The organism is Nonomuraea monospora (assembly GCF_039531895.1).
In the GTDB taxonomy this organism is placed as follows: Bacteria; Actinomycetota; Actinomycetes; order Streptosporangiales; family Streptosporangiaceae; genus Nonomuraea; species Nonomuraea monospora.
Genome location: NZ_BAAAQX010000010.1, coordinates 115,344 through 229,831 on the forward strand (window position 1 = coordinate 115,344; position 114,488 = coordinate 229,831).

The 114,488-nt window shown below is 72.2% G+C and carries 102 protein-coding genes and 1 pseudogene (2 of these 103 cut by a window edge); 54 read left to right on the plus strand and 49 right to left on the minus strand.

Annotated features, from left to right (window positions below; genetic code table 11):
• Nucleotides 1-593, plus strand: the 3' portion of a protein-coding gene (locus ABD331_RS21420) for a cysteine hydrolase family protein (protein ID WP_344477398.1). It extends 37 nt beyond the left edge of the window; the window shows 593 of its 630 coding nt (coding positions 38-630); its start codon lies off the left edge, out of view; its stop codon occupies nt 591-593.
• A 200-nt stretch (nt 594-793) separates the two neighbouring features.
• On the opposite strand, the gene ABD331_RS21425 is transcribed toward ABD331_RS21420, so the two are convergent.
• Together ABD331_RS21425 and ABD331_RS21430 are read right to left on the minus strand one after the other, a co-directional pair.
• Nucleotides 794-1,909 carry a MerR family transcriptional regulator gene (locus ABD331_RS21425; protein ID WP_344477400.1) on the minus strand — a complete coding sequence of 372 codons (1,116 nt, stop codon included), beginning with the start codon at nt 1,907-1,909 and terminating at the stop codon, nt 794-796.
• Nucleotides 1,910-2,111: 202 nt separating this feature from the next.
• A complete protein-coding gene (locus ABD331_RS21430; RefSeq protein WP_344477402.1) occupies nt 2,112-3,092 on the minus strand; it encodes an AraC-like ligand-binding domain-containing protein in 981 nt (326 codons plus the stop codon).
• A gap of 223 nt (nt 3,093-3,315) precedes the next feature.
• Here ABD331_RS21430 and ABD331_RS21435 point away from each other — a divergent pair, with 223 nt between their 5' ends.
• Complete coding sequence (locus tag ABD331_RS21435) at nt 3,316-3,834, plus strand: DUF418 domain-containing protein (protein ID WP_344477404.1); 519 nt, start codon at nt 3,316-3,318, stop codon at nt 3,832-3,834.
• Nucleotides 3,835-3,975: 141 nt separating this feature from the next.
• Complete coding sequence (locus tag ABD331_RS21440; protein ID WP_344477406.1) at nt 3,976-4,707, plus strand: ZIP family metal transporter; 732 nt, start codon at nt 3,976-3,978, stop codon at nt 4,705-4,707.
• Nucleotides 4,708-4,774: 67 nt separating this feature from the next.
• On the opposite strand, the gene ABD331_RS21445 is transcribed toward ABD331_RS21440, so the two are convergent.
• The 5 genes from ABD331_RS21445 to ABD331_RS21465 form a co-directional block, all read right to left on the minus strand.
• Nucleotides 4,775-5,539 (minus strand): methyltransferase domain-containing protein, encoded by a 765-nt coding sequence (locus tag ABD331_RS21445; protein ID WP_344477408.1) that lies wholly within the window; start codon nt 5,537-5,539, stop codon nt 4,775-4,777.
• A 30-nt stretch (nt 5,540-5,569) separates the two neighbouring features.
• Nucleotides 5,570-7,045 (minus strand): alpha/beta fold hydrolase, encoded by a 1,476-nt coding sequence (locus ABD331_RS21450; RefSeq protein WP_344477410.1) that lies wholly within the window; start codon nt 7,043-7,045, stop codon nt 5,570-5,572.
• Nucleotides 7,046-7,423: 378 nt separating this feature from the next.
• Entirely contained in the window at nt 7,424-8,437 is a 1,014-nt protein-coding gene (gene dmpG, locus ABD331_RS21455; protein WP_344477412.1) for a 4-hydroxy-2-oxovalerate aldolase, read from the minus strand.
• Nucleotides 8,438-9,385, minus strand: coding sequence for an acetaldehyde dehydrogenase (acetylating) (locus ABD331_RS21460; RefSeq protein ID WP_344477414.1), 948 nt, complete (start codon nt 9,383-9,385; stop codon nt 8,438-8,440). It lies immediately after the preceding gene.
• Between the two features lie 43 nt (nt 9,386-9,428).
• Complete coding sequence (locus tag ABD331_RS21465) at nt 9,429-10,247, minus strand: 2-keto-4-pentenoate hydratase (protein WP_344477416.1); 819 nt, start codon at nt 10,245-10,247, stop codon at nt 9,429-9,431.
• 69 nt (nt 10,248-10,316) lie between these two features.
• Here ABD331_RS21465 and ABD331_RS21470 point away from each other — a divergent pair, with 69 nt between their 5' ends.
• Complete coding sequence (locus ABD331_RS21470) at nt 10,317-11,072, plus strand: IclR family transcriptional regulator (RefSeq protein ID WP_344477418.1); 756 nt, start codon at nt 10,317-10,319, stop codon at nt 11,070-11,072.
• A gap of 82 nt (nt 11,073-11,154) precedes the next feature.
• Nucleotides 11,155-11,412 (plus strand): hypothetical protein, encoded by a 258-nt coding sequence (locus ABD331_RS21475; RefSeq protein WP_344477421.1) that lies wholly within the window; start codon nt 11,155-11,157, stop codon nt 11,410-11,412.
• Nucleotides 11,413-11,465: 53 nt separating this feature from the next.
• On the opposite strand, the gene ABD331_RS21480 is transcribed toward ABD331_RS21475, so the two are convergent.
• Nucleotides 11,466-12,119, minus strand: a complete 654-nt coding sequence (locus ABD331_RS21480; protein WP_344477424.1) for a TetR/AcrR family transcriptional regulator — start codon at nt 12,117-12,119, stop codon at nt 11,466-11,468.
• 96 nt (nt 12,120-12,215) lie between these two features.
• On the opposite strand from ABD331_RS21480, the gene ABD331_RS21485 reads away from it, so the two are divergent.
• Entirely contained in the window at nt 12,216-13,466 is a 1,251-nt protein-coding gene (locus ABD331_RS21485; protein ID WP_344477427.1) for an FAD-dependent oxidoreductase, read from the plus strand.
• Nucleotides 13,467-13,571: 105 nt separating this feature from the next.
• Here ABD331_RS21485 and ABD331_RS21490 read toward each other — a convergent pair whose 3' ends face one another.
• Nucleotides 13,572-14,330, minus strand: a complete 759-nt coding sequence (locus ABD331_RS21490) for a DUF4389 domain-containing protein (RefSeq protein WP_344477429.1) — start codon at nt 14,328-14,330, stop codon at nt 13,572-13,574.
• 400 nt (nt 14,331-14,730) lie between these two features.
• A complete protein-coding gene (locus tag ABD331_RS21495; RefSeq protein WP_344477431.1) occupies nt 14,731-14,916 on the minus strand; it encodes a hypothetical protein in 186 nt (61 codons plus the stop codon).
• A 161-nt stretch (nt 14,917-15,077) separates the two neighbouring features.
• On the opposite strand from ABD331_RS21495, the gene ABD331_RS21500 reads away from it, so the two are divergent.
• From ABD331_RS21500 to ABD331_RS21510, 3 genes are read left to right on the plus strand one after another with little or no spacing between them, the layout of a single operon-like run.
• Nucleotides 15,078-16,571: a wax ester/triacylglycerol synthase domain-containing protein gene (locus ABD331_RS21500; RefSeq protein WP_344477433.1), complete on the plus strand. Its 1,494-nt coding sequence runs from the start codon at nt 15,078-15,080 to the stop codon at nt 16,569-16,571.
• Between the two features lie 34 nt (nt 16,572-16,605).
• The gene (locus tag ABD331_RS21505) at nt 16,606-17,502 is read left to right on the plus strand and encodes an NAD(P)-dependent oxidoreductase (protein ID WP_344477435.1); all 897 of its coding nucleotides are present in this window, start codon (nt 16,606-16,608) and stop codon (nt 17,500-17,502) included.
• A 16-nt stretch (nt 17,503-17,518) separates the two neighbouring features.
• Nucleotides 17,519-17,680 (plus strand): hypothetical protein, encoded by a 162-nt coding sequence (locus tag ABD331_RS21510; RefSeq protein ID WP_344477437.1) that lies wholly within the window; start codon nt 17,519-17,521, stop codon nt 17,678-17,680.
• A 32-nt stretch (nt 17,681-17,712) separates the two neighbouring features.
• Here the strand turns inward: ABD331_RS21510 and ABD331_RS21515 are convergent, their stop codons facing one another.
• Together ABD331_RS21515 and ABD331_RS21520 are read right to left on the minus strand one after the other, a co-directional pair.
• Nucleotides 17,713-18,633, minus strand: coding sequence for a DUF6777 domain-containing protein (locus ABD331_RS21515; RefSeq protein ID WP_344477439.1), 921 nt, complete (start codon nt 18,631-18,633; stop codon nt 17,713-17,715).
• Between the two features lie 140 nt (nt 18,634-18,773).
• Complete coding sequence (locus tag ABD331_RS21520) at nt 18,774-20,756, minus strand: SpoIIE family protein phosphatase (RefSeq protein WP_344477441.1); 1,983 nt, start codon at nt 20,754-20,756, stop codon at nt 18,774-18,776.
• 178 nt (nt 20,757-20,934) lie between these two features.
• On the opposite strand from ABD331_RS21520, the gene ABD331_RS21525 reads away from it, so the two are divergent.
• Nucleotides 20,935-21,714, plus strand: coding sequence for an SDR family NAD(P)-dependent oxidoreductase (locus ABD331_RS21525; RefSeq protein ID WP_344477444.1), 780 nt, complete (start codon nt 20,935-20,937; stop codon nt 21,712-21,714).
• A 43-nt stretch (nt 21,715-21,757) separates the two neighbouring features.
• Nucleotides 21,758-25,417: an nSTAND1 domain-containing NTPase gene (locus tag ABD331_RS21530; RefSeq protein WP_344477447.1), complete on the plus strand. Its 3,660-nt coding sequence runs from the start codon at nt 21,758-21,760 to the stop codon at nt 25,415-25,417.
• 75 nt (nt 25,418-25,492) lie between these two features.
• On the opposite strand, the gene ABD331_RS21535 is transcribed toward ABD331_RS21530, so the two are convergent.
• From ABD331_RS21535 to ABD331_RS21555, 5 genes are all read right to left on the minus strand, one after another.
• Nucleotides 25,493-28,222 carry a S8 family serine peptidase gene (locus ABD331_RS21535; protein ID WP_344477449.1) on the minus strand — a complete coding sequence of 910 codons (2,730 nt, stop codon included), beginning with the start codon at nt 28,220-28,222 and terminating at the stop codon, nt 25,493-25,495.
• A 1-nt stretch (nt 28,223) separates the two neighbouring features.
• Nucleotides 28,224-29,411, minus strand: a complete 1,188-nt coding sequence (locus tag ABD331_RS21540) for a hypothetical protein (RefSeq protein ID WP_344477451.1) — start codon at nt 29,409-29,411, stop codon at nt 28,224-28,226.
• Nucleotides 29,412-29,420: 9 nt separating this feature from the next.
• Nucleotides 29,421-30,542, minus strand: a complete 1,122-nt coding sequence (locus ABD331_RS21545) for a S8/S53 family peptidase (RefSeq protein ID WP_344477454.1) — start codon at nt 30,540-30,542, stop codon at nt 29,421-29,423.
• Nucleotides 30,543-30,544: 2 nt separating this feature from the next.
• Nucleotides 30,545-32,791 (minus strand): hypothetical protein, encoded by a 2,247-nt coding sequence (locus ABD331_RS21550; protein WP_344477456.1) that lies wholly within the window; start codon nt 32,789-32,791, stop codon nt 30,545-30,547.
• 153 nt (nt 32,792-32,944) lie between these two features.
• Nucleotides 32,945-35,749: an ATP-binding protein gene (locus ABD331_RS21555; protein WP_344477762.1), complete on the minus strand. Its 2,805-nt coding sequence runs from the start codon at nt 35,747-35,749 to the stop codon at nt 32,945-32,947.
• Between the two features lie 235 nt (nt 35,750-35,984).
• Between ABD331_RS21555 and ABD331_RS21560 the strand changes: the two genes are divergently transcribed.
• Both ABD331_RS21560 and ABD331_RS21565 read left to right on the plus strand, forming a co-directional pair.
• Entirely contained in the window at nt 35,985-37,265 is a 1,281-nt protein-coding gene (locus tag ABD331_RS21560) for a DUF5994 family protein (protein ID WP_344477458.1), read from the plus strand.
• 283 nt (nt 37,266-37,548) lie between these two features.
• Entirely contained in the window at nt 37,549-37,758 is a 210-nt protein-coding gene (locus ABD331_RS21565; protein ID WP_344477460.1) for a hypothetical protein, read from the plus strand.
• Nucleotides 37,759-37,774: 16 nt separating this feature from the next.
• Here ABD331_RS21565 and ABD331_RS21570 read toward each other — a convergent pair whose 3' ends face one another.
• From ABD331_RS21570 to ABD331_RS21580, 3 genes are all read right to left on the minus strand, one after another.
• Complete coding sequence (locus ABD331_RS21570) at nt 37,775-38,803, minus strand: SpoIIE family protein phosphatase (RefSeq protein WP_344477462.1); 1,029 nt, start codon at nt 38,801-38,803, stop codon at nt 37,775-37,777.
• 31 nt (nt 38,804-38,834) lie between these two features.
• Entirely contained in the window at nt 38,835-39,698 is an 864-nt protein-coding gene (locus ABD331_RS21575; protein ID WP_344477465.1) for an STAS domain-containing protein, read from the minus strand.
• A 115-nt stretch (nt 39,699-39,813) separates the two neighbouring features.
• On the minus strand, nt 39,814-40,608 hold the full coding sequence (locus tag ABD331_RS21580; RefSeq protein WP_344477468.1) for a SigB/SigF/SigG family RNA polymerase sigma factor: 795 nt from the start codon (nt 40,606-40,608) through the stop codon (nt 39,814-39,816).
• A gap of 298 nt (nt 40,609-40,906) precedes the next feature.
• Here ABD331_RS21580 and ABD331_RS21585 point away from each other — a divergent pair, with 298 nt between their 5' ends.
• Nucleotides 40,907-41,290, plus strand: a complete 384-nt coding sequence (locus ABD331_RS21585; protein WP_344477471.1) for an STAS domain-containing protein — start codon at nt 40,907-40,909, stop codon at nt 41,288-41,290.
• 13 nt (nt 41,291-41,303) lie between these two features.
• Here ABD331_RS21585 and ABD331_RS21590 read toward each other — a convergent pair whose 3' ends face one another.
• Genes ABD331_RS21590 through ABD331_RS21600 form a run of 3 tightly spaced genes read right to left on the minus strand, consistent with a single transcriptional unit; the run spans nt 41,304 to nt 46,115 of the window.
• Entirely contained in the window at nt 41,304-43,673 is a 2,370-nt protein-coding gene (locus ABD331_RS21590; protein ID WP_344477473.1) for a beta-galactosidase, read from the minus strand.
• Nucleotides 43,577-44,266, minus strand: coding sequence for an ATP-binding protein (locus tag ABD331_RS21595; protein WP_344477475.1), 690 nt, complete (start codon nt 44,264-44,266; stop codon nt 43,577-43,579). The genes ABD331_RS21590 and ABD331_RS21595 overlap by 97 nt, the downstream gene beginning before the upstream one ends.
• A complete protein-coding gene (locus ABD331_RS21600) occupies nt 44,235-46,115 on the minus strand; it encodes a DUF2264 domain-containing protein (protein WP_344477477.1) in 1,881 nt (626 codons plus the stop codon). The genes ABD331_RS21595 and ABD331_RS21600 overlap by 32 nt, the downstream gene beginning before the upstream one ends.
• A gap of 60 nt (nt 46,116-46,175) precedes the next feature.
• Between ABD331_RS21600 and ABD331_RS21605 the strand changes: the two genes are divergently transcribed.
• The 5 genes from ABD331_RS21605 to ABD331_RS21625 all read left to right on the plus strand — a co-directional run bounded on the left by ABD331_RS21605 (nt 46,176) and on the right by ABD331_RS21625 (nt 51,478).
• Complete coding sequence (locus ABD331_RS21605; RefSeq protein ID WP_344477480.1) at nt 46,176-47,222, plus strand: substrate-binding domain-containing protein; 1,047 nt, start codon at nt 46,176-46,178, stop codon at nt 47,220-47,222.
• Nucleotides 47,223-47,327: 105 nt separating this feature from the next.
• On the plus strand, nt 47,328-48,665 hold the full coding sequence (locus tag ABD331_RS21610) for an ABC transporter substrate-binding protein (protein ID WP_344477483.1): 1,338 nt from the start codon (nt 47,328-47,330) through the stop codon (nt 48,663-48,665).
• Nucleotides 48,666-48,735: 70 nt separating this feature from the next.
• Nucleotides 48,736-49,623: a carbohydrate ABC transporter permease gene (locus ABD331_RS21615; RefSeq protein WP_344477485.1), complete on the plus strand. Its 888-nt coding sequence runs from the start codon at nt 48,736-48,738 to the stop codon at nt 49,621-49,623.
• On the plus strand, nt 49,620-50,459 hold the full coding sequence (locus ABD331_RS21620; RefSeq protein ID WP_344477487.1) for a carbohydrate ABC transporter permease: 840 nt from the start codon (nt 49,620-49,622) through the stop codon (nt 50,457-50,459). Before ABD331_RS21615 ends, ABD331_RS21620 begins: the two co-directional genes overlap by 4 nt.
• 20 nt (nt 50,460-50,479) lie before the next feature.
• The gene (locus ABD331_RS21625; protein ID WP_344477489.1) at nt 50,480-51,478 is read left to right on the plus strand and encodes a hydroxyacid dehydrogenase; all 999 of its coding nucleotides are present in this window, start codon (nt 50,480-50,482) and stop codon (nt 51,476-51,478) included.
• Between the two features lie 15 nt (nt 51,479-51,493).
• On the opposite strand, the gene ABD331_RS21630 is transcribed toward ABD331_RS21625, so the two are convergent.
• Nucleotides 51,494-52,387 (minus strand): helix-turn-helix transcriptional regulator, encoded by an 894-nt coding sequence (locus ABD331_RS21630; protein WP_344477492.1) that lies wholly within the window; start codon nt 52,385-52,387, stop codon nt 51,494-51,496.
• A 299-nt stretch (nt 52,388-52,686) separates the two neighbouring features.
• On the opposite strand from ABD331_RS21630, the gene ABD331_RS21635 reads away from it, so the two are divergent.
• The 4 genes from ABD331_RS21635 (at nt 52,687) to ABD331_RS21650 (ending at nt 59,271) form a co-directional block, all read left to right on the plus strand.
• Nucleotides 52,687-54,063 (plus strand): MFS transporter, encoded by a 1,377-nt coding sequence (locus tag ABD331_RS21635; RefSeq protein WP_344477494.1) that lies wholly within the window; start codon nt 52,687-52,689, stop codon nt 54,061-54,063.
• 185 nt (nt 54,064-54,248) lie between these two features.
• Nucleotides 54,249-55,427, plus strand: coding sequence for a ThiF family adenylyltransferase (locus ABD331_RS21640; RefSeq protein WP_344477496.1), 1,179 nt, complete (start codon nt 54,249-54,251; stop codon nt 55,425-55,427).
• 126 nt (nt 55,428-55,553) lie between these two features.
• Entirely contained in the window at nt 55,554-56,807 is a 1,254-nt protein-coding gene (locus ABD331_RS21645) for an SGNH/GDSL hydrolase family protein (RefSeq protein WP_344477498.1), read from the plus strand.
• Nucleotides 56,808-57,000: 193 nt separating this feature from the next.
• Nucleotides 57,001-59,271 carry an ATP-binding protein gene (locus tag ABD331_RS21650; protein WP_344477500.1) on the plus strand — a complete coding sequence of 757 codons (2,271 nt, stop codon included), beginning with the start codon at nt 57,001-57,003 and terminating at the stop codon, nt 59,269-59,271.
• On the opposite strand, the gene ABD331_RS21655 is transcribed toward ABD331_RS21650, so the two are convergent.
• Nucleotides 59,255-60,211, minus strand: a complete 957-nt coding sequence (locus ABD331_RS21655; RefSeq protein WP_344477502.1) for an alpha/beta hydrolase — start codon at nt 60,209-60,211, stop codon at nt 59,255-59,257. The two genes, ABD331_RS21650 and ABD331_RS21655, sit on opposite strands and share 17 nt — an antisense overlap.
• A 188-nt stretch (nt 60,212-60,399) precedes the next feature.
• Between ABD331_RS21655 and ABD331_RS21660 the strand changes: the two genes are divergently transcribed.
• Nucleotides 60,400-61,125: an alpha/beta fold hydrolase gene (locus ABD331_RS21660; protein WP_344477504.1), complete on the plus strand. Its 726-nt coding sequence runs from the start codon at nt 60,400-60,402 to the stop codon at nt 61,123-61,125.
• Here ABD331_RS21660 and ABD331_RS21665 read toward each other — a convergent pair.
• A complete protein-coding gene (locus ABD331_RS21665) occupies nt 61,066-62,376 on the minus strand; it encodes an MFS transporter (protein ID WP_344477506.1) in 1,311 nt (436 codons plus the stop codon). The two genes, ABD331_RS21660 and ABD331_RS21665, sit on opposite strands and share 60 nt — an antisense overlap.
• A gap of 72 nt (nt 62,377-62,448) precedes the next feature.
• Between ABD331_RS21665 and ABD331_RS21670 the strand changes: the two genes are divergently transcribed.
• Complete coding sequence (locus ABD331_RS21670) at nt 62,449-63,291, plus strand: LysR family transcriptional regulator (RefSeq protein WP_344477508.1); 843 nt, start codon at nt 62,449-62,451, stop codon at nt 63,289-63,291.
• Between the two features lie 91 nt (nt 63,292-63,382).
• Nucleotides 63,383-63,787 (plus strand): hypothetical protein, encoded by a 405-nt coding sequence (locus tag ABD331_RS21675; RefSeq protein ID WP_344477510.1) that lies wholly within the window; start codon nt 63,383-63,385, stop codon nt 63,785-63,787.
• Here the strand turns inward: ABD331_RS21675 and ABD331_RS21680 are convergent, their stop codons facing one another.
• Nucleotides 63,788-64,819 (minus strand): NAD(P)H-dependent flavin oxidoreductase, encoded by a 1,032-nt coding sequence (locus tag ABD331_RS21680; protein WP_344477512.1) that lies wholly within the window; start codon nt 64,817-64,819, stop codon nt 63,788-63,790. It abuts the gene before it with no gap.
• A 201-nt stretch (nt 64,820-65,020) separates the two neighbouring features.
• Between ABD331_RS21680 and ABD331_RS21685 the strand changes: the two genes are divergently transcribed.
• Nucleotides 65,021-66,559 carry a long-chain-fatty-acid--CoA ligase gene (locus ABD331_RS21685; RefSeq protein WP_344477515.1) on the plus strand — a complete coding sequence of 513 codons (1,539 nt, stop codon included), beginning with the start codon at nt 65,021-65,023 and terminating at the stop codon, nt 66,557-66,559.
• A 19-nt stretch (nt 66,560-66,578) separates the two neighbouring features.
• On the opposite strand, the gene ABD331_RS21690 is transcribed toward ABD331_RS21685, so the two are convergent.
• A complete protein-coding gene (locus ABD331_RS21690; RefSeq protein WP_344477764.1) occupies nt 66,579-67,439 on the minus strand; it encodes a helix-turn-helix transcriptional regulator in 861 nt (286 codons plus the stop codon).
• A 128-nt stretch (nt 67,440-67,567) separates the two neighbouring features.
• Between ABD331_RS21690 and ABD331_RS21695 the strand changes: the two genes are divergently transcribed.
• The 3 genes from ABD331_RS21695 to ABD331_RS21705 all read left to right on the plus strand — a co-directional run bounded on the left by ABD331_RS21695 (nt 67,568) and on the right by ABD331_RS21705 (nt 71,484).
• A complete protein-coding gene (locus tag ABD331_RS21695; protein ID WP_344477517.1) occupies nt 67,568-68,278 on the plus strand; it encodes a hypothetical protein in 711 nt (236 codons plus the stop codon).
• A 42-nt stretch (nt 68,279-68,320) separates the two neighbouring features.
• Complete coding sequence (locus ABD331_RS21700) at nt 68,321-69,943, plus strand: DUF4132 domain-containing protein (RefSeq protein WP_344477519.1); 1,623 nt, start codon at nt 68,321-68,323, stop codon at nt 69,941-69,943.
• A 98-nt stretch (nt 69,944-70,041) separates the two neighbouring features.
• Nucleotides 70,042-71,484, plus strand: a complete 1,443-nt coding sequence (locus tag ABD331_RS21705) for a beta-propeller fold lactonase family protein (protein WP_344477521.1) — start codon at nt 70,042-70,044, stop codon at nt 71,482-71,484.
• Between the two features lie 10 nt (nt 71,485-71,494).
• On the opposite strand, the gene ABD331_RS21710 is transcribed toward ABD331_RS21705, so the two are convergent.
• From ABD331_RS21710 to ABD331_RS21720, 3 genes are all read right to left on the minus strand, one after another.
• Nucleotides 71,495-72,295, minus strand: coding sequence for an AfsR/SARP family transcriptional regulator (locus ABD331_RS21710; RefSeq protein ID WP_344477523.1), 801 nt, complete (start codon nt 72,293-72,295; stop codon nt 71,495-71,497).
• A gap of 208 nt (nt 72,296-72,503) precedes the next feature.
• Nucleotides 72,504-73,607, minus strand: a complete 1,104-nt coding sequence (locus ABD331_RS21715) for a lactonase family protein (RefSeq protein ID WP_344477524.1) — start codon at nt 73,605-73,607, stop codon at nt 72,504-72,506.
• A 101-nt stretch (nt 73,608-73,708) separates the two neighbouring features.
• Nucleotides 73,709-74,665 (minus strand): GntR family transcriptional regulator, encoded by a 957-nt coding sequence (locus tag ABD331_RS21720; RefSeq protein ID WP_344477526.1) that lies wholly within the window; start codon nt 74,663-74,665, stop codon nt 73,709-73,711.
• 205 nt (nt 74,666-74,870) lie between these two features.
• Here ABD331_RS21720 and ABD331_RS21725 point away from each other — a divergent pair, with 205 nt between their 5' ends.
• Nucleotides 74,871-75,818: a hypothetical protein gene (locus tag ABD331_RS21725; RefSeq protein ID WP_344477528.1), complete on the plus strand. Its 948-nt coding sequence runs from the start codon at nt 74,871-74,873 to the stop codon at nt 75,816-75,818.
• Between the two features lie 170 nt (nt 75,819-75,988).
• Nucleotides 75,989-77,350, plus strand: a complete 1,362-nt coding sequence (locus ABD331_RS21730; protein ID WP_344477530.1) for a M35 family metalloendopeptidase — start codon at nt 75,989-75,991, stop codon at nt 77,348-77,350.
• Nucleotides 77,351-77,517: 167 nt separating this feature from the next.
• On the opposite strand, the gene ABD331_RS21735 is transcribed toward ABD331_RS21730, so the two are convergent.
• The 3 genes from ABD331_RS21735 to ABD331_RS21745 all read right to left on the minus strand — a co-directional run bounded on the left by ABD331_RS21735 (nt 77,518) and on the right by ABD331_RS21745 (nt 80,262).
• Nucleotides 77,518-77,715, minus strand: coding sequence for a hypothetical protein (locus ABD331_RS21735; RefSeq protein WP_344477532.1), 198 nt, complete (start codon nt 77,713-77,715; stop codon nt 77,518-77,520).
• Between the two features lie 281 nt (nt 77,716-77,996).
• A complete protein-coding gene (locus ABD331_RS21740) occupies nt 77,997-78,809 on the minus strand; it encodes a hypothetical protein (RefSeq protein WP_344477534.1) in 813 nt (270 codons plus the stop codon).
• A 184-nt stretch (nt 78,810-78,993) separates the two neighbouring features.
• Nucleotides 78,994-80,262 carry a serine hydrolase domain-containing protein gene (locus ABD331_RS21745; protein ID WP_344477536.1) on the minus strand — a complete coding sequence of 423 codons (1,269 nt, stop codon included), beginning with the start codon at nt 80,260-80,262 and terminating at the stop codon, nt 78,994-78,996.
• Nucleotides 80,263-80,353: 91 nt separating this feature from the next.
• On the opposite strand from ABD331_RS21745, the gene ABD331_RS21750 reads away from it, so the two are divergent.
• Nucleotides 80,354-80,878, plus strand: a complete 525-nt coding sequence (locus ABD331_RS21750; RefSeq protein WP_344477539.1) for a PadR family transcriptional regulator — start codon at nt 80,354-80,356, stop codon at nt 80,876-80,878.
• A 450-nt stretch (nt 80,879-81,328) separates the two neighbouring features.
• On the opposite strand, the gene ABD331_RS21755 is transcribed toward ABD331_RS21750, so the two are convergent.
• Complete coding sequence (locus ABD331_RS21755; RefSeq protein WP_344477541.1) at nt 81,329-81,835, minus strand: hypothetical protein; 507 nt, start codon at nt 81,833-81,835, stop codon at nt 81,329-81,331.
• A gap of 10 nt (nt 81,836-81,845) precedes the next feature.
• Between ABD331_RS21755 and ABD331_RS60985 the strand changes: the two genes are divergently transcribed.
• The 3 genes from ABD331_RS60985 to ABD331_RS21765 all read left to right on the plus strand — a co-directional run bounded on the left by ABD331_RS60985 (nt 81,846) and on the right by ABD331_RS21765 (nt 83,659).
• Nucleotides 81,846-82,397 carry a DUF5946 family protein gene (locus ABD331_RS60985; RefSeq protein ID WP_425566018.1) on the plus strand — a complete coding sequence of 184 codons (552 nt, stop codon included), beginning with the start codon at nt 81,846-81,848 and terminating at the stop codon, nt 82,395-82,397.
• A 265-nt stretch (nt 82,398-82,662) separates the two neighbouring features.
• Nucleotides 82,663-83,058, plus strand: a complete 396-nt coding sequence (locus tag ABD331_RS21760) for an STAS domain-containing protein (RefSeq protein ID WP_344477543.1) — start codon at nt 82,663-82,665, stop codon at nt 83,056-83,058.
• Nucleotides 83,059-83,173: 115 nt separating this feature from the next.
• Nucleotides 83,174-83,659: a DUF2231 domain-containing protein gene (locus ABD331_RS21765; RefSeq protein ID WP_344477545.1), complete on the plus strand. Its 486-nt coding sequence runs from the start codon at nt 83,174-83,176 to the stop codon at nt 83,657-83,659.
• A 40-nt stretch (nt 83,660-83,699) separates the two neighbouring features.
• Here the strand turns inward: ABD331_RS21765 and ABD331_RS21770 are convergent, their stop codons facing one another.
• The 3 genes from ABD331_RS21770 to ABD331_RS21780 all read right to left on the minus strand — a co-directional run bounded on the left by ABD331_RS21770 (nt 83,700) and on the right by ABD331_RS21780 (nt 86,793).
• On the minus strand, nt 83,700-84,581 hold the full coding sequence (locus tag ABD331_RS21770) for an HpcH/HpaI aldolase/citrate lyase family protein (RefSeq protein WP_344477547.1): 882 nt from the start codon (nt 84,579-84,581) through the stop codon (nt 83,700-83,702).
• Nucleotides 84,571-85,764: a CaiB/BaiF CoA transferase family protein gene (locus ABD331_RS21775; protein WP_344477549.1), complete on the minus strand. Its 1,194-nt coding sequence runs from the start codon at nt 85,762-85,764 to the stop codon at nt 84,571-84,573. Before ABD331_RS21775 ends, ABD331_RS21770 begins: the two co-directional genes overlap by 11 nt.
• 99 nt (nt 85,765-85,863) lie before the next feature.
• Nucleotides 85,864-86,793: a LysR family transcriptional regulator gene (locus tag ABD331_RS21780; RefSeq protein ID WP_344477551.1), complete on the minus strand. Its 930-nt coding sequence runs from the start codon at nt 86,791-86,793 to the stop codon at nt 85,864-85,866.
• 111 nt (nt 86,794-86,904) lie between these two features.
• On the opposite strand from ABD331_RS21780, the gene ABD331_RS21785 reads away from it, so the two are divergent.
• Nucleotides 86,905-88,224 (plus strand): CitMHS family transporter, encoded by a 1,320-nt coding sequence (locus ABD331_RS21785; protein ID WP_344477553.1) that lies wholly within the window; start codon nt 86,905-86,907, stop codon nt 88,222-88,224.
• A 32-nt stretch (nt 88,225-88,256) separates the two neighbouring features.
• Here ABD331_RS21785 and ABD331_RS21790 read toward each other — a convergent pair whose 3' ends face one another.
• The gene (locus ABD331_RS21790) at nt 88,257-88,853 is read right to left on the minus strand and encodes a TetR/AcrR family transcriptional regulator (protein WP_344477556.1); all 597 of its coding nucleotides are present in this window, start codon (nt 88,851-88,853) and stop codon (nt 88,257-88,259) included.
• 89 nt (nt 88,854-88,942) lie between these two features.
• Here ABD331_RS21790 and ABD331_RS21795 point away from each other — a divergent pair, with 89 nt between their 5' ends.
• The 12 genes from ABD331_RS21795 to ABD331_RS21850 all read left to right on the plus strand — a co-directional run bounded on the left by ABD331_RS21795 (nt 88,943) and on the right by ABD331_RS21850 (nt 102,636).
• Nucleotides 88,943-89,380, plus strand: coding sequence for a DUF2867 domain-containing protein (locus tag ABD331_RS21795; RefSeq protein WP_344477558.1), 438 nt, complete (start codon nt 88,943-88,945; stop codon nt 89,378-89,380).
• A 6-nt stretch (nt 89,381-89,386) separates the two neighbouring features.
• Nucleotides 89,387-90,319, plus strand: coding sequence for an aminoglycoside phosphotransferase family protein (locus ABD331_RS21800; RefSeq protein WP_344477560.1), 933 nt, complete (start codon nt 89,387-89,389; stop codon nt 90,317-90,319).
• A 140-nt stretch (nt 90,320-90,459) separates the two neighbouring features.
• Entirely contained in the window at nt 90,460-91,056 is a 597-nt protein-coding gene (locus tag ABD331_RS21805; protein ID WP_344477562.1) for a hypothetical protein, read from the plus strand.
• A 74-nt stretch (nt 91,057-91,130) separates the two neighbouring features.
• Entirely contained in the window at nt 91,131-91,913 is a 783-nt protein-coding gene (locus ABD331_RS21810; RefSeq protein WP_344477564.1) for a MerR family transcriptional regulator, read from the plus strand.
• A 39-nt stretch (nt 91,914-91,952) separates the two neighbouring features.
• Nucleotides 91,953-92,387, plus strand: coding sequence for an SRPBCC family protein (locus ABD331_RS21815; protein WP_344477566.1), 435 nt, complete (start codon nt 91,953-91,955; stop codon nt 92,385-92,387).
• 320 nt (nt 92,388-92,707) lie between these two features.
• Nucleotides 92,708-94,003 carry an extracellular catalytic domain type 1 short-chain-length polyhydroxyalkanoate depolymerase gene (locus ABD331_RS21820; RefSeq protein ID WP_344477568.1) on the plus strand — a complete coding sequence of 432 codons (1,296 nt, stop codon included), beginning with the start codon at nt 92,708-92,710 and terminating at the stop codon, nt 94,001-94,003.
• A 21-nt stretch (nt 94,004-94,024) separates the two neighbouring features.
• A complete protein-coding gene (locus tag ABD331_RS21825; RefSeq protein WP_344477570.1) occupies nt 94,025-95,818 on the plus strand; it encodes a family 43 glycosylhydrolase in 1,794 nt (597 codons plus the stop codon).
• 66 nt (nt 95,819-95,884) lie between these two features.
• Nucleotides 95,885-97,456 (plus strand): ricin-type beta-trefoil lectin domain protein, encoded by a 1,572-nt coding sequence (locus ABD331_RS21830; protein WP_344477572.1) that lies wholly within the window; start codon nt 95,885-95,887, stop codon nt 97,454-97,456.
• A 168-nt stretch (nt 97,457-97,624) separates the two neighbouring features.
• Nucleotides 97,625-99,970: a S1 family peptidase gene (locus tag ABD331_RS21835; protein ID WP_344477574.1), complete on the plus strand. Its 2,346-nt coding sequence runs from the start codon at nt 97,625-97,627 to the stop codon at nt 99,968-99,970.
• Nucleotides 99,971-100,049: 79 nt separating this feature from the next.
• Entirely contained in the window at nt 100,050-101,033 is a 984-nt protein-coding gene (locus ABD331_RS21840) for an RNA polymerase subunit sigma-70 (RefSeq protein WP_344477576.1), read from the plus strand.
• A gap of 62 nt (nt 101,034-101,095) precedes the next feature.
• Nucleotides 101,096-101,683, plus strand: coding sequence for a maleylpyruvate isomerase family mycothiol-dependent enzyme (locus ABD331_RS21845; protein ID WP_344477578.1), 588 nt, complete (start codon nt 101,096-101,098; stop codon nt 101,681-101,683).
• Nucleotides 101,684-101,859: 176 nt separating this feature from the next.
• The gene (locus tag ABD331_RS21850; RefSeq protein WP_344477580.1) at nt 101,860-102,636 is read left to right on the plus strand and encodes a maleylpyruvate isomerase family mycothiol-dependent enzyme; all 777 of its coding nucleotides are present in this window, start codon (nt 101,860-101,862) and stop codon (nt 102,634-102,636) included.
• A 43-nt stretch (nt 102,637-102,679) separates the two neighbouring features.
• Here the strand turns inward: ABD331_RS21850 and ABD331_RS21855 are convergent, their stop codons facing one another.
• The 5 genes from ABD331_RS21855 to ABD331_RS21875 form a co-directional block, all read right to left on the minus strand.
• Nucleotides 102,680-103,300 (minus strand): dihydrofolate reductase family protein, encoded by a 621-nt coding sequence (locus tag ABD331_RS21855; RefSeq protein ID WP_344477582.1) that lies wholly within the window; start codon nt 103,298-103,300, stop codon nt 102,680-102,682.
• Entirely contained in the window at nt 103,300-103,791 is a 492-nt protein-coding gene (locus ABD331_RS21860; RefSeq protein WP_344477584.1) for an SRPBCC family protein, read from the minus strand. The genes ABD331_RS21855 and ABD331_RS21860 overlap by 1 nt, the downstream gene beginning before the upstream one ends.
• Nucleotides 103,791-104,138, minus strand: coding sequence for an ArsR/SmtB family transcription factor (locus ABD331_RS21865; RefSeq protein ID WP_344477586.1), 348 nt, complete (start codon nt 104,136-104,138; stop codon nt 103,791-103,793). Before ABD331_RS21865 ends, ABD331_RS21860 begins: the two co-directional genes overlap by 1 nt.
• 45 nt (nt 104,139-104,183) lie before the next feature.
• On the minus strand, nt 104,184-105,134 hold the full coding sequence (locus ABD331_RS21870; protein ID WP_344477588.1) for an alpha/beta hydrolase: 951 nt from the start codon (nt 105,132-105,134) through the stop codon (nt 104,184-104,186).
• 133 nt (nt 105,135-105,267) lie between these two features.
• The gene (locus tag ABD331_RS21875; protein WP_344477590.1) at nt 105,268-106,194 is read right to left on the minus strand and encodes an NADP-dependent oxidoreductase; all 927 of its coding nucleotides are present in this window, start codon (nt 106,192-106,194) and stop codon (nt 105,268-105,270) included.
• A 135-nt stretch (nt 106,195-106,329) separates the two neighbouring features.
• Between ABD331_RS21875 and ABD331_RS21880 the strand changes: the two genes are divergently transcribed.
• Entirely contained in the window at nt 106,330-106,869 is a 540-nt protein-coding gene (locus tag ABD331_RS21880) for a MarR family winged helix-turn-helix transcriptional regulator (protein ID WP_344477592.1), read from the plus strand.
• 80 nt (nt 106,870-106,949) lie between these two features.
• On the opposite strand, the gene ABD331_RS21885 is transcribed toward ABD331_RS21880, so the two are convergent.
• Complete coding sequence (locus ABD331_RS21885) at nt 106,950-107,837, minus strand: SDR family oxidoreductase (RefSeq protein ID WP_344477595.1); 888 nt, start codon at nt 107,835-107,837, stop codon at nt 106,950-106,952.
• Nucleotides 107,838-107,900: 63 nt separating this feature from the next.
• Between ABD331_RS21885 and ABD331_RS60990 the strand changes: the two are divergent.
• Nucleotides 107,901-108,011 (plus strand): annotated as a pseudogene (locus ABD331_RS60990) (helix-turn-helix domain-containing protein); the annotation flags it as partial.
• 33 nt (nt 108,012-108,044) lie between these two features.
• Nucleotides 108,045-108,395: an SbtR family transcriptional regulator gene (locus ABD331_RS21890; RefSeq protein ID WP_425566020.1), complete on the plus strand. Its 351-nt coding sequence runs from the start codon at nt 108,045-108,047 to the stop codon at nt 108,393-108,395.
• A gap of 25 nt (nt 108,396-108,420) precedes the next feature.
• On the opposite strand, the gene ABD331_RS21895 is transcribed toward ABD331_RS21890, so the two are convergent.
• Nucleotides 108,421-109,566 carry an FAD-dependent oxidoreductase gene (locus ABD331_RS21895; RefSeq protein ID WP_344477597.1) on the minus strand — a complete coding sequence of 382 codons (1,146 nt, stop codon included), beginning with the start codon at nt 109,564-109,566 and terminating at the stop codon, nt 108,421-108,423.
• 158 nt (nt 109,567-109,724) lie between these two features.
• On the opposite strand from ABD331_RS21895, the gene ABD331_RS21900 reads away from it, so the two are divergent.
• Entirely contained in the window at nt 109,725-110,342 is a 618-nt protein-coding gene (locus ABD331_RS21900; RefSeq protein ID WP_344477599.1) for a TetR/AcrR family transcriptional regulator, read from the plus strand.
• Here ABD331_RS21900 and ABD331_RS21905 read toward each other — a convergent pair.
• The 3 genes from ABD331_RS21905 to ABD331_RS21915 all read right to left on the minus strand — a co-directional run bounded on the left by ABD331_RS21905 (nt 110,290) and on the right by ABD331_RS21915 (nt 113,264).
• Nucleotides 110,290-110,610, minus strand: coding sequence for a RidA family protein (locus ABD331_RS21905; RefSeq protein ID WP_344477601.1), 321 nt, complete (start codon nt 110,608-110,610; stop codon nt 110,290-110,292). The genes ABD331_RS21900 and ABD331_RS21905 overlap by 53 nt on opposite strands.
• Before the next feature lie 11 nt (nt 110,611-110,621).
• Nucleotides 110,622-112,115: a carboxylesterase/lipase family protein gene (locus ABD331_RS21910; protein WP_344477603.1), complete on the minus strand. Its 1,494-nt coding sequence runs from the start codon at nt 112,113-112,115 to the stop codon at nt 110,622-110,624.
• A gap of 111 nt (nt 112,116-112,226) precedes the next feature.
• Entirely contained in the window at nt 112,227-113,264 is a 1,038-nt protein-coding gene (locus ABD331_RS21915; protein WP_344477605.1) for an MBL fold metallo-hydrolase, read from the minus strand.
• A 195-nt stretch (nt 113,265-113,459) separates the two neighbouring features.
• Between ABD331_RS21915 and ABD331_RS21920 the strand changes: the two genes are divergently transcribed.
• Nucleotides 113,460-114,488: the beginning of a helix-turn-helix transcriptional regulator gene (locus tag ABD331_RS21920; RefSeq protein ID WP_344477607.1), read on the plus strand. 1,725 nt of this gene lie beyond the right edge of the window; only the first 1,029 of its 2,754 coding nucleotides appear in the window; its start codon is at nt 113,460-113,462; the stop codon falls past the right edge of the window.

Sequence of the window (114,488 nt, forward strand, 5' to 3'; positions counted from 1 at the left end):
TGCTGGTGGACCCGTACAACGACTTCCTGTCCGAGGGCGGCAAGGTCTGGCCGCGCGTGGCGGCCGTGGCGGAGCAGGTCGGGCTGCTCGATCACCTGCGCGCCGTGGTCGCCGCCGCCCGTGACGCGGGCATCCGGGTGGTGTTCGTCCCGCACCGGCGCTGGGAGCCCGGCGACTACGAGACGTGGGATCATCCCAACCCCACCCAGCGCGGCATCATGGAGCGGCACAGCTTCGCCCGCGGCACCTGGGGCGGGGAGTTCCACCCCGACTTCCAGCCGCGGCCCGGCGACGTCGTGGCCAGGGAGCACTGGGCGCAGAGCGGCTTCGCCAACACCGACCTCGACTTCCAGCTCAAGCAGCACGGCATCAGCCACGTCGTGCTCATCGGGCTGCTCGCGAACACCTGCGTCGAGTCGACCGGGCGGTTCGCCATGGAGCTCGGCTACCACGTCACGCTGGTGCGGGACGCCACGGCGGCGTTCCTGCCCGAGATGCTGCACGCCGCGCACGTACTGAACGGCCCCACCTACGCCCACGCCATCACCACCACCGGCGACCTCACCGCCGCCTTCGCCGCGCCGCACGCCTGAACCAGCCGGGGTCCAGGCGAAGCACGTCGTGACCGGCCACGGCCCAGACGACGCACGCCTGACCGGCCGGGGGCCCAGGCGATGTACGCCTGCGCTGGCCGGGGGTCACGTGCCGCACGCCTGAACCAGCCGGGGCGTCATGCCACGCGCGCCTGAACCAGTCGCGGCTCAAGCAACGCACGGCTGAGCCGGACAGGGGCTCAGGCGACGAGCAGGCGCAGGCCGAGGTCGGCCGCGTCGAGCTCGGCGAGGTCGCGGTTGCGCTCGGCCCACCGCCCCGAGCCGAGGTCGTCGCCCAGGCTGCGCACCGCCCGCCGCTCGGCCTCCCGCCCCACCCTCGCCCACACCGACACGGCCCGCCGCACCCGATCATCCAGGTACGCCTCCGGCCGCCGCCAGTAAGCCTCGAACAGGCCGTCGGCGCAGTCCCACGGAATGGGCACCGCCTCGGCGCGCCCGCCGATCGCGTCGGCCATGCCGGCCAGCGAGGGGAACCCCGACAGGACGCCGGCGAACTCCGGCAGGTAGTCGCGGGTGAGCCAGAACCGGTCCTGCCATCCCGCCTCGTCGGTGTCGAACGTGAGCACCACCACCCGCCTGGCCACCCGCCGCATCTCGCGCAGCCCCGCGATCGGATCGCCCCAGTGGTGGACGGTGGAGACGGCCATCGCGGCGTCGAACGACCCGTCGTCGAACGGCAGGCTCTCCGCCGCGGCGGCCACGCACGGCGCCGCACCGGCGGGCCGCTGCCCCCGCATCACGGCCGACGGCTCCACCGCCGTCACGACGCGATCGGCCGGCTCGTACGAGCCGGTGCCCGCCCCGACGTTCAGCACCGTCCGCGCGTCGCCGAGCGCGTCCCAGATCCGCGTGGCGAAGCGCGGCTCGGTGCGCCGTGTCGCCGTGTAGGCGTCGCCGATCGCGTCGTACAGCCGTGCGCCGAGCATCCCCAGTTGCTCCTCCGGTGTCACTTTCAGCCCTTTCGCTCGTGCCGCGAGTTCCCTGTCGATGGCCGCCACCATGGCGTCGGCGCGGTCGCGTCGCTCCAGCAGCAGGCCGCGCAGCCGGCGCAGGTGCGCGACCGCGTTGGTGGACGGGTCGCCGACCAGGTCCGCGACCTCGCGCAGCCCGAAGCCCAGCCGCCGGTAGGCCAGCACCTCGCGCAGCCGCTCCACGTCGGCCGGCGCGTAGGCGCGGTAACCGGCCGGGGTGCGCGCTGACGGGCGGACGAGCCCGATGTCGTCGTAATGGTGCAGCGTGCGCACGCTCACGCCCGCCAGCCGGGCCACGTGCCCCACGGTCCAGTGATCCTCCACGGCACCGACTATGCCGCCTGACGCCACGTGAGGGTCAAGTCGCTCCCGGAGGCCGGCGTCCCCGTGGCCGGCCTCCGGGAGCCCCACCTTCCGGCAGGCGCCCCGCCAACAGCCACGATGCTTGCCGCGGACGCCTCTGTCGTTACGGCCGCACGCACAGTTCTTCGGTTTGCGTGCACGGCCCCGCTCCACGCACGATTCTTCAGTCTGCGTGCCCGGCCTCGCTCTGACGGCGGAACTGCCGCGGTGACAGGCCGTAGACGGTGCGGAAGACCTCGCTGAAGTGGGCGGCGCTGGTGAACCCCCACCGGGCCGCGATCGCGTGAATCGGGCGGGCGGCCAGCGCGGGGTCGGCGAGGTCACGCCGGCACCGCTCCAGGCGCCGCTCGCGGATGTGACCGGCGACGGTCCGCCCCTCCTGCTGGAACAGCTTGTACAGGTGACGCAGGGAGATGTGGTGGGCGGCGGCGATCACGTCAGGCGTCAGCCGCGGGTCGCCCAGGTGGTTCTGGACGAAGGCGTCGATCTGCGCCACCAGCGCGCGCCGGCGGGCGTGCGGAGGCACCACGGCCTCGGCGTCGAGCGCGTGGCCGAGCACCAGCGTCAGCACGTCGAGGGTGAGGCCGGACAGCCGGGAGGCCTCCGCCGCGGTCAGCTCGGGCATGTGCCGGGCCAGGCGCAGCAGGAACTGTGAGGACAGCGCGCCGATGGCCCGCGTACCGGGGATGCGCGTGGCACTCAGCTCCCGCAACTCCCGCGCGGGGAACGGCAGCAGCGAACGCGGGAAGCGCAGGATCATCACCCGGCTCACCGGGAACCGGGCGGCGTGCTCGACCTGGTAGGGACGCGAGGTGTCGATCAGGACCAGATCCCCGAGTCGCTGATCCGCCCGCCGGCCGTCCTGCGTGATCGTGCTGCCGCCGCGCACGGTGCAGGCCAGCTCGTACAGCTCGGGGTCGGACTGCCGGATCAGCCTGGCCGTGCGGTGCGCCGTGTGCGGCGCGATGGTCACCAGCGCCGCCTGCACGGACCCGAACGCGCTGAACCCGACCCGCGCCCGGAATCCGCTCTCCAGCCGCGGGTCGCAACGCAGGTCGTAGGGCATGGGCAGCTTGGCGTTCACCTCCCGCCAGAAGGCGAACCGCTCTGCCTCCGGGACCTGGTCGGTGCTGACGACGTCCATGACTCCAGTGTCGCGGACCGGCCGCCGGGGACGCCCCGGCTTTTCCCGGCCCTGTTGGCGCCGCCGCGGCGGGGCGGATCGAGCTGGGTGAGCTGGATCAGCGGCTGGGTGAGATCTGCAGGGGGCGGTGGGTCGCGCCGCCTGTGTTCACGTCCTTGTCGGTGTTCGGCGGCGGGGAGGTGGATCTGCGCGACGCCCGTTCGGCGCGTTCGATCGGGGTGCGGTGCGTAGCAGGCCGGGAGCGCCGCGGGTCGTCGTCAGCGGGCTGGCCTTGTTCGGTGGCGTCGGCACGAAGGCCAAGACGCCCGGCCCTCACCCCTCCCACCCCACCGGCCGGGTCCCGGCCCCCGACCTGGCCCGCGGCTTCATGCTCCTGGCCATCGCCCTCGCCCACGCACCCCTGTTCGTCCGCACCCCCGACCGTGGAAACCCCGCGCTCAACGACGTGATCACCGTGTTCCACACCCTCTTCGTCACCAACCACGCCCGCCCGATGTTCGCGTTCCTGTTCGGCTACTCGCTCGGCCGGCGTTCGATGAGCCTCTACCTTCTCCAGTCGGTGGTGTTCGTCGCGGTCTTCTACCCGTACGGGCTCGCGCTCCAGGACGACCTCGGCCTGACCGGCGCCACAACGGTGGCCGTGGGCACCTGGGCGGTGTCCGTCGTCATCGCCGAGCTGTTGCGCCGGGCCGGTCACCGGGGACCCGCCGAGATCCTGCTGCGCCGCCTCGCCTACCGCTAGCCGTACCCGGCCCGCCGGCGTGATCTCGGATCCACCCGGAGCGGCGAGCATAGGGCCGCAAATGCGTCAAGCTAGGACTTGCAGCACCATCGATGGTGTTGCGCGCCCAGCGCGTGTCGAGCGGGACGGTGGCGAAACGTCATGATCGAGGCATTCCTCTGGGGCCTGCTCGCCGCGTCCTCGCTCCTGGCCGGCGCCGCGATCGTGGCGATCCGCCAGCCGGGCACCACCACCCTCGGCCTGGTGATGGGGTTCGGCGCGGGCGTGCTGCTGAGCGCCGTCTCGTTCGAGCTCATCCAGGAGGCCAGCGAGCTGGACGGCGGCGGCGCGGGCACCGCCGTCGGCTTCTTCTCCGGCGCGATCGTCTTCCTGGCCGGCGACCGGATCATCAGCAAGATGGGCTACCGGGACCGCAAGGACATCGCCGGGTCGGCGCAGACGGCGTCGGCGACGGCGATCGTCCTCGGCATCGTGCTCGACGGCATCCCCGAGTCGACGGTGGTCGGGCTCACCCTGCTCAAGTCGGGCACGGTCGGAGTGGCGATCCTGGTGGCGGTGTTCGTCTCCAACGTGCCCGAGTCGGTGGCCGCCACGACAGGGCTGCGCTCGGGCGGGTGGTCGTGGACGGCGGTGTTCACGCTGTGGTCCGGCATCGCGCTGGTGTCCGGGCTCGCCGCCGGGGCCGGGTACGTGCTGCTCGATCAGGCCTCGCCCAACGTCATCGCGACCGTGCTGGCCTTCGCCGGTGGGGCGATTCTGGCGATGTTGTCGACGACGATGATGCCCGAGGCGTACGAACACGCCAATCGTAAGGTGGGGTTCGCGACGACCATCGGGTTCGCGGCGGGGTACTGGATTCACCTGGCTCAGTAGCTTACCAGTGGTCCCAGGCAGGGCAACCCGGGCGGCTCGGTGCGTCACCTCAGCCGCCCGGGAAGGATCAATTCTTACGCGCCGAGACCAGAGCGAACGACAGAAACTCCCCCTGATCGGCTTCCAGCATGGCGATGGTCCCCTCAAGGGAGGACCGGTCCGGAGGGTCGGCGGCGAGGCAAGCCCTGGTCCACAGCAGCCAGTCGTGCCACCCCTCCGGCTGCAGCCGCGCCGAAGTCACGGTGACCAGTTCCGTGATGTCCCATTGAAAGCGCCACCACTCCGCGGTGTGCCAGGCGATGGCCTCCCACCCCACCAGAGCCTTGATATGGGCAGGAATGGCGCCGAGGTCGCGGACCTCGGCGGTCATCGCGGGGGTCGCGATGCCCAGTTGCCCACCGGGTTTGAGGAACCGCGTGATGTAGGCCAGGTAACTATCCGCCGTGCCGAAATACTCGTAGGCGTCGATGCTGACGACGGCGTCGAAAGAGCCGGGCTCGAACGGCAGGGCGTGAGCCTCGGCGTTGACCGCCGTCACCTGCTGCGAAACTCCGGCACCGGCGAACACCTCCTCAGCGACCTCCGCCTCGATCCACAGATCGGCGGCCACCACCTCCACGCCGAACTCCCTGGCCAGGAACACCGAGGTCGCCCCCTTGCCCGAGCCCAGGTCCAGAACGCGCATCCCCGGCCGCAGATCGAGGTCCCTCGACAGGTCCTCCAGCAGCCACAGCGGATTGGGGCCCATGTCCAGCCCCACCAGCCACGCGGGATCGTAGCCGGAAGAGCGGGGATAGACCGCAGGACGGACGAGCTCATGAACGGCCGACATACTGAATCTCCTCAAAAGGCCTCGGACAGGTCAGTCCTGGGGCTCTTCAGCCGGGCAGCGGAAGCCCCGCGCGGGCACGGTCCGCGAGATCAGGTACTTGTCCATCGCCGCCGTCGTGCAGTCGGTCATGCCGTAGACGCCGTGACCCCACCCCTCGTAGGTGAGCAGCGTGGCCTTGCGGCCGAGCTGGCGGGCCACGTTGGCCGACCACTCGTACGGGGTGTCCGGGTCGTGCAGGGACGTGGCCACCAGCAGCGGAGCCTTACCGGTGTAGCGGAGGCGGTGCTGCGGGTTGGTGACGGGGTGGCCCTGGCAGATCGGCATGTCGCCCATCGGCATCGGGTTGTAGCGCATGTTCGGTGCCGCGGCGTTGGAGCCGCGCATCACGTCGGCGTACTCGGCGTAGTCGCGCAGCCCGAGGTCGAAGTCCTGGCAGAGGATGGCCGTCGGCAACTCGGCGACGTCCCCGTTCACGGGGCCGTTGCCGGGAGGGCCCGGCATGTCGTCCGGCACCGGCCCGCCGTCCAGCGCGAGGAGCACCTTCGCCTCCAGCGCCCAGTCGGGCGCCTCGTTCATCACCACGCCCAGCCAGAGGAGGTTGTGGGCGCTCACCGCGCGGCCGGGGACGCCCGGCCAGTACAGCTCGCCGCGCTCCGCCTTGGCGAGCAGGCCCCTCCACAGCGCCCGGATGTCGCGCCCGTGCAGGACGCAGCCGGTGTCCCGGTCGCACCAGGCGATGAACTCGGAGAAGGAGTCCTCGACGGTGGCCGCCTCGCTGACCTGGAAGTCCTTGACGTTCAGGCTGTGGTCCATGTTGCCGTCCAGCACCATGGCGCGGATCCGGTTCGGGAACAGCTCGGCGTACATCTGCTGGGCCAGCGTGCCGTAGGAGACGCCGTAGGAGGTGAGCTTGTCCTCGCCGAGTGCGGCGCGGATGGCGTCCATGTCACGGGCCACGTTGACCGAGTCGACGTGGTCGTACAGGGGGCCGGTCTTCTCCCGGCAGTCCGCGCGCAGCTTCTGGTCGAAGGCGACCCACTGGTCGAAGTCGGCCTGGCTGGTCATGACCGGGCTCGGCATCTGGTTGTAGACCGAGGCCGAGCAGGCGATCGAGCCGCTGCGGGCGACGCCGCGGGGGTCGTAGCCGACGATGTCGAAGCGCCGCTGGATCTCGGGGCTGAAGCCCGACGGGCGCAGGATGTCGTTGACCCCGGAGTTGCCGGGGCCGCCCGGGTTGGTCAGCAGGGACCCGATCCTGGCCTTGGGGTCGGTGGCCTTGCGCCGGGCGAGGGCCAGGTCGACGGCCGGCCCGTCCGGCTTGGACCAGTCGATGGGCACCGCCAGCGTGGCGCACTCCACGCTGGGCTCCTCCTCGCACGGCTCCCACGCGATGCCGAACTCTCCGACGGCTTCCGCGGCTGCCCCTCCGGTGGCCGCCGTCCGTCCCAGCTCGGTCACCGTGGCGGTGGAGAGGACGGCCAGCGCCACGAAGGTGGTGGCGAACATGGAAGGTCGTGTTCGCACATATCTCCAATCGTCGTTCGTCCAGGCGTGCCTGTCGTTGACACGGCCTTGACTGGTGTCGACCACGCAGCATAGCCAGGCATAACGGGACAAACCTTGAGAAGCGTCGAAAACGGGTCGTTCTTCTACGGGGGGTTATTGCATGATCACTTCTCGGGGGGCCGGTCCCGTTCGGGTGAGCCGATGATGTCCAGCTCGGTAGGTGCGTGCCAGTGAGACCTTTGGCCGCGCTTGAACCTTAGACCGCGCCCGGCATGTCCAAGGAGCTGCTGCAGGGTCATCTGGATCTCTCGCGCGAGCGAGGCCGACATCGCGGTGGCCGTCCGGGTGCCGGCGGGCCGGGCTCCATGGTGGCGGTGCTCAGGCGGCCCCGGCGGCCAGCGTGAGCGCGATGTCGACGATCATGTCCTCCTGGCCGCCCACCAGCCGCCGCCGTCCGCACTCCATGAGGATGTCGCGGACGTCGAGGCCGTACCGCGCGGCGGCGGCCTCGGCGTGGCGCAGGAAGGAGGAGTAGACGCCGGCGTACCCCAGCGTGAGGGTCTCCCGGTCCACCCGCACCGGACGGTCCTGCAGCGGCCGGACGAGGTCGTCCGCCGCGTCCTGGAGCTGGAACAGGTCGCACCGGTGCTCGAAGCCCGACAGGTCCGCGACCGCGATGAACGCCTCCAGCGGGCAGTTCCCGGCCCCCGCGCCGTGCCCGGCCAGCGACGCGTCCACGCGGTACACGCCGTTCTCGACCGCGACGACGGAGTTGGCGACCGACAGCGACAGGTTCTCGTGGGCGTGGATGCCGATCTCGGTCCCCGGGTCGAGGACGTCACGGTACGCGCGGACCCGCGCGGCCACATCGTTCATCGTGAGCCTGCCGCCGGAGTCGGTGACGTACACGCAGTGCGCGCCGTACGACTCCATCAGCTTCGCCTGCCTGGCCAGCTCCTCCGGCGGCGCCATGTGCGACAGCATCAGGAACCCGGCCACGTCCATGCCGATCTCGCGCGCCGCGGCGATGTGCTGCGCGGAGATGTCCGCCTCGGTGCAGTGCGTGGCGACCCGGACGGAGCGCACCCCCAGGTCGTAGGCGCGCTTCAGCTCGTGGACGGTGCCGACACCCGGCAGCAGGAGCGTGGTGAGACGGGCGTTCACCAGCACCGACGCCGCGGCCTCGATCCAGTCCCAGTCCGTGTGCGAGCCGGGGCCGTAGTTGAGCGACCCGCCGGCCAGGCCGTCGCCGTGCGCGACCTCGATCGCGTCCACGCCGGCCCGGTCGAGCGCGGTGACGATCCGCTTGACGTCCTCCACGCCCACGCGATGGCGTACGGCGTGCATGCCGTCCCGTAGCGTGACGTCCTGGACGAAGATCGGGACAGCCATCTAAAGGCCCGCCTTCCGTGCGGCGATGCGCTCCGCGACCCGCAGGCCGGCGGAGGTCATGATGTCGAGGTTGCCGGCGTAGGCCGGGAGGTAGTGGGCGGCGCCCTCGACCTCCAGGAACACCGACACCTGGTGGGTGGGCCTGGCGGCGTCGCCGCCGGCGAGGAGCGTTTCGACCGGCTGGTCCGCGGGGACCTCGGTGATCTGCACCTGCTGCTTGAGCCGGTAGCCGGGGACGTAGGCGGCGACGTCCGCGACCATCTTCTCCACCGATCGGGCGATTTCCTCGCGTACGGCCGGATCCGGGGCCGCGACGAGGCAGAAGACCGTGTCCCGCATGATCAGCGGCGGTTCGGCGGGGTTCAGCACGATGATCGCCTTGCCGCGGCGCGCCCCGCCGACCTGCTCGATGGCGCCCGAGGTGGTCTCGGTGAACTCGTCGATGTTGGCCCGGGTGCCAGGACCGGCCGACTTCGACGCGATGGACGCGACGATCTCGGCGTACTCGACGGTCGTCACCCGGCTGACGGCGGCCACGATCGGGATCGTGGCCTGCCCGCCGCAGGTCACCATGTTGACGTCCGGCGCGTCGAGGTGGTCTTCGAGGTTGACGGCGGGGACGACGTACGGGCCGATCGCCGCCGGGGTCAGGTCGATCAGGCGCTTGCCGAGCGGGAGCAGCTTCGCGGCGTTCGCCTGGTGCGCCTTGGCCGAGGTCGCGTCGAAGACGATCTCGATCTCGGCGAAGCCGGGCAGGCCGATGAGGCCGTCCACGCCCTCGTGCGTCGTCGGGACGCCGAGGCGGGCGGCGCGGGCCAGGCCGTCCGACTGGGGGTCGATGCCGACCATGGCGCCCATCTCCAGGTGCGGCGACCCGCGCAACACCTTGATCATCAGGTCGGTGCCGATGTTGCCCGACCCGATGATCGCGACCTTCGTCCCGCTCATGCCGCTGCTCCTCCGGCGAAACCGGCCATCACCGTCGCCCTGCTCATGCCGTTGCTCCTTCCGCGAAACCGACCGTCACCGTGCCGAGGCCGGACAGGGCCGCGGTGACGGTGTCCCCGGGGGCGACCGGTCGCATCGGGCCGAGCGCGCCGGACAGCACGACCTGCCCCGCCCGCAGCGGCTCGCCGAGGTCACGCGCCATCCGGGCGAGCCACACGACCGCCTCGACCGGGTCGCCCATGCAGGCCGCGCCGGTCCCGGTGGAGACCTCCGCGCCGTTGACGGTCATCGACATCGCCACGTCCACCGGCTCAATCGCGTCGAGCGTGCGGCGCTCCGTCCCGAGCACGTACGCGCCCGACGAGGCGTTGTCGGCGACCGTGTCGCCGAAGCTGATGTCCCACCCGGCGATCCGGCTGCCGCAGACCTCCAGCGCGGCGACGGCGTACGCGATCGCGTCCCGCACCTGCGCGGTGTCGAGCGGTCCTTCGGCCAGGTCGGAACGGAGCACGAAGGCGATCTCCGCCTCGGCCCGCGGCTGGAGCACCCGCCCGGCGGGGATCACGTCCCCGTCGGCGTACGCCATGTCGTCGAACAGGATGCCGAAGTCGGGCTGGTCGACGCCGAGCTGCCGCTGCACCGCCTCCGACGTCAGCCCGATCTTGCGGCCGGCGATCCGCGCCCCGGCGGCGACGCGGGCTTCGGTGAGCGCGGCCTGCACGGCGTACGCGGCGGCCAGGTCGTCCCGGCCGATCAGGTCCCGCACGGGGGCGCAGGGCACGCCCGACGCCGCCGCCTGCGTGAGCCGCTCGAACGCGGCGACCACCTCGGGCCGCCTCGTGGCGGCGATGGTTTCATTCACACGCCCACTGTGCAGGCCCGATACGGACGCCGACCACCACATCGTCTCGCTCACCGATACGCTGTGCGGGTGACAGCGGACCTGGGCACCGTGCTGGGCAAGGCGGTGACGATCCTGCGCGCCTTCCGGCCGGACGACCGCGTCGTCAGCCTCGCCGAGCTGGTGCGGCGCACCGGCCTGCACAAGGCCACCGTGCACCGGCTCTGCGGCGAGCTCGTCACCCACCGCCTGCTCGACCGCGCCGGCGGCGGCTACCGCCTCAGCGGCGGCCTCTTCGAGCTCGGCATGCTCGCCTCACTCGAACGCAGCCTCCTCGAAGTCGCGATGCCGTTCCTCCAGGACCTCTACGAACGCACCCACGAAACCGTTCACCTCGGCGTGCGGGACGGCCACGACGTCGTCTACATCGCCAAGATCGGCGGCCACCGCCAGGCCAGAGTGCCCTCACGCACCGGCGGCCGGATGCCGCTGCACTGCACCGCCATCGGCAAGGCCCTGCTCGCCCACGCCGACCCCGCCCTGCGGCGCGAGGTGCTCACCGGGCCACTCGAACGCCGCACCCCCCACACCGTCGTCGCGCCCGGCATCCTGCGCGGCCAGCTCCTGCGCGTCGCCGAGACCGGCGTCGCCTTCGAGACCGAGGAGTCGGCCGCCGGCCTGCTGTGCGTCGCCGCGCCGGTGCTGGGGCGCGGCGACGAGCCGGTCGCGGCGATCAGCGTGGCGGGGCCGATCGGGCGGTTCCGCCCCGAGGGGCATGTGGTCGCGGTACGGGCGGCGGCGGCCGCACTCGGCAGCACGTTGAGCCGGCGCGACCTCCTCCGGTGACCTCTCCTCAAGGAAAGGCGCGGCATGCGACGGTCGGAACATCTGTGGCACACGGCCACGGGCTCGCCACGAATTCAGCGCGGTGTGGGCCGATCGGCTGGAACTCGACGAGCTGGCGCAACGCGTGGGCGCCGACTTCCGGCAGGCCCGCCGCTGCGACAGGGACGGGCTGTCCGGCCCCGGCGACGGGACGGTGATCCGGGCCGACCGGCTGACCGACGACTGGCTGCAGATCATCGAGTTCGGTGGATACGAGTGCAGCGGCGCCGTCCCCGGCGAGCGGTACGGCAACGCCCCGGACGCCCTCGACCCGCTGGCGTCTGCGTCACCTCGGCGTTGACCCTGGTCGGGCGGCTCACCGGCAGGGAGATCGACGAGGCGTGGCTGAGCGGCTCACACCTGCGGCTCACCATCCCGCACCGGCTGTGACGATCCCAGATCCGCGGTGATGAGATCGGCGTCGACAGGGCTGCCCGGCAGCGGGGCGGTGCCGCCGGGACGCAGCCCGTCCAGAAGTGTGGCCAGCAGACGGGCGCGCACGGCGTCGCCGAGGCCGGGTGACACCGAGGGCAGCGGCCGGGTCAGCACGGCGAGGAACATCACCAGGTCGGCGGCGCTGACGTCACCGCGCAGCGCGCCCTCGGCACGGGCGGCGCCGACGAGGGCGTCCAGGGCGGCCAGCAGGCGGGCCCGGGTCTGATGGAAGGCGAGGTCCGGGGTCACGTGGCTGCCGAGGATCGGCAGCATGGCGACGATGCGCCGCTCGACGACCCCTGTGGTGAACGCGGCCAGCGCCTCCCCGGCTGACGGCTCGGTGGCGAGGACGTCGGTGGCGAGCGCGGCCACCTGCGTCATGTTGTCCACGACGACGGCGCCGATGAGGTCGGCGCGGGTCGGGAAGTGGCGGTAGAGGGTGGCGTTGCCGACCCCGGCGCTCGTGGCGATCTGGTCGAGCGGCGCGTCCGGCCCCTGATCGAGAAAGGCGAGATGCGCCGCGCGCAGGATCTGGTCGCGGTTGCGGCGGGCATCGGCACGCAGTTCTCTCATCCGGACGCTCCAACTCTAAACGTGGACAGGCTCCCCGGTTATGTTACTGTGCCTTGTAACCGGGGAAAATCTCCCCACTTATTCCTGGAGGGACGGATGGGATCGATCGAGAGGGCCTCGGTGGCGTGCGTCGTCGCCGGAGGCGGGCCGGCAGGCATGGTGCTCGGCCTCTTACTGGCCAGATCCGGCGTGGACGTGGCGGTGCTGGAGAAGTACCCCGACTTCCTGCGCGACTTCCGCGGCGACACGGTGCACGCCTCCACCCTCAACCTGCTGGACGAACTCGGCCTCGGCGACCGCTTCGCCGCCCTGCCGCAACAGCGCGAGCGCCGACTCGCCATGCGGTTCGACGACGGCGCCGTCTTCGAGGACTTCAGCCGCCTGCCCGGCCGCCACCAGCACATCGCGCTCGTGCCGCAATGGGACTTCCTCAACCTCCTCGCCGAAGCCGCCGCCGCCTCACCGCACTTCCACCTCGCCCAGAACGCCGAGGTCAACGGCCTGCTCCGGAAGAACGGCCAGGTGCGCGGGGTCACCTACACCGACAAGGACACCGGCCGGACGTCCGAGCTGACCGCGCCGCTGGTCGTGGCGGCCGACGGACGGCACTCCACCGTCCGGGACCTGCTCGGGCTGCGGCCCCGCTCCTCCGCCACGCCGCACGACTGCCTGTACGTCCGCATCCCGCGCCTGCCCGGCGACCCCGACGGCACGTTCCTGCGCTTCTCCGCCACCGGCGGCCTCATCATGATCAACCGTGCCGACTACTGGCAGGCCGCCCTGCTCATCGCCAAGGACACGGCGGGGGCCGCCCGGGCCGACGACGGCGCCTGGACCCGCCGCACCATCGCCCGCCTCGCCCCGTACACCAGCGAGCGGATGGCCGCCATCGGCGCGGCCGACATCGCCGTCCTGCAGATCCGCATCGACCGGCTCGACCGCTGGTGGGCGCCGGGCGTGCTGCTCATCGGCGACGCCGCGCACGCCATGTCGCCGATCGCGGGCGTGGGCGTCAACCTGGCCGTCCAGGACGCCGTCGCCGCCGCCCGGATCCTGCTGCCCGCGTTGCGGCGCGGCCGGGTGAGCGCCAAGGACCTGGCCCGAGTGCAGCGCCGCCGCCAGTGGCCGACCGTGCTCACCCAGGCGGCGCAGCGCGCGGCGCAGGAACGTTTCGTGGCCGCCTCCATCGGCGGTGACGGCCCCGCGCCCGCACCCCTGCGACTGCCACTACCGCTGCGGGTCCTGCGGCACTGGCCGGGGTTCCCGCATCTGCTCGGCAGGGCCGTGGGGCTGGGCGTGCGGCCCGAGCGCCTGACCGGGTCGCTGGAGGCGCTGCGCCATGGGTGAGCGAGCCTCACGGTGCCCAGGAAGAGCGGCGCGCCGGCCCTGGAGGCATGCGAACCCGCCCGGCGACGGTGACCTCCTCGCTGGTGAGAGCGTACGTGGACGTGGTCACGCGTTGCGCGCCGGTGCCGATGAACTGGCCGGCGTCCCGCGTCTGGCGTACCGGACCTTGGCCGCAGGTGGGGGAGCGCCCATGCGGGGCAGTTCGTGGCCGCCCTGTTCCAGCCGGAAGGGCGGGTAGGCGTCGGTCATGAGGGTCGCGTAGGCGGCGACCCTGAGCGCCCAGCGGTTCATCCCGATCACGAGGTCGAAGACGCCGCGCGGGTAACGTCCCGTGAAGAGCAGGCAGGCGGCGGCGATGAGCACCAGCAGGCCGATCAGCCCGCCCCAGTCGAACGTGTAGAGCACGCCGCCGCCGTCGGGCAGGTCGCCGCGCCAGGAGATGACGCTGCCGCTGGTGAACAGGCCGACGATCAGGTAGTGCGGGATGGCGAGCAACCACCACTTGACGAGGACGAGGCCGCGGGAGAGCCGTTCCGGATAGTCGATCTCCAGGGTGGCCGGGTAGCCCGGGGCGGGCCCGAGGGTGAACGGCGGGTAGCGGTCGGTGCCCAGGGCGCCGTAGGTGTAGTACGCCACGCGCCAGGTCCAGCGCAGTACGCCGACGTTGAAGTCGAACAGGGCGCGCGGGTACCGGCCGGTGAACAGGATGGCGAAGAACGCGATGACGGTGAGAACGCCGAAGGCGATCCACAGGAAGCCGAGCACGATGTAATGGGGGATCGCCAGGAACCACTTGACGATCCACAGGCCCCGGCTGAGCGGCTCCTCGAGCCGGGCCTCGACCCGTACGGGATAGGTACTCATGGTTCCAGCGCATCACCGGGTCGGGCCGCCGCCTGCGGGCTAAGGTCCTGTCCCGTCCGCTGATGGGCCCTGCCTATACGTGACTTCTTGCCCGGGATGACCCTCATCCTGGTGTCGAGGGCTGAAGGAGAGGAGTCCGGCGATGCGCTGGGACGAGATGTCGAAGAGACAGCGGGGGTGGCTGACGGCGCTGGCCGCCACGGAGGTCCGTCGGCCCCGTCGCCTACTTCATGTGGGGCCGGTGCCGGTCAGCAGCAGGAGGTGGCGGCCGAGCCGGCGCGGATGCTTCAAGGCTCTGGGCGGTCCGATCCGGGTGCGGTTGCTGTCGCTGATGGGCGCGCAGGAGGGGGTGGCGTGCGGGAGGCAGACGGGATGTGCGTGTGCGACCTGACCGGCGCGCTCACCGCGGACGGTCGGTGAGCCCGGTCGGCGTAGTGCGCTGGAGGTTCTCCACGCTGCGGACGAGCGCGAGGTTCGCCGCCGTCAGCGTGCGTACGTGTTCCTCCAGATCGGCGACCCGCTTGCGCAGCGTCATCAGCTCGGCCTCGATGACGGGCCTTTCCATGATCATGCGTCCACCGGTCATGATCGGTTCACCTCCGTAGCAGGTACGCCCTCATCGTTGTCCTCCCGGCTCCGCCACGGACACCGGCGAACGGCCCCGTTCCAAGGGACGAAAGGCACTGCCCGGCTCAGCGCCCCTCGGTGACGCTCGGGAGGAGACCCCTGCGAAGGAGGCGACACGTCATGATCGAGCGCCTGAGCACCGGGGACCTGATGATGATCTGGGCCGAGAAGCCCGGCTCCCCGATGAACATGAACCTCGGCATGGCCGGGGTGGTGGACCAGGACGGGCCGCTGGACGTCGAGCGGTTGCGCGCGCTGGTGAGCGCCCGGCTGCACCGTGGGCCGATGCTGCGCCGCCGCGTCCACCGCACCCGGTTCTGGCAGGGCCCGCCTCTGTGGGTGGACGATCAGCGGTTCGACCTCGCCCGGCACATCGAGCTCGTCCGCTTGCCGCCTGGCGCGGACTTCCTCGACTGGGCGGCGACCCGGATCGCCGAGCCGCTCGACCTCGGCCACGCCCCATGGCGGCTGCTCTGCGTCACCGGCGTCAACGCGGGCACCGGCCTGGACGCGGGCCCCGGCGTGAACGCGGGCCCTGGCCTGGACGCGGGCACCAGCCTGGACGCGGGCGCCGGCTCGAATGCGGGCGCCAGCCTGGACGGGGGCACCGGCCTGGTGGTGGCTCTGCACCACACGCTGGCCGACGGCAAGACCGCGGTGGCGCTGGCCGACGTGCTGCTGAGCGCCGTCTCCCAAGAATCGGGACAGGAGAACGTCCCATGGAAGGCGGCACGACCTCCATCGGCGAGCAGTCTGGTGCGGGACGCGGCGGCGGCGAAGGCCGCCGCCCTGTGGCGAGCGCTCAAGGGAATCCCGCACCTCCCGGCGAAGCTGCGCGTCCTCGCGACGGCGTTCAGGGCCGTCGGCCCGCGGGTGCCGAGCCTGCCGTTCCCCGTCGTCCGCGACGGCGGCCGCCGCCTCGCGACCGCCGCCTGGCCGCTGGCCGACGTCGAACGGGCCGCGCACACGCTGGACGCGACCGTCAACGACATCGCCCTCACCCTCACCACGTTCGGAGTGCGCCGGCTGCTGACCGCGTCAGGCGAGCCGGTCGCCGGGCACACGCTGCGGGTGTCGGTGCCCGTGGCCGCCGCGCCCGGCATGCGCAACGCGGGCGGCAGCGCGCCCCTGATGATCTCGCTGCCGCTGGACGAACCCGACCCGCTCCGGGCGCTGGCCCAGGTGACCGCCCGGACGCGCGCGGCCAAGGCGAGCCGGGCGGACACCCCCTCCTGGCAGCCGCCGAGGCTCGTGATGCGGCTCATGATGAGCTGGGTGCGCCGCCACGGCGCCGAGCGGGTCAACCTGTACGTCACCAACGTGCCCGGCCCGGCCGCGCCGCTCTGGCTGGACGGCGCCCGCCTGACCGCCGTGTACCCGATCGCGCCCATCACGGCTGGGGTGCCGCTGGCCGTGGCCGTGCTGTCGTACGCGGGCACGCTGGTCATGACCGTGACCGCCGCGCCCGAGCTGACCTGCCTGCCGGCCTTCGCCGCCGGCGCCCGCGAGGCGATGACGACACTCGCCGGAGTCCGCGAGGCGGTGACGGCACTCGCCGGCTGCCCCGCATCCGCACCTCGCCGAGGCGGTGCCTCCGAGGGCCGCCGGCCTTGACCTCAAGTAAGGTTGATATTGCAAGATCGCCGCCATGACGGAACTCAAGGCTTACGGCCACCGGATAGCCGTGATCGGCACGGGAGCCATCGGCGGTGCGGTGGCACGCCGCCTGCTCGCCGCCGGTCACGACGTGGTGGTGTGGAACCGCACCGCGAGCCGCACCGCCGAGCTGGTGGACGCCGGCGCCACGCCCGCGGAATCGGTCAGGGAAGCGGCGTCCTCCGCCGCGCTGACCCTCCTCACCCTCACCGACCACACCGCCGTACAGCAGTGCCTGGCCGAGCTGGACGCGGACCTGTCCGGGCGGACGATCATCGCCATGTGCACCGGAACCCCCGGCGAAGCGATACGCGCCGCCCGGAAGGTGGCCGCGCTGGGAGCGTCCTATCTCGACGCGGGCCTCCAGACCTCACCCGAGCTGATCGGCACCGACGCGGCGACCATCCTCTACAGCGGCTCGCGACCGGCGTTCCAGCGTCACCGCGCGGTCCTCGCGCTGCTGAGCACGCCGCGCTTCGTGGGCGAGGCGCCGCAAGCGGCTGCCGTCTGGGATCTCACCCTGTTCGGCCTCTGGTACGACGCCCAGCTCGGCCTGCTGCGAGCCCTCGACGCCGTGCGGGAAGCAGGCGTGGATGTCGCCGAGTTCGCCGACACCGCGGTCAAGCAGCTCGGGCACGTGGTCGCGGCGGCTCCCGCCACGGCCTCGGAGCTGCTGCAGGCCTCCTACCCGGCAGGTCCCGCCACCCTGGCCGAGCACCTCACGGTCGTCCGCCACCTCATCGAGCTGCGGGACGGTCAAGCGCTCGGCGACGGCGGGCTGCCGGCGGTGGCGGCCAGGATCGAAGCGCTCATCGAGCAGGGGCATGCGGGCGCGGGGCTGACCGCCACGATCGCCCCGACGACCGGCGAGGACGGCCTGGCCGGGTGACCTTTGACGCGGCCGCATGCTGAGCGCGCCCCCTGAGGGCCAGGCCCAGTACCTGGTCGTCGCCGGTACGCTCGGCGGCCTGGCGGGTGCGGCCGGGTTGGTCGCGGCCGGCGAGCCGGGCCTGGCGGTGCTGTTCTACTCCTGGCGGGCTTCGACCGGTGCACGGGGAGGGGTGTGACGAGGTCGAAGCCCTGCGGCGATCTGACGCTGTCAGGTGGTGGGGTCAGGTGACGGCGAATCAGAGATTTCCGGGTCGCCGGTCGGGGCGTCCGTCGGGTCGCTGGTCGGGTCGCCTGTCGGGTCGTCGGTGGGCTCCGAGGGCTCCGGGCACGGGCTGAGCGTCGTGACCTGCGGGTCCGTGGACGTGGGGCACGGGGTGGGCGTCCGGTCCGGGTCCGGCGTGGGCGTCGGCGCGCTGTCCTGCTCGCCCTCCGTGCCGGTCGGCCGGTCGAACGCCTCTCCGGTCTCCTGGCCTGTGGCCGGGTCGAGCTGGGCGAGCTTGATCGCCGGCTGCTCGTCGCCCTCCTCGATCACCGCCACCTTCTTCCGGGAGAAGTGCTTCCACTTCTTGCCCTTGTACTTCGCCCGGTCGATGTCCACGTCGCCGTCCGGCGGGAGCAGCGGGTTGCCGCAGTCGCACTTGACGACCGGCGTTCCCGTGCTGTCCACCAGAACCGCGATGCCCGCCTGGAGCAGCGCGTGGAACGCCGTGCTCCCGCCCTCGCGGTAGCCGTGGTTCTTCACGAGCACGTCGCGCCGCAGCACGACGGAGGTGAGCTTGCCGACACGGCCGGGGATCTCGGCCACGTCCATGTCGAGCACCTCCGCCCATGCGGCGGCCTTGTCCGGATTGTTCTTGAGGAACTTGATCAGCTTCTTCTTCGAGCACTGGGTCGATCTGGTCGTCCCGCCGTAGAGGCCGGCGCGGTCCCCGGCCACGGCGCCGCCGGCCCCCGCGATGACGTTCATGAGGTTGTCCGCGCCGATGTCGAAGAACGCGTCGTCCCCCAGGACGCCCGCGGCGACCAGCGTGACGGTGCGGACGGTGGCCGCCGAGCAGGACGCGACGGCCAGCGTCAGCGCCAGCAGGGCGGCCAGTGTGACCAGGAGGCCTCTCCTGGATGCGTACATGCGATCCCCTCTCCGAAGCGAGGGACCAGCGTCCGGCCACCCTCTTGCAGGCCGGTTGGAACGGTTGAAGGACGCTTTCAGGCGTACCCGGGCAACCCCGTGCGGGCCTCAGGCCGGGGACGTCAAGTGTCGCCGCCGGGTCAGCCGTGGATGCGGGCGACGAGCAGGGCGATGTCGTCCTCGGCGGGCGCGTCCCCCACGATGGAGCGCATCACGGCCGTGCACACGCGCTCGGGCGTCGCCGACCGCAGGGCCGCGCGGGCCAGGGCGTCGCCGAGCCGGGCCATGCCGGCGTCCAGGTCGGCGTGCCGGTTCTCGATCAGGCCGTCGGTGTAGAGGGCCAGCAGGGTCCCGGCCGGCAGGTGCAGGTCGCGTGAGCCGAAGGCGCCCAGCCCGACGCCGATCGGCGTGCCAGCGGGCAGCGACGGGAACGTCACCTCACCGGACGCGGCCACGATCGCGGGCGGCGGGTGCCCGGCCGCGGCCATGGTGCAGGAGCCCGTCCGCGGGTCGTAGACCGCGTACAGGCAGGTGGCGCTCGTGGCGTCGAAGCCGCGGGCGTCCTCGGCCATCAGCTCGTCGAGGTGGGTGAGCAGCTCGTCCGGGGGGAGGTCCAGGTGGGCCAGGGTGCGGACGGCGGTGCGCAGCCGTCCCATGCTGGCCGCGGCGCTGATGCCGTGCCCGGTCACGTCGCCGACGACCAGGGCGATCCGGCCGCCGGGCAGCGGGATGGTGTCGTACCAGTCGCCGCCCACCCCTTCCTGCCCGTCGGAGGGCAGGTAACGCGAGGCCACCTCGACGGCGCCGCCGCCGCGCAGGTCGTGCGGGAGCAGCTCGCGCTGCAGCGCGAGCGCGGTCAGCCGCTCGCGCGTGTAGCGGCGCGCGTTGTCCAGGCTCAGCGCCGCCCGGGTGACCAGCTCCTCGGCCAGGAACAGGTCGTCCCTGGTGAACGGGGCCGGGTTGGACGTGCGCGCGAACGCCGCGACGCCGAGCACGTCGCCGCGCGCCTCCAGCGCGACGACGATGAGTGAGTGCATGCCGGTGGCGTGGACGGTCCGCGCCCGGTCGGGGTCCAGCTCCAGCCAGGTGCCGGGCGAGGTGTCCAGGACGGGCTCGAAGTGCGGCCGGCGCGTCCGCAGGACCCGCATGAACGGGGAGCGCGGCGGCACCGACACGGTCTCGTTGCGCTCCCACAGCCACTCGGGCATCCCCTCGTGCACCGACGCCGCGCCGGCCCGCCGGAAGACGGGGCTGCCGGCCTGCGCCGCGGCCAGCCGCTGCTGCGGCTCGACGCCGGGCACCATCGCCTCCGGCAGATCGACGGTCACGTAGTCGGCGAGGACCGGGACGGCCAGCTCGGCCAGCTCCTGGGCGGTGTCCATCACGTCCAGGGTGCTGCCGAGCCGGGCACTGGCCTCGCGCAGCAGGTCGAGGTGGTCGCGCGCCTTGCTGTTGCTGAAGTCCAGCGCCACCGAGCACACGCCCAGCACCCGGCCGTCCGCGCCCTCCAGCGGCAGCAGCGAGATGGACAGCGTCCGCTCCTGGCTCCGGTACGACCAGCGGGCCTCGCGGTCGATCGTGGGCCGGCCGTCGGCGAGCACCCCGCGCATCGCCTCCTGCACCGCCCGCGTGTCGATCCCCGGGACGGCCTCGGTCAGTGAGCGGCCGATCCGGTAGTACGGGTAGCCCTCGCTGAGCTGCTCGGCCGCCTCGTTGAACCAGACGCAGCGCAGCTCCTCGTCCCAGATCGCCATGGCGACGGGGAAGCTGCTGACGAGCGACTCCAGCAGGGCGCCGGTGTCGGTGGACAGGTCGGTCGCGGCCGGGATCGCCGACAGCAGCCAGGACTCCCGCCGGCTCCCGGCCCCGTCGCCCAGGGCGAGCGGCGCGGCCTCGGCGCGCACGATGACCACCTCGCCGTCGCGCCGCCGCACCTCCGTCAACCCCGTGCGGGGCACGAACGCGCCGGGTGGTTCGCGGTCGCCGGGCGGCAGCAGCGTGCCGACGGGCCGGCCGAGGATGTCGGCGACGGGGTAGCCGGTGAGCTCCTCGGCGGCCCGGGTCCACCCGATCACCGTGCCGGCGCCGTCCACGACGGCGACCGCTGGGGGCGCCCCTCTCATGTCATCACCCATCCTCGGCGGGGGACGAGTTCTCACGATAGCCCGCCCTACCTGCGGTTATTTCCCGCCTTGGCGGAAGCTTTGTCGCGACATGTACGGCGCGGGCGGCGGCACCACACCACACGCGGTCTCGATACCGTCTTACGACCGCATACACGTGCCTGCATCAGGGGGACTCATGGATCTGCAGCTCGCCGGGCGGCGCGCCGTCGTCACAGGGGGCAGCCGCGGCATCGGGCTGGCCGCGGGCCGCGCGCTCGCCGCCGAGGGCGCCGCCGTGGCGCTGGTCGCCAGGAACGCCCGCGACGTCCAGGACCGGGCGGCCCGCCTGGCCAAGGAGACCGGCGCCCAGGTCATCGGCCTCACCGCGGACACCGGCGACGACGCGTCCGTCACCGCCATGGCGCGGGCCGCCGTCCGCGAACTCGGCGCGGTGGACATCCTGGTCAACAACGCCGCCGCCACCAACCGGGGCGCGATCCCGGACGACGACCTGGAAGCCGAGATCAACGTCAAGGTGCGCGGCTACCTCCGCTGCGTCCGCGCGTTCGCCCCGGCCATGGCGGAACGCGGCTGGGGGCGCGTCATCAACGTCGCCGGGCTCGCCGCCCGCCAGAGCGGCTCCATCACCGGCTCGGTCCGCAACGTGGCCGTCGCCGCCATGACCAAGAACCTGGCCGACGAGCTGGGGCCCAGCGGCGTCAACGTCACCGTGGTGCATCCCGGCGCCACTCGTACCGAGACCATGCTGGACATCGTCGGCGAGCGGGCCGCCAGGAGCGGGACGACCGCGGAGGAGTTCGAGAGCCGGATGGCGGCCTCCGTCTCCATCGGGCGGCTGGTGCGGCCCGAGGAGGTGGCGGCGGTCATCGCGTTCCTCGCCAGCCCGCTCAGCGTCGCCATCAACGGCGACGCGGTGATCGCCAGTGGAGGCGCGCGCGGGGCCATCCACTACTGACCGCGTTGTGTAACCAATCGACTGCTCACACCGACATGCAGATGTGCCCGAGCCAGATGCGCCGCAGCCGTCCAGGATCAGGACCCGCCGCGACTTCGCCGAAGAGCTGACCCGGCTGCGCGAGCGCGCCGGCCTGACCGTCCGCCAGGTGGCGGCGAGGGTCGGTGTGCAGGGAGCGCACAGCACGATCGGCGACTGGTTCGCCGGGCGGGGCCTGCCGTCCCCCACCTCCCGCGAGCTGCTGGTCAAGGTGCTGAACGTGTGCGGCGAGGACGACCCGGAACGGATCGAGGCGTGGCTGGCCGGCTGGCGGCGGGCCAGGCAGAGGCGGGGCGCGTCGCGGTCGGGGCCGCCGCCGTACCGGGGGCTGGCCGCCTACCAGCCCGACAGCGCCGGCTGGTTCTTCGGCCGGGCCGAGCAGACCGAGCTGCTGGTCGGCGCGGTGAAGGAGCTGGCCGGGCGCGGCGGCGGCCTGCAACTGCTGGTCGGGCCGTCGGGGTCGGGGAAGTCCTCGCTGATCGGCGCGGGCCTGATCGCCGCCCTGGAGACGGGAACGGTCCACACGCCAGGAGCCAGGCCGATGGAGACGCTCAAGGAGCTGGCGGGGCCGCTGATCGTGCTCGACCAGTTCGAGGAGCTGTTCACCTTGTGCGAGGACGAGGCGGAGCGGCGCGCCTTCGTCGCCGGCGTGCACGCCCTCGCCCGCGGCAGCGTCGTCGTGCTCGGCCTGCGCTCGGACTTCTACACCCAGGCGCTCGACCACCCGGAGCTGGTGGCCGCCACCGCGGACCAGCTCACGCTCGGCCCGATGGACGAGAAGGGGCTGCGGGCGGCCATCGCGGAGCCGGCCGGCAAGGCGGGCCTCGCCCTCGAACCCGGGCTGACCGACCTGATCCTGCGCGACCTCAGACCGCGCGACGCCGCCCCGCCCGCGGGCGCGCTGCCGCTGCTGTCCCACGCCCTGTACGCCACCTGGTGGCACGGCCAGGGCACCACGATCACCATCGCCGACTACGGGGCGGCCGGCGGCATCGCCGGGGCGATCGCGCAGAGCGCGGACACCGCCTACGCCGGGCTGACCGAGCCGCAGCGCGCGCTGGCCAGGCGGCTGCTGCTGCAACTGGTGCACGTCGCCGACGACACCGCCGACGCCCGCCGCCGCGTGGCCAGGCAGCACCTGCCGGAGGGCGCGGAGGAGGTCCTGGACCGCTTCATCGCCCAGCGGCTGCTCACCGCCGACCAGGAGAGCGTCGAGATCAGCCACGAGGCGCTGCTCACCGCCTGGCCGCTGCTCGTCTCGTGGCTGAAGGAGGACAGGGCCGCGCTGCTGGCCGGCCGCCGGGTGGCCGCGGACGCCGCCGCCTGGGACCGCGAGGACCGCGACCCCGCCTCGCTCTACCAGGGCAACCGCCTGGCCGCCGCCCAGGAGTGGAGCACCGTCACGACGCATCCGCCCGGCGCGCTCACCGCCGAGTTCCTCGACGCGTCGAGAGAGCTGGCGCGGCGGCGGGCGCGGGCCGCCCGCGCGGGAGCGCGACGGTTGCGGCGGCTGGTCGCGGGGCTCGGGGTGCTGCTGGCGGTGGCCTGCGCCACCGGGGTCGCCGCGTACAACGAGGCCGCGACCGCGAGCGAGCAGCGCGACATCGCCCTGTCCCGGCAGGTCGCCCAGCAGGCGTCCGCCGTCCGCGCCGCCGATCCGACGCTGGCCGCCCGGCTCGCCCAGGCCGCGTACGCGCTCGCGCCCACCATGGAGGCGCGCGGCGGGCTGCTCAGCGCGTTCGGCACGCCGTTCAACCTGCGGCTCAGCGGCCACACCGACTACGTGCACGACGTCGAGTACGCGCCCGGCGGAAGGGTCCTGGCCAGCGCGAGCAAGGACGGGACCGTGCGGCTGTGGGACGTGGGCACGCCGCACCGGCCGCGCCCGCTCGCCGTCCTGACCGGGCATACCGGCGAGGTCGGCGCGCTCGCCTTCACGCCGGACGGGCGCACGCTCGCCAGCGGCGGCGACGACGGGACGGTCCGCATCTGGGACGTGGCCACCGCCCGCCCCCTGCGGACCCTGCCCGCCGCCGGGGGAGCCGTCTACGCGCTGGCGTTCACTCCGGACGGGCGGCTGCTGGCCTCCGGGGGAGCCAAGGGGGAGGTCGTGCTGAGCGACGCGGCCACGGGGCGGCCGATGACCACGTTGCGCGGGAACCAGGGCGCGGTGCTCAGCCTGGCCGTCAACGCTCACCTGGTGGCAGGGGCGGGAGACGGCGCGGTGAGCCTGTGGGCCCTCCCTCAACCGGCGCGCGGCCCGATCGCGACACTCACCGGCCACACCGGCCGGGTCACCTCGGTCGCGTTCAGCCCTGACACGAAGCGCCTGGTCACGGCGGGCGAGGACAGCACGCCGCGAGTGTGGGACCTCACCCGCCCGAGCCGCCCCGGCCTCCGCTTCACGCTCCCCGGCCACCGCTGGACCGTCAACAGCTCCGTCTTCTCCCCGGACGGAGCCACCATCGCCACCGCGGGCGACGACAACACCGCCCGCCTCTGGGACGCCTCCGACGGCAGGCCGCTCCAGACGCTCACCCCCCGCCCCGGCGCGCCGATCGACACGGGGGCGATGTCCGACGTGGCGTTCAGCCCGGACGGCCACACCCTGGCGACCGCCTCCTACGACCACCTGCTGCGCCTGTGGGACCTGCCGGGCCCCGCCCTGATGGGCGGCGGGCGCGCGCGGCCGGTCTGGGGCGCCCCCGACGGCCGCACGGTGATCACCGGCAACGGCGACCGCGCGCTGCGCTGGGACGTCGGCGACCCGCACCGCCCGGCGAGCCGGTTGCTGGCCCGCACCGAAGGCCTGGTCAAGCTGTCGGCGGACGGATCGCTCCTGGTCACCGCGGGCCCCGGTGGAACGATCCGGCTGTGGAGCCTCAAGGGCCCCGCCCCCGCCCTGCTGGCGACCATGAGCGCCGGGGCGGCACCGCCGGACAGCGCCGAGTTCAGCGCCGACCGGCGGGTGCTCGCCGTCACCGCCACCCGCGACCTGGTGATCCGGGTCTGGGACATCAGCGACCCCGCCCGCCCGCGCGAGACCCGGCCGCTCGCCGGACACACCGGCTTCGTCAACTCCATCGCCTTCGCCCCGAAAGGCCGCCTGCTCGCCTCCTTCGGCTACGACAGGACCGCCCGCCTGTGGGACCTCGCCGACGTGGGCCGCCCCGTCCCCGTGGCGGTGCTGCGGGGGCACGCCAACGCCGTCTACCACGGCGCGTTCAGCCCCGACGGGCGGACGCTGGCCACCGGCAGCCAGGACACCACCGTCCGGCTGTGGGACGTCACCCGGCCCGGCCGCCCGTCGGTGTCGGCGGTCCTGGACGGTCACGGCACCTATGTGGACTCGCTGGCCTTCAGCGGCGACGGCCGCCTGCTCGCGACCGGCGGCGGTGAGCCCACCGTGCACCTGTGGGACGTCTCCGACCCCCGCGCCCCCGCCCGCTGGGCCACCCTGACCGGCGGCGAAGGACCCGTGATCGGGCTGCTGTTCGCCGGGCGGCTGCTGGTCAGCGGGGGAGCCGACCACCCGGCCCGGCTGTGGGGCGTCGATCCGGTGCGCGCGAACCGGGCGGTCTGCGCGCGGGCGTACCCAGCACTGACGGCCGGGCAGTGGGAGAGCTACTTCCCCGGCGTCGCCCAGCGGGAGCCGTGCCGCTGAGAGCCGCCGACGCGCCGCGCCCCCGGCAGGGGGCTGCCGGGGGCGCGGGCGGTCAGGGGTCGGGGGTGCGGGTGGTCAGGATGCGGTGAGTTCTACGTCGAGCTCGCTGATTCGGTCGGCGGTGACGGCGGCGGTGGCGGTCCTGGCGGCGTAGCCGCTCTTGGTGACCGTCACCTCCCGATCACCGGTCTGCGCGGAGAACAGCCAGTAGGCGCCGGAGCCGTCGGTGGTGACCGTCCGCCCGCCGGAGGCGACAGCCGCCCCCCGCACGGGCTCACCGGTGGCGGCGTCGGTGACGACGCCGGTCACCAGCCCGCCCTCGGTCTTCCGGCAGGCGCGGTCGCCGACGTAGACGTCGTCCACGGCCCACCAGCCCGAGCGGTTGCCCCGGTAGTGGAAGCGGACCTGCGCCTTGGCCTGCCCCGCCGCCTGCGGGATCGCCACCACCTGCGGGGCCGGGCCTGGAGCGCCGGGGAAGCCCTTGCGGGTCCACACCGTCGTCCAGGTACGGCCGCCGTCCAGGCTGAGGTCGGCCCAGGCGATGGCGTTGACGCCGGGTTTGAGGTCGGCCGCGAACTCCAGCACCGGGCTGGTGTGCCCGGCCAGGCTCAGCGCCGGGCTGGTCAGGTAGGTGTCCTGGACGTGCCCCTTGCCGGAGTGGTCGGAGTCGACGATGGCGAACGCGCCGCTTCCGCCGGTCCTGTTCTCGCGGGCGCCGGGGTTGTCGAAGACCCAGCCCGGCTGGTGGTCGAACCCGGGGAAACCGGGATCGACGTCGGTGACCTGCCAGCCGGTGGGCTTGCCGGAAGTGAACCGCTCGGGCGTGCCCGACCTGCTCGCCGTGTAGCCGGGGGCCACGCACGCGAGGGCGGCGGGCAGGGCGGCGTCCACGGTCTGGTCCGCCGCCCCCAGGCTGACCTGCCTGGTGACCGGGTCGTAGCCGGGCACGGCCGGGGTGACACGCAGCGTGTAGGCGGTGGAGGGCAGCAGGGACAGGGACCAGCGGCCGGTGACCGCGTCGGCGGTGGCGTCCCAGGTGTGGCCCTTGCCGTCGTCGGCGGTCACCTTGGCGCCCAGCGGCCAGCCGTGGCCTGAGCCGTCGGTGAGCGTGCCCGACAGGGTCCTGCGCTCGGTCGGGGTGAGCGGGACGTCCTGCTCGACCGAGCCGTCCTTGGTCACCTGGACGGTCGCGGTGACCTCCTGGTAGCCGAACGCGCTCACCTTGAGCCGGTAGTCGCCGGCCAGCAGCCGGAAGGTGTACGCGCCGTCCCGGCCGGAGGCCGACTCGCGGTTGAGCTGCCCGCTGAGCGACAGGGTGGCGTCGGCGAGCGGCTCTCCGGTGGCGGCGTCGGTGACGGTGCCCGAGAGCGTGCCCAGCCCCTGGGCGCCCGCCCGCACCAGCGCCAGCGCGTCCAGGCGGCCCTCGCCGTAGACGTTGTTGTCGGCCGCGTCGCCGCCGCACTGCGGGTCGGCGGTGTCGATGGCGGTCAGGTCCAGCAGCGTACGGGTGGCCTCGATGTCGCGGGCCAGCGACGGGTTGGCCGACCACAGCAGGGCCACCGCGCCCGACGCGTGCGGCGCGGCCATCGAGGTGCCCGACATCGTGGCGTAGCCGCCGCCCCTGACCGAGGAGCGGACGTCCACGCCGGGGGCCGAGATGTTCGGCTTGATCTGCCCGTCCTGGCCGTCCCCCCGGCTGGAGAAGGAGGCGATCGTGTTGGCGCTGTCGTAGGCGCCGACGGAGTAGTTGAGCGTACGGCTGCCCGGCGTGCCCGAGGTGCGGCACTCGGGCCCTTCGTTGCCGTTGGACCACACGCCGAAGATGCCCGAGGCCGCCCACGCCTCCTGGACCTCCTCGAACATCGGCTCGTTGGTGGGCAGGGTGCTGCCCCAGGAGTTGTTGACGATGTGCGGGCGCCTGGCGGGATCGGGGTTCTGCCCGGCCGCGTCGGTGGGCGCCAGCATCCACTGGCTGGCCCGCATCAGGTCCAGGTCGGAGCAGCCGCCGGACTGGCAGCCGCTGGCGGCGATCCACTTGACCCCGGGCGCGACGCCGATCTGGTTGCCCTCGCCGTCGTCGCCCGCGATGGTGCCCATGGTGTGCGAGCCGTGGTTGTGGCCGTCGCACGGGCCGGGCTCGTCGCAGTTCCCTGCCGCGTCGTACCAGTTGTAGTCGTGGGTGAAGGTGCCGTCGCCGTTGTTGCCCCGGTAGGAGCCGGCCAGCGCCGGGTGGGTGTAGTCCACGCCGGTGTCGACGTTGGCCACGACGATGTCCTCGCCGCGCACGCCGTACTGCTGCCACACCTGGTCGGCCTTGATGTTGGCCACGCCCCACTCCACGGCGGCGGCCGTCGCGGCGGCGGCCTTGGTCTCCACCGGCAGGGCCACCGGGTAGGTCCTGGGCGTCCTGACCTCGCTCACCCCGTCCAGCTTCGCGAGCTTCTCGGCCAGCTTCATGGGCACGTCGCGGACGTACACGGCGTTGGCCGCCCAGAACGTCTCGCTCTTGCGGCCCTCGGCCTTCAGCAGCTTGCGCAGCGGGGCCTGCGCGCGGTCGGCCGTGTCGCGCAGGGCGCGCACGACCTGCTCGCCGCGCGCGGTGCGGGTCCTGGCCCGTTCCGCGCTCGTGGTGTCGGCTTTCTCGGACAGCAGCACCCACAGGTCGGTGCGGTCCCCGGCGGCGTAGGCCGCCAGCACCTGCCCGCCCAGCGGGCCGGGATCGGCGGGCGCGGTGGCCGCGGCCGGGGCGGGGGTCAGGAGGGAGGCGGTCATGAGCGCGCCCACCGCTAAAGAGATGATCTTCATGTCAGCGTCCTTCGCAGCTCAGGTGCGCGACGAGTGGCTGCGAACTGGACTCCCAGCCACTGCCGTTGAGGATCTGGCCGGTAGCCCAGACGTCCTTGGGACCCGAGCCGGTCACCGCCACGTAGATGTACTTCGAGCCGGGCGGCTGGACGCCCTCGGGCCGCACGTCCGTCCACGACGTGCCGTCCCAGTGCTGCAGCGGGGGCTGCGTCCAGCCGTCGGCCGACCCCATCGAGGTGATCCACACGTCGCCGGGGCCCGCGGCGTGGACGGCCATGGGCATGGTCCAGGCCGCCGACGGCGTGGGCGCGCTGCTCCAGGACTTGCCGTCCCAGTGCAGCGCCACGGGGGCCGAGGCGCCGGTCTTCCGCTCGAAGCCGACCGCCCAGACGTCGTCGGAGGCGCGAGCGCTGACGGACAGGAGCTCGGCGAGCACCCCGGGCACGCCGGGCATTTCCGTCCACGTCTTCCCGTCGTAGTGCAGGATCAGCGACTCGATCCGCCCGGGGTCGGTGAACTGCCTGCCGACCGCCCAGACGTCGTCGCGGGAGCGCGCGGACACGGCCCGCAGGGTCGCGTTCGCCCGGGTCAGCGCCGGGTGGTCGACGTTCTTCCACACCTTGCCGTTCCACTGCTGGATGGCGGCGCCGGCGGATTCCTCGCTCTGCCCGGTGTACTCGCCGACGGCCCAGGCGGCCGAGGGCGAGACCGAGTCGAGAGATTGGAGGTTGGGCCTGGTCGCCGCGGGGTCGGGGGAGGTCGCGGCGGGCACGAAGGTCCACCGCCCGCCGTACAGGCGCGCGAAGACGGGGACGCCGCTGCCGTAGACGTCGCCGTGGCGGAACTGGTAGCGCGCCCACCCGCTGGACTTCGAGTCGAAGGTCGTCTCCCAGACGCCGCCGTGGGCCATGGCCGCGTGCGGGATCTGCTTGGGCAGGAGCTTGATCGACCTGCCGTCCGAGGTCAGGGTGGTGGAGGTGCGGTCACCCTGGGTGGACAACATCACCTGCTTGGACGAGACGGACGACGCCTGCGCCACCGAGTAGCCGCCGTCGGGGATGGCGGGTATGTCGAGCAGCTTCCAGGCCGGGGTGCAGGCGGTGGAGGCCGCCGTCGCCGCGCCGGTCGTGAGCGCGGTGGTCAAGGTCATCGCGGCCAGGGCGACCGCGGTTCTGCGTATGCTGCGCACGAATGCTCCTCAGAAGGCGCCGATGCCGTTGGGTACGCCCATGCCGGTGGGCCCGTCGTATCCGCGCCTGGCGGTGCACAGCGGCGCGCCGCCGCAGGACCCGTTGGCGCCGGAGGTGATGTCGAACAGGTACTGGCCGGAGCCGTAGAGCTGCTGACCGGGCACGATCTCCTGGCCGTTGTCGCCCAGCGCGTACACGCCGCCGATCAGCGCGACGCTGATCGGGGTGCCGCTGACGCCGATCCAGCCGCCCCAGGTGGAGCTCTCGTAGAGCTGCACGGGCGAGCGGGCGTCGCCCACCGCGGCCACGTCGGCGACCGTGCGCTTGGCGCCGCACTGCCCCTTCGGCTGCCAGGCCGGGCGCGCCTCGTACACCGAGCAGCCCGAGCCGGACCCCGAGGAGGCCATCTCGCTCCAGCCGCGCGCGTTGCCCGGGTCACGCCACAGGGCGGTCGCGCCCACCGCGATCACCGAGCCGTAGGCGGCCGGGACCATCTGCCTGCCCACGCCGTTGCCGAACCCGCTGCCACCGCCCGCGACGATCGGCACACCCGGATGGTCGTAGTGCCCCGCGTCGGCCCGCTGGCCGGCGTACTCGTAGAAGCCGGTCATCACCGAGACCGCGTCGGCGCCCTGCGCGACCGCCTGGTCGACCGCGGCGCCCACGCTGGCCGGCGTCTCGTCGTCGGCCTCGACCAGCAGCAGCTTGCAGTTGGGGCAGGCGGCCGAGCCCAGGTCGAGCCCGGCCGCGGCGTGCAGCGCGTAGCCGCTGTGGGTCGGTGGCCTGCCGGTGCCGCCGCGCTGGTCCACGTGACGGAAGCAGGGGAACACTTCATCGCACAGCGGCAGGTCGTTGCCCTTGCGGTACTCGTTCAGGTCGCGCTCGGCGCTGGGATGGCCGTACGGCACCACGACCGCGAGCGTCTGACCGCCGCCCAGCCAGGACGAGGGCAGCTTGTAGGCGTCCTGAAGATCCGCCGCCCTGAGCCCGTCGCTGATGTCGGCGCCGGTCCTGGCGGTGACCTTCAGCAGGCAGTCGGGGGTGGAGCAGTCGTCGGCGGCCTGAGCCGACGCCGGCGCCAGCAGGGTCAGGCCGAGCACGATCGCGGGGAGCAGCCGGGAGATGATCACGGTCACTGGTCCTTCGGTGCGAGCCGGTAGGCGCGGAGGTTGGTCTGCTCGACGGCGTTGCCGTCGCGGTCGGCGGCCTTGATCCGCAGGGCGGCGTACTCACCGCCGCTGGGGCTGGTGAGGGTCGTGGTGAAGCGGCCGTCGCGTCCCCGGTTCGCGGGCTGGGGCTTCGACCACGTCGTGCCGCCGTCGTAGGAGACGGAGACGGTGGCGTTCACCCTGCCGGGGTCGTCCTGGTACTGCTGGTGCCGCACCGTGAAGGCCACCTCGAACGGCTCGCCGGCGGGGGTGGCGTTGTTGACGTCCAGCGGCAGGTCGGGCCGTACGAACAGCAGGGGCAGGAACGAGCAGCGGCGGGTCGGGTCGGGCGCGCACATCACCTGGTCAGGCAGGTCGGCCGCCCGGTCGCGGTCCGTGGTGCGGAAGGTCCAGTCGGTGGTGCTGGTGGCGCCCTCCACCCCGGGGTTGTCGCCGGTCACCTTCAGCCGGTACTCGGCGGGCTCCGGCAGCAGCGGCAGGTCCAGCAACTGCGTGAGGCGCTTGCCGTCGCCCCGGGGCGCCGAGGTGAAGGCGAGCGCGCCGTCGCGGTAGAACTCCACCTGCGCGGGTCCGTCGAGGGCCGAGCGGTAGTGGCCGGGGGTGGAGTCGGCGTACGGGTCGAGGTACAGCAGGCCCAGATCGTCCTGCCGGCAGGCCACGCACACCTGCTCCAGCGCGCCGGTGACGTTCGTGTCAGGCGTGTCCTGGATCCCGATCAGGGCCTCCTGCGTGAACGGCGCGCTGCTGGAGGGCACCTGCGGGCCCTTGTTCCAGGTCTCGGCGACGCGCCGGCCCGGCCGGATGAGCCGGCGCTCCCCGAGCAGGCGCAGCCCCAGGTCCGGTCGCAGGATGGGCTCCCAGACGACCTTGCCGGGGGCGTTGCTGTACCAGTAGTCGGTGCGCCTGCCGCCGTCCAGGGGAGCGGTGACGCCGAACGTGGTCTGCGTCCACGGCAGGTAGACCATGCTCAGGAGCTCCGGGTGCTGGGAGCCGGCTCCCGGGGTGTTGTGGATCGTGGAGTCCACGGTCGTCAGGTCCGAGCGCCTGACCTCGCGGGTGAGCGAGGCCGGCACGCCGCCGGGCTCGTGGAAGACCGCCTTGTACGTGGGGTCGTTCCCGCTGGGACCGCCGACCGAGGTCATGGCGAGGAAGTCCAGGCTGCCCTTGGTCACCCGCTCGGTGGGGGTGGCGTACAGGGTGTGGACCCCGAAGTCCCCGCCCGAGACCAGGCGCATCAGGAACAGCGCCGTGACCGAGTTGCCGAAGGGCGGGTTGCCGACCTGGCCGCCCTGGACAGTGGTGCGGTTGTAGGTGATGAGGTCGTACTGCGTGCGGCCGGTCCCGTCCACGCCCTCGAACGTCGCCTGGTACGGCACGGCCTTACGCGCGTCCAGCGTGAGCGCCATGTCCCCGGTGACGGAGAACTCCGGCTCGATCACCAGCGCACCGGTGGAGCTCCAGTCCAGGACGGGGCCGGTCAGGACGCTGGCCTCGATGCTGTAGTCGCCCGCCGGCACGCTGAAGACGGCCTGGGAGGTGCCCTCCACGCCGCTGCCCACCTGGAACATCGTGAACGTCGGGTCGTCCAGGCTGTGGATGGTGCCGAGCATGACGCCGGGCTTGCCGTCGCGGTCGATGGAGTCGACGGTGACCGTGTGGTACTCGGGGAAGCCGGCCTGCGCCGCCATCGGATCGGCGGGTAAGGCCGGGGCGCCCTCGGGCCGGGCCAGCGTGACGCGGCCTGTTCCCGGCTTCCGCCCGGCCTTCCACGCGCCGGCCAGCTCCCTGCCGAAGCCTTCCGCGTCCTTCTTGGGCAAGGAACTGGACCGCGCGCCGAGCGTGGCCACGCCGCCCAGCTCGACCTGGACCGGCACGGCGTCGGTGTGCGCGTCGTCGAGGCCCGCGCGCACCAGGTAGCTGACGTTGAACAGGCGGACGTCCAGCGTCCCGCCGAGGAACGGGGCGGCCTCGGCGGGGATGACGTACTCGTCGCCGTTCAGGGTGAGCTGGGCGAACACGCCGTCACCCGGGTCGATGACGGTGGCGCCGCCGGTGCGGTCCACCCGCACCTTGTCGCCGGTCACCAGCGTGACCGTGGTGCCGGGCCCGGCCTGCCGCGGGGGTTCTGCCGTGGCTTCGGCGGCGCCGAGCCCGGTGACCAGCGTGAGTGCGAGACAGGCCGCGCCCAGCCGGGAGGTTGACCTGATCATGCCTTGACCCAGCCGTCCTTGTCGTCTTCTTCCTCAGGCGCGAGCTGTGCGTCCTCGTCCTCTTCTTCGATGGGCTCGTTCTCGGGCTCGTGTTCATCGGGCATGCGAAGATCGTGACGAACGGGACAATCGGCTAGCTATGCGGGAGATCCCTCATTCCGCCGTGACGGCATCCCCCATACGGGCCAGCTCGATCCGCGAGCGCAGGCCGAGCTTGCGCAGGACGGCGCTGAGATGCCGCTCCACCGTCTTGGCCGACAGGAACAGCTCCTGCGCGATCTCCTTGTTGGTCAGCCCGGACGCGGCCAGCCGGGCGACGTCCCGCTCGCGGGGCGACAGGGCGTCGCCGTAGCCGCGGGTGCCGCCCCGGTGCCTGGCAGGCAGCGACAGGCCGCGCTCGCGCGCCAGGCGGGCCGCGCGGTCCAGGTCCCGGCGGGCGCCGAGCGTCTCGTAGGCGTCGACGGCCCGCCTGAGCTGCTCGTCCGTCCCGGCCCGCTCCCTGGCCTGGGCCGCCTCGTACGGGCACTGGACGGCCTCGTACAGGTCGGCCGCGGCGGCGAAGTGGCCACCGGACGGGTTGAGGAAGCCGCGGGCGTGCCGCAGCGCGGCGGGGGCCAGCGGCGCGGCCAGGCCCGCGATCGCCTGTTCCGAGCGGGCCACCAGGTCCGCGGCCTCCTCGGCGCGCCCGGCCGCCACCATCGCCTCGGTCAGTGCGGGCAGGATCCGCACCTCCGAGGGCCGCAGGCCGCGCTCGATCCACGACTCGATCAGCGGCAGGGCGTCCGCCACCGCCCCCTCCGGCTCGCCGCGCGCCACGGCCTGCCGCAGCAGCGCGGTGGCCAGCAGCGACGTCTCGTCCACCCTGCCGGGGACCTCGGTCATCAGCCGGCGGATGCCGGGCTCGCCGCCGGCCGCGTCGGCGCGGGCCAGCGCCAGGCAGGCGGCCACGGTCGCCGCCGCGTACCTGTCCTTGGGCCGCTCGCTGAGCCGCTCGGCCAGCAGGGCCGTCTCGGCGTCCAGCCCGTCCCAGGAGCCCGCGCAGTAGTCGGCCACCGCCAGCGCCGAACGGCACCGGTCGATCATGTCGCCGCCGCTCGCCGGAGCCAGCGGGGCCGCGCCGTCCAGCGCCACGCGCAGGATCGTCTGCGCCCGGACGTGGTCCCCGACGAAGGCCAGCGCGGAGCCGATCGAGTAGTAGGCGTTGACCTTCGCCCGGTGCCAGGCCCGGTGCCCGACGCTCCTGCGCACCTGTTCGATGAGGTCGGCCCAGCGCGGGTCGCCCATCAGCACCATGCTGCTGGTGATCTTGCCGAGCACGAAGATCTGCAGGTGCGGGTCCTTGACCGCGGGCAGGACGGCCAGCGTCCTGTCCATCCAGTGCCGGTCGGCGGTCCTGGCGTCCCGCCCCATGCTCAGGACGAGCATCATCCGCACCGCCAGCTCGGGCTCTGCCTCGACGTCGAGGTCCGCCGCCACCGCGGCCAGCGCCTCGAACCAGGGGTCGGAGCCCTGTCCCGCCGCGTCCTTGAGGTAGATCAGCAGCAGGGTCAGCTCGGCGCGCACGATCGGCGAGGGGCCCTGCTCCAGCGCCAGCACCAGCAGGTCGATGACGTCGGGGATGTACAGCAGCCCCTCGGCCGCCCAGGCGAGCTTGACCGTCAGCCGCCCCCGGTGCTCCGCCTCCAGCGGGGCGTGCCGCAGGACCGCCTCCAGGATCCTGACGACCTCGGCGTCGTCCCCCAGCCGCCGCACCTGGTCGGCGGCCCGTTCCGCGGCCTCGACCCAGGCCGCCATGTGCCCGGCGCGCCGGTGGTGGTGGGCCAGTTGCCCGAGCGGCACCAGCGGCATCGCCTCCACCGCGGCGGCGGCCCTGGCGTGCAGGTCGCGCCGCCTGGCCGCCGGGATGTCCTCGTACACCGCCTGCGCCGCCAGCACGTGCCTGAACGCCGCCGTCTCGCCGCGCGCGGCCAGCAGCCCGTGCTCCACCGCCTCGTCCAGCCCGTCCAGCGCGCTCTCGTACGGCAGGCGGGCGGTGGCCGCCAGCACCTCGACCGGCATCGGCTCGTGCAGCACCGAGGCCGCCCTGACCACCGCCTCGGCCTGCGGCGACAGGCGGCCCACCCGCTCCAGCACCGGGTCGCGCACCCCGGCGGGCACGTCCAGCCTGGCGATGGTCCTGCGCGCCCACTCGCCGCCCCGGTGCATGAGCGTGCCGCGCTGGCGCAGCAGCGCCACCAGCTCCTGCACCGCCAGCGGGACGCCGGAGGCCCGCTCGCACAGGTGCTCGGCGAAGTCCAGGGAGATCTCCTCGGCGTCCAGGATCGCCGCCGCCAGCGCCCTGGTCTGCGCCACGTCCATGGGCGCCAGCCGTACGCGGGCGTGGGCGACGGCCCTCGGCAGGCGGGCGGTCACCGCGCGCAGGTCGGCCGAGGCCTCCTCGGCGCGGTAGGTCAGCACCACGGCCAGGTCCGGCGGCGGGGCGGACAGCAGGTAGCCGAGGAACTCCACGGTCTGCTCGTCGGCCCAGTGCAGGTCCTCCACCACCAGCACGGCCTGGCCCAGCGCGCGCAGGATCTCACCCAGGCCGCGGAAGACCCGGTGGCGCTCGCCCGCGCGGTCGTCCAGCGGCTCGGGCGGCTCCGGCAGGCGCTCGGCCAGCTCGGGCAGGAGCGGGCGCAGCGCGCCCGCGACCGGTGACAGGCCGGTCAGGTCGTCGGGCACCTCGCGCAGCGCCTCGACGATCGGGCCCAGCGGGAACGGCTCCCTGATCCTGGCGCAGCCGCCGGTCAGGACGCGCAGACCGGTGCGGGGCAGCTCGCCCACCAGGCGGGTCTTGCCCATGCCCGCCTCGCCCTCGACCACCGCCACCGATGGGGTGTTGGAGACGGTCTCGGTCAGGAGGGCCAGTTCACCGGCGCGGCCGACGAGCGTCGGCGAGATCATCGGCCGCTGATGCATCACGTCTGTTCCCTGCTCGACCCAATGCCTAGATCACACAAATACCACAAAATCCCCTTTCCGGCCCGTCCCTTTCCCCAGGTGGAGCTGGGCGGTGTCCTCCTCCACGCACCGGTGCCGCCCCCTCGCGGGCGGCGTAGGCTGGGTTACCTGGGACATTTCGCATGTCGGCATTCGCGTCGGCGTCGCCCCGGACACAGCCGGCCCTCGACCGCCGGAGACAGGCGGCACACCGATGCCGAACCGCCACCCGCCAGCGACCCCCACCACCCTCCATCCGGCCCGGGTGTTCCTCGAACCCACGCTGACCCGCGACGGAACCCTCGACGGGGCCTGGTGGCCGCACTCCAACGACCTGCCTCGCGAGCTGCGCGCCCTCGTCCGCGTCCTGGAGGATCGGCTCGGTCCCATCCTGCGGGTCAGGCTCGACACCACCGCCTGGGAAGAAGTTCCGGCCCACCTGCTCATCGACGGCCGTTTCGTCCGCATCAGCGGCTTGCCGGCCACGCCCAACACCATCAGGGTGATCCGCGGCAGCCAGGATGGCTTCATGCTCCTGGTGATCCCGCCGCACACCGCCGGCCCGATCGCGGCGGCCGCGATGAGAACCGCCGCGCGCACGGGCAACACGCTGTCCGCCGACGAGATCCTCGACTCCGTCCGCCCGCTCCCTTCGCTCTCCCCGCCGGGGACGCGGACGCGCCGCTACCGGGACGGCGACCGGGAGGCGGTGCTGGCGCTGGTCGACGCCGATCGGCTGCCCGGCCAGCCGCCGTGCACCCCGCGCATGCTCGACGAGGCGGTGGCCGGAACCTCCCACCCCGGTCCCTGGTCCGGTCTCGAACCTCCCACGACCGACGTGCTGACGGCCGCCGACGGCCACGTCACGGGGGTCGTGGCGTACGCGGCGCACCGCGACCACGGCGCGGGACAGCTCCTGTGGCTGCACGGGCACGAGATGCTGGACGTCGTCGAAGCGCTCGTCCTGCACACCCTGCACCGGCTGGGCGGCGGCGGGCTCGTGCACGCCTTCACCGCCGCGCCGTGCCTGGGCGTGGCCGGCCTGCCGACGGCACGCCGGCCCGTGACCAGGAAGGTGCTCGAACACGCGGGCTTCGCCGCGCGCAACTCCTGGCGCTGCCTGCGCCGCACGGCACCGGCCGCCTCCCGCGTTCCCGCGCGTTCCAGGGTCGAGGTCCTCACCAGCACCACCCCGCCGGGCTGGTGGCTGAAGTCCAGGGACGACGACGCCTCCGCCGAACTGGTCGTCCAGCAGCCGGGCGACGGCCTCGGCGTCCTGTGGTGGTTCGGCGCCGCCGCCGGCCACGCCGACGAGGAGCTCGAACGGGAGCTGCTGTCGCGGGCGGACGCCCTGCTGCACGACCACGGCGCAAAGCAGACGATCCTATACGCGGCGGGCGATCCCGAACCGTCCTGGGCGCTGTTCGGCGCCGCCGGCTTCGAGGAGATCGACCATCTGGTCTCCTTCACCCGGCCTGACGCCTCCACCGGCTGACCTGGCCCCCGCCCGTTCCCCCCAGCGACCGAAGGAAGGAAGTGCGATCATCGCCACCCGTCCCGTCTCCTCGTCCGAGCAGCCGGTCCGGCAGGCAGGCCGCCGGGTCAGCGAGGCGAAGCTGGGCTCGCGCGGCCAGCCGGCCACGGACACGGCCCCCTGGATCTGCCCGCACGGCTCGCACGCCGGCAACGGCTGTGTCGCCTGCTACCACGCCTTCTCCGAGGCGGATCCGGGCCTGCCGATGTGGACGATCGCGGTGTGGTTCACCTCGGAGCGGCCCGTGCCGATCAGAGTGCTGAAGGACGTGCGCCGCCACGGCCATCGCTTCGCGCTCGACCAGCCGTCCACCCCGCTGGTCTACCTCCTCAGCGGGCAGTCGCGGGCGGCCACGGGCACGGAGGCGATCGCCGGGCTGGTCGGGTTCCTGCTCGACAACCGCAACATCGTCGACGCGTTCACCGTGACGGAGATCCGCGCCGTCACCTCCTGACGCGCGCCCGCCGTTCTCACGAGGTGACCTTGAGCGCGAGCACGCAGGCGTCGTCCCGGCGGGTGCCCGCGTCCCGCAGCAGCGTGGTCGCCACGACCGCGGGGGAGTGCGAGGTCAGGCCGGGGAAGGCGGCGGTGTCCCATCGGCCGGACAGCCCGTCGGAGTGCATCACGATCATGCTGTGCGGCGGGGCGGCGTACTCGTACTCGCGTAACGTCCTGCTGCGCCCGCCGGCGATGCCCGGCAGCGAGATCAAGCCCTGCCGGCCCCCGGGGCGGACGATCCAGGCCGCGATGTTGCCCATGCCGGCGAAACGCACGTGCCCGCTCGCCCGGTCGAGCCGGGCCACCGCCACCGCGGCGCCCCTGCTCGCCCGCAGCGCCTGGTCCAGCCGCTCCAGCAGCGGGACCGGCGGCAGCTCGCCGTGGCTCTGGAAGACCCGCACGGCCCGGCGCGAGGCCTCCGCCGCCGGCTCGCCGTGGCCGAGCCCGTCGCACACCATCGCCACCGCCGTCTCGGGCGTGTCGAAGCAGGCGAAGGCGTCACCGCAGACGCTCTCCTCCCCGATGGGCCTGCTCAGCCCGCTCACCCGCGACCTCGGCGGCGGCCGGTCGTCGGCGGTGAAGTGCATCGAGATCACGGTGCCACGGCCCGGGACGGAATAGATGTCGTGCGCCGAGGCCATCCGCGTCATGCCGCCCAGCCCGACCCCCAGGGTGCCCACGGTGGAGTAGCCGTCGCGCAGCGCCCTGCCGAGATCGGCGATCCCCGGCCCCCTGTCCAGGGCCAGAACCTCGACGGCCGCCGCCTCGGCCCCCGTCTCTCCCAGATAGGGGTGCGGCCGGATCAGCATCATCCCCTCCACCGCGTGCTTGACCAGGTTGGAGGCCGCCTCGCTCACCGCGATGGCCACCCGCTCGCGGGCGACCACGCCGAAGCCCAGCGCTCCCGCCAGCACGGTCGCGGCGCGGCGCACCGCCCCGATCGCGCCGGCCTGCTCCACCCGCGACCACGTCTCGTGCCCGGAGCGGATCAGCCCCTCCACGTGGCCACCACCATGGCCCGGTGCGACGCCATCAGGCCGGTTCCAATCCGGCGGCGAACCGCTCGCCGGCCGCCGGGGTGATGCCCACGCCGCTGCGCCGCAGCGCGTACGCCAGCGCGTCGGCCAGCGAGGCCTTGGTGACGATGTCGCCGAAGTCGATGCCCAGCATGACGATCGTCTGGGCGATCTGCGGCCGGACCCCGGAGATCACGCACTCGGCGCCCATCAGCCGCGCCGCCACCACCGCCTTGAACAGATGCTGCGCCACCTCGGTGTCCACCGCGGGCACCCCGGTGATGTCGATCACCGCGTGTCCGGCGCCGGTCTCGGTCAGCCCCTGCAGCAGCTTGTCCATGACCACCTGCGTACGGGCGGAGTCCAGCGTGCCCACCAGCGGCACCGCCAGAATGCCGTCCCACAGTTTGACCACGGGGGTGGACAGCTCCAGCAGTTGCTCGGCCTGACCGGAGATGATCCGCTCGCGGGCGGCGACGTAGGTCTCGAACGTGAACAGGCCCACCTCGTCGACGAATTCGGAGAACCAGAGGAAGCCGCGCAGGACCGCGACGTCCTCGCCCGGCTCGACGACCTCGTGGACCGCTCGCTTGAGACTGAACACCATGGCCGCGGTGTCGGACGGGGTGAACCCCTCGCGGGCCCGGCCGCGGGACAGCTCGGCGAGCAGCCCGCGCAGGTCGCTGGTGTCGCCGCCCGGCTCCAGCGAGCGGCACAAAGCCTGGTAGATGTCCGCGAGCCGGTCGGCCAGCAGCAGGCGATCGGCGTGGCCGCCGCAGTTGACGGCGGCCAGCTCGACCCAGCGCCGCAGAACGTCCTCACCCCGGTCCTTCAGGAGCACTTCGATGCGGCGCCGGCCGGCGTCACCGTGAACGGTCATGACGTGCTCCCGTGGGGGCATAGGCAATATCTCGTTGTATGACCGTGCAGGCTACACGGCTTCGTGGGGCGCCCCGCCCGCGCGCGACGTCCCGCGGCGGCGGGCGCCGATCCGTTCAGGCCGCCGCGCGGGGGGCGCCGTCCATGGTGGTGAGCGACGCGCGCAGCTTGGTCAGCACGGCACGCAGGATCCGGGAGACGTGCATCTGCGAGATGCCGAACTCGGCCGCGATCTCCGCCTGGGTGAGGCTGCCGTGGAAGCGCAGGAGCAGGATGTGCTTCTCCCGCTCCGGCAGCGCGTCGATGAGCGGCTTGACGGCGTGCGCGTCGATCAGCGTGTCCAGCGACCGGTCGTGGTCCGGGATGAGGTCGGCCAGGCAGGCGGAGTCGGACTCGTCCGAGCCGACGGGCGCGTCCAGGGACAGGGTGCTGTACGCGGTGGCGGCCTCCAGCGCCAGCAGCACCTCCTCCTGCGGAAGGTCCATCTTGGCCGCCACCTCGGCCACCGTCGGGGAGCGGCCCAGGTCCTGGGTGAGCTCGGCGGTGACCCGGTTGAGCTCCGAGCGGCGCTCCTGGAAGACGCGCGGCACCCGGATCGCCCAGGTGCGGTCGCGGAAGTGCCGCTTGACCTCGCCGGCCATCGTCACGGCCGCGTAGCCGCGGAACTCGTGCCCGAGCCCGGCGTCGAAGCCGTTCATCGCCTTGACCAGGCCCACGTAGGCCGCCTGCCGGAGGTCCTCCGCCGGTTCGCCGCGATTGCGGTAACGACGCGCGATCTCGGTCACCAGGCCCTGATGCATCTCCACCAGCCGCTCGCGCAGCCTCGTCCGGTCGGGCGGGCCGACGCCCGGATCGACCATGGCGGCGAGGAGTTGCTCGGCGGTGAGCTGCTCGATGTTCTGGACGGTCATGGTGTGCCCTGCTTCCAGTTGCGGCAGTCGTCGCGTCCAGGGATGTCCACACCGGCGCACGCCTCGTACCTTCGAGCGAGACGAAGCCCTCTGCTGGACCTCGTCTTACCCCTTGCCGGTGCGAGCCGCCCTAATCCAACCAGCGGGTATGAATGTGATCTCGGGCGCGCAGGATCGGTGCGCCGCCGGGGTAGCCTGGGGGCACCGAGGACATTTCGTGCGTTGGCATCCAGGTCGGCGTCGCCCACGGCGATAGACGATCCAGGGCTTCGCGCGAGCCCGGTCAGGCCAGGCAGCCATGACGCCGTCCCCCCGATCCCCCGCCGAGGCACCTTCCCCGGCGTCCACCGGCGACCTGACGGGTCCGGTCACCCCATCGGCGGCGGTGGCCGGGGGCCAGGAGACGCCCACCACCGTCCTGCTGTCCGGCGACATCGACATCTTCACCAGCGCTGCCCTGCGCGGGCACCTCCTGGACACCCTCAGGACCAGCGCGAGCGTGCTCGTGCTCGACCTGTCCGGCGTGACGTACTGCGACGCCGGCGGCCTGGCCGTGCTGATCGGCGTCCAGCGCCGGGCGCGGGCTCAGGGCGTCACCGTGGCCGTCGTCGCGCCGCCCCCGTTCCTGTCCCGGCTGCTGCGCGTCACGGGCCTGGGCCGCAGCCTGCGGATGGTGGCTTGAGCGCGAGGCCCGTTCAGGTGGCGGGACCCCTGAAGACGGCCCGCCGCTCGTCCCCGGCGATCACCGTGCGGGGCACCGGGACGAGGGTGACCGAGCGCAGCTCCAGGGCGGGACGAGCGGCGGGCCGCACCTGCGGCGAGACGAACACGGGCGCGTCGCCGCCCAGGGGGAGCAGCCTCAGCTCGATCCCGTGCTCCAGAACCTCCTCGCGGAAGCGGCGCAGCCCGATCTCCCACGCGGGGCCGTACCAGAACTGGTCGGCCACCAGCTCGCCACCGACGTAGGCGCGGCCCACGTCGCCGGCCCAGTCCAGACGCAGCAGCACCTCCTCCTCACCCGTGAAAGCCTCCGGAGGGACGGTGACGCGGTACACGGCGGCCTGGCCGAAGTCCGCGTCGGTGGGCGCGGAGGCCCGTCCGGACGCGGGATCGATCACCGGCTCCCGGACCGGACCGGCCTGCCCGACCTGCTCCACCTTCACCTCGGCCGCCTGCCCGGCGGGGGCAGCCGCGGCCACCAGGCCGAACACACCGTCTCTCCGCGTCGCGAAGGCCGGAGCGGGGAAGACCCGCACGTCGGCGGACCCCTGCCCGTAGACCACCAGCCGGCCCTCGTCGATCACCACGGGCCGCTCGCTGAGCACCAGCCGGTCAGCCCCCCAGAGCCGCCCCCGGGCGGCGGTCAGGGCGTCGGCGGCGTCCAGCACCAGGACGGCCGCGCTCCCACCGGCGGCGTCACGCACCCGCACCAGGCATCCAGCGCCCGGCGCGAGATCGGTGACGACCAGGCGGTCACCGTCGTGCTCCACCGTCGCGGGCCCCTCGACCCCGGCGACGGTGGCGGCGTCGAAGACGAGCTCCACCGGGATGCCCGCCGTACGGCAGAAGACGTGCACCGGCTCGCCGGCGTCCAGCACCCCCATGGGCTGCGCGGTGGCGGTCAGCAGCAGGCTGCCGCCGACCGGGCGGGCGAGCGGCCAGACGAAGTACGCCCCGGACGGCACCGTCACCGGCTCACGCGGCACGACCAGCTCACGGCCGTCCAGCTCGACCGCGAACCGCACCTCCTCGTGGGCGGGCAGCGTCTCGACCGGCTGGTGGTTGTTGACGAACAGGAACCCCGAACGGCCGTCGGAGCGCACGCACCAGCGCAGCGTCTCCCGGTCGGCGGTGTCGCCGGGGGCGTCCTGCGGCATCGCCAGCGTCATGGTGGCCAGGTCAGGCCCGTCGGCGGCCAGCCACAGATGTTGCAGCCGCAGGTGGTGGAAGGACGCGCGGAACTGGCCGTACTCGCCGAGTGGCGCCTGGAAGTCGTAGTTGATCACCGGGCAGTCGTTGGGGTAGCCGGTGGCGTGCGACTCCTGCAGCGTGGACAGCGCGCCGATCTTCTGGGACGCCCCGTGGTACATGTAGTAGCCCTGCCACACCGACCCGCTGCCCAGCTTCACCAGCCCGAGCGCGGCGATGTCGGCGGCCTCGACGATCGGCCGGCGGTGGTAGGAGGTGTACATGCCGCCGCCCAGCTCGCAGGTGGCGAAGGGGTAGCGCGCCAGGTGGCTCTCGTCCGAGCCGGTCACCTCGGTGGTGCGCAGGTCGGAGCCGATGGAGTCGTCGTCGCGGCCGGGGCCGAAGAAGTAATGGGCCCGGCTCTGCTGCGGCCACCCGTCGTGGGCGGTGTCCCACGCGGCCTCCGGGTACCCGCCGAACAGCGGGATCACCTCGTCCGGCGGCAACTGCGCGTGCCCCCACCCGGTCGCCGTCCACAACGGGGCGTCGATGCCCGCCGCCCGGGCGAGGCGCTTCAGCGTGACGAGATGCCCGGGCTGGTCGTACAGCTCGTTCTCCACCTGCACCCCCACCACCGGGCCGCCGTGCTCGCGGGTCAGGCCGGCGAGCTGGGCGCCGATCTGCTCGAACAGCGGCCTGACCAGGTCGAGGTAGCGGGGATCGTCGGTGCGCGGCACACAGTCGGCCGCCAGCAACCAGTCGGGGAAGCCGCCGTTGCGCGACTCCCCGTGCCCCCACGGCCCGATCCGCACCACCACGTCCAGCCCCAGCTCGGCACAGACGGTCACGAAACGGCGCAGGTCGCGGTCGCCGCTCCAGTCGAAGACGCCGCGCCGCTCCTCGTGCAGGTTCCAGAAGATGTACGTGGCGACGGCCGTCACCCCGCCCGCTCGCACCTTCAGCAGCTCTTCCCGCCACTCGGCCGCGGGGTAGCGGGCGTAGTGGAACTCTCCCATGATCGGGAACCACGGCCGGCCTCCTCGGCTGAGGTGCCGGGAGTTCACGGTGATCGCATCGGGGCGGTCGGGGAGATCCCCCAGGTGGAGGTGGCCTTCCACGGGTGGGGGGAGCTGGCTCGGGATGTCGATTCGCCGCACGGTTGCACCTTTCCTTCAGGATTATGATTGATAGGAAAAGTACTGCCTGTCCGGTCGAGGCCGCCCAGCCGCAGCTCGGGCAGGCCGGGAGCGTCGAATTCGTCCCTGGCCGCGAACACCATCGCGACACCGTCGGCCGCCACCCGGCGTGCCGTGAACAGCAACGCGTCGGCGGAGGCGGCGTCGAGCCAGTGCGCGTCGTCGATCAGGCAGGCCACCGGCCGCTCTCCTGCCAGCTCCGACAGCAGGCTCAGCACGGCCAAGCCGACGAGGAACCGGCTCGTGCCGGTGGCCTCGGCCAGGCCGAGCGCACCCCGTAACGCCGACGCCTGCACGGCGGGCAGCGTGCCGAGGCGGTCGAGCGCGGGACGCAGCAGCATCTGCAGACCGGCGAACGGCAGCGACGCCTCGGCCTCCACCCCGGTCGCCCGCAGGACGCGGACGTCGCAGGCCCGCCGCACGAGCTGGTCGAGCAGGGCCGACTTGCCGATGCCCGCCTCACCGCGCAGGACCAGGACGCCGCTCCGGCCCGCCCTCGCCTGGTCGAGCAGCCGCGCGACCTCAGCCAGCTCCGCTTCCCGCCCCCGCAACATGCCCAGAATCTATCCGTACGTCGTGATGTTCGCCGTCGGGCCAGATCACGGTCACCTGATCGGCGGCGACCTCGACACGCACCTGACCCCCGGAGGCTCCGCCCCGCCCCAGCACGGCGACCGACACCGCCCAGCCGTCCTCGGTGACCCCCTCCAGCGCGGGCACGAGCGCAGGACGCCCGAAGGCGGTCCCCTCAGGAGCCCGCATCACGGTGGCGGTGTCATAACCGTGCAACCCGTACAGCTCGGAACAGAGCCCGTCCCGTCCCCTGAGAACGACGGTCGAGGCGCCGCACTCGGCCGCGGCGTGGGGGAGCGCCCAGCCCGTCTGCCGGACCTCCGACCCAGGGCCGACCAGGTGGATCCGCACCTCCACCGCACCCCGCAGCACGCTGACGCTCCCGATCCCGCCCGCGACGGACCCCGCCCAGACGATCTCGCCACCCTCGCGCCGCCCGGCACCGGACGGTGTCAGCGGCCCGCGCGGCGCGAGGGTCCCGTCGGCGCGGACGATCCCGAAGTGGTTGTCGGGCACGTCGCCCGCGCTGGTGGGGCCGGTGTGGCTGGAGTAGGCGTAGCGGTCGTAGAGCGGGTCGTCGCGATCGTGCCGGATGCCGTGGTTGAGCACCCTGGCCAGTCCGTCGCCGTTCGCCGCCACGAACCCCGGCCCCTCCAGCGCCGCCGCCCCGGCGGGGCCGGGCTCCTCGGTCGCCGTCCAGAGCGGATGGCCGGGCGGGGCCAGCAGCCCGGCGAACGCCTTGGCCGCCCAGTACGGCGAGGCCGACCCCGAGTACGGCTGCAGCGTCGCCTCGTGCGGCCCGAACCATCCCAGCGTCAGCAGGTTCTCCGGCGACAGCATGTCGTGCTCCAGGAAGTGCCGCACGGCGCCGGAGGCCAGCCGCCGGGTCGCTCCGGGGGACAGGGGAGTCTCGCCCGTCACGGCGCCGAGCATGAGCGCGGCGAGGGTGGCGAAGCGGTAGGTCATCGACCGCCCCAGGTAGAGCGGCTCGCCGCCGGATCCGAAGGTGAGCGCGTAGCTGTCCAGGAACGTGCGCAGACGCCCGTCGTGTTCGGGCATCGGCGTCTGGGACAGCAGCCCGTACAGGACGGGGTAGAAGTGCAGCGCCCAGCCGTTGTAGTGGTCGAAGGCCCGGTTGTCGCCGTCGGTGTACCAGCCGTCGCCGGAGTACCAGCCCTCGATCTTCGTCAGCCCGCGCTCGATCGCCGCGTGCGCGGCCCGCTCGTGCAGCCCGGCGGCGGCGAGGAAGCCGCCGACGGTGACGGGGAACAGCCACCAGTTGTTGTTCGCGGGCTCGTGGTCGAACACGGTGGCCAGGTAGCCGCCGAGCCGCTCGCGCTGGCCGCCGGTGAGGGTGTCCCACAGGTGCTCGCGGGTCAGCCAGAGCCCCAGCGCCAGGGACGCCGACTCCACCATGGGCTGAAACCGGTCGGCCACGGCGGGCCAGACGTCCGGCCCGCTGACCAGCCCCGCCCGGTACGGCTCCAGCAGCTCGGCGGGCCCGCCCCCGGCCACGCGGAAGGCCGCGATCAGGAACGGCCTGGCGAATCCCTCCATCCCCTCGCAATCGGACCAGCTCGCCCGCCCCGGCAGCCGGATCGTCGCGCCGTCCGCCGACCGGTACGGCTCCACCGCCGCCAGCAGCCCGTCGGCCAGCGCCTCCCAGTGGGCCCTGGTCCACCCGGTGTACGGGCTGAGCGTGCGGTCTTCCGGCGGCAGGGAGAGCATGACGGGACTCCAGATCAGAGGCAGGGGCAGCGCGGGCCGACTGTAGTGGGCGGCCTCGCCGTCCCACAAGAGCGTCTGATCGAACGAAAGAAGAACGCTCATAACGAAACCTGTCTCCGCTAGGATCTCTCTCATCGATCCGGCCCCCCGAAGGAGCCTCACTTGTCCGTCGAGCAGCGTCACCGACTCATCCTCCGTCAGCTTCGCGACCGGGGCTCGGTCCGCCTGACCGAGCTGGCCGAGGTGCTCGGCGTCTCGCTGGTCACCCTGCGCAGGGACGTCGAGCACCTGGCCGGGCAGGGCCTGCTGATCCGGGTGCACGGCGGCGTCACGCTGCCGCCGGCCGCCGAGCAGGCCCCGGCGGGCCAGGCCGCAGCCGGGCTGACCATCGGCATGCTGGTGCCGTCGGCCCACTACTACTACCCGGGGGTGATCAAGGGGGCGCAGGAGCGGGCGGCCCAGGCCGGGGCGCGGCTCGTGCTGGGCATCTCCCGCTACGAGGACGACGAGGACCGCGCGCAGGTGCGCCAGCTCGTCGAGGGCGGCATCGACGGGCTGCTGCTGACCCCGAGCAGGCAGCCGGACGACTCGCACGTCGGCTGGCTGGCCGGGCTGCACGTGCCGGCCGTGCTGGTGGAGCGGCGCACCGAGCTGGCCGGCCCCGCCTCGATGCTCGACTCGGTGGCCTCCGACCACGCCCACGGCGCCCATCTCGGCGTGCGGCACCTGGCCGAGCTGGGGCACCGGCGGCTGGCGCTGGTCGCCTACGAGAGCCCGACCACGCCGAGGATCAAGGCGGGCGTGCTGGCCGGCGCGGCGGCGCTGCGCCTGGAGCCGCCGAGGGAGCTCGTCATCGACCGCGAGCGTCCCGTGGAGCAGCTCATCGAGCGGGTGCTGCGGCTGGTGCGCGAGGACGGCGTGAGCGGGCTGATCGTGCACAACGACGAGGACGCGCTCACGCTGGTGCGCCAGCTCGGGGCGGCCGGCGTGGAGATCCCCGGCGAGGTGTCGCTGGTGGCCTACGACGATGAGGTGGCGAGCTTCTGCTCGCCCTCGCTCACGGCGGTCGCGCCGCCGAAGCTGCACGTCGGCCGGTGTGCCGTGGACATGTTGATCATGCGGATCACCGAGGGCCCCGCCACCCCGGGGCGGCACCTGGCGTTGCTGCCCGAGCTGCGCGCCCGCGAGTCCTCGGCCGCGCCGCGCTGATCGGGTTTCGAAGCTATTTCGTTACGATCGATTCGATCGTAACGACTGGACAACTGCCATGAGTTGAGCGAATGATGCCCTAACGATCGACTCGGAGGTTGTGTGATGAAACGGAAGCACGTCGCCAGTGTGGCCGCGCTCGTGCTGGCGGCCACGGTGCTGGCGGGCTGCGGCAGCGGAGCGAACGGCGGCGGGGAGACCGGCGGCGGGGAGACCGGCGGCGGGGAGGGCAAGCCCGCGGCCGGTCCCGAGCGGATCGTGTTCTGGGGCTGGGCCAAGGGCACCAAGGAAGTGGTCGACGCCTTCAACAAGGCGCACACCGACATCCAGGTCACCTTCGAGGAGATCCCCTCGGGCAACGCCGGCGGCTACGCCAAGTTCTCCAACGCCATCAAGGCGGGCAACGCCCCCGACCTGATGTCGGTGGAGTATCCGCAGGTGCCCGACTTCGTCACGCAGGGCGCGCTGGAGGACATCACCTCCCAGGCCGCGGACGTCAAGCCCAAGTACCCGGCCAGCGTCTTCCAGCTCGTCGAGCTGGGCGGCAAGACCTGGTCGCTGCCGCTGGACGCCGCGCCGCAGGTCTTCATCTACCGCAAGGACCTGTTCGCCAAGCACCAGATCGAGGTGCCGAAGACCTGGGACGACTTCAAGGCCGCCGCGGAGAAGGTGAAGAAGGCCGACGACAAGGCCCGTATCGGCAGTTTCTTCCCCGACGACCCCAACCTGCTGGCCACCTTCGCCTGGCAGGCCGGCGGCAAGTGGTTCGGCTCCGACGGCGACGCCTGGAAGATCACCATCGACGACGAGCCCACGAGGAAGGTCGCCGCCTACTGGCAGGATCTGATCAAGAACGACCTGGTCAAGGTGCAGCCCACCTTCAGCCAGGAGTGGATCTCCTCCATCGCCAAGGACGAGGTGTGGGGCTACCTCGGCGCCAACTGGTCGGCCGGCATGATCAAGAGCAACAACGCCCCGCAGAGCGGCAAGTGGACGGTCGCGCCCGCCCCCAACTGGGGCACGCCCGCCAGCGGCATGTTCGGCGGCACCACGTACGCGGTCAGCAAGGGCAGCGAGCACGCCGAGGCGGCCGTCAAGGTCGCCAAGTGGTTCACCGGCGCGCCCGAGGCGTGGCAGGCCCGGCTCGGCTCCGGCACCTCCAGCGCGTTCCCCGCCCAGGCCGGCCTCGTGCCGGTCGCGGCGAAGAGCTTCGACACCGCCTTCTACGGCGGCCAGGACATCTACCAGGTCTTCCGCGAGTCCTACGACACCATCCAGGGCGGATGGGCGTGGGGGCCCAGCATGGTGCAGGTGCTGACCTCGTTCAAGGACCGGCTCGGGCAGGTCTCCGGCGGCACCACCACCGTGCCCGACGTGCTGACCCAGGTGCAGGCCGACACGGTCGCCGAGGTCAAGGGACGCGGGCTGGCCGTCGCCCCCTGAAGCCCGCCCCGCCCCGCCGCCCGCCGGGACTGCCCGGCGGCGCGGCGGGACCCCGCCTGGAAGGAAACCGATGTCCCCCACCACGCGATCGAGCGGCGCACGCTGGGCGGTCCTGCTGCTCACCGCGCCGTTCTTCGTGCTGTTCACCGCCGTCGTCCTGGCCCCGCTCGGCTACGCGCTCTGGCTGAGCCTGTTCAAGGAACAGTCGTCGGGGCTGGGGTTCGGCGGCACCGAGAGCGTCTTCAACGGCCTGGGCAACTACCTCGTCACCCTGGCCGACCCCGCCTTCCTCGACGGCTTCACCGTCGTCGCGCTGTACGCCGTCCTGTACATCCCGCTCATGCTCGGCGGCGCGCTCGCGCTGGCGCTGCTGCTCGACTCCGGCGCCGCGCTGCTGCGCAGGTTCTTCCAGCTCGCGCTGTTCATGCCGCACGTCGTGCCCGGCGTGATCGCCGGCCTGATCTGGCTGTACCTGTACCTGCCCGGCATCAGCCCCATCGTGGCCGCCCTCCGCGACGGCGGCATCGCCTGGGACTTCCTCGGCGACCACGCGCTCAGCTCCGTCGTCAACGTCGCCGTGTGGGAGTGGATCGGCTACAACATGATCATCTTCTTCGCCGCGCTGCAGGCCGTCCCGCGCGAGGTGCTGGAGGCGGCCACGATCGACGGCGCCGGCCCGGTACGGGTGGCGCTGCGGGTCAAGCTGCCCCTCATCAGGGGCGCGTTCATCACGGCGCTGCTGTTCACCATCATCGGCTCCCTCCAGCTCTTCAACGAGCCGATGGTCATGGACGGCGTCAGCGACGGCATCGTCAGCACCTGGACCCCGAACATGTACGCCTACGCCGAGGCCTTCGGCAAGAACGACGTCGGCCAGGCCGCCGCCGCCTCGCTCCTGCTCGCCGCGCTGGCCGCAGTCCTGTCCTACTTCGTCACCAAGTGGGGGAACAAGAAGTGACCTCCCGCCTCCTGTCCAGGACAGCGGTCAACGTCTTCCTGCTGGTCGCCGCCGTCTACACGCTGCTGCCGCTGACCTGGCTGCTGTTCGCCTCGACCAAGTCCCTGTCCGACCTGTACTCCACCCCCGGCTTCGCCTTCGCCGGGTTCGACCTCGGCGCCAACCTCACCGCCGTGGCCTCCGAGGGCGACGGCATCTTCTTCCGCTGGTACCTCAACAGCCTCCTGTACGCAGGCGGCGGCGCCGCGCTCGGCGCGCTCATCAGCGTCGCCTGCGGCTACGCCTTCGACAAATACTCCTGGCCCGGCAAGGAACGCCTGTTCGGGCTGGTCCTGCTCGGCGTGCTGGTGCCCACCACCGCCACCGCGATCCCGCTGTACCTGCTGGCCGCCGAGGCCGGCGTGGTCAACTCGTTCTGGTCGGTGTTCGTCCCGGCGCTCGTCCACCCGTTCGGCGTCTACCTGGCGCGCGTCCTGTCCACCGGGTACGTGCCCGGCGAGGTGCTGGAGGCGGCCCGATCCGACGGCGCGAGCGAGCTGCGCACCTTCGTCTCGGTCGCGCTGCCCATGCTCAAGGCCGCGTACGTGACGATCTTCCTGTTCCAGTTCACCGGGATCTGGAACAACTTCTTCCTGCCCCTGGTGATGCTGTCGGACCAGCACCTGTTCCCGCTCAGCCTCGGCCTGTACTCCTGGAACACCCAGGTCACCTCCTTCCCCGAGTACAGCACGCTGGTCATCACCGGATCGCTGCTGTCGGTGGTGCCGCTGCTGCTGGTCTTCGTGTTCCTGCAGCGGTTCTGGCGGGCCGGGATGACGGCGGGCAGCGTCAAGTGAGCACTTCTCCGGGGGACAACATGATCGAAAAGCCCAGGACCCTGCTGGCCATGGGCCGGCGGGTGGGCGAACGGCTGCTCACCGCGCCGGTGCGCGAGCGGCTGGTCCAAGTCGCCGACGTGGATCCGTACCTGGTGGCCGACGACTTCACCGACCCCCGCGTGCGGGCGGCGCTCGCCGGGACGGAGGTCCTCTACACGAGCTGGGGCTGCCCGCCGATCACCGCCGCAGTGCTCGCCGCCGCACCCCGCCTGCGGGCCGTCGTGCACGCGGCCGGGTCGGTCAAGGGCCACGTCACCCCGGCGTGCTGGCAACGCGGGCTGCTCGTCTCCTCGGCCGCCTCGGCCAACGCGGAACCGGTCGCCGAGTACACACTCGCCGCCATCCTCTTCGCCGGCAAACGAGTGCTGGAGATCTCCCGCCTCTACCGCGAGCACCGCGACGAGCTCGACTGGGACACCCGCTTCCCCGGCTTCGGCAACTACCGCAGAACGATCGGCATCGTCGGCGCCTCCAGGATCGGCCGCCGGGTCATCGAACTGCTGCGCCCGTTCGAGCTGGACGCGCTCGTCGCCGACCCGTACCTGACCGACGACCTCGGCGTGCCGCACGTGGAGCTCGACGAGCTCCTCACCCGCAGCGACGTCGTCAGCCTGCACGCGCCCGCCCTGCCCGAGACCCGCCACCTGATCGACGCCGCCCGGCTGGCCCGCATGCGCGACGGCGCCACCCTGATCAACACGGCCAGAGGCGCGCTGGTCGACCAGGACGCGCTCATCGCAGAACTGACCGCCGGCCGCCTGTACGCGGTCATCGACCACACCGAGCCGGAGATCCTGCCGTCCGGCTCGCCGCTGTACGACCTGCCGCACGTGCTCCTCACCCCGCACATCGCCGGGTCGCTCGGGGGCGAGCTGGCGCGGATGGCGGAGCTGGCTCTGGATGAGTTGTCCCGGTACGCGCGCGGGCTGCCGTTCGCACACGGGGTGTCCGCCGAGACGCTCGCCCGCATCGCCTGACCCTGGACGCGCCGATCAGCGTGACTGTCTCTCCTGGTCATGGCGTTGATCTTCGGGCGTGCCGGCTTGAGCGGTGTCGAGCGTGGCGGCCCAGCTCGCGAGCAGACGCAACGCGTCGTGCGACGGGGTGTCAGGGGCGGCGGTGTAGACGGTCAGGCTCAGGCCGGGGTCGGCGTGCAGGTCCATCGACTCGTAGTCCAGCGTGAGGTCGCCGATCGCGGGGTGGTGGAAGGTCTTCGTGCCGGTGTGGTGCAGGCGGACGTTGTGCTGCGCCCACCGGGCGCGGAAGTCGGCGCTGCGGGTGGACAGCTCGCCGATGAGCTGGGTGAGGTCGGTGTTGTACGGGTCGCGGCCGGCCTCGGTGCGGAGCAGGGCGGCGGTGATGTCGGCGGCGGTGTCCCAGTCGGGGAAGAAGCCGGGGCCTGCCGGGTCGAGGAACTGGAAGCGCGCGATGTTGGCGGTGCCCGGCATCCGGTAGATCGGCCAGTACATGGCGCGGCCGAGCCGGTTGGCGGCGACGATGTCCATGCGGCCGTTGCGGATGATGGCCGGGGCGTCCGTCATCGCGTCCAGCATGCGTCGCAGCCCGGTGCGGACCTTGTGGGCCGGGCGGCGGGCGCGGGGCCGGGTGCCGGCGGCGCGGGCCAGGTCGAACAGGTGGGCGCGTTCGGCGTCGTCGAGCTGCAGGGCCCGGGCGACGGCGTTGAGCACGTCCTCGGAGACGCCGCTGATGTGGCCCTTCTCGAGACGCGTGTACCAGTCGGTGCTCACCCCGGCCAGCACGGCGACCTCCTCGCGGCGCAGGCCGGGCACCCGGCGCCGGCCGCCCGGGGCCAGGCCCGCCTGCTGCGGGGTGATGCGGGCGCGACGGCTGATGAGGAAGTCGCGGATCTCGTCTCGGTTGTCCACCTTCTCCACTGTAGGGAGGGGGCGCGGGCGTAAGGGGGTAGAGGTTGTCCCCCCGATGAACGCGCATGGCCCGCCCAGCACCAGTGGACCGTCCAGTGACGGGTGTGACGCTCCCATCCGCTGGACCAGACCCCATCACGTCATCATGCCCGCAATGGCGATCTGACCTGCGCGAACACCCGCCGCGCGCGACCTCGGCGGGACGATCCGATCCGCATCGACGTCACAGGAGACTCATCCGCAGCCACCGGACCCGCGAATCTCTCATGCTCAACCGCAAACAGATCGCGAGGTCGTTCATGCCAAGCCCCACGCCGCGCAGCATGATCCGGCCCGGAAGGCGTCTCAGCCTGCCGCCGCTGGCCCTGCTGATCACCGGCCAGGCGCTGTCGGGGCTGGGCGACCGCTTCTTCGTCGTCGCCTTACCGGCGATCCTCCTGCAACGGTACGGCACGGGCACTCTGGCGCTGGTCCTCACGGTCTACGGCGCGGCGCGGCTCGCGGGCCTGTTTCTCGGCGGGCCCTTCGCGGACCGCTTTCCCCCGCGTCAGATCATGCTGACGGCCGACGTGGCCCGCGCCGTCGTCATCGGGGTCCTGTGCCTGCTGGCCTGGACGGGCCGGGCCGGGGTGTGGGAGCTGTGCGCGGCCACCGCGCTACTCGGCCTGGCCTCTGGAACGTTCCTGCCTGCCAACTTCTCCATCATCCCGGCGATCGTCGAGGAGTCGCGCATCCAGCGGGCGACCAGCCTCAACTACGCGACCACGCAGGCCGTCGCCCTCGGCGGCCCGGTGATCGCGGGCGTCGCCGTCGCCCGGTTCGGCGCCGGGCCCGCGCTGGCGGCGGACGCGATCTCCTACCTCGTGTCCGTGGTGACGCTCTGGCTGATGAGACGGCCGGCGCCCGACGCGACGGCGATGCGTGAGGCCACCGCGATGCGTGACGCCACCGCGATCCGTGACGCCACCGCGATGCGTGACGCCACCGCGATCCGTGACGCCACCGCGATCCGTGACGCCACCGCGATGCGTGACGCGACGGCGGCCCCCGCGGCGCGGGCGGCCGGGCTGTGGGGCGTGCTGCGCGAACGTCCGCTGCTGAAGGTGATCATGACGCTGGCCGCTGTCGGCAACCTCGGGTTCGCCGGGGTCCTGGAGGTCGGCCTGCCGGCCCTGCTGCACCAGACCGTCTCACCGTTCGCCGCCGCGTACGGGATCGTGCTGGGCGCCTTCGGGCTCGGGGCGCTGCTGGGCAGCCTCGTCGTGGGCGCGCGGCCGACGCCGCGGAACCCGGTGCGGCTGGCGGTCGCGCTGCTGCTCCCGCAGGCCGTCATGCTGGCCGCGGCCGGGCTCACCGGCGGACCCGCGCCGACCACGCTGCTGTTCCTCGGCGTCGGCTTCACCAACGCGGCCGCCAACGTGCTGCTGATGGCCGTGGTGCAGACCGCGGTGCCCGCCGAGGTCCGCGGGCGGGTGTTCGCGGCGCTGCTCGTCGCCTCAGTCGGTTTCTTCCCCGTGGGGGCCTCCCTCGCGGGTCTTCTGGCTTCCGCCACCGGGCCGCGCGCGGTGTTCCTCCTCGCGGCCGCCCTGGTGGCGGTGACAAGCCTGGCCGGCCTCATGTCCCGGCCGGTCAGGTTCTACCCGAGAGGAGGTGAACCACATGCGCTACGAGATTGACCTCTCCGGCGACACGCCCGAGCTCGAAGGTGACAACAACTGGGTGTTCTTCTAAACCCAGGCGCGGAACACAGGTGTGACGGTTCCGGGAGCCGGCGGCTCGTGCCGGCTCCCGGAACCCCGCCCGCCCTGAGGGACGGCCGACAACAAGTGTGAAGGAATACGCGATGGCATACCCCCTTTCCTTGGACCGACACATCCGCGTGAAGCCCATCTATCCGAAATACCGGCTGGACGACGGGTGCTTCCGCATCGGCGCGCAAGCCGGCGTGACGGTGGAGATCTCCGACCCGTACGGCGAGTTGTGGACGCTGGTCGACGCGCTGGACGGCTCCCGGCCGCTCGGCGAGGTGGTGGCGGTCGTCCGCGAGGCGTTTCCGCACCTCGGCCTCGACGACGTGCTCGACGCCGTACGCGACCTGGACGCGCGCGGCTTCGTCGAGGACGCCGGGCCGACCGCGTACGACGGTGATGACCTGAGCCGTTATGTGGGCAACATCAACTACTTCAGCCACTACGACCGGCTGTCCTCACAACGGGGGGCCATCCAGGACCAGTTGCGTGCCGCGCACTGTGTGCTGTTCGGGCTCGGCGGCGGCGGGTCGTACATCCTGCCGCTGCTGCTGGGCGCGGGCTTCGGCCAGATCACGGCCGTCGACTACGACCGGGTCGAGCGGACCAACCTCAACAGGCAGTTCCTCTATCGGGAGAGCGACCTGGGCTCCTGCAAGAGCGAGGCGGCGGCCCGGATCGCCGGTCAGCTCAACCCCGACGTCACCTTCGTCCCCGTACAGCGGAAGATCGAGTCGGCGACCCAGGTCGCCGAGTTGGTGCGCGGAGCCGACGTGGCGATCTGCGCGATCGACGAGCCGCCCTTCATCGCGCAGCGGCGGGTCAACGCCGGTTGCGTGCGGGAGTCCGTCCCGTACGTCGGCGGCGGCTCGTTCGTCACCCGCGGCCGGATGTTCACCGTCCGGCCCTTCGAGACCGGCTGCCTGGACTGCCTGCACCTGTACTACCGTCGCAACGACCCGAAGTACCTCACCAAGCTCGGGGCGGCCCTGCGCTCCGACCTCGGGAGCGTCACGATCGCGTTCCCGCCGCACATCGCCCTGGTCGCGGCGATGATCGCAGGCGAGGCGATCCGGCTGGTCACGGGGCACGCCGAGCCCATCGCACTGGCCCGGCAGATCGACGTGCACTATGAGACCGGCGCGTTGCAGGTGATGTCCGCGTGGCCGCGCGACGAGACCGGCTGCCCGGTCTGCGGCGCGGGCGCCGACGCGGGGGAGTTCGAGGTGTGGCGCGCCGGCCTCTCCTCGCCGGGGGCCTTCGCTGAGCTCGCCCTCGAACACGAAGACTGAACCACCCCGAAGCCCGCCGCGGTGAGGACGCTCGCGCCGGAGGCGGGCCTGTTGACGCCGTGTGTGCGGCATGTTGTGATCCACCCATGCGTATTTCGTACTTATTAAGTAGGAAATAGGGTGGTTATGAGGTTACGTCAGCATGCCGCCGCGGTAGTCGTGTTCCTGGTGAGCGCGGCAGGCATCCAGGCCGTGCAGAGCGGACCCGCGCAGGCGGCCCTGCCCACCGCCGCCGTCGCGCTCGGCGACAGCTTCGTCAGCGGGGAAGGCGCGGGCGACTACCAGCCCGTCCTCGACGCCTCCGGCACGGCGCAGGCCTTCCCCGGCTGGTCGGCGCCCAACAGCAACGCCTACTTCTGCCACCGGTCGGCGAACGCCTCCGTGTTCGCGGCGTCGCTGCCGGGCATCCAGCAACGTTTCAACCTCGCGTGCTCCGGCGCCCAGCCCGCCGACATCGCCGCCCCCTCGAGCGCCAGGGCCGAGGGCCGCGCCGTCGCCTCGCAACTCGACCAGTTGCGCGCCCTCGCGCGGACGCACGACATCGACGTCGTCCTCGTCGGCCTCGGCTCCAACAACACCCAGTTCACCTTCGGCGACGTGGCCACGCTGTGCGCCAACCGCTTCATCGCCGACGCCTGGACCGGCTGGTGGGAGTTCTGGGCCTACCTGAAGGGCGAGGTGCCGCAGCAGCCCTGCGCCGCCGCGGACCTGGCCACCGACGCCGAGGTCGCCGCCGCCACCGCCGAGACCACCGCCGCCCTGCGCCAGATCCTCGACACCCTCGCCCAGATCGACGCCGACGGCGTCCACCAGGTGATCCTGCAGACCTACACCAACCCGCTGCCGCCCGACCTCGCCCAGCAGTACCACGACGAGGACGGCCGCACCGACACCCGCGACAAGTTCCGCGCCCTTGGCGCCGAGCGCTACGCCGCCGGATGCCCGATCCACCGCGCGAGCCTCGCCCCCGGGCACGTGTTCTCCCAGAACCTCGGCTCCCTCGTCAAGAACGCGCACGCCACGCTGGCAGCCGAACGCCCGGCGGCCGACCTGCGCGTACTCGACGTCCAGCGGGCCTTCGACGGGGCCAGGCTCTGCGAGAACCCCGGCAGCCCGGCGGGCGCGCTCGCGACGCCGGTCCGGGTGCAGGACGGGCCGTCCGGCACGTTCGTCACCAGCCTGTCCGGCTGGGACAAGATCGGCATCCAGCGGGCGGCGAACACCTGCGTCACCTACTTCCAGACCTGCCAGGAGTCGTGGCACCCCAACGCGGCGGGCCACACGGTCCTCGGCCAGTGCCTGACCGGCGCCCTCGCCGCGGCGCCCCGTGCGGTCGTCACGTGCGCCCGTAACCCGAACGGCACTCTCAGCGTCTCCTGACGTCTGCGCGGCTGCACGTCCGGCTGCGGGGAGCCGGGCGTACCGGGCGGCCTGGGCTGGCGGTGAGGCGCGTGACCGGACTCGGCGGCCTCCGCCGCGCCGCCCGCTGGTGGCGCATCTCTCCCGGTCAGCGGCACAGCGGCCGTCAACGAGCGGATAGTGTTCTGCGAGGTCCGGGAGAAGAGGGAGACGGGTGGCGGAGTCGTTCGGGGAGTTGCTGCGGAGCATGCGGCACGCCGCCAGGCTGACGATCGAGGAGCTCTCCCACACCTCAGGCGTCAGCGTGCGCGCCATCGGCGACATGGAGCGCGGCACCAGCAGGGGCCCGCAGCGGCGTACCGTGCAGGCGCTGGCCGAGGCGTTGCGGCTCGACGAGGAGCGGCGGGCGAGCCTGTCGGAGGCGGCCAAGGCGGGCCGCCCGCGGCAGGAGGCTCGCGCGCCGGGCGCGTGCGAGCTGCCCCGCGGCGTCGGCGACTTCACCGGACGGACGCGCGAGCTCGGCCTGCTGCGCGACCTGGCCGCACAGGAGCGGGACGACGCCGTCGTGGCGGCGGTGTCGGGGGCGGCCGGCATCGGCAAGACCGCGCTGGCCGTACGGGCGGCAGGACACCTCGCCGGCCTGTTCCCCGACGGCTGCTTCTACCTGGACCTGCGCGGCATGGACGAGGCCCCGCTGGACCCGGGCACGGCGCTGTCGCGGCTGCTCAAGGCGCTGGGCGTGGCCGAGCGGCGCGTCCCCGCCGACGAGGAGGACCGCGCGGGCAACTACCGGGCGCTGCTGCGCGAGCGGCGCTGCCTGGTCATCCTGGACAACGCCGCGAACGAGAGCCAGGTACGCCCGCTGCTCCCGTCGGGTGGCCCCGTCATGACGCTGATCACCAGCCGCCGCCCGCTCGCCGGGCTGGAAGGCGTGCACCAGCTCCCGCTGGCGCACCTGGCCGCCGAGGAGGCGACCGGGCTGCTGCGCGGCATCGTGGGAGCCGAACGCGCGCAGGCCGACCCTGACGGGGTGGCGCGGGTGGCGAGCCTGTGCGAGAACCTGCCGCTGGCGCTGCGCATCGCCGGCAACCGGCTGCAGAGCAGGCCCGCCTGGACACCCGGGCAACTGGCCGCCCTGCTCAGCGACGAGGGGCGGCGGGTGGAGTCGCTCGCCGCCGGTGACCTGTCGGTGGCGGCGGCCTTCGCGCTGTCGTACCGGCAGCTTTCCGTTCCCGCCCGGCGCGGCTTCCGCCGCCTGGCGCTGGCCGCGGCGCCGGACTTCGGGGTGCCGCTGACGGCGGTCCTGGCCGAGCTGGGCCCGGCCGAGGCCGAGGACGCGCTGGAGGAGCTGGCCGACCTCGGCCTGCTGCAGTCGCCGTACCCGGGCCGCTACCGGTTCCACGACCTGGTGCGGCTGTTCGCGCGTTCCCGGCTGTCGGAGGAGGAGCCCGTCGCCGGGCAGGAGCTGGCGCGGCGGCGGATGGACGGGTGGCTGCTGGAGATCGCCACCGTGGCCGGACGCTGGTTCGAACCCGACTACGGGGCGCCGCCGCCCGGCTGGAGCTCGCTGGTCGAGCTGGACGACCAGGAGCAGGCCAGGCAGTGGCTCATGGCCGAGGGCGAGGCGTGGCTGGCGGCGCTGCGGGAGACGGCCCGGCTCGGCGAGCACGCCCGCGTGGTCGAGGTGGCCGAGGCCATGCACTGGTTCTCCGACCTGTGGATGCACTGGGGGCACTGGCCCGAGGTGTTCGGCCTGTCGTCGCGGGCCGCCCGCGCGATGGGCGACCCGGTGCAGGAGGCCGCGCACCTCAACTACCTGTCGTGGGCGCAGACGTACTGCCTGGCGCGTTACGGTGAAGCGGAGGCGACCGCGCTGCGCGCCCTGGAGCTGGCCCGCCGCAGCGGCGACGTACGCCAGCAGGGCTGGTCGTACACGTACGCGACCTGGGCGCTGTGGGGACGCGACGACCAGCGGAGCAAGGAGACGGCGCTGGAGCACACCCGCCGGTCGGCGGAGTGCTTCGAGCAGGCCGGGGACGCCGACGGCTACGCCCAGGCCCTGGTCGGCGTCGGCAACTGCCTGCGCAGGCTCGGCCGGCTGGAGGAGTCGCTGCGGCACTGCCTGGCGACGGTGGAACGGCTGCGCGACCCCGCGTTCGGCGGCTCGCCCGCCATCACCAACCACGCTATCGGCGCGGCGCTGGACGTGGTGGGCGAGACCTACCTCCAACTGGGCCGCTGGCAGGAGGCCGCCGACCACTACCGGCAGGCGCTGTCAGAGCTGCGCACCCGCCCGATCGGCCGGGCCCTGGCGCTGTCGCTGACGAACCTGGGCCAGGCGCTGGTGCGGCTCGGACGGCCGGGCGAGGCCCGCGAGGCGTTCGCCGAGGCCGTCGAGCTGCACGAGGCGGCGGCCGACACGACGCGGGCGGCCGCGGTGCTCAAGGAACTCGACCGCCTGGCGGAGTTCAGCTCGCGGGGGTGAGTGCCCGGCGGAGCGTGCCGATGGCCAGCTCGATCGCCGAGGCGGCCGCCTGCGTCCCGCGCAGCGCGTCCAGCATCACGAAGTCGTGGATGATCCCCTGGTACCGCACGGCCGTCACCGCCACCCCCGCCTCGCGCAGCTTGTTCGCGTACGCCTCGCCCTCGTCGCGCAGCACGTCGGCCTCGCCGGTGATGACCAGCGCGGGCGGCAGGCCGGTCAGGTCGTCGACGGTGGCGCGCAGCGGGGAGGCGGTGATCTCGGCGCGCTGGGCCTCGTCGGTGGTGTACTGGTCCCAGAACCATCGCATGCCGTCGCGGCGCAGGAAGTAGCCTTCGGCGAACTGCTGGTAGGAGCCGGTGTCGAAGGACGCGTCCGTGACCGGGTAGAACAGCACCTGCTGGCGCAGCGTCAGCCCGCCGCGCCGCTTGGCCATCAGGGTCAGGGCGGCGGTCATGTTGCCGCCGACCGAGTCGCCGGCCACCGCGATCCGGCTCGCGTCCAGGTTCTTGGACGCGCCCTGCTCGGCGACCCAGCGGGCGACCGTCCAGTTCTGCTCGATGGCCACCGGGTAGCGGTGCTCGGGCGAGAGGTCGTACTCGGGGAAGACGACGGCGGCGCCGGCGCCCACGGCCAGCTCGCGGACCAGCCGGTCGTGGGTGCGGGCGTTGCCGAACACCCAGCCGGCGCCGTGGATGTAGACGATCACCGGGAGGGCGCCAGTGCTGCCCGCCGGCCTGACGATGCGGGCCTTGACCTGGCCCGTCGGGCCGCCGGGCACCGTCACCCACTCCTCGTCCACGTCGGGCTTGGCGACCGGCCCCGACTGCACCTCGTCCACGGCCTTGCGGCCCTGCTCCGGAGGGAGCTGGAAGAGGTACGGCGGCTCGGCGGTCGCGTCGGCGAAGGCTTGCGCGGCGGGTTCCAGGACAGGCTTGCTCATGTTCGCTCCAGAAAAGGGCGGGGCTCCGGTATGGGAGGGGAGCTCCCGTTTCGCTCCACATCCAAGCGCGCGCCCCCAGCGCAGCACGAGGCAGAACCACAGGCAGAAGTACGTTTCCGCCTCGTACCCGCCCCTCGTGGCCTGTTTGGATCGCCACCTGGAACACCTTCCTCCTGAGGAGCAATCGCATGCCGAACAGCAGCACCCCGACCGTCGTCCTCGTCCACGGAGCGTTCGCCGACGCGGCGAGCTGGTCGGGCGTCATCACCGAGTTGCAGCAGCACGGCGTCCCTGTGGTGGCGCCGCCCAACCCGCTGCGCGGCCTGCCCGCCGACGCGGCCTACGTCGCCTCCGTGGCGTCCCGGATCGACGGGCCCGTCGTGCTGGCCGGGCACTCCTACGGCGGCGCCGTCATCACCGTGGCCGGCGCTGCGCAGAACGTCGCCGGTCTGGTCTACGTGGCCGCCTACGTTCCCGACGAGGGCGAGAGCCTGGGCGAGCTGCAGGGACGCTTCCCCGAGCCGCCGCTCGCGGCCTCCCTGCGCCAGTCCGCCTACCCGGGCGAGGACGGCCAGGACGCCGTCGAGTTCACCATCGACCCGCAGGCGTTCCCGCAGGTGTTCGCCGCGGACGTGCCCGAGGAGGTCACCCGCGTGCTGGCGGTGACGCAGCGCCCGCTGGCCGCCGCCGCCTTCACCGACCGGGCGAGCACGGCGGCCTGGCGGACCAAGCCGGCCTGGGCCGTCATCGCCGGCGCCGACCAGGCGATCAACCCCGAGGTTCAGCGGTTCGGGGCGGCGCGGGCGGGGGCGAGCGGCGTGGAGGTCGCGGGGGCTTCACACGCGGTGGCGGTGTCACGTCCCAAGGAGGTCGCCGCCGTGATCCTCGAAGCGGTCGGCGCCCTCTCGGCCTGACCCGGCCTCCGCTGACACCGCTGCTCCGACGCGCCCTGACCTGACCTCCGCGGACGCCGCTGCTCCGGCGCGCTCCTGGCCGCCGAGCGGAGGCCGCGTCCGCGCGGACGAGCGGCGGGTCAGCAGGAATCCGGCCAGCGCGGCCGCGAGCCCGGCCAGCCCGGCCGCCGCGAAACCGCCCGCCGGTACGGAGACGTCGATCGCCACCCCGACGACCGGGGCGCCGACCGCGAACCCCGCGCCGGCCGCCGAGGCCTGCAGCCCCGTCGCCTCACCCCGCACCCCGGCCGGCGCCAACCGGCTCACCGCGTCGGCCACCGTGGCGAGGGTCGGCGCGGTGAGCAGCCCGGCGCCGGCCACGGCCACGCACAGCCAGAGCCAGTCGTGCGCGAGCCCGGCGGGAACCGTCAGCAGCCCGAGCAGGCCGAGCAGCAGCCACGTGGGCAGCGGCCGGGGCAGCACGCCGTAGACCAGCCCGCCCACGACGGACGTCACGCCCAGCACGGCCACCACCACCGCGGCCCAGGACACCTGACCTGCCTCTTCGAGCGTCGCGACGACGGCCAGGTCGATGCCGCCGAGCAGCATCGTGGTGCCGAACGCCATCGTCAAGGCAGCGATCATGCCCGGCCCCAGCCACTCCCGGCGCGGCGGCCGTCCGGCCCGCACTTCTTCCCGGGCCCGCAGCGGCGGATTCAGCCAGGCGATCCCGGCTCCACCGGCCACGATCACGGCGCCGACCCCCCACACCACCGCACCGGGCGACGTGCTCGCCGCGCCCACGATCACCACCGCCGGCCCCACGACGTACGACAGCTCGCCCTGCACCGCCTCCAGCGCGAACGCGGCCCGCCGCTGCGCCGACGTGGTCATCGCGGCGATCGCCTGCCTGGTCACCGGCTGCGCCGGCACCATCAGCAGACCGGCCAGGAAGGCGGCGGCCAGCAGGACCACGTACGGCAGGACCGGCACGCTCAGCCAGAACACGACCTGCACGCCGACCGTCACCACCAGCACGCGACGCAGGCCGCGCGCGTCGATGAGGCGGCCGAGCAGCGGCCCGCCCAGCGCCACCCCGGCGGTCAGCGCCGCCACGACGCCGCCCGCCGCGGCGTAGCTCAGGCCCAGCCCCAGCACGACGTACAAGGTCAGCGCCATCGCGTCGGCCGTGATCGCGACGCGCGCGAACAGCGAGACGGCCAGGAGCGACGCCATCCCCGGCACGGCGAGCACCTGTCGGTATCCGGTCACCTGGGTGACGCTAAATCAGTTGCCGGGCCATAGGAAGTGGTCGATTCGTTGGGGGTGCCATAATCAGTTCTTATGCCCAAGGAGCTTGAGATCGCGTTGCTGCGGTCGTTCGTCACCGCGGTGCGGGCGGGCAGCATCAGCCGCGCCGCGACCGCGCTCGGCCAGACCCAGCCCGCCCTCAGCCAGCAGTTACGCAAGCTGGAGGGCGTCGTCGGCCGTCCGCTGCTGCACCGGTCGCCGTCCGGCGTCTCGCCGACGGGGGCGGGGGAGGAGCTGCTGCCGTACGCCGAGCGCATTCTCGCGCTCTCCGCGCAGGCGCTCACCGAAGCCGGGCGCGCGCTCACCGGCCACTGCGGCGTCGGCCTGCACGAGGACCTCGCCGCCGCCCAGCTCCCGCAGGCCCTCGCCGACCTCGCCCACGTGCACCCCGGCACGACGCTGGAGGTGCTCACCCTGCCCAAGACCGCGATCAGGGAGGCCTACGACACGGGCCGCGTCCAGCTCGTCCTCGACGAGGTGCCCGACCTTCCCGGGCCGCCCCGCTGGACGGTGCGCCGCCCGCTGGTCTGGGCGGCCGGCCAGGGCGTGGACGTGACCGCCGACCCGCTGCCGGTGGTGCTGTTCTCGAACCCCTGCTTCTGGCGTACGGCGGTGCTGGAGGCGCTGGAGCGCGCCGATCGGCCGTGGCGGATGGTGTTCGAGAGCAACAGCCTCGTCGGCGTGCTCGCCGCGCTCCGGGCCGGGCTCGGCGTCGCGGCGCTCATGCCCTCGAACCTCGAACCGGCCATGGCCTGCCACGACGCGGAGGCCCTGCCCGCGCTGCCGGACGTCGAGCTCGGCCTCGCGCGGCACCCGCGGACCGAGGGGGATCCGCTGATCGACGCCGTGGAGGTCGCGCTGCGCCGCATGATCTGACCGGCCGGTGTCCCTGACGGAAGCTGAGCTGTTCAGTTGTGGCGGCGGATGTGACGATGGCTGGATGGACGTGGCGTTACAAGCTCTGGGCTTGATCTCGCTCTTGATGAGCGTCTACGTGTTTCCGGTTCTGGTACGCCGTCGCGCCGCGACCACCAGAGCGAAGGTGGAGGCCGCACTGGCCGTCGGCGACGAGGTCGGCCCACTCAGGCTCGTCGTCGCCGTGGCCCTGAGTGAGGGCGCCTCGTGGCAGACGGGCACCCTCCGGTACGCCGATCGCCGCATGACCTGGCGCAGGCGTCACCAGGAGATCGACCTGACCGGCGCGTCTGTACGATCCTGGCGGGAGCTGGAGCAGTCGGAGCGGAAGAAGGTGCGCCCGTACGCGATGCACGTGGCGCTCCTCTGCTCCCACCCCGAGCTGGACGACTTCGAGCTGACGGCCGCCCCGGACGACCTGGGCGTGGTGGCCGGGCTGCTCGGCGCCGAGCGGTGATCAGACCCCCGCCGCTCCCGATCCGAACCGGGTCAGCACCGCTTCGGCCTGCGCCATCATGTCCCTCACGATCTCCGCGGCCGGTTTGACGTCGTGGATCAGGCCCACACCCTGCCCCATCAGCCAGGGCATCTCCTCCCAGTCGGCTTCGGTCTCCGCGACCGCCAGCATCAGCGGGAACTTGCGCACCGGCGTCCGCTGCCCCTGCACGACCGTGGTGCCCACCTCTTCCAGGGAGCCGAGGTCGGCCGGGATCTCCGCCAGGCGCTGGTCCCACTCGGCGACCACCCGGTTGCGCTGCAGCCGCATCGGGTTGAAGCGCGGGAACTCCGGCCCGAAGATCGACGTCAGCACCGCGCTGTCCCCGGCGGCGGCCACCAGCCGCCGGTGGTGCTCGGGATGGACACGGGCCTCGCGCGAGGCGACCATCCGGGTGCCGACCCACACCCCGTCCGCGCCCAGGCAGAGGGCGGCGGCGACCTGGCGTCCGTCGGTGATCCCGCCCGCGGCCAGGACCAGCGCCCGCCCGCCCACGGCGTCCACCACGGCCGGCACGCCGACCATGGTCGGCAGGCCGCCGTAGTTGTGGCCGCCGGCCTCCCAGCCCTGGGCGATGACGACCTCCGCCCCGTCGTTCACGGCGAGCCTGGCGGCGTCGGCGGAGCCGACCTGCTCCCACACCGACACCCCGGCCTCGCGCAGCAGCTTCACCTGGTCGGCCGGGGGATGGCCCCAGTGGAAGGAGACGATCGGCACCCGCTCCGCCACGCACACCTCGACCAGCTCGCCGGTGGGGAAGAAACTGATGAGGTTGACGTGGAACGGCCGGTCGCCGGTGCGGTCCCTGACCTCGCGGATCATCTCCCGCAGCCGGTCAGGGGGCAGGAGCGCGGCGCCGATCGCGCCGATCCCGCCGGCGTTGGTGACCGCCGCCGCGAGCTCGGGCGTCTCGGCCACGAAGGCCATTCCCGCGCAGACGAACGGGTACGGGATGGCGTATTTCGCGGTAAGCCTGGTGGACAGCACGGACATGACGGCGTCCTTCCTCGCGACCCTGCGCCCATCGTCCCGCCTCGCGGGCGGCTTGCCCAGCGGGCGGACTGTCCGATGGCGGCCTCGGGAGCTTCGGCGCGTACTGAAAGGTCGGTGGGAGTCGGCACGTTCGTACAAGGCCCGCCGGGACCCGCCGGAGCATCCTGGGGACGGACGACGCGTTCCGACGAGAGGGTCACCATGCTCAACCTGTCGATCATCCTGGAGGACAGCGCCCGCAACGCTCCCGACCGCACCGCCCTGGTCCTCGGCGACCTGCGCCTGCCGTACTCCATGGTGGACTCCGTCGCGAACCAGGTGGCCGGCCTGCTGGTGTCGCGGGGGATCGGCAAGGGCGACAAGGTGGCGCTGCTCTGCCCGAACCTGCCCTACTTCCCGTTCGTCTACTTCGGCATCCTCAAGGCCGGGGCGACCGTCGTCCCGCTCAGCGTGCTGCTCCAGCCACGCGAGATCACCTACCACCTGACCGACAGCGACGCCAAGGCGCTGTTCTGCTTCGAGGGCACCGCCGACCTGCCGACGGGGGCGCGCGGGCGGGAGGGGTTCGACGGCGCGCGGGGGTGTGAGCACTTCTTCGTCCTGCCCGCCACACCGCTGGCGACGGAGTCGGAGCACGGCGAGTCGTTCTGGGCGGCGCTGGACGGGATGCCCGGCCAGTTCGAGACGGTACGAACCGGGCCGGAGGACGTCGCGGCCATCCTCTACACCTCCGGCACCACCGGCCGGCCCAAGGGCGCCGAGCTCACCCACGCGAACCTGCTGCTCAACGCCGTCGTCAGCGACCAGATGTTCCCCACAGATCCCGAGGGTGACGTCTCGCTGGCCGTGCTGCCGCTGTTCCACTCGTTCGGCCAGACCTCCGTCATGAACGTGAGCCTGCGCCGCCGCGCCACCCTCGTGCTGCTGCCGCGCTTCGAGCCCGGCCAGGCGCTGGAGCTGATGCGCACGGAGAAGGTGACGATGTTCGCCGGGGTGCCCACGATGTACTGGGCGATGCTGTCGAAGATCCACGCGGACGGGGCCGAGGTGCCCAGGTCGCTGCAGGTGGCGGTGTCGGGGGCGGCCGCCTGCCCGGCCGAGGTGCTCAAGGACTTCGAGGCCACGTTCGGCATCCCGATCCTGGAGGGGTACGGCCTGTCGGAGACGTCCCCCGCGGCCTGCTTCAACCGGCTCAGCCGGCCCACCAAGCCCGGCACCATCGGCTTCCCCCTCTGGGGGGTGGAGATGCGGCTGGTGGACGGCGACTGGAACACCGTCGAGGGCGAGGGGCCCGGCGAGATCGCCGTCCGCGGCCACAACGTCATGAAGGGGTACTACGGGCGGCCCGAGGAAACCGCCGAGGTGCTGCGGGACGGCTGGTTCCGCACCGGCGACGTCGCCACCCGCGACGAGGACGGCTACTACGCCATCGTCGACCGCACCAAGGACATGATCATCCGGGGTGGTCTCAACGTCTACCCGCGCGAGGTGGAGGAGGTGCTGATGACGCACCCGGCGGTCTCGCTGGCGGCGGTGGTCGGCGTGCCGCACGCCTCACACGGTGAGGAGGTCAAGGCGTACGTCATCCCGTCGGCCGGCGCGAACGTGACCGAGGCCGAGCTGGGGGCCTGGTGCAGGGAGAACATGGCGGCCTACAAGTACCCGCGGATCATCGAGTTCCGTGACAGCCTGCCGATGGGGGCGACCGGCAAGATCCTCAAGCGCGAGCTGCGCTCATAGCTCGGGCGCCGTTGCTTCGTCAGGGCAGCCAGTCGATCGCGGCGGCCAGCTCGGACGGGGCGTTTCCGAACGTACGGCGGAAGGCGCGGGTGAAGTGGGGGCCGTCGGTGAACCCGGCGGTGTGTGCCGCCGCCGTCAGCGTCTCACCGGCGGCCACCCGGTCGATGGCGTGCCTCAGGCGCAGCCATCGCACGTACGGTCGTAGCGGGATGCCCACGTGGGCGCTGAACAGGTGGGCCAGGCGGCTGGGTGACAGGTGGACGGCTTCCGCGACCGTGCGCAGCCGTACCGGTCCTGAGGGCAGGAGGGCGGGGATGACGGCGATCGCCGCCTCCACCGCAGGGTGAAGCAGGAGCGGGACGTCGCCGGCGCCGCTCCACGCCTCGACGACCCGCAGAGCGCTCGCCGCCTCGGCGGAGCGCGGGTGGCCGGACGGCGGCTCGGCGAACATGACCAGCCGCCTGCCTCCGCGGCCCTCGCCGCCTTCCGCTCGCCTGCCCCCGTGACCTTCCGGCCGCGCGCCCACAGGCCCTGGTTCGATCGGCGGGACGGGCATTTCGCCGACGGGCGGCGACCAGGTCGAAGCCCTCGCCCCCGAGCCGGAACGCGCGAGCAGGCACCGCCCCGGCGAACTACGCGGATCCAGATGGACGAGCAGCGCGTCGCGAGCCCCGGTCAGCACCGTGTGGGCGGTGTCGGGCGGGATGACGGCGATCCGCGTCGTCACCCGCTCGCCGTGACCGTCGCCCATGGTGAACGGCTCGGCGGCGACGATGAGCTGAACCGCGTGGTGCGCATGCAACGCGTTCCCGCCGACCGTGCCGCCGTACAGCATCAGCCCGGGACGCAGGAGGCACCAGCCGCGCCAGGGATGCGACATCACGACCGCCCTCCACGCCCGGGACCCGGTCAACGAGCATACGTTCCGCCCGCCCGCCGCGCCGCCGTCATGCGTGCCGTCGCCAGATGATCGAAAACCGTCGGCCGCTCTCCCTACACTGACCCGCCATGACCACTGAGACGCCGGGCTCCGCCACCTCTTCCGCAACGGAGCCGCCGATGCCGCCGACCGAGGCAAGCCACAGCGAGGACCAGGGCGCCAGCTTCTGGTTCGACAGCGGCGCCGGCGCACGGCTCAGGGAGGCGGCCACGCGGGCATCGGCCGCCTCCCGGGTGGAGCAGGCCATGCGCCTGCTGTCCCGTCCCGACGGCGAACGCGAAGCGGGCACGGCCGCGATCATCACCGACGACGTCACCGACGCCTGGACCCCCGAGGCGGCCGGGCTGTTCCTCGACGAAGCCGCCCGCCAATGGACGTACTGCCACAGCAAGCTCTCGTTCATCCTGCGGTGCCGGCTCGACGCCGGTCACACCCTCACGCCCGAGCAGGTCGCGGGCGTCCGGCGGGTGGCCCTGGTGGGGTGGAGGCGCGAGGTGGTGCTGGCGCCGCTCGTCGAGCAGATTCGATCACCCCTGCTCAACCCGGGCGAGCCCTGGGCCGACCGGATCCTGTCCGAGGAGCTGGACGAGACCTGGACCGCCCTGCTCGAACACGCGCTGACCGCGTCGGGCTCCAAGTCGTCCGCCAGGTGGGCGCGCACCGCCGGCGCCCTGCTGGAGCGGGCCGGCGCCGAGACGGCCAGGGCCCGGCTCACGGGCTGGCTGTCACTCGTCGGCCGCCCCCGGTCCCTGCCCCTGGACGGTGGTTACGAGCACTAGAACGACCCGTACAACGCGGTCGCGCTGCGCGGGCTCATCTGGATGCTCGGCTGCCTGCCCGCACAGCCCGGCACCAGCAGGATGCTGGCCGCGCTGGCCGAGTCCGCGCTGCGCAAGGTTCCGCACCTCGGGCCGCGCCACGCCCCGACCGCCACCTCCGCCATCCACGCGCTGGCCAGGCTCGACGGCGACGACGCCCTGGCGCAACTGGCCCGGCTGGCGGTCACCGTGACGCACCGGGGCACGCTCAAGGTGCTCGACGGCGTCCTCGGCGCCAAGGCCAGGGCGCTCGGCGTCTCCCGCGAGGAGGTGGCGGAACTCGGCGTGCCCGACTACGGCCTGACCGAGGTCGGCCGGCTCGTCCAAGCGGTCGGGGACAGCACCGCCGAGCTGACCGTGACCGCCGGAAAGGCGGCCCTGAGCTGGCGCAACGACAAGGGCAGAACGGTCAAGTCGCCGCCCGCGAGCGTCCGCGCCGGGCATGCGGAGGAGATCGCCGCCCTGAAGGGCGTCGTCAAGGACGTCGGCAAGATGCTCACCGCCCAGTCCGAACGCCTCGATCGCCTGTTCCTCGCCCAGCGATCCTGGACGTACGGGAGCTGGCGGGCCCGCTACCTCGACCATCCGCTGCTCGGCACCCTGGCCAGGCGGCTGATCTGGCTGGCCGGTGACGTCCCGTGCCTGTGGGCCGAGGGCGTGTTACGCGACCTCGACGGCGCGCCGGTCCGCCCCGGCCCTGACGCCGACGTCCGGCTCTGGCACCCGATCGGCCGCGACCCCGCCGAGGTGCTGGGCTGGCGGCGCCACCTGGAACGGCACGAGATCACCCAGCCCTTCAAGCAGGCGCATCGCGAGGTCTACCTCCTCACCGAAGCCGAGCGGGCGGCCGGTGGCCACTCCGCCCGTTTCGCCGGTCATGTGCTGCGCCAGCACCAGCTCCACGCCCTGGCCCGCGCCCGCGGCTGGCGGCACGACCTGCACATGGCGGTCGATGGCGACTTCCCGCCCGCCACCCGCGACCTGCCCGGCTGGGGCGTGCGCGCGGAGTTCTGGTGCGGCCCCGACCACCGCGGCGAGGGCTGGACGCCCTCCGGCGCCTACCTCCACGTCGTCACCGGCGAGCTGCGCTTCTACCCGCCCGACGCGGAGACGCATCACGGCGGCTTCATCGACCCCCGCCACACCCCGCCGCTGCCGTTGACGCGGATCCCGCCGCTGGTGTTCAGCGAGGTCATGCGTGACGCCGACCTGTTCGTGGGCGTGGCCAGCGTCGGCGCCGACCCTGCCTGGCGGGACGGCGGGCCGTACGGCGACTACTGGACCTCCTACGGGTTCGGGCCGCTCCCGGCCACCGCCCGCACCCGCCACGACCTGCTGTCGCGCCTCCTGCCCCGCCTGGCCATCGCCGACCGGTGCTTCCTGGACGACCGGTTCCTGCACGTCCGGGGTGAGCTGCGCTCTTACAAGATCCACCTGGGGTCGGGGAACATCCTCATGTCGCCGAACGACACGTACCTGTGCATCGTGCCGAAGGGCGGGAGCGGGGCGCGGGTGTTCCTTCCGTTCGAGGGCGACGAGGTGCTGGCCGTCATCCTGTCGAAGGCGATGATGCTGGCCGCGGACACCGCCATCCGCGACCCCTCCATCACCGCGCAACTGCGCTGATCCCGCGTGGTGGTGTGTGGGGTTTGTGTACGGGATGCATGGGCTCGCCCCGGAGGATGCCTGGAACGACGGAATCCAGCGATCGAGGTTGATTCGCCATGTCGAAGCTCCGACGTACCACGCTGCTCTGCACCGCCCTGGCCCTGACCGTGACGCCCTTCACCGCCACCTCCGCCGCCACCCGCATGACCGCCCCGCCTGAGCGGTCGGTCTACGTGAACGGGCTGGTCTCCAGGGATGTGATGACGTTCCGCGTCCGGCCCGACGGAGGGCTGGTCACCCCGCCGCGCACCGTGAACGCGGACGGCGGGACGCGCGGCATCGTCCTGTCGGCCGACGGCCGCACGGCGTACGTGGCCGTCGGCTTCGACCCCAACAAGGGGGACGACGCGAGCGTGATCAGGACGTACCGGATCGGCGCCGACGGTGGGCTGACCCCGTACGGCCCGGTCGTGGCCACCGGAGCCGAACCCGTCAGCCTCGCCCTCACACCAGGCGGCGGCACGCTGTACGTGTCGAACCGGATCGACAACACGATCTCGGCGTTCACCGTCGCCCCGGACGGCGCCCTGAGCCCGCTCGGCGAGCCGGTCGCGAGCGGCGAGGTCCAGCCGAACGGCCTGGCCGTCACCCCGGACGGCCGCTTCCTGTACGTCAGCCACCGCGGCAAGGACGCCGGCGACTTCGACGCGGTGACGACCTTCGCCATCGACGCCGGCGGCGCACTGTCCCCGAAGCACGGCTCCACCCCGATCGGCAGGTCCGGCGGAGCCATGGCCGTCACCCCGGACGGGAAGTACCTCTACGTGCCCTGCTCCGACTCCGGAGACCTCTTCGCCTTCGCCATCGGCGCCGACGGCAAGCTGAGCGAGGTCGCCGGCTCGCCGTTCGACCCGCCCGACCTGCCCATCTCGGCCGTGGCGACACCCGACGGACGGCACCTGTACGTCGCCGACGGCGGCCTCCTCCTCAGCGGGAGCAAGTCGGTCACCACGTACGACATCGGCGCCGGCGGCGTGCTGCGGCACCGCGGCGAGGTGGACGCGCACAAGTCGCCCGTCGCGCTGGCCCTGTCGCCGAGCGGGCGCCGCCTGTACGTCTCCAACATCGACTCCGACGACGTGTCCGGCTTCGCGGCCGACCCCGGCGGGGCCCTGACGGCGTTGCCCGGGTCGCCGTACGACATGGGCAAGGGCGACGAGCAGGCCGCGCTGCAGGCCGTCGCCGTCAGCCCGGACCAGGGGCCGGTGGCGTCCCTCAGCTCGCGCGTCGAGGGGCTGCGGGTGTCCTTCGATGCCGCCGCCTCGTCCGACCCCGACGGGCGGGTCGTCCGGTACGACTGGGACTTCGGTGACGGCGCGAAGCTGGCCGATGGGGGTGCGGCGCCGGTGCACACCTATGCGCTGCCCGGGAGGTACGTGGTCACGGTGACCGTGGTGGATGACGAGGGGTGTTCGGTGGTGGCGGTGTACACGGGGCAGTCCGTGTCGTGCAACGGGTCCCCCAAGGCCAGGGCCACGCTTCCGGTCACCGTCCGGTAGCGGCCAGCGGCTAACGGCCTGCGGGGGGTCGGGCACGGCCGGTTCGCCGCCGCTGATGGCGAGCCGGCCGGGCCGGCCCCGCGCCTCCTTCACCGGCAGCAGCACCAGGAGCGCCGGGCGTCAGGAGCGTCGGGTCGTTCTCCAGGATCGCCTGATGCAGCGCCACCAGCTCCGGCCCCGGATCCAGGCCGTGCCCTTCGGCCAGCCGCACCCGATGTTCCCGGTACAGCCGCAGCGCCTCCACCTGCCGCCCCGACCGGTACAACGCGAGCATGACCTGACCCCGCAGCCGCTCCCGCCCCGGATGCTCGTCCACGGCGGCCAGGAACTCGGCCGCCACCTCGCCATGCCTCCCCAGCCGCAGCTCCAGCTCGACGAACTCCTCCCGCGCCGTCAGATACCGGTCGAGCAGGCGGGCGCGGGCGGGCTCGACGTACGAGCCCGACGCCCCGCCGAGCACCGGCCCCCGCCACAGCTCCAGCCCCGCCCGCAACGCGGCCGCCGCCCCGGCGGGCGACCAGCCGGCCGACGCGCGGGCCTCACGGCGGCGCAGCTCGAACAGCGCGTGATCGACCTGCTCGGCCGCGACGGTGAGCAGGTATCCGGCGGGTCCGCTGGACAACATCCCCTCGCCGCCGTGCGCCCGCAGTTGCGCCCGTACGGCCGACATCCCGTTCTGGACCTGGCTGCGGGCCGTACGCGGTTCCGCGCCGCCCCACAGGGCCTCGATCAACGCCTCGGCCGGTACGACCCGGTTGGCCCTCAGCAGCATGAACGCCAGCAGTCCTCGCGTCTGCGCCCGTCGCAGCACATGCGTTCTGCCTGCCACCGTAAGGCCTACCGGGCCGAGCACGGTGAAGAACATGAACCTACGCCTCCGGTGCTCAGCTCCTCATCAGGGGGCACACGCATCCGGCCAGCGCACCCCCGCCAGCACGCCCCAGTCAGCACACGCCCCTGTCGCGCGCCGCTCGTCCGCGCGCCCCCTTGCCCGTGCGCCCCTTCTCCGTGCGCCCCTGTCAGCGCGGCCCGACGGCCACCGACTGGAAGAGCGGACGCTTCCCGCCCGTCGGCACAGCCTCCGCGATCGGCGCCAGCCTCCCATCCGCCCCGACGGCGAACGACAGCAGCTCAGCACGGAGCGTACTGACGTAAGCCCGCCGCCCGTCGGACGTCAGCGCGATACCGACCGGACCGTGCCCGGCGTCGAAGGGAGCATCGGGGACGGCGATCAGCGCCCCGTCGGCGGCGATCGTGAACCCCCACACCTTGGTGGCGACGTCAGGATCAAGGTCCAGGCCCCCGCTGACGACGTACAGCCGCAGCCCGTCCGGAGTCACAGCGGCGCTGACGGGCACGTCCGGCGCGCTGTACGGCGAGCCGGGGACCGCCTTGAGCGAGCCGTCGGCGCCCACCGCGAAGCCGAAGAGCTGGCGCTCCGACACGCTGGTCAGCACCTCGCACGCGACGTAGAGAAACCGCCCGTCCGGGGTGATCGACATGCCGAGCCCGCCGCGCTCGACCGGCACCGGCGCGCCGATCCTGCGCAGCGTGCCGTCGGAGCGCACGGCGAAGACGACGACGAAGCCGGGCGGCTTGGTGTCATCCCCGGTGATCGCGGGCCGGCCGTGGCTGACGTACAGGTAGCGGCCGTCGGGCGTCATGGCGAGCCCGCGCGGGCTGTCCTGCCCGGTGACGGCGGGGGCGCCGAGGACGCGCAGCCGCCCGCCGTCGCCGATCGCGAACGGCGACACGGTCCCGTCATCGGTGTTGGCCGTGTAGAGAGCCCTGCCCGACGGCGACACGACGCTCCCGAACGGGAACGCCCCCGTCCGCACGGGCGGCGCCAGCACGGCGAGCCGCCCGTCGTGGCCCACCTGGTACTGGTGCACGTGGTCGTCCAGGGCCGTCGCGACGTACGCGGTGCGGCCGTCACGGGCGAACACGAGCTGCCGCGGCTGCCGGCCCGTCGCGACGAGCGGCGGGTCGGGCACCGGCCTGCCCTGCCCGTCGAGGCGGAACAGCGAGATGTCGCCGGAGTCGCCGTTCGTGACGTAGAGCATGCCACTCGTGGCGCCTCCGGCCGATTCGGGAAACGGCGTGCGTGCACGCGTGAAGCGCATGATTTCTCCCCCGTTGAATGCTCCAGTGGAGCACGCGGCGCCATCATGGCTGCTTCACATCGGCTTCACACCGAGGGCCGGCGACCGGCGGGGGAGACCGGTCACCGAGGACGCCCCGCACCCCTGCTCACCATGACGGCGAAGCCGTCGAGATGGCGTGCCAGGAGGTACTCGAACATCCCGTCCAGGTCCGACACCGTCTCCTCGGGCAGCATGGCCAGGAGCGGGAATCGTCCAGTGCTGAGAAGTTCGCCGGCCCGCCTGCGCTGGAGCAGCCACCACCCGTCGTGCGTCACGCCGGTCTCCTGCTCGGCCTCGACCTCCTCCGCCATGGACAGCGCCACGGTGTGCACCAGCGCGGGCAGCGTGAGCGCCTCGCGGGCCCGGATCTCCATGGGCAGCTCGAGCTCGTCGAGTGCGCGCAGGGTCCACTCGGTGTGGGCCATCATGTGGGGCACCAGCAAGGGGCGGGTGAACGAGACGGCCCTGGGCAGCCAGAGGTGCCGCCGCGACAGCTCCCACTGCCGGCGGGCGACCAGCTCCAGCTTGGCCCGCCACCCCTCCGGCCCAGGGACGGGCAGCTCCACCTCGCCGAACACCTCGTCGGCCATCTGCGTCACCAGCTCGTCCTTGCCCGTGACGTGCCGATACAGCGACATCGGGCCCGCGCCGAGCTCGGCCGCGAGCCGCCGCATGGACACCGCGCCGAGCCCTTCGGCGTCGGCGATCGCGATCGCGGCGCGCAGGACGTGCTCACGGCTCAGCGAGCCCTTGGGGACGTCGGCCTGCCGAGCCGCTGGACCGGCCGGCCGCTCCTTCCTGCTCGCGCGCGGGCTGACCACCGTACCGGCGCCGACCTTCGCCTCGACCAGCCCCTCGTCACGCAGGGCCGCCACCACCTTGGTCGCGGTCGCGACCGCGACACCCCATCGCTGGGCGATCTGCCGGATGGACGGCACGCGCTCGCCCGGCCGCAGGTCGCCCGCCAGGATCCGGGTACGGAGCTCCGCGACGATACGCCGATAGGGCGGATCCGGACGTTGCGCGGCCGATGCCATGGCCTGCCTCCTCCTTCAATGTACTAGTTCACTATCCAGCACACTAGTGCACTTTATGCGGTCAAAACACCTGTAATGCAAGGCATTTCCATACGATGTACGCATGACATCTGATACACCGTACGCAGCTCTGCGGCGGGCGAAAGCGGCAGTTCGGCGAGACGTGCGGTCGTGGCACCGGCCGCTCACGATCATGGTGGCGGCCATGTCCGCGTTAGTCGTCGTCGCGAGCGCCGGGCTCTTCGCCGACGGTCGCGAGCTCCTGCAACAGTCGATCTGGGCCAAGCCGCTGAAGTTCGGGGTGTCGTTCGTCATGTACGGCGCGACGCTCGCCTGGCTGATCCCGAGACTTCGCCGGGCACGGCGCACCATGTGGCTCGCCGGGACGGTCTTCGCCGTCGCCGGGCTGATCGACGTCGGCTTCATCGTGGTGCAGGCCGCCCGCGGCACCTTCAGCCACTTCAACGCCGGCACCGACCCGTTCAACCAGGTCGGGCAGCAGATCTTCTCCACCGGGGTGTTCGGGCTGTTCGGGGCGAGCCTGATCGTCGCCGTCATGCTGCTGTTCCAGCGAGTCGGTGACGCGGCACTCACCTGGGCCCTGCGCGCCGGGCTCGGGCTGGCGGTTCTCGGCATGGCGCTGGCGTCCTTCATCACCGGGTGGACCTCGTCGGCCGGACCCCGCACCGTCCAGGACGCCTACGGCAGGCCGGTCCCGCTGGTGGGCGGGCACGGGGTCGGGGCTCCGGACGGCGGCGGCATGCCGATCACGAACTGGAGCACCACCGGCGGCGACCTGCGCGTCCCGCACTTCATCGGCCTGCACTCCATCCAGGTGTTCGTGCTCGCGGTGCTGCTTCTCACCGCCCTCGCGACCCGGATCGGCCCGCTGCGCCACGAACGCGTACGCGCGCAGCTCACCGGGGTCGTCATCCTGGGCTACGGCGCGCTGTTCGCCATCACCGCCTGGCAGGCACTGCGCGGCCAGTCGCTGATCCACCCCGACGCGGCCACCTGGACCGCGCTCGCGGCGACAGCAGTCACAACCGCGCTGCTGGCGACCCTTGCCGTCACGGCGGCCCACCGCAACCAGCCCCTTGGGAACGGACCCGTGCACCAGCGCGACGACCACCCCGGGCTGAACCTGCTCTGATCATCCGCGTGTGGTCTCGCTCCGCACGCGAGCACAGCGCCGTACCCGCGTCAGCCTCCCAACCGCCAGGCCCCGGACCCGTCTCGCCGACCTCACGGGAGCTGTAACCCGCGACACTGACGGGGGATCGGCGCGGGTCCACGCTGAGCCGACGACAAGGAGGGCGCGCGATGATCCCCATTCCCACTCCGGCGATACTCGATGCGATCAGGTCCAGGACGAGCTACGTCGCCGAGTCGTACGTGAAGCTAGTCAACGGCGCGTGGCGCGATCTCCCCGACGACGAGGTGCTCAAGGATCTGCGCAACCGCTGGACCAGGGAGCTGTCCCCCGGATGGGTCGAACTCGCGGGCGACCTGACCAAGAGCTCCAAGGAGCGGAAGGCCAGCGGCGAGGCCATGGCCAAGGGGCTGCCCCTGATCGTCGACACGCTCAACCGTCTGCACGGCTGGGTCCCCGACATCAGGAGCAACCTCTGGTTCGAGGGTCTGATCCAGAGGATCGAGAAGGACGTCGTCAACCCGGTCGTCAGAAAGAGCCCGGCGGCGCAGGAGAGCCTGCAGAGGTGCTTCGGGAAGAACGCGGACAAGGCCGCCACGCGCTTCCCCGCCATCCTCAGCAAGTTCAAGGCCCTGCACGCGCGGACCGGCAAGGGCCCCGGCATGGGCTTCGTCTACAGTCCCGACCTGCCTGGCACGATGAGGGCCCTCGCTCATGGTCAAGGGGAGACGGCCTGGGTCGAGGTGGGCAGGAGACTGCTCAACAACGTCGACGGCGACGCGGAGTCGGCGGCGGCGCTGCTGCACGAGGTGTCGCACACGCTCGCCCCGGGCTACTACACGATCGACTTCGCCTACCGTGCGGTCAACGCGCACTACCTGCTCATCCCGGAGCTGGCCGAGGTCAACGCCGCCAACTACGAACAGGTGGCCCTCGACCTGCTCGGCGGCAAGCTCGGCCTCTCGGCTGCCGAGCTGGATCTGCTGCGCAGCGGCAAGGGCACGTTGCTGGAGCAGGTCCACGCGCTGATGTCGTCCCGGGTGATACGCGCCTGGATCCAGGCCCACAACCTCTACAGCGACTCCAAGGAGAAGCCGCTGCCCAGCACCTCCTTGTCCGGCCTGCCCGCCATCCCGGACGGGACCGAGTACAAGGAGGTGGTCACCGGTCTGCTCGATGAGTTCAAGAAACAGATGGACCTCCTGATCAACCGGGTCAACAAGCACCTGACCCTGGGCCGGGACAGCACGCTGCCGGGGCTCAAGGTGGTCTCCACGGCCACCGACACGGCGATCACGCTGCCCCCGGGGTGGGAGGGCGGGAGGACCCCCGACCAGCTCGCCATGGCGTTGCTCGAAGTGGTGGCCAACGAGCTGTGGCCGCCGATCGCCGCGCCGGCGGCGATTCCTCCCGCGTACACCAGCGTGCAGATCGTCGGATACGTCTCAAGCGTGCAGATCCATGAGACGCCGGGTGTGCGGGAGCTGCTGCAACAGTACTTCGACAGCATCGCCAAGCCCGCGAAGGCCTGAGGCCCGGCGCGTGACAGTGCCCACCGCCTCGGGCAGAGGGGGCGGTCACCACCCGCCATCAACGACCCGCGCTCTCGTCGCCACCCCTCGTAGGCCGGGCCAGGCCATCAGCCCGCTCGTCCAGCCATGCCCAGGAGGCGGCACGTCGTAGTAGCCCCGGCCGGCGATCAGAACACTCTCGATGATGTCCTGCTCCGCGGCACCACCAAGCCGCCGTCATTCCGCTCGACCTCGACCTCGTAACGAGTCCGCAGCTCCGCGATCACCTGCTCTGGAGGCGTCGCGAACAGATCCACCCCGAACAGGAACACCTGCGCCTGCGGCTCCGCATTGACGTTTCGGTGAATCTCGACCGTCTGCACCACGCCTGCGGACGGCGCGTACGGCTGCGGCGCACCCCATGCCGCCAGCCCCCGCCCCCGCCTCCTCGAACGAGGCCCCCAGCAGCACCGGACCGGCAGCCCTCAACGGATCCAGCTCGATGATCAACGGCGACACGCGGTCTCCAAGACGTCCGACAGCCTCCAGGAACCACTCGACATCTTCGCCAGCAGCCGAGAACTCGGCCACCTCTTCAGACGGAAGCCGCCGACGTACTCAGCAAACTGGACGACCGAGCCTGTGAGCCAACCCCAGCCGCGGGCTCTCACTGCGGTTGAACGGCCATCGGCTCAGCGGAGAGCGTCACCTCGACGGTGATGTACGGATTGTCCAACTGCGGCAGCTGAAGCCCACGCACGAACTCCTCCGCATCGTCCGGCATCACCTTCGGCTGAACGGTGGCCTTGACCTGACCGGTCTCGTCATCCGAATGCGCCGACATCGTCGCCACCTCAGGACGGGTCCTGAGCCAGGCGACGACCGTGTCCTGGGCTTCCTGGAGCTCGACGGCCGAGAATCCCTTGCCGCCGATCAGGGTGACCTCCAGGGGAAGAGTCCTGGCCAGCTCGACCGCGCGGGCCGGGATGCGACCCTTGAAGCCGATGCGCAGCCCCCGGTGGCCGTCGACGTACGCGACGCCGGAGATCTCGTCCGGGAACTCCGCGTGAAGCGTGTCGATCACCCGGCTGCTGGCCGACTGCGATCCGAAGCGGTCGATGGCCTCCTCGTAGGAGATACCCTCCGATCTGGCGACGGCCCTGAGGTCGATCAGTTCGGCGTAGGGAATGCCGTCGATCGACACATCCGGGTCGGTCACCGCAGGGTCGTACCCCTCGAAGTCCGTCGGCCTGGGCGACGAGGTGGCGGCCACCCGCGCCGCGTACCCCTTGACGACCTCCTCCAGAGACCGGCCCGACGCCGCAGCCTCCCGCTTGAGCCGCTCCAGGGTGGGCCGGTGCGCCTTGGGCTGATCGGCCCGCGCCAACACGATCGTCTCGGTCCCGGCCGCGGCGGGCACCGGACCACCGCCTGGCGAGCCGCAGGCGCATAACGACATGAGCACCGCGATGACGGTCAAACGCGATCTCTTCATACCTGATGGACGCGCCGCCGTCCTGGAGGGTTCATCCAGCGAAGCCCGCGCTCATCGAGGAGACCGGTGTACTGCCCGGCGGAAGCCCCGCCCGTTACAACGCCACCACCGCCCACGTGCCATTGGTCGTCGACGCACCCGGCATCCCCGTGAAAGAGCACTCCTGAGGTCAGGTGGCGGGACGGGCGGTGACGTCGTGGCCCGCCCAGTTCAGCGCCACCTCACCACTCGCCCGGAAATCCAACTCCACCTCACCTTTCATCCTGGCGAAGAAGCGGGTCTCGGACATGGGCCGCAGTTCGGTCCTGGCCAGCCCGTGCACCTCCACCATCAGCCGTTCGCCGTCGCGGGTGACCTCCATCGTGGAGGTGCGGCCCAGGTGCCGCATCGTGTAACGGCCGGTGTACCGGTCGAGCACGTCCGGGGCGACGGTGACGAAGATCCGGCGGCTGGGCAGCTCGTACGGCTCACCGCGGGCGATCGCCACCAGAGCGGTCTCGATCTCGGTGAAGGCGGCGTTCTCGATGTTGGACAGCACGGTCACGAAGAGGTCGTCGCGCCGGTGGTGCGCGGAGACGCTGACGAAGCCGACGGTGCCGCCCGAGCTCTCGACCCGGTCCCCGCGCACCGCACACCCGTACCCGTAGCCGATCCCGTCGGCCGCGACATGTGGCTTGACCAGCTCCGCGAGCGATTCCGGACGCAGCAGCCGGGGGAGGCCGCGGTTCCAGCGGTGCAGGTCCCCGACGGTTGAGTGCAGGGCTCCTGCGGCGTCCTGATGGGAATTGTGCAGGTACGGCGTACGGGCGAAGCGGCCGTCACTCGCCATGTAACCGACAGCATGTCCCTGAGGAACAGGACCGTCGCTCAGCCCACTGCGCTCCATGGCCAGCGGGGCGAAAACGTTCCTGCGCACGTACTCACCGTAGGTCAGACCGGACGACCGCTCGATCACTTCCCCGAGCAGAACCCATCCCGAGTTGCTGTAACTCATCCGCGCGCCGGGCTCGAACAACAACGGCCGGTCCCTGAAGCCGGCGATGATCGCCGCTCGCGTGCGCGGCGTCCCCATGATGCGGGTGAAGCCGTCGGTCGTGACGTAATCGGGGATGCCCGAGGTGTTGGTCAGCAGGTGGTGCAGGGTGATCGCGTCGCCGCGCGGGTAGCCGGGCAGGTGACGGCCGATCGGGTCGGTGACGCGGAGCCTGCCCTGCTCCTGGAGCTGCAGGATCGCGATCGCGGTGAAGGTCTTGGTCTGGGAACCGATCCTGAACGCCGTCCGCGGCGTATTGGGCACAGCGCGCTCATGGTCGGCGCGGCCGTACCCCTCGGCGAACAGCCGCCGGCCCCGGCGGCCGACCAGCACCGCGCCGCTGAATCTACCCAGCAGTGTGTACGCGCGGACGAGCGCGTCCATCCTCCGTGAGAGCAGGAACACCTCTGACCTCCACTTTGATTATTCAACTTTGACTATCAGAGCATGAGGCGCCTGATATAGTCAACCTTGACTATCGCGTGGAGGTGTTCGAGTGTCGTCGACCCGACTGCTCGTCCTGGGCGTGCTCAACGAGGGGCCGCGGCACGGCTACGAGATCAACCAACTCGTCACGGCCGGAGCGCTGGAGCAGTGGACCGACGTGAAGCCGGGATCGGTCTACCACGCCCTCGCCAAGCTGGAGGCCGAAGGCCTGGCCGAGACGCATGCGCAGGAACGCACCGGCGATCGCCTGCGCCGCGTGTACGCGATCACGCCTGAAGGCCGGCGCACGCTACGCGACCTGCTACGCAAAGCGCTGTCCGCACCCCCGCACTCCACCAGGTCCGACTTCGCGCTGGCGCTGCGCTGGCACGCGTTGCTGGACTCCGGCGAGGCGAGGGAACTGGTGGCGGCCTCCTCCCGGGCACTGGAGAGCCGTCGCGCGGAGATCACCAGGGGGCGAGAGGCGAAGACGGGGCTGTCGCCGCTGGCCGACGCGCTGTTCGAGAACGCCGAGGCGCACCTGGCAGCCGACGCCAAACTTCTGGAGGACATCCAGCGCCTGCTCGACCGATGACAGCGAGCCGTGGCCCGCATCACCGCTGCGCAGGCCCTCACGATGAGCGACCAAGTCAACTCGGTGCGCAGCCGCGAGTGCGCCGACCGGGATCTGGCCAGAACACGAGGGCCAGATGCCCCGCCATTCCGAACGCGATGCCGACATCGACGCCTACGTGGACGGCGAGTAACGCGAACTGGCGGCCTCCGGCCGCCTGGGCTGGCACTTCTTCCCTGACGCGATGAAAATCCAGATCAAGCCCGACCCGCCGGTAACCGCGGCACGCGTCATGGAACGGCCGAGCAGCACGCCACGGTCGAGGACGCACCGGCCGGGCTCAAGAAACGCGCGGGGATCGAGCGACGGCGGTTCCTGCACGTGCACGAACGGCCCCTTGCTGCTCCTGGACCCGGCACGCGTGCTGCCGCCGCCTCCGACGGTGTGCGACTCCCGCGGGCGCTGACCTTCTCACCGCTCATCGCGTGGACCCGGTACGGCATCCGGCGGGCCGGACATCCAGGCGATCAGACCTGCAAGAGCCAGGACGGGGATGGCGATCAACCCGGCGGAATGCCACTCAGGGGCCAGCACCTCAAGATCTCCATCATCGTTGAGCAGCCAGAACCGGGTCAGGGGAGACAGCAGCACCGCCACCACCAGGGTCAGTTCGTACAGGATGAAGCAGACGCCGGTCGGGACGGTCGACCTGGAGGGCGATCGATGGTTCAGCCGGTCGAGCACAGCGATGAGAGCCGCCCCGGCGGCCAGAATCAGCGTGATGCCCAGCGTCACGTTCCACGCATGCGCGACCTCCTGCTCCACTTGTCCCAGCAACACGTCAGTCCATGGTTCGTCGTACCAAGGGTTGAGCTCTCCCGTCGTTGGCGCGATCGACTGAAGCGCGATCAGGTTGACCGCGGCGTACAGGACCGGGGCTCCCAGGGCGGCCGAGTATATGAGGCGACGTACGTTCACGCGCTGTTGGATGCAAAACCGGCTGTGCGGGTTCCGAAAAATCGCGTTGCGCCGCGTCAGCGCACCGAGAAAGAGTGGCCTCCAGGAGGAGGAGACAGTGTCCAGCTGCAAGGAATGCGGCGCTGGGAGGAACGCGTGCGAGTCTCTGTTCCACGAATTGCTCGTACGCGACTACTCAGGCCGGCCGCCGTGGGCGCCTCTGCACGCGGTGTCGGTGGCGTGCTACCTCTTCCAGCACCCGACACGCACAGACACCGAGACCACGGCGTTCTACTGGGCGCTGCTGCACGCCTACCTCCAGCAGGGCATTGACGCTCTCACATTCATGACGCAGCGCGCCCGCCAGCGCAACTCCCACCGATTCGGAGGTCGGGCCCCCACCGCCGACGACTTTCCGGGCGCGCCGCCGTTTCCTCCGGTTAGCAGTACGCCAACGACTTACGCCGTGACGATCCAGGACGTCGCCGCGGACGGCAGCTTTCCTGCGGAGGGGTATGAGGATCGGGTCAGACGCTGGGCTGACGCGACGATCTCAGCCTGGAAGCAAGCATCCGCCCATTGAGGGCATCGCGCAAAAAGCTCGAGATCATGATCACCAATCCGAACGGTGTCCGGGAAACAGGTGGGGCGGTGCGCGACTGTCGGCGATGCTGGCGAAACCTTCGGGCGGAACAGCGCGATCCGGTCACCAGCGTCATTGGCTGCGGCAACCTTCCTCACTTCTGGATCGGGGAAGATGTGAGAAAGCGGTTGAGGCGGCTTGCTGAGGGTACGGGAGGGGACTCGGCGCACCAGAGCGCCGGGCGTGCACCAGCTAGGAACCCTTCATGAGACTGGATCTCAGCGTGAGCCTGTCCGCAGGCGCACCCGTCGTCGGCGTGAGTGGCGAGGTCGATCTGCTGACCGCCGATGATCTGTACGAATTCCTCGCCACGGTGATCCGGCAACGCGGCCCGCGGTTGAGCGTGGACCTGCGGCGGGTGACCTTCATGGACTCGCGCGGCGCCACGGCCATGCTGCGGGCGCGCAGGCTGGCCCGTTCGCTGGGCGGGAGTCTGACGCTGGTCGGTCCCAGCGCTCCGGCGGCCCTGGTGCTGCGGGCGGTTCTGCCCGATCAGGACCTGGCCCCGCCGGGCCAGACGGCGGTGGCCCTGCCCTGCCGCCATCCCGGTCCGCGTCCGCTCGGCTCAAGGGACGCGAACATGACTCCATCAGGGCCGTGAAGCGCGCGGTCGCCGAGGCGGGGGATGAGACCGGTGAGCCGGCGGGCCTGGGGCGGCATGGTCGCATCGCCGGAGGGTAGCCGCTGCCGTACCTTCCAGATGCGCGAGGAGCGTCATGGACAGCAAGGCCAAGGCATTGGGACACCCGGTGCACCCCATGCTCATCGTCTTCCCCTTGGGGCTGCTGGTCACAGCGGCCGTCTTCGACATCCTCCACCTGATCACCGGCGGCTCCGGCTTCCCGCTGGCCGCCGGTTACACGATCGCCGCGGGGCTCGTCGGCGGCGTGGTCGCGGGGGTGTTCGGTCTCATCGACTGGGTCGCCATCCCTGCCGGCAGCCGGGCCAAGCGGATCGGCGCCCTGCACGGGATCGGCAACGTGCTCGTTCTCGTGCTGTTCGCCGGTAGCTGGTGGCTGCGGACCGGCGCCGACTGGGTTCCCAGCGTCCCGGCCCTGATCCTGAGCTTCGCCGGGGTGGCCCTGGGGGCGGCGTCCGGCTGGCTGGGCGGGGAACTGGTGGACCGCCTCGGCGTCGGGGTGCACGAGGGCGCGAACGTCAACGCCCCCAGCTCACTGTCGCGCGGGCCCGCCGCCCGCTGAACCTCCAGCGGAGCGGCGTCGCTGACTGTGCCGCGCCGCACTATGAGGTTCGGGTACGGAGTGCGGCCCGGGCCCTGGCCGCCATGGCCTCGTCCACCATGTCACCCTCGAAGACGATCGCGCCCGCTCCATCCGCCCGAGCCCGTTCCATCGCGGCGATCAGCCGCTGGTAGCGGGCCAGCTCCTCAGGGCTGGGCGAGAACACCTCGTTGATGACGGGCACGTGGGAGGGGTGAATGGCGACCATGCCCTCGTAGCCGAGGGATCGGTTCTGCTCGGCGAAGGCGCGCAGCCCGTCGAGGTCGGCGAGGTCCGTCCACAGCCCCGCGACGGGGCACGGCACGCCCGCGGCGCGGGCGTCGAGCAGGACGCGGGCGCGCAGGGCCAGCGTCTCGGCGCCGGACGGGCTCCAGCGGTAGCCGACGGCCCGCTCGACGTCGCCGCCCTTGCCGGTGACCGCGCCGAGGTAGGCGACGCGCGGGGCGGCGCGGGCGATCTGGTACGCCTCGCGCAGCGCCGCGGCGGTCTCCAGCAGCGGCACCAGGGCGATGTGCCCGTCGGGCAGGCCGTGCTCGCGTTCGCACCACGTCAGCAGGCGGTCGGCCAGCAGCACGTCGGCGGGGCCGTGCACCTTGGGCAGGACCACCGCGGTGAGGTGCGGGTGGGCGACGGCGCGCAGGTCCTCGGCGCCCGCCCAGCCGTCGAGCGGGTTGATCCGGACGAGCAGCGCCAGGCCGCCGGTCGGGTTCGCGACGGCGTCGGCGACGCGGGCGCGGGCGGCGGACTTCCCGACAGGGGGGACGGCGTCCTCGAGGTCGAGGATGGCGGCGTCGGCCCCGGCGGCCTCGGCCTTGGCCAGCCAGCCGGTCTTCGTGCCGGGCACGAACAGCAGCGAGCGCAGCGGCGGACGTTCAGATGACACCGCGCCGCTCCAGCTCTGCGAGCCGCTCGGCGCCGAGGCCGAGCCACTCGCGGTAGACGAGCGCGTTGTCCTGGCCCAGCGCGGGGCCGGTGCGCCAGATGTGGCCGGGCGCCTGCCGGAAGTGGGGGAGCGCGGCCTGCATGCGGACGCGCCCGAGGTCGGGGTCGTCCACGGTGACGATGTCGCCGCGTTCGGCGTAGACGGGGTCGGCGGCGATGTCGGCGGCGGTGAACACGCGCGAGGCGACCACCTCGGCCTCGGCGAACGCGCGCAGGCACGCCTCGGTGCCGCGTGCCGCCACCCAGGCGCGCAGCTCCGCGTCCAGCCGTTCCCGGCCGGCGAGCTGCTGGGCGGTCGTGGCGTACTCCTGTTCGGGCAGGCCCAGGAGGCGGACGACGTTCAGCACCGACCGAAGCGTGGCCGAGGTGACGGTGATCCAGTCGGCGTCGGCCGACAGGTAGGTGTTGATGACGGCGGCGGGGGCGACGGCGAGCTGGTTGCCTGACCTGCCGGGGACGACGCCGAGCTGGTCGTGCGCGATGACCTGCCATTCGACGAGCCGGAACAGCGGCTCGAACAGGGCCAGGTCGATCCATTCGCCGTCGAAGGCCGGGTCGCCCGCCCGGCGGTGCAAGGCGGCGAGCACGGCGTAGGCGCCCATCAGGCCGGTGACGGCGTCGCCGTGGGAGAAGCCGGTGTGCACGGGCGGCCCGTCCGGGAACCCGGTCAGGTGGACGACGCCGCTGCGGGCCTCGCCGACCTTGCCGAAGCCGGGCGCGTCGTCCTGCGCCCCGAAGCCGCTGATCTGCAGCAGGACGGCTCTGGGATTGATCCGGTGGACGCTGTCCCAGTCGAGCCCCCAGGCGCGCAGCCGGGGTGCGCGCAGCGTGACGATGACGACGTCCGCCCAGGCCACGAGCCGTCGCGCGACCTCGCGGCCGTCAGCATCGTGCAGGTCGAGCGTGACGGAGCGCTTGTTGCGCCCGGCGACCTTGAACCACAACGGCACGCCGTCGCGGGCAGGCCCCATCGCGCGGGCGGCGTCCCCGCTGCCGGGCGGCTCGACATGGACGACGTCCGCTCCCTGGTCGGCGAGCAGCGAGCCGGCCAGCGGCCCGGCCACCACGTGGGCGAACTCCACCACCTTCAACCCGCGCAACTGCCCGCGCTGTTCAACGGCCACGCATGCACTCCTTCGGCCCGCTCGACGGAGCTTCATCGTGCCCGGGCACGGCGATGCGGGTCCAGCACAGACAGCGGATTAATTCATGCGCTCGCCGCATCAATGGGTGATCCAGGCCGCCCCCTCCGGCACCTCCCGCCCTTCGGCACGGGCCTCGTCCAGCAGGTCGAGGAACGCGGCGGCGGCGGGCGGCAGGGTGCGCCGGGCCCGCACCACGACGTCGAGCCGGCGTTCCACGGCGGGGCCGGCCAGCGTGCGGTGCACCACGTGCCCCGGGCCCAGCAGCGGCAGCACGAGGGCGGGCAGGGCCGACACGCCGAGCCCGGCGGCGACCAGCCCGCCCACCGTCGCCACGTTGCCGGCCTCCGCCGCCGGCGTCACCACCGCCCCGGCCTGCTCGAACGCCGCGTCGGTGAGCCTGCGCACGCTGGACTCGGGGCCGACCGCCAGGAACGGCTGCGCGGCCAGGTCCTCCCAGGCCACCTCGTCGCGGTCGGCGAGCGGATGGCTCTCCGGCAGCACCGCGCGGAACCGGTCGCGGATCAGCGGGCGGTGCTCCAGCCGGTCGGAGGCGGCGCCGACGGTCGTGACGGCGAAGTCGGCGTCGCCGTTCAGCACCCTGCCGAGGACGGCCCGCTCCAGGCCGTCCATGATGCGCACGCTCACGCCCGGCCGCCGCCCGCGGAAGGCGGAGAGCAGCCGGGGCAGCAGCACGGCCGCGACCGACGGGAGCGTCGCCATGGCCACCACGCCGGACTCGCCCAGCAGGTAGCGCCGCAACTGCTTCATCCCCGACCGGTGCGCGTCGACGATCTGCTCGGCCACGCGCAGGGTCTCGTGTCCCGCCGCGGTGAGCTGCACGTTGCGGGTGTCGCGCTCCAGCAGCCGGACGCCGAGCACCCGTTCCAGGTCGGACACGGCGCGGCTCAGCGTCGACTGGGAGACGCGCAGGCGCGCGGCGGCGGCGGTGAAGCCGCCTGCCTGGGCCACGGCGACGTAGGCGGCGAGCTGCCGCAGGCTGGGGTCCACGACTCACCACTGTTGCGTACAGCGCATGGATAAATCCAGCTTTGATGGTGGACGTGAAACGCCGCCGCTCGGAAACTTGCCCGTAACCTCCCGCCCGGCGAAAGGCGCCCGATGATCGCGATACTCGGCTTTCTCACCATCGGCCTGTTCCTGGTGCTGACCATGACCAGGCGCGTCTCGGTCCTCACCGCGCTCGTGCTGGTCCCCGTGGCCACGGCGCTCGTGGGCGGCTTCGCTTCCGGGATGGGCCCGATGATCCTCGAGGGGCTGGGCAAGGTCGCGCCCACCGGCATCATGATCGCTTTCGCGGTGCTGTACTTCAGCCTGATGATCGACAGCGGCCTGTTCGACCCGCTGATCAGGGGCGTGCTCCGTCTCGCCAAGGACGACCCGCTGCGCATCGCTGTCGGCACCGCCGTCCTGACCATGTGCGTGGCCCTCGACGGTGACGGCGCCTCCACCTTCCTCATCACCGTCTCGGCGCTGCTGCCCGTCTACAAGCGGCTCGGCATGAGCCCGCTGGTGCTCACCGGCGTCGTCGCCCTGGGCGCGGGCGTGATGAACATGGTGCCCTGGGGCGGGCCCACCGCCCGCGCGATGGCGGTGCTGAAGCTGGACGCCTCGCAGGTGTTCGCGCCGGTGCTGCCCGCCATGGCCGCCGGCATCGGGTGGGTGCTGGTGGCGGCGTACCTGATCGGGCTGCGCGAACGCCGCCGCCTGGGCGCGCTCGCACTGCCCGCCGAGCCCCGGCCCGAGCCTGAGCCGGTACGTGGAGACGGGCCCGGCACGCCCCTCGCCCCCGCACGCGGGAAAGCGGCCCTGACCGTCTTCAACCTCGCGCTGACCGTCGTGCTGCTGATCGCGCTGGTGTCGCAGGTGATGCCGCTGCCGGTGCTGTTCGTGCTCGGCTTCGCGATCGCCGCCATCGTCAACCTGCCCACCTGGGAGCAGCAGCAGGCGCTGCTCGACAAGCACGCCAAGAGCGTCGTCCTGGTCACCACCATGATCTTCGCGGCGGGCGTCTTCACCGGCATACTGAACGGCACCAAGATGATCGACGAGATGGCCACCGCGTTCGTCGGGATCATCCCCGACTCCTTCGGCGGCCACCTGCCGCTGCTCGTGGCGATCACCAGCATGCCGCTCAGCCTCGTCTTCACCCCCGACGCGTACTACTTCGGCGTCCTGCCCGTGCTGGCGCAGACCGCCGCGGGCTTCGGCATCGACTCCGCCGAGATCGCCAGGGCGGCCGTCCTCGGGCAGATGACCACCGGCTTCCCGCTCAGCCCGCTCACCGCGGCCACGTTCATCCTCGTCGGCATGAGCGGCGTGCAGCTCGGGCAGCACCAGCGGTTCATCTTCGGCTGGGCGTTCGCCACCACCGTCGTCATGACCGTCGTCGCGCTGCTGACCGGCGCCATCTCGTTCTGAGAAGCGTTTCTTCATGACGTACGGCTGATCGGCTACCCCCGGGGTCGTTCGCCGGGAGCCGGTCGAGGGCGGTTGAGCAGCAGGTCGCCGACGTGCGCGAGGACCTGGGCGCGGGTGCGTCCGCCGTGGTCGGCGGCCAGGAAGTGCGCGCCGATCGCCGCGCAGAAGGCCAGCACGCTGCGGGCCTCGACCTCGTCGGGGTCGGCGCAGAACGTGCCGATCATCTCGCGCAGCAGCTCCATGCGCCGGTTGTCGACCCGCCGCAGCCGCTCGGCGACCGCCTCGTCATGCCTGGCCCAGCCGCGGACGGCGAGGTCGATGGGCAGCAGGCGGTCGCTGGAGAAGGTCAGCATGCCCGCCCGCTGGATCTTGGCCTTCGGGTCGCCGCCCTCGCGTTCGACGCGCTCGATCACCTCGTCGATGCTCTCCCGTTCCCAGGCGTCCAGCATCGCGGTCAGCAGGGCGTCGCGGTCGGCGAAGTACCCGTAGAAGCCGCCTTTCGTGACGCCGAGCCGCTTGGCCAGCGCCTCGACGCGGACGGCGTCCGGACCTCCGGCGGCCAGCGCCTGCAGCCCCGCCTCGACCCACTTGTCGCGTGGTGTGCGGATCGCGCCCACGATGTGTCCCACCTCACCCTGTCCGCCATCTATACGGTGCCGTATAAATGGGTCTAACCTCGACTTATACGGTAGCGTATAGATGAACGGAGACCAGCGCGATGATCATCCCTGAGTCCGTCCGCACACTCAGCCCCCTGTCCGACTACATCGACCACTACACGCTCGCCACCGGCGTGCGCGCCACCCCCGAGCAGTGGGCGCGGGCGATGTTCGGCGACGTGCCGAACGCCGCCGAACGGCTGATCTGGCGCGGCTTCCTCGGGCTCCGCCTCACCCGGGAGCCGTCGCCGCAGACCGTCGCCGGATGGCGCATCGCCGAGCAGGGGCCCGACTGGATCCGGATGGAGGCCGCGTCCTGGCTCCTGACCGCCAACATCGTGGTGCGGGCCGCCGAGGGACAGGTGTCGGCGGCGACCTACCTGCGGTACGAGCGGGGGCTGGGGCGGGTGGTGTGGACGGTGTTGTCGCCGGTCCATCGGGCGCTGGTGCCGCGGATCCTGCGCATGGGGGAGGCGGCGCGCACCTCGGTACTGTGACTTCGCATGACCGACACCGAGATCACCGCAGCCTTGGTCCGCGACCTGCTCCAGGAACAGCACCCGGACCTCGCGGACCTGCCCATCCGCGAGGTGGCGGGCGGCTGGGGCAACCAGATGTGGCGCCTCGGGGACGACCTGGCCGTACGCATGCAGCGCATGGACCCCACCCCCGAACTCCAGCTCAAGGAACGGCGATGGCTACCCGTGCTGGCCCCGCGCCTGCCGCTCCCGGTGCCGGCCCCCGTGCGGTTCGGCGAGCCGTCCGAGCGCTTCCCCAAGCACTGGACGGTGATGACGTGGGTGCCCGGCGAGCCGCTGGACCACGGCACGATCAGCCGCGGCACCCACGCGGCCGACACGCTGGCGGGCTTCCTCCGGGCGCTCCACGTGGAGGCGCCCGCCGAGGCCCCGGCCGGTGGGGACTTCGGCGCTCACCCCAAGAGGTGCACCAGCGGGTTCGAGCGGTACTTGCAGGCCATCGACCCGGACGCCGTCGGGGATGCCCGCGCGGTGCGGGCCGTCTGGGAGGATGCCGTGGCGGCCCCCGAGTGGGAGGGGCCGCCGGTGTGGGTGCACGGTGACCTCCACCCCGCGAACGTGGTCGTCTCGGACGGGACGCTCTCGGGCGTGGTCGATTTCGGCGCCCTGTTCGCGGGCGATCCGGCGTGGGACCTCGGTGCCGCGTGGGTGCTGCTCCCCGCGGGCGCGGCCTCCCGGTTCTTCGACGCGTACGCGCAGGCGGACGAGGCGACGGTCAGGCGCGCCCGCGGGCTGGCCGCCATGAAGTGCCTCTTCCTGATGCTCATGGGGCAGAACGGAGACCGGGGCCTTCCCGGCGGCAAACCGCACTGGGGGCCTGCGGGCCGGGCGGCACTCGATCGGGTGCTGGAGGGCGTTCGATGCTCACCCGACGCCACCCTCGCGAGTGCCGACTGAAGGGTGGCCCGGCCTGCCCTTCGCACACGCCGCCGCTGTGAGCCAGATCACGGTTGAGGTTGACCTCGGGTCAGGGTGCAAGCTCTGCGCAGCGGCGGCGACGCCGTCCCGGACACGACACCTTCAGAAGGGCGGCCCACATGACGATCACCCTCTCCGGCCAGGACAAGAGCACCGCGGCTCTCGACGCCGCCGGCCCTGACCGCCCCGAGCTGCGCAAGGCGATGGAGGAGATCGTCGAGTCCGGTTTCCTCGGGGTGGGTGGACAACTGGTTCCGCACCTACCGGCCCGAGGAGCTGGTACGGCTGGCGCTGTCCAAGCCCGCCCGGTTCGAGCCGGGAACGGGCTGGAGCCGCTCGGCCTGTCGGGCACGGTGGGGCCGGACGCCTCGCCGGAGCTTCCCGAGCCGCACGCCCGCATCTACTACCGCTACGAGGACGCCGGCCGGGAGCGGACGATCGACATCACCTGCTACAACCCCTCCTGGGTTTCCACCGGCCTGTTCGTCCAGGAGACGGACTGCGGCGGCACGGTCATCACGCACAACGGCGGCAACGTCGGCTCCTCGACGCTGATGTACGGCACGCCCGACGGCAGCAGGATCCTGACCGCCGTACTGAACTGGGTGGACGACGCCGACCTGTCGATAACGGTGAAGTTCCGCCCCGCCCAGCAAAGGCTCGTCAACGAGGTGTTCGGCGGCGAGCACGCCGATCCGGCTGAGCGGGCGGACTGAAAATCCATGACCAGGACGCGGCCGGCGGTGGTCCGCCTGGCCGCCGAGCCCGGGCACAAGGCAGGATGGGGCCGATGAACGGAGTCACGATCGGGCAGGCGGCGGCGTTCGTCGGCGTCACCGTCAAGACGGTGCGGCACTACCACAAGCTCGGCCTGGTGCGGGAGCCGGAACGCGACAGCTCCGGCTACCGGCGCTACGGCTCGGCCGAGCTGTTGCGGCTGGTCCAGGCCCGGACGCTGGCCGCCGCCGGGGTGCCGCTGGCCGAGGTCGGGCCGCTGCTCGACGCCGACCCCGCGCTGTTCACCGCCGCCCTCACCGACGTCGAGCGGCAGCTCACCGAACGCATCGAGGAGCTGACCGCGCGCCGGGACATGCTGCACCGGCTCGCCGACGGCGACCGGGCGCTGCTGCCCGACCGCGCGGTGGCGCTGCTGGAGCGGCTGTCCGGCCTCGGCCTCCCCGCGGAGGAGGTGGCGGCCACCAGGGAGGGCTGGGTGCTGGCCAGAGCGCTGGTCCCGGAGGGCTTCGACGACTTCCTCACCCACGTCGAGCACGCCCTCGACGACCCTCGATACGTCGAGCTGAGCAAGCGCGCCATCGAAGCCACCGCCTGGGAGCCGGACGACCCGCGCCTGGCCGAGCTGGCCGCCGCCGTCGCCGACCACTTCCTCGCCAACCCGGCCCACCTGAAGATCGTGACCGGCCTGCAAGCCCGCACCGACGCCGCGGCCCGGTACCACCTGATCGCCCACCACGGCGAGGAGCAGGGCTCGGCCACGGCCCGGGGGGTCGCGATCGTCGAGGCCAGGCTCCGCGCCGCGGGCATCCGCATCCCCCGGCCGGACACCCACTGAATGACCGGTCCACCTGCGGCCGCCTCGTATCATCGCCGGATGATCGAACTTCAGGAGGCCGGGGAGATCGCCTGCCCGGCCGGACGCGTGTGGGCGATCGTCGCCGACTACGACCGGGACCCACGCTGGCGCAAGGGCGTCGAGACGATGGCGCCGCGCCCTGAGGGCGTCGTCCGGGTGGGCACGACCACCGCCGAGGTGATGCGGTTCGCGGGCCGGACCTATCGCAACGGGGGCGAGGTCGTCCAGGTGGAGCCGGGCCGCTCCTTTGCCTGGCGCACCACGTCGGGGATCGACGCCGAGGGCGGCAGGCTCGTCGAGCCGCTCGGCGCGGACCGGTGCCGCTTCACCTTCCACGTGCGTGTGACCCCGCGCGCGACCTCAGAAAGGTTGCTGGAGCCGGTGCTGAGGTGGTTGTTGCGGCGGTCGATCCGCGCCGACATCCGCCGGTTGGCTGCTCTCTGCGCTTCATGAGCCTCCGTACGCGAATCCAGGGCGATCAGCTCGGGCCCCAAGTGTGAGAAGCGTGACCGAAAGTTGTCAAGGATCAACTGAAACTTTCGAGACGGGGTGTCCCTGCCACGCCTGAAATATCGCTGGTGTCGCGCATGAAAGTTTCATGCGGACGCTCTACCTGGTCGAGGGCAAAAACCCGAGGTGAGCGTGCTCGCCTGCCGCCCGCTCCGACCGGTCGCAAGCTAAGGCGCTCTTGACAGTACGTTTCCGCCTCCGGTTTGCTCCCTCCTGCCACCGGCCAAGCGTTTTTGTTAGCGCTAACAGCGAGAGGTGAGCCCATGAAGCGAAGTACCCCGAAGGGCATCCTGGCGGCTTTGATCACGGCGTTGGTCGCCGCGCTGTCGATGTTCCTCATGGTCACGCCGCAGGCGTCGGCGGCGGCGCTGACCGAGGTGACGGGTTTCGGCAACAACCCGGGCAACCTGCGGATGTACCTGTACGTGCCGGACAGGCTGGCCTCCCGGCCGGGTGTGCTGGTGGCGATGCACGGCTGTAACGGCTGGGCGCCGGGCTTCCATCAGGGCACCGAGTTCGCTTCGCTGGCCGATCGGTACGGCTTCGTCGTCATCTATCCGCAGGCCAACAAGAGCGCCAACGGCATGTCGAACTGTTTCGACGTGTGGTCGGCGGAGGCGCTGCGGCACGGCGGGGGCAGCGACCCGGTGTCGATCGTGTCGATGGTGAGCTACGCGGTGCAGCGTTACGGCGGTGATCCGCAGCGGGTGTTCGCCACCGGTTTCTCCTCCGGCGCGATGGAGACGCTGAACCTGCTGGCCACGTATCCGGATGTGTTCCAGGCGGGCGCGCCGTTCGCGGGCGTGCCGTACGGCTGTCTGGGTCCGGCCGGGTGCGGCGACAAGTCGCCGCAGCAGTGGGGTGATCTGGCCAGGAACGCCTACCCCGGCTACACCGGGGTGCGGCCGCGGGTGATGGCCTGGCACGGCACCGCCGACAACGTCCTGCCGTACACGATGCTGCAGGAAGAGGTCGATCAGTGGACCAACGTGCACGGGCTGAGCCAGACCCCCGCGTCCACTGACAGCCCGCAGTCCGGCTGGACCCGCCGGGTCTTCGGCTCCGGCCAGGTCGAGTCCTACACCATCAACGGCGCCGGTCATAACCTGCCGCACGCCGGGATGGCCGCGTACGCGATCCGCTTCTTCGGCCTGGACAGCGGCACCTCCACGCCCCCGACCGGCGGCCAGATCAGGGGCGTGGCCTCCGGGCGCTGCGTGGACGTGCCGAACGCGGCCACCGCCGACGGCACCGCGGTGCAGTTGTGGGACTGCAACGGCCGTACCAACCAGCAGTGGGCCGCCACCTCCACCGGCGAGCTGCGCGTCTATGGCAACAAGTGCCTGGACGCCGGGGGTGCGGGCAACGGCGCGGTGATCCAGATCTACGCCTGCCACGGCGGCGCCAACCAGCAGTGGCGGCTGAACGCCGACGGCACCATCGTCGGCGTGCAGTCGGGGCTGTGCCTGGACGCGGTCGGCCAGGGCACCGCCAACGGCACCCGCCTCCAGCTCTACACCTGCCACAGCGGCGCCAACCAGCGCTGGACCCGCACCTGACACCACCACAGGAAGGTGATCATGAAACGTGGGCTCGTGCTCATGGTGCTGCTCTGCATCGTGACGATGATCCCGGGCACGGCCAGGGCCGACAACCCGATCGTCCAGACGATCTACACCGCCGACCCCGCTCCACTCGTGCACAACGGCCGGGTCTACCTCTACACCGGACACGACGAGGACGGCTCGACGTACTTCACCATGAAGGAGTGGCGCGTCTGGTCGTCCGCGGACCTGGTCAACTGGACCGACCACGGCTCGCCGATGAACGTCGCCACCTTCAGCTGGGCCAGCGCCGACGCGTGGGCGGGCCAGACCGTCTACAGGAACGGCAAGTTCTACTGGTACGTCCCGGTGAAGGACCGGGCGAGCGGCCAGATGGCCATCGGCGTCGGCGTCTCCACCAGCCCCACCGGGCCCTTCACCGACGCGATCGGCCGTCCGCTCGTCAGGAACGGCGAGATCGACCCCACGGTCTTCATCGACGATGACGGGCAGGCCTACCTGTACTGGGGCAACCCCAACCTCTGGTACGTCAGACTCAACGCCGACATGATCTCCTACTCCGGCGGCCCCACCCAGATCCCGCTCACCACCGCGGGCTTCGGCACCCGCACCGGCAACGCCAGCCGCCCCACCCTGTACGAAGAGGGACCCTGGGTCTACAAGCGCAACGGCCTCTACTACAACGTGTTCGCCGCGAAATGCTGCTCGGAGTTCATCGCCTACTCGACGGCCCCCGGCCCGACCGGCCCGTGGACGTACCGCGGGACGGTCATGCCCACGCAGGGCAGCAGCTTCACCAACCACGCCGGCGTCATCGACTTCAACGGCGGTTCGTACTTCTTCTACCACAACGGCGCCCTGCCGGGCGGTGGCGGCTACACCCGCTCGGTGGCCGTGGAGAAGTTCGCCTACAACGCCGACGGGACCATCCCGACGATCAACATGACCACGGCCGGAGCGCCCCAGGCGACCGCCCTGGACCCCTACGTCCGCCAGGAGGCCGAGACGATCGCCTGGGAGTCCGGCGTGGAGACCGAACCCGCCAGTGAGGGCGGCATGAACGTCGGATGGATCGAGAACGGCGACCACGTCAAGGTCAAGGGCGTCGCCTTCGGCTCCGGCGCGACGTCCTTCAGCGCGCGGGTGGCCTCGGCGACCAGCGGCGGCCGGATCGAGGTGCGCCTGGACGGGATCAACGGCACACTGGCCGGCACTTGCACCGTGCCGGGCACCGGCGGCTGGCAGACGTGGACGACGGTCACCTGCCCGGTGAGCGGTGCGACGGGCACGCATGACCTGTACTTCAAGTACACCGGCGGCAGCGGCAACCTGTTCAACGTGGACTGGTGGCGTTTCACCGGCGGTTCGGGCGGGAATCTGCTGATCAACGGCGACATGGAGGGCGGCACCACGGGCTGGGGCGCCTCCGGCGGGGCCCTGTCGTCCGTCACCGCCCCGGTGCACGCAGGCACGCGGGCGCTGTCCATCACCGGGCGTACGACAGCATGGAACGGCATCACCCAGGACGTGACCGCCAAGCTCACCAACGGCAAGAGCTACACCACGAGCGTCTGGGTGCGGTCGCAGAGCGGCACGCCCAGCGCCAAGGCGACCCTCGCGGTCACCGCCGGCGGCACGACCAGCTATCTCCAGCTCACCCCGGCCACACCGGTGAGCTCCGGCGCCTGGACCAGGCTCACCGGCACGGCGACCGCCTCGTGGACGGGGACGCTGACCGGCGCCACCTTCTACGTGGAGACGGCCACGGGCACCGACGGCTTCTCGATCGACGACGCCTCGTTCGAATAGCCCCGGCCGGGCGGCTGCGCCGCTCCCGGCCCCCTCACCTGCGACGCGTTCTGAAAGAGGAGTCAGATGCGTAAGGTCCTGAGATGGTTCCTGGCGGTCGTGCTGGCCGCCGGCTCGCTCGTCGCGATCGGCGGGGGTACGTCGCCCGCCGCCGCGCTCGACAACGGGCTCGCCCGCACCCCGCAGATGGGCTGGAACGACTGGAACACCTTCTTCTGCAACGTGAACGAGAGCCTCATCCGGCAGACCGCGGACATCATGGTCTCCAGCGGCATGGCGGCGGCGGGCTACACCTACGTCAACATCGACGACTGCTGGTCCACCAGGAGCCGCGACGGCAACGGCAACCTGGTGCCGGATCCGCAGAAGTTCCCCAGCGGCATGAAGGCGCTGGCGGACTACGTCCACGCCAAGGGGCTCAAGCTCGGCATCTACTCCTCGGCGGGCACGACCACGTGCGCCGGTTACCCGGCCAGCCTCGGCTACGAGCAGCGCGACGCCGCGCTGTGGGCGTCCTGGGGGATCGACTACCTCAAGTACGACAACTGCGGCGACCACCAGGGCAGGACCGGGCAGCAGCGCTACACCGCGATGCGCGACGCGCTGGCCGCCACCGGCCGGCCGATCGTCTACAGCCTGTGCAACTGGGGCCAGGAGAACGTGTGGACCTGGGGCATGCCGGTGGGCAACTCCTGGCGCACGACCGGCGACATCGCCGCGAACTGGAACTCCGTGATGGGCATCCTGGACCAGCAGGTCGGGCTGGAGGCGTACTCGGGACCCGGCGGCTGGAACGACCCCGACATGCTGGAGGTGGGCGTCGGCTCGCTCACGGCGACCGAGGGGCGGGCGCACTTCAGCCTGTGGTCGCTGCTGAACGCGCCGCTCATCGCGGGCAACGACCTGCGGTCCATGACCGCGGAGACCCGTACCATCCTGACCAACACCGAGGTCATCGCGGTCAACCAGGACTGGGGCGGCAGGCAGGGCCACAAGATCAGCGACAACGGGAACCTGGAGGTGTGGCGCAAGCCGATGTCCAACGGCTCGGCCGCGGTCGTCCTGCTCAACCGGGGCACCACGACCGCCACAGTCTCCACCACCGCCTCCGCCCTCGGCCTGGGCCCGGCGTCCTCCTACTCGGTGCGCGACCTGTGGGCGCACACGACGTTCGCCTCCTCCGGGACGATCAGCGCGTCGGTGCCGGGGCACGGGGCGGCCATGTTCACCGTCACCGGCGGCGGCCTCGTCCCCTCCGTCGCCATCAGAGGGGTCGGCTCCGGCCGCTGCCTGGACGTCTCCGGCGCGTCGCAGGCCAACGGCGCGCAGGCGCAGATCTGGGACTGCAACGGGCAGCCCAACCAGCAGTGGACGCCCACCGCGAGCGGTGAGCTGCGGGTCTACGGCGGCAAGTGCCTGGACGCCTACAACCAGGGCACCGCCGACAACACCCAGGTGATCATCTGGGACTGCAACGGGCAGGCCAACCAGCAGTGGCGGCTCAACGCCGACGGCACCATCACCGGCGTGCAGTCGGGGCGGTGCCTCGACGTGCCGAACAACGCCACCGCCGCCGGCACCAAGCTGGTGCTCTGGTCCTGCCACAGCGGCGCCAACCAGCGGTGGACCCGCACCTGAGCCGCGAGGCCCTGACGCGGGTCCACCGCTGGTCGGCGGGCCCGCACGGGGACGGCGCGAGGCGGTCGGCACGGTGCGAGTTCCGGCAGGCCTGCCGCTGATCGAATGGCCGCTCGATGTCCGGCGGATGTCCTGGTTCGCTCAGGTGCCGGCTCGCACACTCGTGCCGTGAACCTCCAGCGAATCATTCTCTCCTTCTTACTGGTGCTCTCCTCGGCCGTCCTCTGGACGGGAGCGACGCCGGCCCACGCGGTGCGGGGCGGCGGCCCGGTCACCGACGGCACGTGGGGCTTCGTGGCGAAGGTGAACGCCGGCGAGGCGCGCGGGTGCACGGGAGCCTTGGTCAGCCCGCAATGGGTGATCACCGCCACCAGTTGCCTCGCCGCCGAGGGCCAGCCCGTCACGAGCGGGGCGCCGAAGACCGCGACGACGGTGACGGTCGGCAGGACGGACCTGTCAGGATCGGGCGGGCGGGTGCTGCCCGTGGACTGGGTCCACCCGCACCGCGACAGGGACGTCGTCCTGGCCCGGCTGGCGTTGCGGGCCGTCGGCGTCACGCCCGTCGCCGTCAGCGCCACCGCCCCCGCCACAGGGGACGCGCTGCAGGTCGCCGGCTACGGCCGGACCGCGCAGGAGTGGGCCCCCAACCGGCTGCACGCCTCGCCCGTCGTGGCCGGAGCCGTGACCGCCGCCTCGTTCGGCTGGACCGGGGCGGACGGCGGCGACGTGAGCGCCTGCCAGGGCGACACGGGCGCACCGGTCTTCCGCACCGGCGGGAGCGCCCCGCAACTCGTCGGGCTCAGCATCGGCGCGGGGCAGGGAGGCTGCCTCGGCGCCGCCGCCGACGGGCCCCGGGGAGCCGACGCGGTGCGGGTGGACGACCTGGCGAGCTGGATCCGCACGGTCGCGATCGAGCCCACCACGTCCTTCACCCGGTACGAAGGCAGTCTGACCGGGATCGGCGGCTACGACCTGGACGACGACCGCGACCAGGTGGTGGCGTTCGACTACGAGCACTCGGGCAAGCTGGATCACCTGGTGCTCTACCGTCCGGGCTCGCAGATCGTCTTCATCGTCAAGCGGAACCCGGACGGCACGTACGCTCCGGTCTTCTCCTCGACCACGGGAATCGGCGGCTACGACCTGAAGGACGCCCGGGACCGCGTCATCGCCTTCGACTACACGGGTTCGGGGAAGCTGGACCATCTGCTGCTCTACCGTCCGGGCGGGGAGACGGCCTGGATCCTGGAGCACGGGGCGGGCACCACGTTCAGGGCCGTCTTCCACAGCTCGGCGGGCATCGGCGGCTACGACCTGAAGAGCGCCGAGGACCAGATCATCGCCTACGACCACGACCATTCGGGAAAGCTGGACCACCTGCTGCTGTACCGGCCGGGCACCGGGATGGCGCACATCATCAAGCGCACCGGCGCCGCCACGTTCACGCCGGTCTTCGCCTCGGCGGACGGCGGGATCGGCGGCTACAACCTGAAGGACGCCAGGGACCGCGTCATCGCCTTCGACTACACCGGTTCGGGGAAGCCGGATCACCTGGTGCTCTACCGTCCGGGCGGGGAGACGGCCTGGATCCTGGAGCACGGGGCGGGCAACACGTTCAAGGCCGTCTTCCACAGCTCGACCGGCATCGGCGGCTACGACCTGAAGAGCACCGCGGATCAGATCATCGCCTATGACTACGAGCAGTCGGGCAGGCTGGACCACCTGCTGCTCTACCGGCCCGGAGGAAAGACGGCCTGGATACTGAAGCACGGCGCGGGCAACGCGTTCACGGCGGTGTTCCACAGCTCGGCCGGCATCGGCGGCTACGACCTGGAGATGGCCAAGGACCGCGTGATCGCCTTCGACTACCGGAGCAAAGGCGGGCAGAGCCACCTGTTCCTCTACCGCCCAGGCGACCAGATCACCTATGTCGCGGGACGTGCTCTTCCGCCCGTCCGGGTCGTCCCGGTCACCGTGACGCCCGCCGTCGGCCCGGACTCCATCGTGGAGCGATACGGCTACCCCGCGGACTTCCCGCACGCCTTCGCGGGCACCTCCGGCCAGACCGACTGGGGCACGGACGAGGCGGAGGCGCACAACTTCGAGCTGATCTCCGGGAACGGCGGGATCATCTGGGTCTCGTGCACCGCGTCCCCCGAGAACGGGGTCGGCGTGATCAAGGTCTTCCCCGGCCTGCTCAACGGCCAGACCGAGGTCGGCGAGCCGCATCTCGGCGTGACCGCGGTCTGCTTCAAGGTCCTCGGCTCCGGAGGATGGGTGAAGCTCCGCATCCCGAACGTCTACGAGGTGCAGGGGGACAGCCGCTCGCCGGGGGCCGGTCATGACGTGGACGCGACGGTCGTGAACGTGTCCTCCGGCACGGAGCGGACCAAGCGCGTCGAGCGGGACGAGAGCGAGCAGTTCGGGCGTACGGACATCACCTGCGACGAGAGTCATCCGGACTTTCCCGACAACTGCCAGGAGACCCTGCTGGAGCTGCGGGTCGTCGGCTGAGAACCTCACGGCCGGTCGGCGCCTGACGTGCCCGGCCGGCCGTTCGGATGCGCACGTCAGGAACGGTCATCATGGAGGGATGGACGTAAAGGGCGGATCCGACTCGTTGGTGCCGATGCTGGAGTCGTTGCGCGGCCCCTTGACCGGGTACTGCTACCGCATCCTCGGCTCGTCGAGCGAGGTGGACGACGCCGTGCAGGAGACCATGATGCGCGCGTTGCGGGCCATCGAGAGTTATGACCCGGACCGGGCGGCGCTCTCCACCTGGGTGCACAAGATCGCGACGAACGTCTGCCTCGACATGATCCGCAGCGCGCAGCGGCGGGCGCTGCCGTGGGACCTGGGCCCGGCGTCGAACGGCAACCCCGACATCGGCGCCCCCCTCCCCGCCGCACGGTGGGTGGAGCCGATGGCCGACTCCCGGTTGATCGGAACGGCCGACCCGGCGTCCGTCGCGCTGCGGCATGAGACGTTGCGCCTGGCCTTCATCACCGCTCTGCAGTGGCTGCCGCCACGCCAGCGGGCCGTGCTGGTGCTGCGGGACGTCCTCGGGTTCACCGCCGCGGAGGCCGCCGAGGTGATGGAGACGTCGGTGGCGGCGGCGAACAGCGCGCTGCAGCGAGCGCGGGCGACGCTGGAGCAGCACCGGCCGCGGCCGGCCGACACGCCGGAGCCGGACGACGTGACCCAGCGCGATCTGCTGGAACGCTACGTCAAGGCGTTCCAGACGCACGACGTCCACGAGCTGGTCGCCGTGCTGGCGCACGACGCCCGGTCGGGGATGCCGCCCTTCTTGTGGTGGCTGGACGGGTCGGCGCCCATCGCCGCGGCGGTGTCGATGTCGGATGCGTGCGCCGACGACCGCCTTGTCCCCGGCGGGCGCGCCAACGGGTGCTGGACGCTCGGCCAGTACCGGCCGGACGCGAACGGGGTCCTGACGCCCTTCGCCCTGCTGGTGCTCGAACTCCGGGACGGGCGGATCAGCGAGATCGTCACGTTCCTGGGATGGGGTGACCGGTTCGCCGAGTTCGGGCTGCCTGAACGGCTCGAAGACCGCCGATGAGTTCAGCGGCCTTCCGCCGTACAAGGGGCGACACGTCCACCACGGCTCCGAAGGCAACCCTCATGTCACTCACCGACGCAGAGCTGAAGCAGCACATCCACGCCGAGAGAGAACGACTGGCCGACCTGCTCGCCGGCCTCCCCGACCCGGCTTGGGACACCCCGTCCCTGTGCGCGGGGTGGCGGGTTCGCGAAGTCGTCGCTCACGTCACGGCGCCGTTCCGCACGAGCCTGCCCCGCCTCGTCGCCGGGCTGGTCGCGGCGCGGTTCTCCTTCGACCGGTACGCCGACCGGGCCGCCCGTGAGGACGCCGCCCGGATGCCGGCCGCCGAACTCCTCGCCTGCCTGCGCGCCAACATCACCAACGAGTGGCGGCCGCCAGGCGGGGGGCTCGCCGGAGCGTTGAGTCACGACACCATCCACGGCCTCGACATGACCGAGCCGCTGGGGCTGCCGTCCCCTCCGCCCGAGCGCGTGGCCCTCGTGCTGGCCAGTGCGGACAAGCGGAGCCTGGCCTACTTCGGGGTGGACCTCGCGGGCAGGCAGTTGCGGGGCGCCGACGCCGACATCCGCCTGGGGGAGGGGGAGCCCGTCGAGCTGCCGGTCAAGGACATCCTGCTGGTCGTCACCGGGCGACGGCCGCTCGGGTGAGCCCCATACCTGATCGCGCCTCCCCGCTGGCCCTCGAATCAGCCGGTGCGTGACGCCGGTGCGGTGAGGCCATCGTGAAGCCGATCTGAAGCAACTGCTTGGGACTGTTGCGGCATACTGCCCTCCGGGCGGCCCGCGAACTCCGTAGAGCTCACATCGCACGTGGAGGTGCAGCGATGGACACATCCGCATACGTGAAAGCCGTTGTCGAACAGACGAGCATCCTGGCCGACTGGGTGCACGGCAGGGACGCGACCACCCCGGTGCCGACCTGCCCGAAGTGGACGCTGGCCGATCTCGTCGACCACGTCGGCGGGACACAGCGCATGGTGGCCATGCTCGTGGGCGAGCAGATGAGCGAGCCGAGCGAGGCGTACGCGGGCTACGTTCCCGGCCCCGCCGATTCGGGCCAGTGGCGCGCCTGGCTGAGCGACGGCGCGGCCATGGCGGCACAGGCGTTCGCGTCCGTCGCCGACGACACGCCGGTGTGGGACCCGTCGGGCGGCGCCGCGGGCGTGCCGTTCTGGTCACGCCGGCTGTTCGGCGAGGCCTGCGTGCACCGCGCGGACGCGGCCGTCGCGCTCGGCATGCCGTACGAGCTGGCGCCGGAGCCGGCCGTCGCGGCCCTGGAGGACTGGCTGGCCACGCTGACCTCCCGCGGCTACTGGGAGAACGTGCCGGGCTTCGCCGACGCGATGCGCGGGGACGGCCAGAGCCTGCACTTCCACGCGACCGACGCGCCGGGGGAGTGGGTGGCACGCCGGGAACAGGACAGGGTCGCGCTGGAGCGCACACACGCCTCGGCCGACGTAGCGGTCCGCGGCCCAGCGGTCGACCTGCTGCTCGTGATCAGCAGACGCCGCAGCCTGGACGCGGCTCCCGCGCTGGAACCGCAGGGGGATCGGGCGCTGCTCGACCACTGGATCGAGCACATGGACTGGGTCACCGGCTGACGCCCTTCTCCGCCACCCGCGAGCGCCACCCCCGGCAAGCCGGTTACCGCTTCCGGACCGCGTAGGTCAGGTGGGTCGCCCGCCGCGTCGGCTCCGCGCGTACCTGCTCCAGAGCCACCCGCCCCGCGTCCACCCCCTCGAACAGGCGGATCCCGGCGCCGAACAGCACGGGCGACAGCGCGACCGAGAACTCGTCGATCAGGCCGGCGTTCACGTACTCCAGGATCGTCGCGCCGCCGCCCGCGATGCGGACGTCGCGGTCGCCGGCGGCCTCGCGGGCCTGGTCGAGCGCGGTCTCGATGCCGTCGTTGACGAAGTGGAAGACGGTCCCGCCCGGCCGCTCCCAGGGGTCACGCTTCTCGTGCGTCACGACGAACACCGGCGTGTGGAACGGCGCCTCCTCCGGCCACATCTCCTCCCCGGCGTCGAACATGCGCTTGCCCATCACGCTCGCGCCGGTGCGTTCGAACGTCTCCCGCGCGAGGTCGTTGTCGCGGCCCTCCTCGCCGCCCCCGCCGAGCTTCAGGTTCTCCCGGAAGAACCGCGTCGGGAAGATCCACCGCTGCAGCTCCATCCACTGCTGCCCCATCAGCTCGCTGAGGGACTCGGGCGCGATGAAGCCGTCCAGCGACATCGACACGCTGAAGAACACCTTCCCGGCCATCAGCCTTCCGCCCCCTTCCGGACGAGCTCGGTGACGTAGGCGGCCAGGTTGTTCAGGGTCTGCCGCCCGCCCTCGACGGCGTGGTACTTCTCGACCGCTTCGTCGCGCAGCTGCTTGGTGGGGAAGATCGTGCGCATCTCGATCCGGGTGGCCGCCCCGTCGGGGGCGAAGGCGAGGATCGACGCGAAGGCGTTCGGGTCGTCGCGGTGCTCGCCGTGCAGCAGCGTGATCCTCTCCGGCGGGACGATCTCGGTCCAGGTGATCCACTCCTGGTAGTCCGTGCCGTCCGGCCCGTGCATCACGAAGTCCCACACGCCGCCGGCGAGGAACTCGAAGGAGCGCGTCGTGGTGCTGAACCCCTCCGGCCCCCACCACCGCGACAGGTGCCGCACCTCGGTGAACGCCTCGAACACCAGCTCCCGTGGGGCGTCGATGACGCGGGAGATCACCACCTCGCGGTCGGCCGTCGCTCCCGGTCCCGTCTCGCTCATCACTTGCTTCCTTCCTGACTCGCCTGCTTGAGGTCCTGCACGTACGCGTCCAGCCGGTCGAAGCTCTCGTTCCAGAACCGCTCGAACCCGCCGGTCCACTCGTGAACCGGGCGCAGCCCGCGGGCGTCCAGGCCGTACAGGCGCTGCTTGCCCGCCTTGCGGTCCCGCACCAGCCCGACCTCGCGGAGCACCCGCAGGTGCTTGGACGCCTGCGGCTGGGTCATCCCCAGCTCCTGGGCCAACTCGGTCACCGGCCGCTCTCCCGATCGCAGCAGCGCCAGGATGTCCCGGCGCTGCGGCTCGGCGATCGCGTTGAAGACGTCCGACGTCGTCGCTGCTCGTGCCACGGGTGCCATCATATGCCTATATGGGCATGCGTCAACCGGGCCGCGTCACAGGGAGGTCAGGACGCGGACGCGGTCGGCGATGACGCGGCGGGCGACATCGGAGGTGTGGGCGATGGACTCGAACTCGTGCGGAACCCCCGGGTGCAGGTGAAATTCGACCTCGACCCCCGCTCTGGCGAGCCGCAGCGCGTAGGTGAGGTCCTCGTCGCGGAAGATGTCGAGCTGGCCGACCTCGATGTAGGCGGGCGGCAGTCCCGCCGGGTCGGCGACGCGGGCGGGCGCGGCGGTGGCGGGCACGTCCGGCCCGCCGGCCGCCTCGCCCAGGAGCGCGCCCCAGCCGGTGGCGTTGTCGTCGTAGGTCCACAGCGCGAACGGGGTGATGTGCGGGTCGGGGGTGGTGGTGCGGTCGTCGAGCATCGGCATGATGAGGATCTGCCGGGCGATGGCGGGGCCGCCGCGGTCGCGGGACAGGATCGCCAGGGCCGCGGCCAGGCCGCCGCCCGCGCTGTCGCCCATGACCGCGATCCGGGCGGGGTCGACGCCCAGGTCGGCGGCGTGCTCGTGCAGCCAGGTCAGGCCGGTGTAGGCGTCCTCGACCGGGACGGGATGGGGGTGTTCCGGGGCACGCCGGTAGTCGACCGACAGGATCGGCGTGCCGCTGGCCGACACGTACCGGGCGACGGGTCCGTCGAACAGGCCGACCGTGCCGAGGATCATGCCGCCGCCGTGCAGGAACACCGCGGCCGGGCCGGGGGCCGCGCCGTCCTTGGCGTACCAGCGCAGCAGGATCCGCGTGCCGTCGGCGGCGGTGGCGTGATGGTCGGTGATCGTGACGTCGGCGGGCATCGGCTGGGCGGCGCCGGCGTGGGCGATGACGCCCTCCAGGACGGCGCGGCGGGTGGCCACGTCGCCGACCGGCGGCGGGGTGGAGCCGGCGGAGGCGGCGGCCATCGGCGCGAGGGCCTGGGCGACTTCGGGGTCGAGGGTCAGGGACATGGCGTTTCTCCTGGAGAAAGAGCGGGGAGGCGGTCAGAGGAGGAGGACGGTCCTGCCGGACAGGCGCCCGGTGACGGCCTCGGTCAGGGGATGAGGACGGTCTTGCCGGGCGGGCGTCCGGTGACGGCCTCGGTCAGGGGATGAGGACGGTCTTCCCGGGCAGGCGTCCGGTGACGGCCTCGTCGTGGACGGCGGCCAGATCGGCCAGGGGACGGCGGGCGGCGACGCCGATCGCCAGCGTCCCGGCGTCCACCCGGCTGACCAGCTCGGCGAGCTGGGCGGCGTCGCTGCGGGCGAACACCCGCACCGCCCGCACGCCCCGGGCGGCGTCGTCGCGGCCGGGTGTGGTGGTGCTGACGAACACCCCGCCGTCGGCGACGAGGCCGGCCAGCGCCTCGGTCTCCTCCGGCGAGGTGGTCACCAGGTTGAGGACGACGTCGAACCGCTCGCTGGTCTCGGTGACCGGCGTGAGCGTGTAATCGATGATCGTCTGAGCGCCGTAGGAGCGGACCCGCTCGACGCTGCGGGGGCTCGCGGTCGCGGTCACCACGGCGCCCGCCTGGACCGCGAGCTGGACGGCGTACCCGCCGACCGCGCCGCCCGCCCCGTTCACCAGGACGCTCTGCCCGGCCTGCAAGCCCGCGTGCTCGGCCAGCGCCTGCCATGCCGTCAACCCCGCCGACGGCAGGGCGGCGGCGTCGGCCAGGTCCACCGTCCGGGGCGCGGCGGCCAGAACCCCGGCCGGAACGGCCACGTACTCCGCCGCCGCGCCGGGGGCGTTCATCGGCAGGAACGCCACGACCGGCTCACCTTCCCGCCAGCCGGTGACGCCTTCTCCGACCTCCGCGACCGTCCCGGCCACGTCGATGCCCGGGATGTGCGGGAAGGACACGGGGAACACCTGCCGCAGGTAACCGGCCCTGATCGCCACGTCGACCGGGTTGAACGAGGTCCCGGCGACCTTCACCACGACCTGCCCCGGCCCCGCGACGGGACGCTCGGCGTCCTCGTGGACCAGGACGTCGCTGTCACCGTGGGCGTGGTACCGCACTGCCTTCATCGCTTACTCCTTCACTCGGTTGCTTCGAACTCGAAGCATGTGAAGACAGTAACCTGCTTCGAACTCGAAGCAATACCCCTGAAGTGTGTGACGATCGCCACAGTGCTTTGAATTCGAAACATGTACGGTGGGGGAGTGAACGACCGCCGCACCCACCCGCCCGTGAGCGCCGACACCGGCGACGTCCAGCCGCTCGACCCCGGACAGCTGGAGGCCTACTTCGTGCTCCTGGAAGCCGTCAGCCTGCTCCAGCACCAGGTCGAACAGCAGCTACGCGCCGAAGGCGACATCACCTACGTGCAGTTCCAGCTCCTGGCGCGCCTCGTCCACGCGCCCGGCCCGCTCACCATGACCCAGCTCGCCGACGGCGTCGTCTACAGCCGCAGCGGCCTCACCTACCAGGCCGGCCTGCTGGAGAAGAACGGCCTCATCGCGCGCGGCCCCTGTCCCGACGACGACCGCGCCACCCTCGTCACCCTCACCCAGGCCGGCAGCGACCTGTTCCGCCGCGTCCTGCCCGGCCACGTCGAGGTCTCCCGCGCCCTCCTGTTCGACCCCCTCACCGACCGGGACGTGCACCACCTCGGCGACATCATGACCCGGGTCCGCGACCACATGCGCACCCTGCCGCCCCGCTCCGCCGCACCCCGCAAACGCCGCACGACCCCGTCCTGACGCGGTTGCGGGATGACACGTGGCGTGAGCTGCCGACGGCCAAGGCCGTTGATCCGCTTCCCGGGAGAGTGATCTCCGGGTCACCGCCCGCTTGACGACGGCAGGGCGGCACGCAGAGCGTCCACGTTCGCGGTCAGGAACTCCTCGAACGTGCGGGCCGGCCGCCCGGTGAGATCCTGCACCGCGGTCGTGGTGGCGGCGAGGGCGCCGGATGCCACCTCCTGCGACAGCACGCTCACACCGTCGGCGAACCCAGCCGGAAGCCCCTGTTCCCGCAGCGCCGCGGAGAGTTCGGCGGGCGACAGGTCGAGGCACTCCACGGGCCTGCCCAGCACGTCCGAGATCTGTGCGGCCACCTGGGCCTGGGTGAGAGCCTGCGGGCCGGTCAGGACGAAGGTCTCGCCCCGGCCGTACGGCCCGGTCAGGAGCGCGGCGGCGCAGTCGGCGATGTCCTGGCAGTCGATGTAGGACACGGCGCCGTCGCCATAGGCGCCCAGCAGCCTGCCGTCGGCGGTGAAGGAGCCTGCCCCTGTCAGGAAGTTCTGCATGAACCCGCTGGGTTGCAGCACTGACCAGGCGACCCCCGACTCCTCCAGATGGCGCTCGATCTCCCAGTGCGCGCCCTCCGCGAGCCTGCCGCCTTCGTGGGCGCGCCACACGGAGATCTTGACGATCCTGGACACTCCGGCGGACCGCGCCGCGTCGATGGCGGTCTTCTGCTGCCGGATCATCGGCTGCTCGCCCAGCGCCGGTTGTGCGCCGCCGGCGTTGAGGAACAGCCGGTCCACGCCCTTCATCGCGGCGGCGATGGAGGCTTCGTCGTCGAAGTCGCCCACGACGAAGTCACACCCCAGCGCGTGGCCCTTGCGCTCGTCCCGGACCAGCGCCCTGAACGGGACGGCGTCGCGCTGGAGGCGCCGCACCAGGTGCGTGCCGATGGACCCGGTGGCTCCGGTAACCAAGATCATGATCAGTCCTCCGCAGGGCATGGGGGATCACCGCCCAGTAGCTGAGGCAGTCTCGCGGCGGCCGACTCCGCCTTCCGCGAGCACGGCGTAGACGCGTCGCTGGAGAGCATCGCCCGCCAGGCGGGCGTCGCGATCGGCACGCTGTACGGACACTTCCCCAGCCGCCGCGCGCTGGTCGGCGCGCTGCTCAGGGAGCGCAACGAAACCCTGTTCGCGTACGGGGACAGGCTGGTCGCCGAACTGGAGGGCCCAGAAACGCTCTCCAGCTGGGTGAACGCCGTGATCGAGCACGCCGCCACCTACAGCGGGCTGGCGGACATGCTGATGAACGGCCTGGACGACGAGGCGTCCGAGCTGCACGCGTCCTGCCTGCGGATGACCGGCATCGGCGAGCGGCTGCTCGCCGAAGCCCGCGAGCGTGGAGTCGTCCGCCCGGAGGTGACGGGCGTCGATGTGTTCGCCCTGATCAACGCGGCCGCCTGGATCCGCGAACAGTCGTCGCGGGAGGACGCCGGACGTCTCGTCCGCTTCACGATCGACGGCTTCTCGCCCCGCTGAGCGGGCGTAGGGGGCCATGGGTCGGTTACGGCTGTTGGTCGTTGTGTCCGCCGAGGTGGGCCTGCATGTCGTCGGCGTCGAACAGGTCGTCCGACAGCAGGTCGGCGGCGTGTCCGTCGAGTTCGGCCTGCAACTGGTGTGAGCGGGGGAGCATGGTCTTCTCGTAGGCGCGGAGCGCGTCGCCGACGGTGGCGTGGCCGGCGATGGCGAGGGCGAGTTCGGTGGCGTCCAGCATGGCGAGGTTGACGCCGACGCCGAGCGGGGGCATGAGGTGGGCGGCGTCGCCCAGCAGCGTGATGGTGGGGCTGGGCTGCCAGGTGTGGGGGACGGGCAGGGCGTTGATGGGGCGTTCGAGGTAGGGGCCGTCGTTGTCGGTGATGATCCGGCGCAGGCGGGGTGACCAGTCGCGGTAGCGGTCCAGGAGCAGGGCGCGGAGGCCGGGGGTGTCGTCGTGGGTGAGGCCCGCCTGGGCGAGCCAGTCGAGGGGAACCCGCTGGATGAGGTAGACGCGGATGTGGCCGCCGCCGTTGTGCTGGGCGAACATGCCGCGCTCGCCGTCGGCCGCGACGGCGCTGCCGTTGCCGACCAGGTCGGCGATGTCGGGGTGCTGGTCGTCCACGTCGTGGAACCACGCTTCGACGAAGGTGATGCCGGTGTACTGGGGCAGGGCGGGGGAGATCGCGGCGCGGACCTTGGACCACGCGCCGTCCGCGCCGATGACGAGGTCGGCTTCAGCGGTGGTGGCGTCGGTGAAGCGCAGCAGGCCGGGGCCTTCGACGGAGTCCAGGGCGCGGCCCCAGCGGACGGTGCCGGGGGTGAGGGAGCTCAGCAGCATGTCGCGCAGCACGCCGCGCTCGATCTCGGGACGGACGGCTTCGCCCTCGTCGGGGATGTGGTGGAAGCCGAGCGTGGCGTCGGCGGCGTTGAGCCGGCGCATCTCCTGGCCCTCTGGGCGGCTGAGCCGGAAGAACTCCTCCAGCAGCCCGGCCTCCCTCAGCGCGAGCTGGCCGCTGTCGATGTGCAGGTCCAGGCTGCCGCCCTGGTTGCGGACGCCGGGAGCGGCGTCGGCTTCGTAGACGGTCACTTCGATGCCGTGCCGTTGCAGGATGCGCGCGCAGGTCAGGCCGCCGGGGCCTGCGCCGATGATGGCGATGCGGGGTGCGGTGTTCATGGTGGTGCTCCTGGTGGGTGAGGGCTCAGGCGTTCGCGGGGGTGGGTGCCTTGCCGGAGGCGAAGCTCCCATCGGCCACGCCCACAAAACCACAGCAACTCAAAAAGTGCAACAACTCAACTTTTGAAGCCGTACAACAAGTGGTGTAGTCTGCTTTTATGCTCGATGACAGTGAAGTCGCATCCGCGGAGCAGGCGCCGCCCGCCATGGGCCGCCGCGAGCGCAAGAAGGCCGCCACCCGCCAGGCCATCGCCGACGCCGCCCTGCGCCTGTTCCTGGAACGCGGCTACGACGACGTGGGCATCCGCGAGATCGCCGACGCCGCCGACGTGTCCACCACCACGCTGTTCAAGCACTTCCCCGTCAAGGAAGCCCTCGTCTTCGACGAGGAAGCCGCCGGCGAGGCCCGCCTGCTGTCGGCGGTGCGCGATCGTCCTCCAGGCCAGTCGATCCCGGCCGCCCTGCGCGAGCACGCCCTGCGCCACCGCCGTCTCGCGGGCACCGGCGATCCCGACTTCGCCGCCTTCCTCGAACTGGTCGACAGCACCCCCGCGCTGCGCGACTACCACCAGGCCGCCTGGCTGCGCCACACCGCCGCACTCGCGCGGGTCATCGCCGAGGAGAGCGGCCTGCCCGCGGACGACCCGGCCTGCACCGCCCTGGCCCACTTCGCGCTCGAAGCGCCCAGCGCCGTCCGCGGCCGGCCCGGCACCCACCAGGCCCTCACCCGCGTCTTCGACCTCCTCGAACGCGGATGGCAGAACATCGCCCCCTAGTACGGCGGCGGGGTATGGCCGATCGTTCACAGTCCGCACCTCCGAGCAGCCCCGGCGGAAGCCCCATGTAGACGGTGGTGCGGGCGGGGAAGGGCTCGCCGACAGCCGCCGCGTACTGCGCGGTCTGCTCGGCGACCGTGGCGCCGGCGACCTCGCCGGTGTCCGGATCGAGGGGGAGCTGTCCGGAGACCTGCAGGACGGGGCCCTTGCGGACGGCCTGGGACAGCGGGGCCGCCGGGTTCCCGGTGGTGATGACGGTTCTGCTCATGGTGTTCCCTTTCAGAGGTTCCAGGCCTGGCGTTCCTGGGCGCGGGGGTCGTCGACCTGGGTCCACTCCGTGTCGATGCGCATGGTCGCCCTGCGCTCGGCGTCGTACGGCTCCCAGCCGGGATCACCGGTCCTGGCGAACCGGATCCAGGTCTCGTGGACGCGGGCGGCGAGTTCCGCGGGGGCCTTGCCGGGGCCGAGCATGGCGTTAGGGCCGTTCAGCTCGGGACGATCCGCCACGTCGAAGACGAAGGGCAGCTCGACCGCGTGGGTGGCGCCGAGCTCTCCGCCCAGGGCCTGCGAGCGCCAGGCGAACTCGTAGGCGTAGGTGCCCGAGCCGGGATGGGCGGCGTGCGCGCCGGCCAGGGCGCGGCTGCCCGCGCCGAACAGGGCGTCGCCCATGATGGCGGAGCGCAGTTCGGCGGACGACGCGCCGGGGCGCGACGCGCGGTAGGCCTCGACGAGCCGCGCCGGATCGGGGTGGGAGCGCGCCGCCGCCTCGTGGACGTCGGCGGCCGTCGAGGTGGCGTACCTGCCCACCGGAACCAGGTACAGGTTGCCTTCTTCGGCGTTGGTGCCGACGAGCAGATCGACGCCCGAGCCCAGGCCGGCGGCGACGGATGCGGCGGGCTGGGTGTCGAGGACGAGGCTGAACGGGCTGAGCCCGATCAGCGGGTCGCGGTGCGTCGCGGTCCGCAGGTCGAGACCCGCGAGCCGGGAGGCGGCCTCGACCAGGCGCTCGTCGGAGACGTCCGCGAACGCGCCGGCATCGGGCTCGACGCCCAGAGCCTCGGCCGCCGCCTTGGTGACACGGGCGGCCTGCTCGGCGGTGAACGCGCCAAGGCCGCCGCCGCTCTGCACGATCGCCCGCCGGAACAGCCCGTCGGCGCCGGGGTTGGCGAGGACGCCGCCGACGATGGTCGCCCCGGCCGACTGGCCGAAGAGGGTGACGTTGCCCGGGTCACCGCCGAAGGCGGCGACGTTCTCCCGCACCCAGCGCAGCGCGGCGACCACGTCCAGCAGGCCGCGGTTGGCGGGCGCCCCCGGGAGGTCGAGGAACCCGGCGATGCCGAGCCGGTAGTTGAGGGTGACCAGGACGACGCCGTCGCGGGCGAACGCCGAGCCGTCGTACAGCGTGGACCGCGTCGAGCCGGCGACGAACCCGCCGCCGTGAACGAACACCATGACAGGCAGCCCGCCGCCGCCCTCGGCGGGCGCGTGGACGTTGACGGTGAGGTAGTCCTCCCCGCGGCTCCAACCGGCGCCGAAGTAGGGGGACATGTCCACCGTCCCCAGCGTGCGTGCGGACTGCGGCGCGTTGGGGCCGGGCGCCGTGGCGTCCCGCACGCCGTCCCACGGCTCGTGCGGACGCGGCGCCGCGAAACGGCCCGCGCCGCGGGGCGGGGCGGCGTACGGGATGTTCACGAAGGTGCTCACCGCGCCTCGGCGCAGGCCGCGGACGGCTCCCTGCGCGGTGGTGACGACGGGGCCGGGGTGGTGGTTCACGGTGGTGCCTTTCCGCAGGGTTCAGGCCTGCTCGGTGTACGGGACGAAGGGCGCCCAGCCCTTGACGGCGAACCGCGGCAGGCAGGCCCTGCGCAAGGACTCCAGCGCCGGTCAGATGCGGCTGAAACCCGCCCAGCTCTTGATCTTGAAGTTGCCGCCGCTGCGCTCCACCTCGGCCGCGCCGTGGCCGGGAAGGTGCGCGGGCAGGACAAGGGCCTTGTGGTCGGCCGCCCACTCCAGCTCGCGGCGCCGCGTCGCGAGCGCCTGCTTCTCGTCCTCCTCGAAGCAACTGTTGAACTCGGGGTGTTCGAGCTGCAGCGGCGTGTGAAGCAGGTCGCCGATGAACACCGCTCTGTCGGTGCCCGACTCCAGCCGGATCACGGACGAGCCGGGCGTGTGCCCGGCGGCGAGGTCCAGCCTCAGGCTGGAGTCGAGGGTGTACGAGCCCTCCCACAGCTTCACCAGGCCCGCCTCGCGCACCGGGAGCACGCTGTCCTCCCAGACGTTCTGGTTGCCCTGCCAGTACTTCGGCCGCACAGGGCCCTCGGGGTTCCAGAAGTCGAACTCGACCTTCGGGATCAGGTAGGTGGCGTTGGGGAAGGCAGGCACCCAGTCGCGGCCCTCGCGCCGGGTGTTCCAGCCGACGTGGTCGTTGTGCAGGTGGGTGTTGACGACGACGTCCACGTCCTGCGGCCGGACGCCCGCGCGGGACAGCCGGCGCAGGAAGCCGGTGTCCATGTACTGCCACTGCTTGGCGTACGGACGGAACTTGTCGTTCCCCGCGCCGGTGTCGATCAGGATCGTCCTGCCCTCGCTGCGCAGCACCCAGGTCTGCAGCGCGGAGTTGACCATGTCGGTGCCCGGCTTCCAGAAGTCGGGGCTCAGCCAGCTCTTGTTCTCCTGCCACAGCTCCTCGGGGCTGCCGGGGAAGAACTGGCGCGACGTCAGGCCGACGGGGCCGCTGTACTCCACGACGCGGGTGACGGTGACCTTGCCCAGCCGGATCGTCTCGACGCTGGTCCGGCTCCCGAGGGTCGCGGCGGCGTCGGCGGGCCGGGCCGCCGCACTGCCCAGCAGCCCGGCGGCGCCGATGCCCGCTGCGATTCCGGCGAAGCCGCGCCGGCTCAGTGAAGGCTGCACGCTGTCCATTTATGCACTCCGATCGGGTAACGCCCGGACCGTGACAGGCCGGGTACCCACCATCGTGCGGATCGCGGGCGCCGACCGGTATCAGTCACCCGACTGCACCTCGATCCCGGCAGGTCAGGGCCGTCGGAATATCCCGGGTGGCGCACGCGTTGCAGGCCCATTGAATTGCCCGGGACAATTGCGTGGTGGTAAAGAGTGGAAAGGCCGACAGTGGGCCGGGAAATCGAGACCGCGGAAATCACGCGCCGGCTCGCAACTGACCGATCCCGCGCAGAGGTGCTGATTCTCACGGGCGACCCGGGCACCGGCAAGAGCGCGCTGCTCGACCTCGCGATCGGCCACGCGCGGCGCCAGGGCGAACGGGTGCTGCGGGCGGTCGGCAGCGAGTCCGAGTCGCGCCTCGGGTTCGCGGGCCTGCACCAACTGCTCCGCCCGGTGCTCGGCGAACTGGACGGCCTGCCGCCCCGGCAGCGCTCCGCGCTCCGGACCGTACTCGGGCTGGACGAAACGACCGAGGCCCCCGACGGCATGCTCGTCGGTTCGGCCGTTCTCACCCTCGTCTCGGACCTGGCGCCGCTGCTCGTGGTGGTCGACGACGCCCAGTGGATCGACCGCGCGTCGCTGGACGTCCTGTCCTTCGTGGCCCGGCGCCTGGACGGCGAACCCGTCACGCTGCTGGTGGGCGTGCGCGCCGACGCCCCGCTCCCGGGGCTCGACAAGGGGTACGAGCGCCTGGAGCTCGTCCCGCTGAGCGCGGAGGCGGCCAACCGGCTGCTCGACCGGCAACCGGCGCCGCCCACCGGCCGGGCCCGGGTGCGCATCCTGCAAGAGGCGGCCGGCAACCCGCTGGCCCTGATCGAGTTCGCCCGCGCCGGCGTGGCCCGGCACTCCGGCGGCAGCGGCGTGGAGAGCCCGCTGCCGCTCACCGACCGGCTGGAGCGGATCTTCGCGGAGCAGGCGCGGTTCCTGCCGGAGCCGACCCGCCGCTCTCTGGTGCTGCTCGCCGCCGCCGATCCGGCGGACGCGCCGACGGCCTCACGCGGCCTCCCCGAGGCCGGGGACCAGGCGTGGGTTCCCGCGGAGCGGGCCGGTCTCGTACGCCAGGACGGCGTCCGGATCTCCTTCCGCCACCCGCTCATCCGCTCGGCCGTCTACCACGCGGCCTCCTTCGAGGAACGCAGGCAGGCGCATCTCGCGCTCGCGGCACTGAGCGAGGAGCCCGAC

Coding starts and splice junctions, on each gene's coding strand:
- ABD331_RS21430 (WP_344477402.1), bottom strand. CDS start 3,092: ATGGACGTCGTCAGCACCGACCAGGTCCCGGAGGCAGAGCGGTTCGCC.
- ABD331_RS21440 (WP_344477406.1), top strand. CDS start 3,976: ATGATCGAGGCATTCCTCTGGGGCCTGCTCGCCGCGTCCTCGCTCCTG.
- ABD331_RS21445 (WP_344477408.1), bottom strand. CDS start 5,539: ATGTCGGCCGTTCATGAGCTCGTCCGTCCTGCGGTCTATCCCCGCTCT.
- ABD331_RS21450 (WP_344477410.1), bottom strand. CDS start 7,045: ATGTTCGCCACCACCTTCGTGGCGCTGGCCGTCCTCTCCACCGCCACG.
- dmpG (WP_344477412.1), bottom strand. CDS start 8,437: ATGGCTGTCCCGATCTTCGTCCAGGACGTCACGCTACGGGACGGCATG.
- ABD331_RS21460 (WP_344477414.1), bottom strand. CDS start 9,385: ATGAGCGGGACGAAGGTCGCGATCATCGGGTCGGGCAACATCGGCACC.
- ABD331_RS21480 (WP_344477424.1), bottom strand. CDS start 12,119: ATGAGAGAACTGCGTGCCGATGCCCGCCGCAACCGCGACCAGATCCTG.
- ABD331_RS21485 (WP_344477427.1), top strand. CDS start 12,216: ATGGGATCGATCGAGAGGGCCTCGGTGGCGTGCGTCGTCGCCGGAGGC.
- ABD331_RS21490 (WP_344477429.1), bottom strand. CDS start 14,330: ATGAGTACCTATCCCGTACGGGTCGAGGCCCGGCTCGAGGAGCCGCTC.
- ABD331_RS21495 (WP_344477431.1), bottom strand. CDS start 14,916: ATGACCGGTGGACGCATGATCATGGAAAGGCCCGTCATCGAGGCCGAG.
- ABD331_RS21500 (WP_344477433.1), top strand. CDS start 15,078: ATGATCGAGCGCCTGAGCACCGGGGACCTGATGATGATCTGGGCCGAG.
- ABD331_RS21505 (WP_344477435.1), top strand. CDS start 16,606: ATGACGGAACTCAAGGCTTACGGCCACCGGATAGCCGTGATCGGCACG.
- ABD331_RS21510 (WP_344477437.1), top strand. CDS start 17,519: ATGCTGAGCGCGCCCCCTGAGGGCCAGGCCCAGTACCTGGTCGTCGCC.
- ABD331_RS21515 (WP_344477439.1), bottom strand. CDS start 18,633: ATGTACGCATCCAGGAGAGGCCTCCTGGTCACACTGGCCGCCCTGCTG.
- ABD331_RS21520 (WP_344477441.1), bottom strand. CDS start 20,756: ATGAGAGGGGCGCCCCCAGCGGTCGCCGTCGTGGACGGCGCCGGCACG.
- ABD331_RS21525 (WP_344477444.1), top strand. CDS start 20,935: ATGGATCTGCAGCTCGCCGGGCGGCGCGCCGTCGTCACAGGGGGCAGC.
- ABD331_RS21535 (WP_344477449.1), bottom strand. CDS start 28,222: ATGAAGATCATCTCTTTAGCGGTGGGCGCGCTCATGACCGCCTCCCTC.
- ABD331_RS21550 (WP_344477456.1), bottom strand. CDS start 32,791: ATGATCAGGTCAACCTCCCGGCTGGGCGCGGCCTGTCTCGCACTCACG.
- ABD331_RS21555 (WP_344477762.1), bottom strand. CDS start 35,749: ATGCATCAGCGGCCGATGATCTCGCCGACGCTCGTCGGCCGCGCCGGT.
- ABD331_RS21560 (WP_344477458.1), top strand. CDS start 35,985: ATGCCGAACCGCCACCCGCCAGCGACCCCCACCACCCTCCATCCGGCC.
- ABD331_RS21575 (WP_344477465.1), bottom strand. CDS start 39,698: ATGACCGTTCACGGTGACGCCGGCCGGCGCCGCATCGAAGTGCTCCTG.
- ABD331_RS21580 (WP_344477468.1), bottom strand. CDS start 40,608: ATGACCGTCCAGAACATCGAGCAGCTCACCGCCGAGCAACTCCTCGCC.
- ABD331_RS21585 (WP_344477471.1), top strand. CDS start 40,907: ATGACGCCGTCCCCCCGATCCCCCGCCGAGGCACCTTCCCCGGCGTCC.
- ABD331_RS21595 (WP_344477475.1), bottom strand. CDS start 44,266: ATGTTGCGGGGGCGGGAAGCGGAGCTGGCTGAGGTCGCGCGGCTGCTC.
- ABD331_RS21600 (WP_344477477.1), bottom strand. CDS start 46,115: ATGAGCGTTCTTCTTTCGTTCGATCAGACGCTCTTGTGGGACGGCGAG.
- ABD331_RS21610 (WP_344477483.1), top strand. CDS start 47,328: ATGAAACGGAAGCACGTCGCCAGTGTGGCCGCGCTCGTGCTGGCGGCC.
- ABD331_RS21615 (WP_344477485.1), top strand. CDS start 48,736: ATGTCCCCCACCACGCGATCGAGCGGCGCACGCTGGGCGGTCCTGCTG.
- ABD331_RS21625 (WP_344477489.1), top strand. CDS start 50,480: ATGATCGAAAAGCCCAGGACCCTGCTGGCCATGGGCCGGCGGGTGGGC.
- ABD331_RS21635 (WP_344477494.1), top strand. CDS start 52,687: ATGCCAAGCCCCACGCCGCGCAGCATGATCCGGCCCGGAAGGCGTCTC.
- ABD331_RS21645 (WP_344477498.1), top strand. CDS start 55,554: ATGAGGTTACGTCAGCATGCCGCCGCGGTAGTCGTGTTCCTGGTGAGC.
- ABD331_RS21655 (WP_344477502.1), bottom strand. CDS start 60,211: ATGAGCAAGCCTGTCCTGGAACCCGCCGCGCAAGCCTTCGCCGACGCG.
- ABD331_RS21660 (WP_344477504.1), top strand. CDS start 60,400: ATGCCGAACAGCAGCACCCCGACCGTCGTCCTCGTCCACGGAGCGTTC.
- ABD331_RS21670 (WP_344477508.1), top strand. CDS start 62,449: ATGCCCAAGGAGCTTGAGATCGCGTTGCTGCGGTCGTTCGTCACCGCG.
- ABD331_RS21680 (WP_344477512.1), bottom strand. CDS start 64,819: ATGTCCGTGCTGTCCACCAGGCTTACCGCGAAATACGCCATCCCGTAC.
- ABD331_RS21685 (WP_344477515.1), top strand. CDS start 65,021: ATGCTCAACCTGTCGATCATCCTGGAGGACAGCGCCCGCAACGCTCCC.
- ABD331_RS21690 (WP_344477764.1), bottom strand. CDS start 67,439: ATGTCGCATCCCTGGCGCGGCTGGTGCCTCCTGCGTCCCGGGCTGATG.
- ABD331_RS21695 (WP_344477517.1), top strand. CDS start 67,568: ATGACCACTGAGACGCCGGGCTCCGCCACCTCTTCCGCAACGGAGCCG.
- ABD331_RS21700 (WP_344477519.1), top strand. CDS start 68,321: ATGCTCGGCTGCCTGCCCGCACAGCCCGGCACCAGCAGGATGCTGGCC.
- ABD331_RS21705 (WP_344477521.1), top strand. CDS start 70,042: ATGTCGAAGCTCCGACGTACCACGCTGCTCTGCACCGCCCTGGCCCTG.
- ABD331_RS21715 (WP_344477524.1), bottom strand. CDS start 73,607: ATGCGCTTCACGCGTGCACGCACGCCGTTTCCCGAATCGGCCGGAGGC.
- ABD331_RS21720 (WP_344477526.1), bottom strand. CDS start 74,665: ATGGCATCGGCCGCGCAACGTCCGGATCCGCCCTATCGGCGTATCGTC.
- ABD331_RS21725 (WP_344477528.1), top strand. CDS start 74,871: ATGTCCGCGTTAGTCGTCGTCGCGAGCGCCGGGCTCTTCGCCGACGGT.
- ABD331_RS21730 (WP_344477530.1), top strand. CDS start 75,989: ATGATCCCCATTCCCACTCCGGCGATACTCGATGCGATCAGGTCCAGG.
- ABD331_RS60985 (WP_425566018.1), top strand. CDS start 81,846: ATGCAAAACCGGCTGTGCGGGTTCCGAAAAATCGCGTTGCGCCGCGTC.
- ABD331_RS21760 (WP_344477543.1), top strand. CDS start 82,663: ATGAGACTGGATCTCAGCGTGAGCCTGTCCGCAGGCGCACCCGTCGTC.
- ABD331_RS21765 (WP_344477545.1), top strand. CDS start 83,174: ATGGACAGCAAGGCCAAGGCATTGGGACACCCGGTGCACCCCATGCTC.
- ABD331_RS21785 (WP_344477553.1), top strand. CDS start 86,905: ATGATCGCGATACTCGGCTTTCTCACCATCGGCCTGTTCCTGGTGCTG.
- ABD331_RS21795 (WP_344477558.1), top strand. CDS start 88,943: ATGATCATCCCTGAGTCCGTCCGCACACTCAGCCCCCTGTCCGACTAC.
- ABD331_RS21800 (WP_344477560.1), top strand. CDS start 89,387: ATGACCGACACCGAGATCACCGCAGCCTTGGTCCGCGACCTGCTCCAG.
- ABD331_RS21805 (WP_344477562.1), top strand. CDS start 90,460: ATGACGATCACCCTCTCCGGCCAGGACAAGAGCACCGCGGCTCTCGAC.
- ABD331_RS21810 (WP_344477564.1), top strand. CDS start 91,131: ATGAACGGAGTCACGATCGGGCAGGCGGCGGCGTTCGTCGGCGTCACC.
- ABD331_RS21815 (WP_344477566.1), top strand. CDS start 91,953: ATGATCGAACTTCAGGAGGCCGGGGAGATCGCCTGCCCGGCCGGACGC.
- ABD331_RS21820 (WP_344477568.1), top strand. CDS start 92,708: ATGAAGCGAAGTACCCCGAAGGGCATCCTGGCGGCTTTGATCACGGCG.
- ABD331_RS21825 (WP_344477570.1), top strand. CDS start 94,025: ATGAAACGTGGGCTCGTGCTCATGGTGCTGCTCTGCATCGTGACGATG.
- ABD331_RS21830 (WP_344477572.1), top strand. CDS start 95,885: ATGCGTAAGGTCCTGAGATGGTTCCTGGCGGTCGTGCTGGCCGCCGGC.
- ABD331_RS21840 (WP_344477576.1), top strand. CDS start 100,050: ATGGACGTAAAGGGCGGATCCGACTCGTTGGTGCCGATGCTGGAGTCG.
- ABD331_RS21845 (WP_344477578.1), top strand. CDS start 101,096: ATGTCACTCACCGACGCAGAGCTGAAGCAGCACATCCACGCCGAGAGA.
- ABD331_RS21850 (WP_344477580.1), top strand. CDS start 101,860: ATGGACACATCCGCATACGTGAAAGCCGTTGTCGAACAGACGAGCATC.
- ABD331_RS21855 (WP_344477582.1), bottom strand. CDS start 103,300: ATGGCCGGGAAGGTGTTCTTCAGCGTGTCGATGTCGCTGGACGGCTTC.
- ABD331_RS21860 (WP_344477584.1), bottom strand. CDS start 103,791: ATGAGCGAGACGGGACCGGGAGCGACGGCCGACCGCGAGGTGGTGATC.
- ABD331_RS21870 (WP_344477588.1), bottom strand. CDS start 105,134: ATGTCCCTGACCCTCGACCCCGAAGTCGCCCAGGCCCTCGCGCCGATG.
- ABD331_RS21875 (WP_344477590.1), bottom strand. CDS start 106,194: ATGAAGGCAGTGCGGTACCACGCCCACGGTGACAGCGACGTCCTGGTC.
- ABD331_RS21885 (WP_344477595.1), bottom strand. CDS start 107,837: ATGATCTTGGTTACCGGAGCCACCGGGTCCATCGGCACGCACCTGGTG.
- ABD331_RS21895 (WP_344477597.1), bottom strand. CDS start 109,566: ATGAACACCGCACCCCGCATCGCCATCATCGGCGCAGGCCCCGGCGGC.
- ABD331_RS21900 (WP_344477599.1), top strand. CDS start 109,725: ATGCTCGATGACAGTGAAGTCGCATCCGCGGAGCAGGCGCCGCCCGCC.
- ABD331_RS21905 (WP_344477601.1), bottom strand. CDS start 110,610: ATGAGCAGAACCGTCATCACCACCGGGAACCCGGCGGCCCCGCTGTCC.
- ABD331_RS21915 (WP_344477605.1), bottom strand. CDS start 113,264: ATGGACAGCGTGCAGCCTTCACTGAGCCGGCGCGGCTTCGCCGGAATC.